The sequence below is a fragment of the Niabella agricola genome (assembly GCF_021538615.1).
Classification (GTDB): domain Bacteria; phylum Bacteroidota; class Bacteroidia; order Chitinophagales; family Chitinophagaceae; genus Niabella; species Niabella agricola.
Genome location: NZ_JAJHIZ010000002.1, coordinates 920,031 through 1,035,373 on the forward strand (window position 1 = coordinate 920,031; position 115,343 = coordinate 1,035,373).

At 47.7% G+C, this 115,343-nt stretch carries 107 protein-coding genes, 1 tRNA gene and 2 pseudogenes (2 of these 110 cut by a window edge); 56 read left to right on the forward strand and 54 right to left on the reverse strand.

The genetic code is table 11. The features are described 5' to 3' along the window. Together sufB and LL912_RS04205 are read right to left on the reverse strand one after the other, a co-directional pair. Positions 1–490, reverse strand: partial view of a Fe-S cluster assembly protein SufB gene (sufB, locus tag LL912_RS04200; protein ID WP_235552305.1) — the start only. The gene continues 992 nt to the left of window position 1, outside the view; only the first 490 of its 1,482 coding nucleotides appear in the window; its start codon is at positions 488–490; its stop codon lies off the left edge, out of view. A 341-nt stretch (positions 491–831) separates the two neighbouring features. Continuing rightward, complete coding sequence (locus LL912_RS04205; protein WP_235552306.1) at positions 832–1,335, reverse strand: hypothetical protein; 504 nt, start codon at positions 1,333–1,335, stop codon at positions 832–834. 399 nt (positions 1,336–1,734) lie between these two features. On the opposite strand from LL912_RS04205, the gene LL912_RS04210 reads away from it, so the two are divergent. The 3 genes from LL912_RS04210 to LL912_RS04220 all read left to right on the forward strand — a co-directional run bounded on the left by LL912_RS04210 (position 1,735) and on the right by LL912_RS04220 (position 5,228). Next, complete coding sequence (locus tag LL912_RS04210; RefSeq protein ID WP_235552307.1) at positions 1,735–2,301, forward strand: NfeD family protein; 567 nt, start codon at positions 1,735–1,737, stop codon at positions 2,299–2,301. A gap of 14 nt (positions 2,302–2,315) precedes the next feature. Further along, a complete protein-coding gene (locus LL912_RS04215) occupies positions 2,316–3,842 on the forward strand; it encodes a flotillin family protein (protein WP_235552308.1) in 1,527 nt (508 codons plus the stop codon). A 90-nt stretch (positions 3,843–3,932) separates the two neighbouring features. Continuing rightward, complete coding sequence (locus LL912_RS04220) at positions 3,933–5,228, forward strand: Gfo/Idh/MocA family protein (protein WP_235552309.1); 1,296 nt, start codon at positions 3,933–3,935, stop codon at positions 5,226–5,228. A gap of 37 nt (positions 5,229–5,265) precedes the next feature. On the opposite strand, the gene LL912_RS04225 is transcribed toward LL912_RS04220, so the two are convergent. Continuing rightward, entirely contained in the window at positions 5,266–5,871 is a 606-nt protein-coding gene (locus LL912_RS04225; RefSeq protein WP_235552310.1) for a DNA-3-methyladenine glycosylase family protein, read from the reverse strand. Positions 5,872–6,022: 151 nt separating this feature from the next. Between LL912_RS04225 and LL912_RS04230 the strand changes: the two genes are divergently transcribed. From LL912_RS04230 to LL912_RS04255, 6 genes are all read left to right on the forward strand, one after another. After that, positions 6,023–6,406 (forward strand): hypothetical protein, encoded by a 384-nt coding sequence (locus LL912_RS04230; RefSeq protein ID WP_235552311.1) that lies wholly within the window; start codon positions 6,023–6,025, stop codon positions 6,404–6,406. A 325-nt stretch (positions 6,407–6,731) separates the two neighbouring features. Beyond that, the gene (locus LL912_RS04235; RefSeq protein ID WP_235552312.1) at positions 6,732–7,517 is read left to right on the forward strand and encodes an MbnP family protein; all 786 of its coding nucleotides are present in this window, start codon (positions 6,732–6,734) and stop codon (positions 7,515–7,517) included. Positions 7,518–7,521: 4 nt separating this feature from the next. After that, on the forward strand, positions 7,522–8,577 hold the full coding sequence (locus LL912_RS04240; protein ID WP_235552313.1) for a cytochrome-c peroxidase: 1,056 nt from the start codon (positions 7,522–7,524) through the stop codon (positions 8,575–8,577). 79 nt (positions 8,578–8,656) lie between these two features. Further along, entirely contained in the window at positions 8,657–9,589 is a 933-nt protein-coding gene (locus tag LL912_RS04245; RefSeq protein ID WP_235552314.1) for a transporter, read from the forward strand. 450 nt (positions 9,590–10,039) lie between these two features. Then, entirely contained in the window at positions 10,040–11,026 is a 987-nt protein-coding gene (locus LL912_RS04250) for a GSCFA domain-containing protein (RefSeq protein ID WP_235552315.1), read from the forward strand. A gap of 167 nt (positions 11,027–11,193) precedes the next feature. Continuing rightward, positions 11,194–12,237, forward strand: coding sequence for an NAD(P)-dependent alcohol dehydrogenase (locus LL912_RS04255; protein WP_235552316.1), 1,044 nt, complete (start codon positions 11,194–11,196; stop codon positions 12,235–12,237). Between the two features lie 131 nt (positions 12,238–12,368). On the opposite strand, the gene LL912_RS04260 is transcribed toward LL912_RS04255, so the two are convergent. Then, positions 12,369–13,409, reverse strand: a complete 1,041-nt coding sequence (locus LL912_RS04260; protein WP_235552317.1) for an aldose epimerase family protein — start codon at positions 13,407–13,409, stop codon at positions 12,369–12,371. A gap of 35 nt (positions 13,410–13,444) precedes the next feature. On the opposite strand from LL912_RS04260, the gene LL912_RS04265 reads away from it, so the two are divergent. Then, entirely contained in the window at positions 13,445–14,605 is a 1,161-nt protein-coding gene (locus tag LL912_RS04265; protein WP_235552318.1) for a galactokinase, read from the forward strand. 358 nt (positions 14,606–14,963) lie between these two features. Here LL912_RS04265 and LL912_RS04270 read toward each other — a convergent pair whose 3' ends face one another. Continuing rightward, the gene (locus tag LL912_RS04270; protein WP_235552319.1) at positions 14,964–16,151 is read right to left on the reverse strand and encodes a glycoside hydrolase family 88 protein; all 1,188 of its coding nucleotides are present in this window, start codon (positions 16,149–16,151) and stop codon (positions 14,964–14,966) included. A 107-nt stretch (positions 16,152–16,258) separates the two neighbouring features. Between LL912_RS04270 and LL912_RS04275 the strand changes: the two genes are divergently transcribed. After that, positions 16,259–18,136, forward strand: a complete 1,878-nt coding sequence (locus LL912_RS04275) for a heparinase II/III domain-containing protein (protein ID WP_235552320.1) — start codon at positions 16,259–16,261, stop codon at positions 18,134–18,136. A gap of 37 nt (positions 18,137–18,173) precedes the next feature. On the opposite strand, the gene LL912_RS04280 is transcribed toward LL912_RS04275, so the two are convergent. Then, positions 18,174–18,728, reverse strand: coding sequence for a cupin domain-containing protein (locus LL912_RS04280; protein WP_235552321.1), 555 nt, complete (start codon positions 18,726–18,728; stop codon positions 18,174–18,176). A gap of 258 nt (positions 18,729–18,986) precedes the next feature. On the opposite strand from LL912_RS04280, the gene LL912_RS04285 reads away from it, so the two are divergent. Together LL912_RS04285 and LL912_RS04290 are read left to right on the forward strand one after the other, a co-directional pair. Continuing rightward, positions 18,987–19,832 carry a rhomboid family intramembrane serine protease gene (locus LL912_RS04285; RefSeq protein ID WP_235552322.1) on the forward strand — a complete coding sequence of 282 codons (846 nt, stop codon included), beginning with the start codon at positions 18,987–18,989 and terminating at the stop codon, positions 19,830–19,832. Positions 19,833–20,006: 174 nt separating this feature from the next. Next, a complete protein-coding gene (locus LL912_RS04290; protein ID WP_235552323.1) occupies positions 20,007–20,921 on the forward strand; it encodes an aminoglycoside 6-adenylyltransferase in 915 nt (304 codons plus the stop codon). Positions 20,922–21,072: 151 nt separating this feature from the next. On the opposite strand, the gene arr is transcribed toward LL912_RS04290, so the two are convergent. Beyond that, positions 21,073–21,486, reverse strand: coding sequence for an NAD(+)--rifampin ADP-ribosyltransferase (arr, locus tag LL912_RS26175; RefSeq protein ID WP_406603600.1), 414 nt, complete (start codon positions 21,484–21,486; stop codon positions 21,073–21,075). Positions 21,487–21,820: 334 nt separating this feature from the next. After that, positions 21,821–22,273, reverse strand: a complete 453-nt coding sequence (locus LL912_RS04300) for a MarR family winged helix-turn-helix transcriptional regulator (protein WP_235552325.1) — start codon at positions 22,271–22,273, stop codon at positions 21,821–21,823. Positions 22,274–22,496: 223 nt separating this feature from the next. Between LL912_RS04300 and LL912_RS04305 the strand changes: the two genes are divergently transcribed. Further along, entirely contained in the window at positions 22,497–23,027 is a 531-nt protein-coding gene (locus LL912_RS04305) for a 2'-5' RNA ligase family protein (RefSeq protein WP_406603593.1), read from the forward strand. Positions 23,028–23,148: 121 nt separating this feature from the next. Further along, positions 23,149–23,304, forward strand: a complete 156-nt coding sequence (locus LL912_RS04310) for a hypothetical protein (RefSeq protein WP_235552327.1) — start codon at positions 23,149–23,151, stop codon at positions 23,302–23,304. Positions 23,305–23,323: 19 nt separating this feature from the next. Here the strand turns inward: LL912_RS04310 and LL912_RS04315 are convergent, their stop codons facing one another. The 7 genes from LL912_RS04315 to LL912_RS04345 form a co-directional block, all read right to left on the reverse strand. Further along, positions 23,324–23,803 carry a DUF1772 domain-containing protein gene (locus LL912_RS04315; protein ID WP_235552328.1) on the reverse strand — a complete coding sequence of 160 codons (480 nt, stop codon included), beginning with the start codon at positions 23,801–23,803 and terminating at the stop codon, positions 23,324–23,326. A gap of 88 nt (positions 23,804–23,891) precedes the next feature. Next, the gene (locus LL912_RS04320; protein ID WP_235552329.1) at positions 23,892–24,251 is read right to left on the reverse strand and encodes a DUF2200 domain-containing protein; all 360 of its coding nucleotides are present in this window, start codon (positions 24,249–24,251) and stop codon (positions 23,892–23,894) included. A 216-nt stretch (positions 24,252–24,467) separates the two neighbouring features. Beyond that, positions 24,468–25,346 carry an alpha/beta fold hydrolase gene (locus LL912_RS04325; RefSeq protein WP_235552330.1) on the reverse strand — a complete coding sequence of 293 codons (879 nt, stop codon included), beginning with the start codon at positions 25,344–25,346 and terminating at the stop codon, positions 24,468–24,470. A 21-nt stretch (positions 25,347–25,367) separates the two neighbouring features. Further along, complete coding sequence (locus LL912_RS04330; RefSeq protein WP_235552331.1) at positions 25,368–25,766, reverse strand: VOC family protein; 399 nt, start codon at positions 25,764–25,766, stop codon at positions 25,368–25,370. A gap of 253 nt (positions 25,767–26,019) precedes the next feature. Then, on the reverse strand, positions 26,020–26,175 hold the full coding sequence (locus LL912_RS04335; protein WP_235552332.1) for a YkvA family protein: 156 nt from the start codon (positions 26,173–26,175) through the stop codon (positions 26,020–26,022). A 251-nt stretch (positions 26,176–26,426) separates the two neighbouring features. Continuing rightward, positions 26,427–27,326 (reverse strand): serine hydrolase, encoded by a 900-nt coding sequence (locus LL912_RS04340; protein ID WP_235552333.1) that lies wholly within the window; start codon positions 27,324–27,326, stop codon positions 26,427–26,429. Between the two features lie 40 nt (positions 27,327–27,366). Then, complete coding sequence (locus LL912_RS04345) at positions 27,367–28,095, reverse strand: HAD family hydrolase (RefSeq protein WP_235552334.1); 729 nt, start codon at positions 28,093–28,095, stop codon at positions 27,367–27,369. A gap of 79 nt (positions 28,096–28,174) precedes the next feature. On the opposite strand from LL912_RS04345, the gene LL912_RS04350 reads away from it, so the two are divergent. From LL912_RS04350 to LL912_RS04370, 5 genes are all read left to right on the forward strand, one after another. After that, positions 28,175–28,756: a Crp/Fnr family transcriptional regulator gene (locus tag LL912_RS04350; protein WP_235552335.1), complete on the forward strand. Its 582-nt coding sequence runs from the start codon at positions 28,175–28,177 to the stop codon at positions 28,754–28,756. Positions 28,757–28,915: 159 nt separating this feature from the next. Continuing rightward, positions 28,916–29,470 (forward strand): HD domain-containing protein, encoded by a 555-nt coding sequence (locus LL912_RS04355; RefSeq protein WP_235552336.1) that lies wholly within the window; start codon positions 28,916–28,918, stop codon positions 29,468–29,470. A 194-nt stretch (positions 29,471–29,664) separates the two neighbouring features. Continuing rightward, on the forward strand, positions 29,665–29,946 hold the full coding sequence (locus tag LL912_RS04360; protein WP_235552337.1) for a TFIIB-type zinc ribbon-containing protein: 282 nt from the start codon (positions 29,665–29,667) through the stop codon (positions 29,944–29,946). 317 nt (positions 29,947–30,263) lie between these two features. Beyond that, positions 30,264–31,301 (forward strand): helix-turn-helix domain-containing protein, encoded by a 1,038-nt coding sequence (locus LL912_RS04365; protein ID WP_235552338.1) that lies wholly within the window; start codon positions 30,264–30,266, stop codon positions 31,299–31,301. A 95-nt stretch (positions 31,302–31,396) separates the two neighbouring features. Continuing rightward, complete coding sequence (locus LL912_RS04370) at positions 31,397–33,778, forward strand: outer membrane beta-barrel protein (protein ID WP_235552339.1); 2,382 nt, start codon at positions 31,397–31,399, stop codon at positions 33,776–33,778. Positions 33,779–33,896: 118 nt separating this feature from the next. On the opposite strand, the gene LL912_RS04375 is transcribed toward LL912_RS04370, so the two are convergent. Beyond that, on the reverse strand, positions 33,897–34,457 hold the full coding sequence (locus LL912_RS04375; RefSeq protein ID WP_235552340.1) for a dihydrofolate reductase family protein: 561 nt from the start codon (positions 34,455–34,457) through the stop codon (positions 33,897–33,899). 109 nt (positions 34,458–34,566) lie between these two features. Between LL912_RS04375 and LL912_RS04380 the strand changes: the two genes are divergently transcribed. Beyond that, entirely contained in the window at positions 34,567–34,968 is a 402-nt protein-coding gene (locus LL912_RS04380) for a DUF1801 domain-containing protein (RefSeq protein WP_235552341.1), read from the forward strand. 1,179 nt (positions 34,969–36,147) lie between these two features. On the opposite strand, the gene LL912_RS04385 is transcribed toward LL912_RS04380, so the two are convergent. Continuing rightward, positions 36,148–37,881: a choice-of-anchor Q domain-containing protein gene (locus LL912_RS04385; protein ID WP_235552342.1), complete on the reverse strand. Its 1,734-nt coding sequence runs from the start codon at positions 37,879–37,881 to the stop codon at positions 36,148–36,150. Positions 37,882–38,293: 412 nt separating this feature from the next. Here LL912_RS04385 and LL912_RS04390 point away from each other — a divergent pair, with 412 nt between their 5' ends. Beyond that, positions 38,294–39,049, forward strand: coding sequence for a sulfite exporter TauE/SafE family protein (locus tag LL912_RS04390; RefSeq protein WP_235552343.1), 756 nt, complete (start codon positions 38,294–38,296; stop codon positions 39,047–39,049). A gap of 1 nt (position 39,050) precedes the next feature. Here LL912_RS04390 and LL912_RS04395 read toward each other — a convergent pair whose 3' ends face one another. After that, positions 39,051–39,536, reverse strand: coding sequence for a lipocalin-like domain-containing protein (locus tag LL912_RS04395; protein ID WP_235552344.1), 486 nt, complete (start codon positions 39,534–39,536; stop codon positions 39,051–39,053). Between the two features lie 204 nt (positions 39,537–39,740). On the opposite strand from LL912_RS04395, the gene LL912_RS04400 reads away from it, so the two are divergent. Beyond that, a complete protein-coding gene (locus LL912_RS04400; RefSeq protein ID WP_235552345.1) occupies positions 39,741–40,718 on the forward strand; it encodes a metallophosphoesterase family protein in 978 nt (325 codons plus the stop codon). A 296-nt stretch (positions 40,719–41,014) separates the two neighbouring features. Here the strand turns inward: LL912_RS04400 and LL912_RS04405 are convergent, their stop codons facing one another. The 13 genes and pseudogenes from LL912_RS04405 to LL912_RS04465 all read right to left on the reverse strand — a co-directional run bounded on the left by LL912_RS04405 (position 41,015) and on the right by LL912_RS04465 (position 52,953). After that, entirely contained in the window at positions 41,015–41,545 is a 531-nt protein-coding gene (locus LL912_RS04405; protein ID WP_235552346.1) for a DUF488 domain-containing protein, read from the reverse strand. A gap of 78 nt (positions 41,546–41,623) precedes the next feature. Beyond that, positions 41,624–41,851: a hypothetical protein gene (locus LL912_RS04410; RefSeq protein WP_235552556.1), complete on the reverse strand. Its 228-nt coding sequence runs from the start codon at positions 41,849–41,851 to the stop codon at positions 41,624–41,626. Beyond that, a complete protein-coding gene (locus tag LL912_RS04415; RefSeq protein WP_235552347.1) occupies positions 41,812–42,102 on the reverse strand; it encodes an alpha/beta hydrolase in 291 nt (96 codons plus the stop codon). Before LL912_RS04415 ends, LL912_RS04410 begins: the two co-directional genes overlap by 40 nt. Before the next feature lie 35 nt (positions 42,103–42,137). Further along, on the reverse strand, positions 42,138–42,431 hold the full coding sequence (locus LL912_RS04420) for a hypothetical protein (RefSeq protein WP_235552348.1): 294 nt from the start codon (positions 42,429–42,431) through the stop codon (positions 42,138–42,140). A gap of 95 nt (positions 42,432–42,526) precedes the next feature. Next, complete coding sequence (locus LL912_RS04425; protein ID WP_235552349.1) at positions 42,527–43,876, reverse strand: Gfo/Idh/MocA family protein; 1,350 nt, start codon at positions 43,874–43,876, stop codon at positions 42,527–42,529. 173 nt (positions 43,877–44,049) lie between these two features. Continuing rightward, on the reverse strand, positions 44,050–44,919 hold the full coding sequence (locus LL912_RS04430) for a Gfo/Idh/MocA family protein (RefSeq protein WP_235552350.1): 870 nt from the start codon (positions 44,917–44,919) through the stop codon (positions 44,050–44,052). Positions 44,920–44,942: 23 nt separating this feature from the next. Then, a complete protein-coding gene (locus LL912_RS04435) occupies positions 44,943–46,145 on the reverse strand; it encodes a Gfo/Idh/MocA family protein (RefSeq protein ID WP_235552351.1) in 1,203 nt (400 codons plus the stop codon). 198 nt (positions 46,146–46,343) lie between these two features. Then, a complete protein-coding gene (locus LL912_RS04440) occupies positions 46,344–47,129 on the reverse strand; it encodes an alpha/beta hydrolase family protein (RefSeq protein ID WP_235552352.1) in 786 nt (261 codons plus the stop codon). A gap of 131 nt (positions 47,130–47,260) precedes the next feature. Then, complete coding sequence (locus LL912_RS04445; protein WP_235552353.1) at positions 47,261–48,457, reverse strand: C1 family peptidase; 1,197 nt, start codon at positions 48,455–48,457, stop codon at positions 47,261–47,263. Between the two features lie 174 nt (positions 48,458–48,631). Further along, positions 48,632–50,257: an ABC-F family ATP-binding cassette domain-containing protein gene (locus tag LL912_RS04450; protein ID WP_235552354.1), complete on the reverse strand. Its 1,626-nt coding sequence runs from the start codon at positions 50,255–50,257 to the stop codon at positions 48,632–48,634. Between the two features lie 120 nt (positions 50,258–50,377). Then, positions 50,378–50,833, reverse strand: coding sequence for a GNAT family N-acetyltransferase (locus tag LL912_RS04455; RefSeq protein ID WP_235552355.1), 456 nt, complete (start codon positions 50,831–50,833; stop codon positions 50,378–50,380). 84 nt (positions 50,834–50,917) lie between these two features. Further along, a pseudogene (groL, locus tag LL912_RS04460) lies at positions 50,918–52,557 on the reverse strand (chaperonin GroEL). Positions 52,558–52,665: 108 nt separating this feature from the next. After that, entirely contained in the window at positions 52,666–52,953 is a 288-nt protein-coding gene (locus LL912_RS04465; RefSeq protein WP_455011047.1) for a co-chaperone GroES, read from the reverse strand. A gap of 390 nt (positions 52,954–53,343) precedes the next feature. Here LL912_RS04465 and nusB point away from each other — a divergent pair, with 390 nt between their 5' ends. From nusB to fbaA, 9 genes are all read left to right on the forward strand, one after another. After that, complete coding sequence (nusB, locus tag LL912_RS04470) at positions 53,344–54,273, forward strand: transcription antitermination factor NusB (RefSeq protein WP_235552356.1); 930 nt, start codon at positions 53,344–53,346, stop codon at positions 54,271–54,273. A gap of 216 nt (positions 54,274–54,489) precedes the next feature. After that, on the forward strand, positions 54,490–54,948 hold the full coding sequence (locus LL912_RS04475; RefSeq protein ID WP_235552357.1) for a DUF1573 domain-containing protein: 459 nt from the start codon (positions 54,490–54,492) through the stop codon (positions 54,946–54,948). A 17-nt stretch (positions 54,949–54,965) separates the two neighbouring features. Further along, complete coding sequence (gene yajC / locus LL912_RS04480; RefSeq protein WP_235552358.1) at positions 54,966–55,304, forward strand: preprotein translocase subunit YajC; 339 nt, start codon at positions 54,966–54,968, stop codon at positions 55,302–55,304. 226 nt (positions 55,305–55,530) lie between these two features. Beyond that, positions 55,531–56,118, forward strand: coding sequence for a dephospho-CoA kinase (coaE, locus tag LL912_RS04485; RefSeq protein ID WP_235552359.1), 588 nt, complete (start codon positions 55,531–55,533; stop codon positions 56,116–56,118). A 398-nt stretch (positions 56,119–56,516) separates the two neighbouring features. Further along, on the forward strand, positions 56,517–56,918 hold the full coding sequence (locus tag LL912_RS04490) for a hypothetical protein (RefSeq protein WP_235552360.1): 402 nt from the start codon (positions 56,517–56,519) through the stop codon (positions 56,916–56,918). Positions 56,919–56,996: 78 nt separating this feature from the next. Beyond that, on the forward strand, positions 56,997–59,525 hold the full coding sequence (locus LL912_RS04495) for a TonB-dependent receptor domain-containing protein (RefSeq protein WP_235552361.1): 2,529 nt from the start codon (positions 56,997–56,999) through the stop codon (positions 59,523–59,525). Between the two features lie 637 nt (positions 59,526–60,162). Continuing rightward, positions 60,163–60,498 carry a YtxH domain-containing protein gene (locus LL912_RS04500; protein WP_235552362.1) on the forward strand — a complete coding sequence of 112 codons (336 nt, stop codon included), beginning with the start codon at positions 60,163–60,165 and terminating at the stop codon, positions 60,496–60,498. Between the two features lie 161 nt (positions 60,499–60,659). Then, the gene (locus tag LL912_RS04505) at positions 60,660–61,787 is read left to right on the forward strand and encodes a hypothetical protein (RefSeq protein ID WP_235552363.1); all 1,128 of its coding nucleotides are present in this window, start codon (positions 60,660–60,662) and stop codon (positions 61,785–61,787) included. Between the two features lie 190 nt (positions 61,788–61,977). Then, complete coding sequence (gene fbaA, locus LL912_RS04510; RefSeq protein ID WP_235552364.1) at positions 61,978–63,048, forward strand: class II fructose-bisphosphate aldolase; 1,071 nt, start codon at positions 61,978–61,980, stop codon at positions 63,046–63,048. A 144-nt stretch (positions 63,049–63,192) separates the two neighbouring features. Here the strand turns inward: fbaA and LL912_RS04515 are convergent, their stop codons facing one another. The 3 genes from LL912_RS04515 to LL912_RS04525 all read right to left on the reverse strand — a co-directional run bounded on the left by LL912_RS04515 (position 63,193) and on the right by LL912_RS04525 (position 68,070). Continuing rightward, entirely contained in the window at positions 63,193–66,531 is a 3,339-nt protein-coding gene (locus LL912_RS04515; RefSeq protein ID WP_235552365.1) for a DEAD/DEAH box helicase, read from the reverse strand. Between the two features lie 140 nt (positions 66,532–66,671). Further along, a complete protein-coding gene (locus tag LL912_RS04520) occupies positions 66,672–67,061 on the reverse strand; it encodes a septal ring lytic transglycosylase RlpA family protein (protein ID WP_235552366.1) in 390 nt (129 codons plus the stop codon). A 409-nt stretch (positions 67,062–67,470) separates the two neighbouring features. Next, the gene (locus LL912_RS04525) at positions 67,471–68,070 is read right to left on the reverse strand and encodes a Crp/Fnr family transcriptional regulator (RefSeq protein WP_235552367.1); all 600 of its coding nucleotides are present in this window, start codon (positions 68,068–68,070) and stop codon (positions 67,471–67,473) included. 122 nt (positions 68,071–68,192) lie between these two features. On the opposite strand from LL912_RS04525, the gene LL912_RS04530 reads away from it, so the two are divergent. Beyond that, positions 68,193–69,425: an isocitrate dehydrogenase (NADP(+)) gene (locus LL912_RS04530; RefSeq protein ID WP_235552368.1), complete on the forward strand. Its 1,233-nt coding sequence runs from the start codon at positions 68,193–68,195 to the stop codon at positions 69,423–69,425. Between the two features lie 376 nt (positions 69,426–69,801). On the opposite strand, the gene LL912_RS04535 is transcribed toward LL912_RS04530, so the two are convergent. Then, positions 69,802–71,031 (reverse strand): winged helix DNA-binding domain-containing protein, encoded by a 1,230-nt coding sequence (locus LL912_RS04535; protein ID WP_235552369.1) that lies wholly within the window; start codon positions 71,029–71,031, stop codon positions 69,802–69,804. Between the two features lie 3 nt (positions 71,032–71,034). Further along, the gene (locus LL912_RS04540; RefSeq protein WP_235552370.1) at positions 71,035–72,459 is read right to left on the reverse strand and encodes an alkaline phosphatase; all 1,425 of its coding nucleotides are present in this window, start codon (positions 72,457–72,459) and stop codon (positions 71,035–71,037) included. A gap of 251 nt (positions 72,460–72,710) precedes the next feature. Between LL912_RS04540 and LL912_RS04545 the strand changes: the two genes are divergently transcribed. Further along, the gene (locus tag LL912_RS04545; protein ID WP_235552371.1) at positions 72,711–74,918 is read left to right on the forward strand and encodes an alpha-amylase family protein; all 2,208 of its coding nucleotides are present in this window, start codon (positions 72,711–72,713) and stop codon (positions 74,916–74,918) included. A 354-nt stretch (positions 74,919–75,272) separates the two neighbouring features. Here LL912_RS04545 and LL912_RS04550 read toward each other — a convergent pair whose 3' ends face one another. Then, positions 75,273–81,053 (reverse strand): alpha-2-macroglobulin family protein, encoded by a 5,781-nt coding sequence (locus tag LL912_RS04550; protein ID WP_235552372.1) that lies wholly within the window; start codon positions 81,051–81,053, stop codon positions 75,273–75,275. Positions 81,054–81,265: 212 nt separating this feature from the next. Here LL912_RS04550 and LL912_RS04555 point away from each other — a divergent pair, with 212 nt between their 5' ends. The 3 genes from LL912_RS04555 (at position 81,266) to selD (ending at position 84,105) form a co-directional block, all read left to right on the forward strand. Continuing rightward, complete coding sequence (locus LL912_RS04555; protein ID WP_235552373.1) at positions 81,266–81,826, forward strand: helix-turn-helix domain-containing protein; 561 nt, start codon at positions 81,266–81,268, stop codon at positions 81,824–81,826. 75 nt (positions 81,827–81,901) lie between these two features. Further along, entirely contained in the window at positions 81,902–82,942 is a 1,041-nt protein-coding gene (gene mnmH / locus LL912_RS04560) for a tRNA 2-selenouridine(34) synthase MnmH (RefSeq protein WP_235552374.1), read from the forward strand. Positions 82,943–83,061: 119 nt separating this feature from the next. Continuing rightward, positions 83,062–84,105 carry a selenide, water dikinase SelD gene (gene selD, locus LL912_RS04565; RefSeq protein WP_235552375.1) on the forward strand — a complete coding sequence of 348 codons (1,044 nt, stop codon included), beginning with the start codon at positions 83,062–83,064 and terminating at the stop codon, positions 84,103–84,105. 40 nt (positions 84,106–84,145) lie between these two features. On the opposite strand, the gene LL912_RS04570 is transcribed toward selD, so the two are convergent. The 4 genes from LL912_RS04570 to LL912_RS04585 form a co-directional block, all read right to left on the reverse strand. Then, complete coding sequence (locus tag LL912_RS04570; RefSeq protein ID WP_235552554.1) at positions 84,146–84,271, reverse strand: VOC family protein; 126 nt, start codon at positions 84,269–84,271, stop codon at positions 84,146–84,148. A gap of 8 nt (positions 84,272–84,279) precedes the next feature. After that, positions 84,280–84,534 carry a VOC family protein gene (locus tag LL912_RS04575; RefSeq protein WP_235552376.1) on the reverse strand — a complete coding sequence of 85 codons (255 nt, stop codon included), beginning with the start codon at positions 84,532–84,534 and terminating at the stop codon, positions 84,280–84,282. Positions 84,535–84,638: 104 nt separating this feature from the next. After that, on the reverse strand, positions 84,639–85,043 hold the full coding sequence (locus tag LL912_RS04580; protein WP_235552377.1) for a VOC family protein: 405 nt from the start codon (positions 85,041–85,043) through the stop codon (positions 84,639–84,641). 184 nt (positions 85,044–85,227) lie between these two features. Next, positions 85,228–88,980 carry a DUF3857 domain-containing protein gene (locus tag LL912_RS04585; protein ID WP_235552378.1) on the reverse strand — a complete coding sequence of 1,251 codons (3,753 nt, stop codon included), beginning with the start codon at positions 88,978–88,980 and terminating at the stop codon, positions 85,228–85,230. 634 nt (positions 88,981–89,614) lie between these two features. Here LL912_RS04585 and LL912_RS04590 point away from each other — a divergent pair. The 7 genes and pseudogenes from LL912_RS04590 to LL912_RS04615 all read left to right on the forward strand — a co-directional run bounded on the left by LL912_RS04590 (position 89,615) and on the right by LL912_RS04615 (position 96,857). Continuing rightward, a complete protein-coding gene (locus LL912_RS04590) occupies positions 89,615–90,139 on the forward strand; it encodes an alpha/beta hydrolase (RefSeq protein ID WP_235552379.1) in 525 nt (174 codons plus the stop codon). Positions 90,140–90,545: 406 nt separating this feature from the next. After that, positions 90,546–91,453: pseudogene (locus LL912_RS26305) on the forward strand (dihydroxy-acid dehydratase domain-containing protein); the annotation flags it as partial. A 90-nt stretch (positions 91,454–91,543) separates the two neighbouring features. Beyond that, positions 91,544–92,140: a hypothetical protein gene (locus LL912_RS26310; protein WP_455011048.1), complete on the forward strand. Its 597-nt coding sequence runs from the start codon at positions 91,544–91,546 to the stop codon at positions 92,138–92,140. A gap of 57 nt (positions 92,141–92,197) precedes the next feature. Further along, positions 92,198–92,959, forward strand: a complete 762-nt coding sequence (locus LL912_RS04600; RefSeq protein ID WP_235552380.1) for an SDR family NAD(P)-dependent oxidoreductase — start codon at positions 92,198–92,200, stop codon at positions 92,957–92,959. Between the two features lie 726 nt (positions 92,960–93,685). Further along, complete coding sequence (locus LL912_RS04605; protein WP_235552381.1) at positions 93,686–94,912, forward strand: DUF763 domain-containing protein; 1,227 nt, start codon at positions 93,686–93,688, stop codon at positions 94,910–94,912. 1,124 nt (positions 94,913–96,036) lie between these two features. Next, positions 96,037–96,435, forward strand: coding sequence for a VOC family protein (locus LL912_RS04610; protein WP_235552382.1), 399 nt, complete (start codon positions 96,037–96,039; stop codon positions 96,433–96,435). A gap of 98 nt (positions 96,436–96,533) precedes the next feature. Next, positions 96,534–96,857 (forward strand): HNH endonuclease, encoded by a 324-nt coding sequence (locus tag LL912_RS04615; RefSeq protein ID WP_235552383.1) that lies wholly within the window; start codon positions 96,534–96,536, stop codon positions 96,855–96,857. Positions 96,858–96,937: 80 nt separating this feature from the next. Here the strand turns inward: LL912_RS04615 and LL912_RS04620 are convergent, their stop codons facing one another. The 4 genes from LL912_RS04620 to LL912_RS04635 all read right to left on the reverse strand — a co-directional run bounded on the left by LL912_RS04620 (position 96,938) and on the right by LL912_RS04635 (position 100,044). Continuing rightward, positions 96,938–98,260 (reverse strand): IS110 family RNA-guided transposase, encoded by a 1,323-nt coding sequence (locus LL912_RS04620; protein ID WP_235551714.1) that lies wholly within the window; start codon positions 98,258–98,260, stop codon positions 96,938–96,940. 847 nt (positions 98,261–99,107) lie between these two features. Next, positions 99,108–99,383, reverse strand: coding sequence for a phytanoyl-CoA dioxygenase family protein (locus LL912_RS26180; protein ID WP_406603601.1), 276 nt, complete (start codon positions 99,381–99,383; stop codon positions 99,108–99,110). A gap of 108 nt (positions 99,384–99,491) precedes the next feature. Next, complete coding sequence (locus LL912_RS04630; protein WP_235552385.1) at positions 99,492–99,770, reverse strand: phytanoyl-CoA dioxygenase family protein; 279 nt, start codon at positions 99,768–99,770, stop codon at positions 99,492–99,494. 19 nt (positions 99,771–99,789) lie between these two features. Continuing rightward, complete coding sequence (locus LL912_RS04635; protein ID WP_235552386.1) at positions 99,790–100,044, reverse strand: hypothetical protein; 255 nt, start codon at positions 100,042–100,044, stop codon at positions 99,790–99,792. A 456-nt stretch (positions 100,045–100,500) separates the two neighbouring features. On the opposite strand from LL912_RS04635, the gene LL912_RS04640 reads away from it, so the two are divergent. Then, positions 100,501–100,659 (forward strand): hypothetical protein, encoded by a 159-nt coding sequence (locus LL912_RS04640; RefSeq protein ID WP_235552387.1) that lies wholly within the window; start codon positions 100,501–100,503, stop codon positions 100,657–100,659. A gap of 20 nt (positions 100,660–100,679) precedes the next feature. Here the strand turns inward: LL912_RS04640 and LL912_RS04645 are convergent, their stop codons facing one another. After that, the gene (locus tag LL912_RS04645; protein ID WP_235552388.1) at positions 100,680–101,849 is read right to left on the reverse strand and encodes an AIR synthase related protein; all 1,170 of its coding nucleotides are present in this window, start codon (positions 101,847–101,849) and stop codon (positions 100,680–100,682) included. 93 nt (positions 101,850–101,942) lie between these two features. Here LL912_RS04645 and LL912_RS04650 point away from each other — a divergent pair, with 93 nt between their 5' ends. From LL912_RS04650 to LL912_RS04660, 4 genes are all read left to right on the forward strand, one after another. Next, positions 101,943–102,872: a bifunctional riboflavin kinase/FAD synthetase gene (locus tag LL912_RS04650; RefSeq protein WP_235552389.1), complete on the forward strand. Its 930-nt coding sequence runs from the start codon at positions 101,943–101,945 to the stop codon at positions 102,870–102,872. Between the two features lie 596 nt (positions 102,873–103,468). After that, positions 103,469–104,218: a hypothetical protein gene (locus LL912_RS04655; RefSeq protein WP_235552390.1), complete on the forward strand. Its 750-nt coding sequence runs from the start codon at positions 103,469–103,471 to the stop codon at positions 104,216–104,218. Beyond that, positions 104,149–104,379: a helix-turn-helix domain-containing protein gene (locus LL912_RS26185; RefSeq protein WP_406603594.1), complete on the forward strand. Its 231-nt coding sequence runs from the start codon at positions 104,149–104,151 to the stop codon at positions 104,377–104,379. The genes LL912_RS04655 and LL912_RS26185 overlap by 70 nt, the downstream gene beginning before the upstream one ends. Positions 104,380–104,623: 244 nt before the next feature. Next, complete coding sequence (locus tag LL912_RS04660; protein WP_235552391.1) at positions 104,624–105,364, forward strand: alpha/beta hydrolase; 741 nt, start codon at positions 104,624–104,626, stop codon at positions 105,362–105,364. Positions 105,365–105,483: 119 nt separating this feature from the next. On the opposite strand, the gene LL912_RS04665 is transcribed toward LL912_RS04660, so the two are convergent. The 5 genes from LL912_RS04665 to LL912_RS25840 all read right to left on the reverse strand — a co-directional run bounded on the left by LL912_RS04665 (position 105,484) and on the right by LL912_RS25840 (position 107,434). Further along, positions 105,484–105,645: a hypothetical protein gene (locus LL912_RS04665; protein ID WP_235552392.1), complete on the reverse strand. Its 162-nt coding sequence runs from the start codon at positions 105,643–105,645 to the stop codon at positions 105,484–105,486. A gap of 262 nt (positions 105,646–105,907) precedes the next feature. After that, a complete protein-coding gene (locus LL912_RS04670; protein WP_235552393.1) occupies positions 105,908–106,453 on the reverse strand; it encodes an ATP-binding cassette domain-containing protein in 546 nt (181 codons plus the stop codon). A 112-nt stretch (positions 106,454–106,565) separates the two neighbouring features. After that, positions 106,566–106,706, reverse strand: coding sequence for a hypothetical protein (locus tag LL912_RS04675; protein WP_235552394.1), 141 nt, complete (start codon positions 106,704–106,706; stop codon positions 106,566–106,568). A gap of 99 nt (positions 106,707–106,805) precedes the next feature. Further along, positions 106,806–107,057, reverse strand: a complete 252-nt coding sequence (locus tag LL912_RS25835; protein WP_255785558.1) for an ATP-binding cassette domain-containing protein — start codon at positions 107,055–107,057, stop codon at positions 106,806–106,808. A 74-nt stretch (positions 107,058–107,131) separates the two neighbouring features. After that, on the reverse strand, positions 107,132–107,434 hold the full coding sequence (locus tag LL912_RS25840; protein ID WP_255785559.1) for an ATP-binding cassette domain-containing protein: 303 nt from the start codon (positions 107,432–107,434) through the stop codon (positions 107,132–107,134). A gap of 114 nt (positions 107,435–107,548) precedes the next feature. Between LL912_RS25840 and LL912_RS04685 the strand changes: the two genes are divergently transcribed. The 4 genes from LL912_RS04685 to LL912_RS04700 all read left to right on the forward strand — a co-directional run bounded on the left by LL912_RS04685 (position 107,549) and on the right by LL912_RS04700 (position 109,826). Then, positions 107,549–108,175, forward strand: coding sequence for a hypothetical protein (locus tag LL912_RS04685; protein WP_235552395.1), 627 nt, complete (start codon positions 107,549–107,551; stop codon positions 108,173–108,175). 47 nt (positions 108,176–108,222) lie between these two features. Then, positions 108,223–108,295: transfer RNA gene (locus LL912_RS04690), tRNA-Lys, on the forward strand. A 650-nt stretch (positions 108,296–108,945) separates the two neighbouring features. Then, positions 108,946–109,236, forward strand: a complete 291-nt coding sequence (locus LL912_RS04695; RefSeq protein WP_235552396.1) for a hypothetical protein — start codon at positions 108,946–108,948, stop codon at positions 109,234–109,236. Positions 109,237–109,304: 68 nt separating this feature from the next. Continuing rightward, a complete protein-coding gene (locus tag LL912_RS04700) occupies positions 109,305–109,826 on the forward strand; it encodes a hypothetical protein (protein WP_235552397.1) in 522 nt (173 codons plus the stop codon). A gap of 286 nt (positions 109,827–110,112) precedes the next feature. Here LL912_RS04700 and LL912_RS04705 read toward each other — a convergent pair whose 3' ends face one another. Both LL912_RS04705 and LL912_RS04710 read right to left on the reverse strand, forming a co-directional pair. Beyond that, positions 110,113–110,850 carry an SDR family oxidoreductase gene (locus LL912_RS04705; protein ID WP_235552398.1) on the reverse strand — a complete coding sequence of 246 codons (738 nt, stop codon included), beginning with the start codon at positions 110,848–110,850 and terminating at the stop codon, positions 110,113–110,115. Positions 110,851–110,913: 63 nt separating this feature from the next. Next, positions 110,914–111,792: a helix-turn-helix domain-containing protein gene (locus tag LL912_RS04710; protein ID WP_235552399.1), complete on the reverse strand. Its 879-nt coding sequence runs from the start codon at positions 111,790–111,792 to the stop codon at positions 110,914–110,916. Positions 111,793–112,036: 244 nt separating this feature from the next. Here LL912_RS04710 and LL912_RS04715 point away from each other — a divergent pair, with 244 nt between their 5' ends. Both LL912_RS04715 and LL912_RS04720 read left to right on the forward strand, forming a co-directional pair. Then, positions 112,037–112,714, forward strand: a complete 678-nt coding sequence (locus LL912_RS04715; protein ID WP_235552400.1) for an aspartyl/asparaginyl beta-hydroxylase domain-containing protein — start codon at positions 112,037–112,039, stop codon at positions 112,712–112,714. 163 nt (positions 112,715–112,877) lie between these two features. Next, positions 112,878–113,288, forward strand: coding sequence for a VOC family protein (locus LL912_RS04720; RefSeq protein WP_235552401.1), 411 nt, complete (start codon positions 112,878–112,880; stop codon positions 113,286–113,288). Between the two features lie 40 nt (positions 113,289–113,328). Here LL912_RS04720 and LL912_RS04725 read toward each other — a convergent pair whose 3' ends face one another. Continuing rightward, positions 113,329–114,192 carry an AraC family transcriptional regulator gene (locus LL912_RS04725; protein ID WP_235552402.1) on the reverse strand — a complete coding sequence of 288 codons (864 nt, stop codon included), beginning with the start codon at positions 114,190–114,192 and terminating at the stop codon, positions 113,329–113,331. A gap of 88 nt (positions 114,193–114,280) precedes the next feature. Between LL912_RS04725 and LL912_RS04730 the strand changes: the two genes are divergently transcribed. Further along, a protein-coding gene (locus tag LL912_RS04730) for an MFS transporter (protein WP_235552403.1) crosses the window boundary here: on the forward strand, positions 114,281–115,343 show its 5' portion. It continues 497 nt past the right edge of the window; 1,063 of the gene's 1,560 nt are visible here — the first part of the coding sequence; it begins with the start codon at positions 114,281–114,283; the stop codon falls past the right edge of the window.

Below are 115,343 nucleotides of genomic sequence, written 5' to 3' on the forward strand. Positions count from 1 at the left end.
AAAAAATAATCCCCAGCTCTGCCAGTTGTTCTTTAAAAGAAGTACCAATGGAAACACTGTCGATCACCGCGTCTACAGCAACCCCGGTCAGCCGTTTTTGCTCATCCAGCGAAATCCCCAGCTTTTCAAAAGTTTTGATCAGCTCCGGATCCACCTCGTCAAGGCTCTTGGGCTTTACCTTCTGCTTGGGCGCAGCATAATATATAATATCCTGAAAATCAATAGACGGGTAGGTCAGATTGGCCCAATGCGGCGGCTTCATTTTTTGCCATTGGGCAAAAGCCTTTAAACGCCACTCCAGCATCCACTCTGGTTCATTCTTTTTGGCCGAAATAAAACGAATGGTATTTTCATCAAGACCCTTGGGGGCCGACTCCATTTCAATATCTGTAACAAACCCGTACTTGTACTCGCTATTTACATGACTTTCAATAACATCTGGTTCTTCGGCTGTGTTGTTATGCACTAATTGATCTGTTTCCATACTCATTGTGCAAAAGTACGTTTTTATTTGTACAAAAAAGTATAAATGGGGAAAAATGCAGGGAAGCAGTTCAAATTGTGCGCGGCTTTGACCAAGCAATAGAGGTGTGGAAGTTTTACAGCATTCAGAGAAAAGCCACAAAGGCGCTGAAGCGCGAAAAGTGATAACTGTTTGCGGAAGGCATTCCATTTGAGTTGTTCTGTGCAAAGGAGAAGAGGGGCGCCGCGCCACCGCTTTTTAGCGGTCGTTACGTGAAACCTTTACATTATTCAGGGAAGCCACAGGGGACACTTAACAAAAACGGGCCCTACAACAAGTACGGCCCGGCAAAAAACAAAGGGTTTGATCTAGAATGTGTACCGTGCAGAAACACCGGCGTTTGGATAAAAACTGTTGTGATAATCTACAGCTTTAACCACATGAATGGTTGGACGTACATCGGCAGAAACGGCCAAAGGGATCTTTGAAAATTTATAGTCAGCACCAGCAGTCGGAAACAGCCCCAGACTAAATCCCTTGTAATAATCATTGGAGGAAAAAGAATTGGCCGCAACAACACCACCACCTACAAACCATTTCAAACCGTCAACCGGCTTAATCGGAAAATGGTGCTGGTAGCTGACGGATGCGGAGGCATTTACCCAGCGGTATCCCGTTACACCATAAGGATGGAAACCGGCATTTACTTCCAAAGCGCCAGCTTCATTTAAAAAGGTTTTGTACGCTGCGGAAACTACATCATAATAGCCACTGCCAAACCGTAAACCGATCGATTGTTTGTAGTCGCTTTGAGCAAATAAAGCAGTTGCGGTAAAGGCGAGTGCAACACATAAGGTCATTTTCAATTTCATAATGCAAAAATTTTTTGCAAATGTAAGCGCGCCGCTCTTTAAAAAAATACCTGTTTTTAGGTAGTTTTTTTTTAAATGACGCAAGCAGTTTCTGGCGTATACATTGCACCTCGTATCTATGTGGTGCCATTAAGAAAACACCTTATCCTTTGCGAACAATTGTAACTCCTGTCAGGATTAGCCGGATAATTTTCAAAGCCCTTGACAAGCTTTTCAAACTTCGGAACCGAATGCCGCGCGTATTCCATATATTCCAGAGCACCATCTTTACAAAAGCGGGATAGCGTCCTTTTTTTAAGGAGGTATTGGAAAACCCGTGAACTTAAATATATTTGTAGAAGCTGTATTACTGCTATTGACGAATGATTAAAGAAACGCTGTATCGAATCTGTCTAAAATATGAATGCATTTTTTGAGGGCATGCCCTCGCTGCTCCAGGGATTCTGGTGGGTAGCCATTATCACCAGTGTGATCTTTTTAATCCAAACCGTGCTCACCTTTGCCGGCGGTCATGGCGCAGATGGTATTAACGCCGATTTTGATGGGGATCTTACCAGTGCAGATGCACCCTTCCAGATGTTCTCGCTGAGAAACCTTATTAATTTCCTGATGGGATTTGGCTGGACCGGCGTGGCTTTTTATCGCTCCATAGAAAACAAAGCACTGCTGACTGCGCTGGCCGTTCTCATCGGGCTCTTTTTTGTATTGCTCTTCTTCTTTGTGATCCGGCAATTGATGAAACTGACGGAAGACAATACCTTTAAACCGGAAAGCCTCATTGGAAAGTCAGGCGCCGTTTACCTTACGATACCGGAGAACCGGAGTGGTGTAGGCAAGATACAGATCAGTTATAATAACACCAGCCATGAACTTGCCGCCGTTACCGACGGCGAACGCCTGCCTTCGGGAACACGCGTAAAAGTGCTGGGCCTTGAAGACCGTATACTCATTGTAACCAAACTTTAATAAAAACAACACTTATGAATTTCGACGGACCATTTATTCTGATCCTGGTAGGGGCATTGATCTTATTCGTTACCATAGTATCGCTGATTTCACGCTATAAACGTTGTCCTTCTGATAAAATCCTTGTGATTTATGGTAAAACCGGCGGCAGTTCTGCCCGCTGTGTGCATGGAGGCGGGGCCTTTATCTGGCCTGTGATCCAGGATTTTGCATACCTGGACCTGAAGCCCATTTCCATTGAGGCCAATTTGACCAATGCATTATCACGTCAGAACATCCGGGTAGATGTACCCTGCCGCTTCACCATCGCTATTTCCACCGAACCGGAGAGTATGGGAAATGCCGCAGAACGCCTATTGGGATTGAGTCCCGATCAGATCCAGGAATTATCTAAAGATATCCTGTTCGGTCAGCTCCGCCTGGTGATTGCCACCATGACCATTGAGGAGATCAATTCCGACCGGGATAAATTCTTAGACAATATTTCAAAGAACGTAGATACGGAACTAAAGAAGATCGGTTTAAAGCTGATTAACGTGAACGTTACCGATATCCGGGATGAATCCGGCTATATTGAGGCCCTGGGTAAGGAAGCCGCTGCAAAAGCCATTAACGAAGCTATTGTGAGTGTGGCAGAGCAAACGAAGATCGGTGAAACGGGAAAGGCCATCGCCGATCGCGAGAAAGATACGCAGATTGCTGAAACCAACCGCGACAGGGATGTAAAGATCGCGATCACACAAAAAGACAAAGAAATAAGTATCGCTGCTGCCGGAAAGGACGAGGCCATTGGTAAAGCTGAGGCAGAACGGGATGCGCGTATTGCTACTTCCCAGGCCAATTCACTGGCGGTAAAGGGAGAGAATGATGCGAAGATCACGATTGCCAATTCTGACGCATTGCGCCGGGAGAAAGAAGCGGAGGCGCTGAAAATTGCCGTTACCGCGGAGAAAGTGCAGTCCGCCAAAGCGCTGGAAGAATCTTATCTTGCCGAGCAGAAAGCCGAACAGGCCCGTGCGGAGCGGGAGCGTTCTACACAGAATGCCAACGTGGTGGTGCCGGCGCAGATTGCCAAGCAAAAAGCCATTATTGATGCAGAAGCAGAAGCAGAGCGGATCCGCTTACGAGCCAAAGGGGAGGCCGACGCCATCTTTGCAAAAATGGAAGCAGAAGCAAAGGGTTTATTGGAGATCCTGACAAAACAGGCCGAGGGTTATGATAAGGTAGTGAAGGCCGCCGGAGGCGATTCCACCAACGCGTTCCAGTTGCTCTTACTGGAAAAACTGCCCGAGCTGGTACGTACGCAGGTTGAGGCGGTGAAAAATATCAAGATCGATAAGGTGACCGTATGGGACGGAGGAAACGGTGAAAATGGTAATGGTTCTACTGCTAACTTTGTACAGGGATTGATGAAGTCGGTGCCGCCGTTGAATGATCTGTTTAATATGGCGGGGCTAAACCTGCCCAATTATTTAAAAGGTGCTGATCCGAAAGAGGCAAAAACGCCTTCGACGGATATGACCGCAGCATCAAAAGAATAACCGGTTGAAAGCGCTTCCTGATGGGGCGCTTTTTTTGTTGATTACTTTCTAACGATTTAATGATTTGTCATCTAAACTATTGCTATTATTATGTACAACCGTAAAAAATTTATCCGCAATGCGTTCATGGGAGCCGTTGCCGTTTCTGCGCTTCCAAAACTTTCCGGGGGAGCCGGAATAAAAAAAGCGCCGCAAAAGAAAGACCTGGTTCGCCTGGCTGTTATTGGAAAGGGAAGGATGGGATCCAGCGACCTGCGCACGGCCCTGTCTACCGGCATGGCCACGCTGGCAGGTGTTTGTGATGTATACGATAAAAACCTGGATGCCCTGCGTCAACAGTCAGGAAAGGACGTGTTGTTTACCCGGGAATATCGGGAAATATTAAACCGTAAAGATATTGACGCGGTCATCATCGGAACACCGGACCACTGGCATCAGAAAATTGCCATTGAAGCGATGCGGGCAGGTAAGGATGTTTATTGTGAAAAGCCGGTGATTCATTCGCTGCAGGAAGGCAATGCGCTGATTGCAGCACAGGAGAAAACCGGCCGTGTTTTTCAAATGGGTAGCCAGGGTATGTCCTCCTGGGGCAACCAGCTTGCAAAACGCATCGTAGAAGCCGGGCTCATTGGAATGGTAACCCAGGTAGACGGTCAGTTTACCTCACCGCCACAGGCCTTGAGGCCCTTTGTAGCACCAGAAGATGCAACAGCTCAGCATATCTGGTGGGAGCGCTTTTTGGGCAATGCACCCAAACGGACTTTTGACGCCCAGCGCTTTTTAAGCTGGCGCAACTGGAGTGATTATGGTACCGGGGTCGCCGGAGATCTCTTTGTGCACGTAATTGCAAGCACGCATTTTATTATGAACACGGCAGGACCGAAACAGGTGTACAGCACCGGCGGCATCCGTTATTATACGAATGGTTCCAGAGATACGCCCGATGTACTGCTGGGATACCTCGATTACCCGGATGACGATAAAAAAGGCGCGTTTACCTTATCCCTTTCCGCAAACCAAACCGATGGTGTTTCAAAAAAGTGGGGAAGTACCGACTTTGCAATCAAAGGCACTGCCGGCATATTGAACGTAGGCTGGGACCAGGTGGTACTCAAAACACCCGGTAAAACCGATATTGCTGCGTTCAGCCCGCTAAAGGAATGGAGCGGCGAACCGGTAAAGGTATCCGACAACGAATACGCATTTAATGGCCCTAAAGGCTCTAAAGGCGCGCATCACGATCATTTTGTGCACTTTTTTAATGCGGTAAGGGGAGAAGGGAAGAATATTGCAGATACCCGATTTGGCGTACAGGCTTCCACAGCCGCATTGTTATGCCATGAAAGTTACCGGAAACGGAAAGCGTTGGACGGAGTATCCGGATAACGAAAACAGTGCCGGTGTTTAGGAAGGGAGCCGGGGTTTAACCTGGTGTGGCATCCAGGTAGCGCCAGAGATGCAGGCTGGCGTAGGTCCGATAGGGTTTCCATCGTTCTGTAATAGAAAGAATGCGGGTTTCGAATTCCTTTTTATTGGTATAGGTAATATCATAAAGCTCGGCTACCGCCTTTTGCAGGCCCAGGTCGCCGATCGAAAATACATCTTCCCGTCCAAGGGAAAACATCAACAGCATTTCCGCTGTCCATTTTCCAACGCCTTTTATTTGTGTGATGAGGTCCACGAATGCCTCATCCGATAAGCGGTGAATTTTGGCATCCGTTAGTTTATGTTCTATAAAAAAATGACATACATTTTTAATGTAAATAGCTTTTGCATTAGACAAACCAATGGAACGCAGGGTTTCGTGCGGAAGTGCCAGGATCTTTTGTGCCGTAGGTTTTTTGCCATCAAACAGATCCAGGAACCGGCTGCGGATCACTGCTGCAACCTTAGTGCTCAGCTGCTGTCCCATAATGGAACCACACAGGCGGAATAAAATGTTTTGCTGTAGCTGTAGGGAATGCAGTCCCTGCTCTTTGATCAGTTTTTTTAGTACGTTGTCTTTTGATAGATGTTTATGATACGCCATGCAATAAAATTAATCAAAATATCGCTTAGCTTGTTCTTGATTTTTTGCAGTCTGCTAACCTCAACGGTCACTGATAACAATCATCTTTTTTAATAATGGTTTTTCTTTTCTCTTTAAACAGGAAGCTATAGATTTGCACAAAATTTCTTCCTTGTTGAAAAGAATCATGGCTTTGTTTTTTCTGATGGCGTTTGCAATGCAAACGTTCAGTAAGACGATCATGATGATTGATTACAGGGTGAATCAGCAGGCCTATGCAAAGAACTGTGTAAACAAGTTCCGGCCTAAAATGCACTGTAACGGTCATTGCCAGCTGATGAAAAAAATTGAAGAAGACGAAAAAAAGAGCCAGCAGAACCCGGAGCGGAAACTGGAGTTCAAAAATGAGATTACCCTCTCTTCCAAATCGTTTTTTCCTGAACTGACCTTTATTGCCATCCAACAGGCAGCCGTTTACTACAATCCCACAATGGGCACTGAAGTTAAAAGACCCCGTTCTGTTTTTCATCCCCCTGCGGCAGCCTTCACTGCCTGATTCAACACTGCGTTAGCTGTTTTTACCATGCTGGCAGGAGCGCACTCTTGTCCTTTTACACAGAAACCAGGATCCTGCGGCTGTTGTTGCTTCAGCCTGCTGCGATCGTTAACAGGCAGTCTTTACATTTCTATTATTTCCAGTTACTTTTCCCGGGAGTTTATCTCCGGTACTGCATATTCAAGATGCGGTAACCGTTCCAATGTACTCCCCGGATGATTGTTTAACCAGTGTTGAACGGAATTCTCTTTGTATGAAATTCCTGCCGGCACACTATGATCTTTTCAAAATGAAATTACTACGCACTTTCCCAAATACAATGCTAATGACGCTGTTCTTTTTCCTGGCTTCCTGTTCCAAGGACCCGGTGGAGCCCAAGTACGATCAAAATAAGCTGGCACCGCTTTCGGTGGAATTTGATAACATTGTTGGCGGACAAAAACTGGTATTAAATACCGGTTCCTATACCAACGCGCTGGGACAGCAATACAATATCCAGTTGCTCCAGTATTTTATCAGCAATATCCAGGTAAAAAAAGCAGACGGAACCATCTATGCGGTAAATCCGGACAGCAGCTATTTCCTGATCCGCCAGGATGATCCGGCAACAAAATTTGCCCGGGTAAAAGTACCTGAGGGCAATTATACTGCGCTCATTTTTACGTTGGGCGTCGACAGCCTGCGCAGCACTATGGACATCAGCAAACGCACGGGCGTACTGGATCCGGGCGCCGGCGGTCACGATGGCATGTACTGGGGCTGGAACAGCGGATACATCTTCTTTAAAATGGAGGGCATCGCACCTGATGCGCCGGCAGATCCGACCGGTCAGCATAAGTTCCGGTATCATATTGGCGGCTTTGGCGGTTACAGTGCACCAACGATCAATAATATTAAAATGATCTCCATCGACCTTACGGCAAGAGGGATTGCGCAGGTGCGTACCGGCCGTTCCACCAATATTCACCTGATGGTAGATGTATCAAAAGCATTGAGCGGCGCTACCAATGTAAGTTTTGCCACCAATCCCCAGGTCATGTTTAGCGACTACAGTGTAAATATCGCTAACAATTATGCGAAGATGTTTGTGCATGATCATACTGAAAATTAAAATCATGAACCAGAAACATATCGTGGTGATCGGGGTGTTGGTAGCTTTTGTATTTGCCTGTTCAAGGGAACTGCCGGCCGATAAAGCCCGGACAGATCCGGGTGTTTTTGCCGGGTTCAAACAGCCCGGCAATTTCCCCGCTTCCGCCTATCATTTTGAAACCAACCCGGTTACCAGGGAGGGCTTTGAGCTTGGGCGGAAACTCTTTTATGAGCCGCGTCTATCCCGCAATAATACCATCAGTTGCGGAAGCTGTCATATCCAGTCTTCGGCTTTTACCCAGCATGGTCATGATGTAAGCCATGGTATCGACGACCGGCTGGGAAGCCGGAATGCTCCCGCCATTATGAACCTGGCATGGAGCCCGCTCCTGATGTGGGACGGCGGCATCTTTGACCTGGATCTCCAACCCATCGCCCCCATTACCAATCACGAAGAAATGGATGAAACCGTAGCCAATGTGGTCAGCAAACTGCAGGCGCTGCCTCAGTACCGTGCACTGTTCAAAAAAGCATTCGGCACCGAACAAATCAGTACCGGCAACCTCATGAAGGCCTTGTCGCAGTTTATGGTGATGTGCATCTCCAGCCGCTCAAAATATGATAGCGTTATGCGCAGGGAAGGTAGAGTAGCCTTTACCCCTGAAGAAGCCGCAGGCCAAACACTGGTGGTGCAGAAATGCGGCGGTTGTCATAAGGAGCCGTTGTTTACCGATGGTACCTTCCGCAACAATGGTATTGGGGTTGGGGCCAATAATGACCAGGGCCGCTATGCCGTCACCCTCCAGCCGGCAGACCAATACCGCTTCAAAGTGCCCAGTCTCCGGAACCTGGCATATACCGCACCTTATATGCACGACGGCCGTTTTTATACACTGGACGCGGTGCTCGATCATTATGCAGCCGGGGTAAAGCCAACCCCCAACCTGGATCCGTTATTGACAGCAAACGGACAGCGGGGCATCGCATTAACGGATGAAGAACGTGGGCAGATTCTTGCTTTTCTGCACACGCTGAACGACCGGGCATTTGTTACGGATAAATTATTGGCAGAACAATAGCACAGCAACTCATCCCGGCCATTTGCGGATCGATGTACGTGAGAGGCCGGTAAAAATTACGCGCTTTAAATAAAACACAATGAAAAAACAAAGGATCATAACCGGCTTCTTTTTTTTGCTGATTTTCACAGCCCCTCAACCGGCCGCGGCCTGCGATATTTGCGGCTGCGGTGTTGGAAACGACTATATCGGGATTCTCCCGGATTTTCATAAGCATATCTTTGGTATCCGTTACCGGCATAATTCTCTTTGGAGTCACCTGGGGGTAGGTGGGCAACAAACCTATCTGACCACATCGGAGCATTACAATACTGCGGAAGCATGGGGTGGCTGGAATATTACGGAAAAGTTTCGTGTTATGGCGGCAGTGCCCTATAGCATCAACCGGCGCAGTAACCAGGAAGCAGATCTTACAAAAAGCGGTGTGGGCGATGTAACCCTGTCGGCATTCTATCAATTGATCAATAAGCGGGATCCCGTAGGTAATAAGCTGCTGGTGCAAAGCCTTTGGCTGGGCGGAGGAGTGAAACTGGCTACAGGAAAATACAACCCTGCGGATAAAAGCACGGGGGGGGAAAGCGCCAATCTTTTTCAGCTGGGTTCCGGCAGTACTGATTTTTCGCTGAACGGAATGTATGATCTCCGGTTGCAGGATGCAGGCGTCAATCTCAGCGCTCATTATAAGATCAACACTGCCAACAGGTATGATTACCGTTATGGAAATAAACTGAATCTCAATGCACAGGCCTATTACAAATTCCGGGTTGCCAGCCTGGTAATGATCGCTCCCAATGCGGGGGTACAATATGAAAAGGCAAGGACGGATATCGATAATGATATATTGGTGACCGTATCCGGAGGACGCGTACTGATGGGAACTGCGGGAATGGAAGCAGCGTATAAAAAAATAGCTGTAGGCGCTAATTTTCAAACCCCGTTTTCACAGAACCTGGCAAATGGTATTGTAAGGGCGAATAACCGGGTTATGGTGCATGTATCGATAGCGCTATGAGGACAGCTGTAATTTGAAAACATTGAGCATTTGAAAACGTCGTTGCCACTGCGTGCTCTTTTTTTTGCCTGTATTTCGCAGGTAATCGGAAAAGAGGAAATAGCAGGTTAAAAGAAACGAAGCGCATCTAGCGCCTAATATCTAAGTGATAAAACGGATCCAACCTGAAACCGTTTTAACTTGCCTAGCCCAGGCGTTTTGCGATCCTTGCTCTTTTGTGTTGCTGCGTAAAATACGAGCCACAAAGACCGGATGGCACCAAGAAACACGAAGGGGTATAGTGCGTTGCGATCGTTGCTCCTTTGCGTCGTTGCGTGAAATAAGGCCACAAAGACCCGAAGGCACGAAGATCTATAGTTCATTGCGTAAAATCCTTTCGTGAGAAGAAGCGTCAAACCATCGCCATGAGGACCGTAATCGTAAATTCCGGATATTTGCGGAATGGATTTTATGGCCCCCATACAAATGGAACCGCTGGTTCCGCCGATCCGGTACGCGGATAAGATTTTGCTGATCGGCTCCTGTTTTACAGAACATATCGGCAATGCGTTGGCGGAGCATAAGTTTACAACGCTTCAGAATCCACATGGAATCCTGTTTGACCCTGCCAGCGTGTACCACAGCCTGATCCGCTATATAGAAAACAAGCCTTATACGGAAGCAGATCTGTTCTATCTGAACGAAGTATGGCAATCCTGGCACCATCATTCCCGCTTTTCCGGTACCGATAAGGAAGCCGTCCTCGACCAGATGAATCGCGCATTGGAAACCGCACATCAGTTCTTAAAACAAACCGGGTGGATCGTTATTACCCTGGGGTCCTCTTTTTCCTACCGGCTGAACGGTAACAATCCGCAAGCGGAGCGCACCGGGTTAAAGGTGGCCAACTGCCACCGGGCACCCGGGCAGTGGTTTGATAAGAAGATGCTTGAGATTGAAGAAACGGTTTCGCTGCTGGATAATCTGTACCACCGGCTCCGCATCTTTAATCCTGAGGCGAAGCTGTTGTTTACGATCAGCCCGGTGCGGCATTTGCGAGATGGCGTGGTGGCCAATAACCGAAGCAAGGCCCGGTTGATTGAAGCCGTACATCACATCGTCAACAAGTTCGACCGCCTGTATTATTTCCCGGCCTACGAACTGGTGATCGATGTACTTCGGGATTACCGGTTCTATGATGTGGACCTGGCACATCCCAATTATCCGGCCACAGAATTTGTACTGGAGAAATTTACGGAAAGCTGTATTGACGAGGCTTCCCGGCAACTCATGAAGGAGCTCCGGCCGTTGATGATCGCCCGGAGGCATAAACCCTTTTATCCGGAAACAAAGGCCCATCAGCAGTTCTTAAAAGCGCAGTACGAAAAAGCAAGGCGCCTGGCAGAGCAATACCCGTTTCTGGACCTGGAGGAGGAACTGGCTTATTTCAATCAATAAAGCGCTGCAAAGATTCATTGACTTAATGCTTCTGTGGCTCAAAACCGGAATTCCTGTTACCTTTATATCCTGAAAATTAGGATGACGAAACCGGAGCCTGATCCTTTCAGCCCCCCGGAATTCAATGAGCAGCAACAAACATTACACTTCTCACTAAAAAATAAAAAATGATAAACGCAAAAGGATATGCCGCCCACAGTAAAACAGAAGCCCTTCAGCCCTGGGATTTTGAGCGCCGGGAAGTAGGGACAAACGATGTATTGATCGATATCTTATATTGTGGCATCTGCCATTCCGATATCCACCAGGTGCGCAGTGAGTGGGGACCTGCTATTTATCCCCTCGTACCGGGACATGAGATTGTTGGTCGCATTACAGCGGTAGGAACCAATGTATCCCAATTCAAGGTAGGCGAACTGGCCGGCATTGGCTGTATGGTTAACTCCTGCCAGCATTGCGATAGCTGCAATCATGGACAGGAGCAGTTTTGCGATAATAAGCAAACCGTATGGACCTATAACTCCAGGGACAAGGACGGTTCTGTAACCTATGGAGGTTATTCCAATAAGATTGTTTGCGACCAGCATTTTGTATTGCATGTTTCCGATAAGCTGGACCTGAAAGGAGTGGCGCCCCTGCTTTGTGCCGGCATTACGACCTACTCGCCCTTACGCAAGTGGAAGGTAGGAAAAGGGCATAAAGTAGGTGTGCTGGGTTTGGGCGGTCTGGGGCATATGGCCGTGAAATTTGCAGTTTCGTTTGGTGCGGAGGTGACCATGCTCAGCACATCACCTTCTAAGGAAGCCGATGCGAAACGGCTGGGCGCGCATAAATTTGTGCTGACAAAAGACCCTGAGCAGGTTAAAAGCCTCGATCGCTATTTTGATTTTATCATCGATACGGTTTCCGCACCACATGATTATAATATGTACCTGCAGATGCTCAAAACAAACGGGGTGCAGATCTGTGTGGGGTTACCTCCCGAGCCGTTGAGTATTGCCGGAGGTAGTTTAATGCGGGGTAACCGGGTGCTGACAGCATCTTCTATCGGCGGCATTCCCGAAACTCAGGAAATGCTGGATTATTGCGCAGAACATAATATTGTAAGTGATATTGAGCTCATCGATATAAAGGATGTAAACACCGCTTACGAACGCGTGTTAAAAAGCGATGTGAAATACCGGTTTGTGATTGACCTGGCTACACTTTAGTTTTGAGAATAGAGGATCCAGATTTGAGCTTTCAGAATCGAGATTTGAGCAAGCACGTAGTAGTTGATTGACACGGGACCTGTGTGCCGGCAAACCCAATTGATTTCTCAAATCTGGATCCTCGATTCTCGCTACTCCTTCTCCGTAAGCCGGTATGTCGTTTTTGTCTGGTATACTTCACCCGGACGTAAAACCGTATTGGGAAAGGAGGGAATATTGATCGCATTGGGATGTACCTGTGTTTCAAAACAAAAGCCAGAGAAAGTAGTATATTGCTGTCCGCTCTTTCCTTTGATATCGGGTGAGCCATAGCTGTTGTACAGGTGAACGAGCGGTTCTGTGGTATATACTTCAAGTTTTATATCTTCTTCATCGCACCAGGCTTCCGCTGCTATGTTTTGTATGCCCGGGTTGTCCAGCGGATAGCTGATATCGATGCCCTGCTCGGGGTTTTCAATATTGCCGGTTTCCCGCCAGTTGCTGAAATCATTTCTTGTGCCGATTACCGGAAGCACATTTCCTGTAGTGCAATAATTGGCATCCTGTTCCAGGTAATTCGAAGCGTGGATGCGCAGGTGCTGTTGATCAATGCGGCCTTTCCCGTTGTTCAGGTTAAAATAGCTGTGATGGGTGATGTTCACTGCGGTTGGCTGATCCGTTGTGGCCCGGTATTCATAACTGAATTCATTGTCCTCATTCAGGGAGAAAATGATCTGCACCGTGAGATTTCCGGGAAATCCTTCCTCACCGTCCGGACTAACATATTGCAATACCACATGACCATCGGTTGCAGAAACCTTGTCCCAGACTTTTTTATCGAAACCTTCAACACCACCATGCAACTGGTAACCAGGATTTGTGCTGTTTAAGGAATATGTTTTGTTATCAATGGTAATGGCTGCATGATTGATCCGGTTGGCATAGCGTCCGATAGCGGCTCCGTAATAAGGGTAATGCTGAAGGTATTCCTCCGACCAGTATTCCTGCGGTGTATCAAATCCTAAAACAATATCATTAAAAGTTCCATCCGATTTCCGTACTTTTATCGACATGATAATAGCGCCGTAATTCGTAACCGTTGCTTCTGTACCGGAGCCGTTTTTAAGGGTGAACACATACACATTTTTTCCATTGGGATGCTGCGTAGCAAGCTGCTCAGTTATTTCAATCATGAACGTTTAATTTTGATAAAAATAATATAATTGTTATGACCATTGGAGATTTGCAAAAAGAATTTGAAAAAAAATACCATAAGCCGGCGGAACATATTTTCTTTTGTCCGGGGCGCGTTAACCTGATCGGGGAGCATATTGATTACAATGGTGGACAGGTAATGCCCTGCGCCATTTCTTTAGGCACCACTTTACTGGTTGCAAAAAACGAAGACCGGCAGTTCCGTTTTCATGCGCTGGACTTTCCGGAAACCACAACCATCGCTTTCAGCCAGGACGGGTATAGCAAACAGGGGCCGGAATGGTTCAACTACCCGTTGGGAGTGATCCATGAATTTCAGAAAAAGGGAACCGGGATCACCGGTCTGGATTTTTTATTTTCCGGTAACCTGCCGATTGGATCCGGACTGTCTTCCAGTGCCTCGATCGAAGTACTGACGGCTTTTGCGCTGAATGAGCTGTTCGCCGGCGGACTTACCCGGGTAGACCTGGCGATACTGGGCAAGAAAGTGGAGAATGATTTTATGGGACTCAACAGCGGTATCATGGACCAGTTTGCCGTGGCTGTAGGCAAGGAAGCTCATGCGGTTTTATTAAATACTGATACCCTGGAATATGAGTACCTGCCTTTTGAGATCGGCGACTATGTACTGGCGATTATCAATAGCAATAAACCCCGCAAACTGGTAGAGTCTAAATACAATGAACGCTTCAGCGAATGTCGCGAAGCATTGAAACGGCTTCAGGACAAATTCCCGGTGCAACATCTCGTTGAGATCAGTGTAGATGATTTTGAGCAGAACAAAGGCTTGCTAAATGATCCGGTATTGGAAAAACGCGCCCTGCATGTGATCGCAGAAAATGATCGCGTTAAAAAAGCAAAGGAAGCATTGACCGGTGGCGATATCGAAACATTTGGAAAATTGATGTATGCTTCGCATGACTCCCTGCAGCAACTGTATGAAGTATCCGGGATAGAGTTGGATGCTATTGTTGATTTTTGCAGAACCTATAAGGACTGCATTGGTGCGCGGATGACCGGTGCCGGTTTTGGTGGTTGTGCCATCGCCCTGATCAAAAAAGACAGTTTTGATGATTTTGCAGAAAAGGTAACAACAGCTTATGAGGAGAAGATCGGTTACAAACCGGGCGTGTTTTCTTCAGTGATCGCCGAAGGGGTACGTACGTTGATATAAAGGAATAGCAACCCAATGAAAAAGATCCCGGCTATTTTGTAGCCGGGATCTTTTTCATAATGTAGTACCGGAAAATTGGAGGAATATGGTGGCGAATGCGACCGCTGTCAATGCCGGTCTCAGGCCTTCCGGTAGCCCAATGCAGATGTTTTCTATATGGTACACCCAATACCGTTTCCTTAAGGTACTATCACTAGGAAAGCGTTTCATAAATCTTCAGTTGCTTGCAGCAGTTGTGTGAAAATCTGAGAAACCTGTGAACAATAAATTTAGACGCCGGTGTACAAAGGAAGCGACATTGATTGTACACCTATAAAACAAGGTTATTTTTTAATATTCTCCGCAAGAAAATTTTCTCCTATTTCAGCACCCATTGCTTATAACGGTCCAGTGCTTCCATATAATAATAATCTGCATAGGACAGGGATACATTTACTTCTGAGTTCCCCGGCAGGTGTCCCACGCTTTGGGTAAGCATAAAACCTTTGCTGCCACCCGGCTGCGATTTATAGGTGGTAGACATCGACCGGATCATGGTGGTGGCGTCAGCAATATACCGGGTCTTTTGCTTTGGATTGCCGTATTGCGCCAGTTCCAGCAGGGCAGAAGCCAGTACTGCGGCAGCAGAAACATCCCGTGGAGCCCTGGGAATATCGGGAGCATTGAAATCCCAGTAAGGCACTTTATCCTTCGGCAGGTTGGGATGGTTCAGGATAAACGCGGCGATCTTATGCGCATGCGCCAGGTATTCCGGCTTTTTGGTAAAGCGGTACATCATGGTATATCCATAAAGCCCCCAGGCCTGTCCGCGTGCCCAGGCCGATTCATTGGCATATCCCTGATGCGTTACCTTTTTTAAAACGGCGCCGGTAACTGTATCATAATCCACTGCATGATAACTGCTGCCATCGGGGCGGAAATGATTCTTTAATGTAGTGTTGGCATGGTTTTCCGCAATTTCAGCCAGGTGCTTGCCACCCCCGTTCCGGGAAGCCCATTCCAGTAATTCCAGGTTCATCATATTGTCGATGATCACCGGGGCATTGAATTTTTTGCTTTTATTCCACGACTGGATGGCCTTCATACCTGGCTTGTAGCGTTTGGTAGCCGTTTCAGCAGCGGTAAGGATCACTTCTTTGTAATGAGGGTCTTTTGTAATGGCATAGGCATTGCCAAAACTGCAAAAGATCATAAAACCAATATCATGATTACCGGTGTAATATTTGATCGGCTCCTCCGGCACCAGCCGTTTTTTTGCTTCTGTCAGAATCTGCGGATCCCTGGTAGCCTTATAGATCAGCCACAGCGTACCGGGATAGAACCCACTGGTCCACCAATCAGTTGCAGATGCCACCAGCTTATCTTTAGCAGGATCATAATTCTGGGGCATTTTATCAGCTGGTATGTTTTTCATCAGTAGTTTGTACTGGCTTGCGGCAAAAGCCTCATCTTTTTTGATCAGTGCCCGCATATCTTTTTGAGCACTTGCATTTAAAAAACAACAGATCAGCCCGGCAGCAATGCCCGTTTTAAGAACGCCTTTCATTAAAAGAAATTTAAAAAGTTAAAAGATCAACGGGCAAAATAATAAAAAATAAAAGGTTCCGGTAATAATCCTGATACTTAAGTATTTTTAGTCCCAAAACTCGAATTATGAAACCGATTGCGCATATGATCTGCTGGTTGCTGCTTCTATTGGGTACGAATGCTTTTTCGCAGCAAAACACAATGGACAGGGTGTTGGGAAAAGCACATCCGCGTCTGCTGCTTACAAAAGACGAAGAAGCGCAGGTTAAGCAGGCAATGGACCAGCACCCCGATCTGAAGCGGGCGCACCATTTGCTGCTGGAAGCATCAGACCGGATCTGTACAGCACCGCCGCTGGAACATAAGAAAATCGGGAAACGGCTGCTTTCAGTTTCAAGGGAGGCGATTCGGCGGATTTTTTTCCTTTCCTATGCCTGGCGTATGACAGGCAACAAAAAATACCGGGATGTGGCCGAACAGCAATTATTAACGATCAGTTCTTTTGCCGACTGGAATCCCACGCACTACCTGGATGTGGCCGAAATGACCATGGCGGCTGCCATCGGGTACGACTGGTTATACAACGAACTTTCCGAAAATTCGAGAAAGGAAATCAAAGATGCGATTCTCGAAAAAGGGATCCGTACCTCTTTTGATTCCAGATACAATTCCTGGCTCAAGGTGGAAAACAACTGGAACCAGGTTTGCAACGCCGGGCTGGCTTATGGTGCCTGGGCCATTTATGAATCGGATCCAGAGCAATGCAGCCAGGTGATCCGCCGTGCCATAGAATCCATCAAGATCCCGATGAAACAATATGCACCGGATGGCGCTTATCCCGAGGGCTATGGTTACTGGAGTTATGGAACTACGTATAATGTATTTTTCCTGGATGCCCTCGAGCAATTAACCGGAAGCGATGAGGGGCTAAGCGCATTGCCCGGCTTTCTGAAAACAGCGGATTATTTCCAACACATGATCGCGCCGAGTGGGTTGCCGTTTAACTATGCCGATTCCGGTCCGGGTGCTGAATCCAACGGCGCCATGTTCTGGTTTGCCAAAAAATTAAACCGGCCTTCACTGGCCTGGAATGAGCTGCAGTTCCTGCACACCGATAAAAACAAACGGGCATTGGAAGGCGACCGCTTTTTGCCTGCGCTCCTGGTTTGGGGCAAACAGCTGACTGACGCTAATATAGCGCCACCGGAAAAAACATTTTGGGAAGGGGCAGGAGCCAGCCCCGTAGTGATGATGCGTACCAGCTGGACCAACCCGGATGCGCTGTTCCTGGGCTTTAAGGCGGGGTCTCCTTACGTGAACCATGCGCATATGGATGAAGGGGCATTTGTATTTGAAGCGGAAGGTGTTCGCTGGGCCATGGATTTCGGTATGCAGAACTATGAATCGCTGGAATCCAAAGGACTGAATATCTGGCAGCGTACGCAACATTCCCAACGCTGGACCGTTTTCCGGTATACCAATTATGCACACAGCACCCTTACGTTTGATGATAGTTTGCAGCGTATGGAAGGGGTGACTGCGATTACGCGCTATGGCGACCGGCCGGAGTTTCGTTTTGCCCAGTCGGATCTGTCGCCTGTTTACAAAGGACAAGTAAAACGGGCGGTACGAGGTGTGGCACTTAAAGGCAGCGCTTATGGACTTATACAGGATGAGATCGAAACCGGCGATGAAGCCGTAAATATGCAGTGGCGTATGCTGACCTCCGCAAATGTTGAAATAAAATCATCCAATGAAGTGATATTAAAGAAGAACGGTAAAACGCTCCGGATGCAGATCCTGGCGGATCAGCCGGTTACCGTGAAGACCTGGAGTACGGCGCCCGCCAATGATTATGACGCACCCAACCCCGGAACGGTATTGATCGGCTTTGAGACAAGGTTACCGGTAAAAAGCAGTAAGCGTTTTGTAGTATGGCTGGTTCCGGAGAATCATGCATCGAAGGTGGACGCAAAGATCGTTCCGCTCAGCGATTGGAAATGACGGCTACCTGGAACAGGCAGTTAAAAATAATGGAGCATTAATCTGCCTTGAGCGGAGGACCTACCACTTTCATTCCATGATCCGCAAAAACGTTGGCAATTACTTCTTTCGTGGGAGTACTCGTCCACTGGCTGGTGGCCGCAAAGAAATCTTCCATACGACCGGCCGGACAGTAGGAAACAATGACACGGCCCCTTTCGGTAAGCTGTATAAATGCATGGGGCACACGCCGGGGTAGAAATATCGTATCGCCGGGAGTCATATCGTATAGATCGTCTCCCACACGGAACCGGTATTTTCCTTCCAGCACATAAAACCATTCATCCTGGTTCAGGTGTAAATGCAAGGGTGGACCGCCTTTATAGGTCAGGCTTGTTTGCTCAAAAACAGCCAGCCTGCTATCTGTATCCTTCCCCGATATTTTGATATCCAACTGGTTCAGGGTTACTCCTTTCATGTTATAAGGAATGCCAAACCGGGCCTCACCGGCAGGAACTTTAAAACCCTTTACAGTCTGCTGTACATTGATCGCTTTTGTCTTCATCCATGCGAAGAGCGAAAGCACTACAGCAATAAATTGATTACGTTTCATGGCTATATATTGAATGACAGGAATGTATTACAGTAAATCCAGAACTTCGCCTGTGCCAGGATGAGGATTACTATATGAATTTGCACATTTTTTTAATATATATAGCTCCCGGTATGCAACAATGCGGAATATTGTATTAACCAATGAATGAGGTAGTTGGTACAATTTCCAGGTAAATTACTGTTGTTCTGTTTTGCGTAATAAATGCAGCCGTTCGCGTATTTTTGGTTAGAAAAATCGTTTAAAACCACCCTGCTCATGACAGATACCGGAATCATTGCACTCCTGCTGATCCTGTTGAATATTCTTTTTTCCTACAAAGGATTTACCAACCGCACATTTTTTACTACCTACCGGTTTGAGGTAGATCCGATATTGATCCATAAAGATTTTAAACGTCTGGTTACATCGGGCTTCCTGCATATCAGCTGGCTGCATCTTATTTTTAACATGATCAGTCTTTCTGCTTTCATCGGGTTGATCGGCGCTAATCTCGGTGGCCTTCGGTTCCTGGTCATCTATTTTTCAGGACTGGTCGGTGGAGGCTTGTTTTCCCTGCTGATTCACCGGCATCATGGCAACTACAGTGCTGTGGGCGCTTCCGGAGCCGTTTGCGGGATCATTTTTGCGGCTATTGCCTTATTTCCAGGTATGGGTGTTGGTTTCTTTGGACTTCCGTTCTCCATTCCGGGCTGGCTGTATGGGATCCTTTACGTACTGTTTTCCATCTATGGTATCCGTTCGGGTAAAAATAATGTAGGACATGATGCGCATTTGGGTGGAGCGCTTGTTGGTATGTTTGTGGCTTTATTGATGGAGCCGGAGGCCTTTGCACAAAATTATTGCACCATCCTGATCATTGCCGTACCTTCTATAGCTTTTATCTGGTTGGTGATTAAAAGACCCGATATGCTGGTAGTGGATAATCGCTGGTTTAAAACCCATCGTAAAAATTACTCCATCGACGACCGGTACAACGAAGAAAAAAATAACGCACAGAGGGACATTGACCGCATCCTTGATAAGATCAATAAACGAGGAATGGATAGCCTTACCAGGGCAGAGCTGGAAAAATTAAAAAAACATTCGAAAAACATGCCTTAGAAATGCCCGGTAAGAATAATCCGGCAGTACGTTCAATGGTATGCTTAAGATAACAATGATTGCCGGAACTGATAACCGTATATGCGCTGTAGATCGGTTAGCAGAGGAATTTGTATTTAGATACCTTTATTTGCATCTGATAATTGTCCCTAAATTTGAATAAACCATAATACTATGACCAGCAGGAGCGAAACCGAAATGATGACATTAATACTGGAGGTAGCAAAAGATCCCCGGATACTGGCCGTGTTGCAGGATGGATCACGCTCCAATCCGAACGTAATGTCTGATATTTTCCAGGATTTTGATATCATTTATGTGGTAAATGAACTTTTTTCATTTTTGCAGGATCATAGCTGGGTAGATGTATTTGGCGAACGGATGATGATGCAACTGCCGGAAGCGATGGAGCTGTATCCACCTGCACCGGAACTGGAGGGCGCCTTTTCCTACCTGCTACAGTTTAAAGACGGCAACCGCATTGACCTGATCCTGGTGCCGCTCGAACGCCTGGAGCAATTTACCCGCGACAGCCTCTGTAAAGTGTTATGGGATAAGACCGGGATCTTCAAGAACAATCCGTTGCCACCCGCCAGTGATGCCGGTTATCTTGTACAAAAACCTTCAGAACGATCATTCACTGACTGCTGCAGTGAGTTCTGGTATACGAATGCCGGTCTGGCAAAAGGCCTGTGGAGAGGGGAGGTGACCCTGGCCCAGGAGCTCGTCAGCCAGGTGATCCGCGGTGCATTGCTGCAAATGATGGACTGGTACCTGGGTTGCCGGCACAACTTCAATGTAAACACCGGCAAATTTGGAAAGTATTACCAGCGCTACCTCGAACCAGAGGTCTATAAAAAGCTGCTGGCCACTTACCCGGTTGCGGAGCTGCCGCAGATCTGGCAGGCGGTATATACGATGCAGGATCTTTTCAGAAATGCCGCCGGCTTTATTGCAACCGAGCTGGGTTATACCTATCCTACAGACTGGGATAAAAATGTGACCGCTTACATGCAACATGTGCAGCAGCTGCCAAAGGATGCGCTAAGGATCTATGACGGAGGACCGGTTCCCGCAGATAGGTGCTGATTTTTTTGCTGTTTTTCCGGCCGCATTGATCTGCATGGATCAACGGGCCGCATTTATCGCAGATATCTACTGATGTTTTACGCGGGTGCACGCAGCCATTTGTTGTCATCCCGGCGAAGCGTGGTCAGGCAGTACAATGATAGAAACAGTTTTAATTAATGATTTCTCCTTTGTTATTTGCCAACTTTTCCCGCCATTGGCGCAGCTGCTCTGGTGTCAGCCGGTCCCAATCGGTTACCTCGCCCACGATTTTCAGCGGCGCCGTACTGCGATACGAGCGCGTAGGGTTGCCTGGAAATTTTTTGTCCGTTACATTGGGATCATTTTCGAAGCTGCCCGTAGGCTCCACGATATACACCCGCTCGCGCCCCTCACCATTGGCCAGCGCAGCCGCCAGCCCCGCACCATGCACCAGGGCGGTAAAGTAAATGTGATTCATGACCACATCGCTCTGGTAATTGGATACGCCACCCGCTACAAGCAGATCGCCCGGCTGCAGGTCGGCCCGGGTACCATGATAAAAAGGTCCGTTGTCCGGTAACTGCTCAACAGCCGATGCGGCCAGTTCGCGATACCTGCTTTCGTTATCTGCATCGCCCAGGCTGGCATAGCATTGCGCCATATTGGTATACAGGGAGGGTAGGGCACTCTTCACCGCATTGCTGTTAACGCTTAGGCCATGCTGCAAAGCGGTTTGTAGCCAGGCTAATTTGTTACGGGCATCCTGCTGATGCCGCGCCATAAAATGCGCGGCGATAAATTTTTCAAAATCATTACCGGCCTCATCCCAGGCCTGCTGGAATACCGGGGCCGCTGCTTCGGGCCTGCCTTTTTCTACAAGCTCCATGCCCTGCATGCAGCGTTGGATAACGGGGTTGTTGGGGTTAAATTCCATTGGATTATTGTTGATTGAGTTGCTCTGTTTTATGCTGCATCATGTCGATCGCTTTTGCAAAATACGTTTCCAGGGTCTTTATCCCGGCGGCGGAAAAGGAGGCAAAAAGCCGGTCCGTATCGTCCTGGAAATCCTGATACAAGGGCTGCAGCAAGGCTCGTATTTTATCGGCGTTGGGTACGATGATGATCCTGCGCCGGTCGGCCTTATCAGGTTGCCGCTTCAGCAGCTTTTTCTTTTCAAACCGGTCTACCAGGCCCGTCACAGCGCCGGTGGTGAGGCCGGTAATATCGGCCAACTCACCCGCTGTCATAGGCCCCTTCTGCAGCAGGAAGCCCAGATACTTATGATCGGTGCCCGACAGCCCTGCCTTACGTCCTACAGCTTCATGCATACGGATGGAGGTATAAGCGTAAGCCTGGCTGAGTTTTCTCAGCTGTATAACCTTGTCTTCCATTTTTGTCTTCTTAACTGATTATCTTAGTTTCAAAGATAAATATTTTCCCGGAAAACCGATCAAAAAAGAAGCAGGCAAACGCACCACGAACAGGAACGCACTGTTACTAAACGGGTATGCTGATTTTCTGATGTCTGCCGTTTGGAATTTTTGAGAAACCGCCGGCTATGCTGCGTGCCCCGCTGTGCCCATAAAGTACTAACTTGTCATTTTCAATACAGCCATGCACGGGTACTCTATTGCTATATCGCCGTCTGATAACGTTATCGAACAGGTAAGACAATTGAAGCAACAGCTGCGATCGGCCATCGGGTGGTATGGCAGTGTGAACGCCCAGGCACATATCACCTTTAATGTATTCCAGGCAGGAGCAGCGGAGTTGAAACTTTGGGAGCGCTATACAACAGGCTTTGCCGCGCAGCAGCAACCGCTACCGCTTCTCTTTGATCACACCGGGGCTTTTGCAAACGGCGCCTTCTTCCTCGCACCGGATGTAGTGTCTGAACCATTGCTGATCCGCATGATGCAGGCCTTTCATCACCAGGCACCAATGCCCGCAAGCATTTCGGTAAAACCGCATATGTCTATCGGCAGGCGGCTGTCGCCGTTACAGCTGATTGCAGCACAGCAACTGATTCCCGAAGTAGGCATCCGCTTTGTCTGCACTGGTTTGGTACTACGTCGCTTTAACAACACCCGCAAGCAATACGATATTATCCGACACTTTCCTTTTACTGATGCTGCTGCTCTTTAAGTGGCGCCGGAAGCGGAAAAATGATTTGCTATCAGATCCCGGCCTTCAAGATCGGCAAACAGTTCCTGATTTACGATTCGGCCTATGCCAAACATATTTTACCAGCCCCTGGAGCCCGGCATTGCTGAAGGAATTTGAAACCGAGCTGGAAGGGCTGAAGGTATCCCGGTCTGCCATCCAGCTACCATTGGACAAGGCACTGCCCGTGGCGTTTATAAAGCGGCTCATAAAGTTCCGCAAGGAAGAATGCGACCTGGTACCTGAAAAGAAACCATGAACTGTATCTCTTCACCCTGTTATCGGTACAGGGATCTGCTTCTATGCCGGAATAAAACCGGTGTAGTCAGTAATATAAAGCTGAGCACACTGCTCACGGTTCTGTAAAAATGAAACTGTTTCCAGGTTGCCCGCAGTGCCGTCCAGCCATCGGGGATCGTAGCAGCGGTCCAGGTCTTGACCTGGTTATCGATGGGCACTTCCACCAATAAAGTGATCAGCAGGGCAACGATCATAAAAATAAAAGAAGCTGCAAAAAAATAAACAGCCGGCTTCTGTTTCCAAAAGCCAACACAAAGCAGCAGCTGTGCCAGTAGGGTAGCGGGCATTAGGATCCGCATGGGAAGTGCAACATTATCAATAATGGTTTGACCAATCCGTATAAAATGATCGGGTGGAAAGGTTTCCAGGCTGCGTGTGAGTGTGAACCAGGTTCCCCAGAATACGCCGGTAACCAACATAACCAGGATCAGGCTGCAGCACCACCAGAATTTTTTCATGGCTTTAATTTTTGAATGCTTTAGGCAAGACGTTGTTTCAAACACTAAAGTTATTGCATTTTGCCAGAAAATCCATAGCAGCTGACTCTTACTTCCGAAGGATCTTCTCCATGGTTTTCCCCTTTGCCAGTTCGTCGATCAACTTATCCAGGTAACGGACTTTTTGCATCAGCGGATCTTCTATGTCTTCTACGCGGTAACCGCAGATCATGCCGGTAATCTTGGAAGCGTTCGGATTGAGTTGCGGCGCTTCTGCAAAAAAGGTTTCAAAATCGGTTTTGTTATCGATCTGGCGTTGCAATGTTTTCGGGTCATATCCGGTCAGCCAGCAAATAATGGTATCTACTTCTTCTTTTGTGCGGCCCTTCTTTTCTGCCTTTTGAATGTAATGCGGATAAACGCTTGCAAAGGCCATTTTATAAACCCGGGCATTGTTTGTATTATTCATTTTATAGCGGTTTACGGTTATAATCCCACCTCCATGCTGACGTGCTTACCTTATTTGTGCCAAGCAAAATTAAATAAAAGACATTAATCTTCTTACGGGGTTCGGCCCGGGAGGGATACCTATGCTCATTTGCCGTTGGTTTGGTAAACGTTCCTGCTAGGAGCAGGCTGCCCGGGATTTCGGTTTTTTCACGGCAGTCTGTTTTCAAAGTTCAACCTACCTGCCTGTTCCAACGTTTCGAACCAGGTCCAGGACTTCCGCAAAATGGGTTTCCAATAGCATATGTCCTCCTTCGAGAATATGTACCGCTGCATCGGGCAGATCTCTTTTATAGCAGGAGGCTTCTTTAACATCAAAAAACACATCGTATCTGCCCCATATTACCAGGGCTTTGGGCTGGTATTCCCGAAAATATTTCTGAAATGCCGGGAATTGTTCAATATGGTGTTGGTAGTCGCAGTTTAATTCAAACTGCATCTCTATATTCCCCGGCCGGCTCATCCGTTCCCAATCGAGCGTCCATGTTTCGGGTCCGACAAGGGCCCTCAATTCATCCGGGAGTCCCGCAATATATTGTGCTTTTGTTCCTTCCAGGCTTAGGAATGCTGCTACTTTCCGTTTTTTTTCTTCGGTAGGGTATTTCCAGTAATCCCGGGTTTCGTCCCATTGCGGTCCAATGCCTTCCATATAGGAGTTCCCGTTCTGTACGATCATGCCTTCGATTTTTTCAGGGTGATTTATGCATAACTGTAGCCCTACCGGACAACCATAGTCGTGCAGGTATATTGTGAACCGATGCAGATCAATCCGTTCGGTAAACCGGTTGATGCAGACGGCTATGTTTTTGAACGTGTATTCAAAACTGCTCCGGTCGGGAAAGGCACTGAACCCAAAGCCGGGAAAATCGGGAGCTACCAGGTGAAATTGGTCAGCGAGCGCAGTCATAAGATTTTTAAACATGACCGATGAAGAGGGAAATCCATGTAACAGCAGGAGCGACGGATTGTCCCGGTCCCCGGCTTCGCGGTAAAAAATATCTACGCCATCCACCGCTACGGTTCTGTTAAAAATGTTTACACATTGTGCTTCCATCATGTTTCTGTTGAAAAATGCAGGTCAAAGTCCTTCCATATAAAACACATTGAACTTATGCCCATCCGGATCCGCAAAAACAAAGCCATAATATGCTTTTCCGAACGTTTCAGGAGGCGAAACAATGGTACCGCCGGCTTGCTCCACTTCGGTTGCCCAGTCATCTACCTCGCCTTTACTTCCCGCTGAAAGCGTAAAAACGATTTCGTTGGCAGTGTGAGCATCGACGATCTCGCCCTTCATGCCGGGTTTAAGCGCATCTCTCAGGAAAAAGTGGATGATCAATTTATTTTCTGCGGCAAAAAAACTGGTCAACTCCGCATTGGGAGTGCCATTGGGCTTAAATCCCAGTTCCGCGTAAAATTTTGTGGTTCGCTCCAGGTCGTTTACGGCCAGGTTGGCCCATATCATTTTTGGATTCATAAATTTTTATTTTTTTCTGGTGCCGGTAATTGTAATGGCCGGCAACCGTTTGGAGTATTGGCACATTGCTCGTTCAAAGTTAATCAATAGGAGCGGCTCCTGCACCGTGCAAAAACGGCATTTATGAGGGGTATTTAAGACAACAAAGTTTTCCCTTTCAGTAACGAAGAATGAAACGCACGAATAAGAAGAAAAAGTACGTATATAAAATAACAACGGGCAATACGTAATACCATTTGCCTGGTAATTTTTGTTAGGCATTGATCCTTGACCGGATTTCACTGATCAGATACTGGGGAATCTGTTTGAGGGTGGCCCTGATGCGCAGTGGTACAATGATCAGGTCATCCAGCAGACCCAGTACCGGAATAAAATCAGAAATCAGATCCACCGGACTTAAAACATACATAGATCACGGTCAGGGCTGCTAATAGCTTTGCCAGAAGCGGGGTACGCTTATCGTGTAAAGCATAGTAGACCGGAACGATCTCCCGTTTCAGCTTTTTACATCTTCTTTTAGTCTGTTGAATATGCTCTTTTTTTTGCCACAGAGGCGCAGAAACGCTAAGATCTTTAATGTTTCTATGGGTTGTAGCAGTGCTACAATAGCACTAATTTTTTAAGCAATGTTCAAACCCAAAAATCAGCGATTCTGTTCCGTTAATCGATCTTCTCAAAAGCTGTAAACCGGCGTTTCGGTTCGTAATAATTCCAGATAATATTGGCCAGCTTCCGGGTTAACACTTCGGCTTCATTATTATCCGTCCAGCTTTTGTCTTTATTGTTTTTGGTCAGGATACAAAACACAAAATCGCCACCTGGAGCATTGACGAGCACCACTTCCCCGCGGGCATCGTCTACCGAACCGGTCTTACAAATTGTACTTACGGTTGCCGGCAGCTGCGATAAAGAGCGGCCATTGTAGAATTGGTTTTTTAGGTAACGGTACATTTTATCGGAATGCCGCGCATCAACCACCTTGCCCTGCCGGATCAATGTAAACAGTTGTGCCATTTCCCTGGGTGTGGTTTGCCCCCAGCCATATTTCTTCCAGATGTCCTGGCGGCCTGCCGTACGGGAGTTCACCTTTGTGTTGGGCAGTCCCAACTGATCCATGATGGTATTGATCGCGGCGCCACCGCCTGCCAGTTCCTGCAACCAGATGGAAGCTACATTATCGCTGTAGGTAAGCATCAGAGAGATCATGGTCGACAGATCCGTACGGGCGCTGTCTTTATAGAACTGCATTAACCCCGAACCACCATAGACTCTTTTTGCATCATACACGAATTCCTGCGAAAGCTTTAACTCTTTCTGGGCAATCCTGGTAAACACGCCGGCAAGAATCGGCACTTTTACAATGCTGGCCGTAGGAAATACGGTATCCGCATTCACCGCTACTGCCCTGTTTTTTCCCAGATGGTGCACGTACACGCCAATATCTCCGTGAAAACCGCTGATCGCTTCCTGAATGTGTATTTTTAATTTTTTATCCTCTTTTTGGGTATGGCCCGATGTGTAAATAAAAAGCAAACTTGCAAGCAGGATATATTTTGACATTGATAAAACAGGTTTTGACAAATATAAGGAAAGTCCCCGGCTAATCCTTTTCAGTCTCCGTCCTAAAGACTAAAGCACTTTTTAGGTGTTCCAGCACCTTGCTAATGTTTTTGAGTTCTACAAACCGGGCATGCTTCAGAGTTTGATCGTGCCGCTCATGCGTCCAGGTAACTTGATAGGGGATATGCGCTGCAAAGCCACCCAGCTCCAATACCGGCAACACGTCCGATTTGATGGAGTTGCCCAGCATCAGGAAGTTTTCAGGGCGACAATCCAGGTGCTTTAACAGTTTTTCATAATCCCCCTTTTTTTTATCACTCATGATTTCAATATGGTGAAAGAAAGGCTCCAGGCCCGATTTTTTAAGTTTCCGCTCCTGGTCCAGCAAATCGCCCTTTGTCGCCATTACCAAGCGGTACCGGCCTTTGAGGCATTTCAGTGTTTCTGTAACACCGGGCAGCAGTTCAATGGGATATTGCAGCAGCGCCTGACCCAGTGCAATGGCTTTGTTCACCAGCTGGAGGGGAGCCGTTCCCGCGGAGACCCTATCGATCGTTTCGATCATGCACAGTATAAATCCTTTTACACCATAACCGTAGAGGTGCAGGTTCTGCATCTCGGTTTTATACAGTTCCTGCGATACCGCGTGTTGTGACAAATAATCTTCCAGCAACCCGCAAAATCGCTGCTCTGCCTCCTGGAAATAGGGTTCGTTTACCCATAGGGTATCATCTGCATCAAAAGCGATGGTGGTAATTCCGGTATTCATTTTATTTTTGTATTATTCTAAAAACGCAAATTTCACTGCCGGCCGCCGGCCGGGCAAGGACATTTGTCCCCGAAGCGATATGTTACGAACCAACCAGTCTTTCCTGGTCTATATCCAGCAACTATACGAAGCTCAGCCGCGTAAAGAAGACATCATTCAAAAAACCTTTGCCCGGGGTAAAAAACTTCTGACGCAACATGAAAAGGCGTCCAGGGTCATGCTCATCAAAGAAGGAATTGCCAAATGTTTTATTACAGAAGAGAACGATAAAGATTACATCGTAGAGTTTTTAGGAAAAGGAGAAATCATCGGGGAAATAGAAGGCATTCGCGGCACACCCTGCCTGTGCTCCATTGAAGCGATCACCCCTGTGGACGTGTATGCGCTTTCTCTTTCTTATTTTTCAGCACTTATCAAAAAAGACCTACGGCTTAATAACCTGTTGCTGGAAGTTTTTGCGCAGCGTATTGTATATACTTCCAGCCGCGCATCCTATCAGCAACTTTATACCATTGAGCATTCGCTTTCCCGGCTCCTGACCCTGCAAAAGCAACAGTCCATCGAAATTTCAAAAGAGGATATGGCGGCTTACCTGGGTGTTACCATCCGGAGTTTAAACAGGGCACTGAAGACGGTGCACAAAAATAAAAATGCGTTTTGAAGCTTCCAGGTATAACTGAAAGAGCATGTTTCCGACGGATGCGGCATATGGTTTTTTAGCAGACAGGGGTTTGCCGGGTAGATTGGTACAGTTTTTTGAGCGGTTATCAACGCGTGCCCCGGACTGTTCTGTCGGAGAAAAGGAGCGCGCCTGTTAAGCATGGCAGAAGATATTTTAAACCGGATCATTGCTTTTGCAGACCGGGCTCATGGAGCACAAACACGCAAGTACACACCAGACCGGTATATCGTACATCCCGTGCGGGTTATGGAGATCTGCCGCATGTATACGCAAAGCCTGCCGGTGCTGGCAGCAGCCCTGTTACATGATGTGCTGGAGGATACGGCCACGACCGAAGAAGCGATAAGGACATTTTTAGCTTCGCTTATGCCGCTGGCCGCGGTTCAAAAAACAATGCAACTGGTAGTGGAGCTTACCGATATATACACCAAGTCCCGGTATCCGCAGTGGAACCGGTATAAGAGAAAAAAAATGGAAGTGGCGCGTCTCCGGCGGGTAAGCGCCGAGGCCCAAACCATAAAGTATGCGGATATTATGGACAACAGCGGGGAAATTGTTCAACAGGATCCGGATTTCGCAAAGCGTTTTTTACTGGAATGCCGGGATGTTCTGATCGTGGCCACCAGGGGAAATCAGGAGCTCTATAAACGGACGCTTGAAGTGGTAACAACAGCACTGGCAACGATACGATGATACCAACCAGGATCGCAGAAACAGGAAGGTTCAAAATAGGTCAGGAATAACGAATGCCTGTAGCAAATGGCAACAAATTGTTAAAACTGTTTCCCACGAACAACAATGATGGTATCCGTAATGTTGCTGTTGCAATGCCGGTCTTATAAGTTATAATTCCGCAAGCATTGTTTACCAACTGAAAATAATAAGAAATGAAATGTCCAAATTGTAATGAAACCTTGTTGATGACCGAACGGCAGATGGTTGAAATTGACTATTGCCCTAACTGCAGAGGCGTTTGGCTTGACCGGGGCGAGCTGGATAAACTATTAGAGGTGGCCTCCGAGCAAAAAAATACGATCTCACCCCAAAAGGAGAAAGGGTACGAAGAGCGGGGTGACCGTTATTCCAACCAGAACGATGGTAAAAAATATGAGCAGCAGTATCCGCGTAAGAAAAAGTCTTTCCTGTCCGATTTTTTTGACTTTGATTAGCAACGGCGTGCCGGCGGTATTGCAGGAGTGCCCTATATCAGTCTGCTGGCCGGTCGTACCGGCGAAGAAACACAGAATTGATGCTTATTAAAACAGTCACCTTAGTGATCCGGGCAACTCCAACCATTAATGCCTAAAACAATAAACTCCGGAGCGGTAAACATAACGATGATAGATCCGGTTCATATCGATCTATCCGATATTGCTTATTGGCAGATAAATAATGGCAGCCGATGACCGGATCCGAAGTTGAGTGGTAATTCAATAATATTTGAATATCTTTAGTTCCTGTTCCGGGCTTTAATTAGAACTATGCTATGAATGCGTCACAGGGATTGTTTTATTTTATAAGTGGATTAAGTACATTAAACGGTTTTTTATTCGGTAGTTATTTGCTGTTCCTGAATAAATCCCGGGTAACACATCACCTGTTGCTGGGCTTCCTGCTGTTGCTTTTGTCCGTAAAGCTGGGAGATGCCGTTTTCAGCTATTTCCATCCGGATCTGTCTCTGGTTTATATCCAGATGGGCTTGAGCGCCTGTTTGCTTATCGGTCCTACACTTTACTTTTATGCCCGGTCCTGTATTTTTCCCCAACAGGTCTTTTTCAGGAACTGGAAGGTTTCCTTCCTGCCGTTTATGGCACTGATCGTTATCGGCCTTATGTACCCGATGCAGTTGTATCCCGAGATATGGAAGCAATATCTTGTAAAACTGGTATATGCCATTTGGTTTTCCGGCCTTGCAGTTACCTGTGTTTTTTATTGGAAGTATAAAGACAGGTTCAGGGAAGGATCCTATTTCCGGTATATACTTCTTGGTAATATTATTTATTATACCGGGTTCTCCGGGATGATGAAAGGTCCTGTTTGCATTGTAGGCGCCATCGCTTTTACCCTTTTAACGTATCTGAAAATTTATGAGGTTTTCCGGAACAACCCCGAAGAGCGGTCTTCCATAAAAAAGCCTGAAAAGTACCAGCATAAAAAGATCCCCGGGAAACAGGCAGACCTGCTGATCCAAAAATTGGAAAAAATAGTCCTGGAAGAAAAACTGTACCTGCTGCCCGATATAAAACTAGGCGATGTGGCGTCCCGAAGCAATATGACAAATCATCAGCTCTCACAATTATTGAATGATAATCTGAAGCAGCGCTTTTCCGCCTTTATCAACGGATATCGTATAAAAGAAGCTTGTAAACTGATCGTTGAAAAGCCACATATACGGATCGAGGAAATCGGCTATGAGGTGGGATTTAACTCCAAGTCTACCTTTTTTACGGTGTTCAAAAAACTAACCGGCATCACACCTATGCAGTACCGGGAGGGCGTTCCGCAGACAACACCGTCATACTGAGGTTTTATTTTATAAAACCGTACTTCGGTATTCCAATTCCGGAACCTGTTTCAACCACCCGGCTAATACATTTGGGTAACTAAATTTTTACCCGGATGCCGCGCAGTTTCAAACTTTTTAAATTACTGATTTTCATTTTATATGCACCATTTAGCTTTAGCCAGGTCAAGGGTAGGGTAGTAGACAGTGTTGCAATTTTGCCCATAAAGGGCGCCTCAATTACGCTGGTGCTGGCGGATGACAGCAGCCATTTAGTAACAGGCAGCGCCGATAGTCTGGGATATTTTGAGCTTGCTGTTATACGGCCTGCCCGGTATATCCTCCGGGTCAGTTCAGTTGGTTATAATGCCAAGCAGTTTTCTGTTGCTTTAGCAGACAAGCACGATCTTGGCGCTATCCGGTTATCACCCCGGCCCCAGGTTTTAGAAAACATTACGGTTACCGCAGGTCAGAGGCCTGTCAGTTTGTCGCAGGGGAACACCATTATTCAAGTAGCCGGAAATACACAATTGAAAACAGCCCTCAATCTTTTGGATGTATTAAAAAATACACCGGGTATCCAGGTGGCCGCGGATGGTAGTTTGCAAATGGGGAACCGGGTGCGTCCTGTTTTCTTTTTAAACGGGAAGCCGCTGCTCTTGGACGGCGAAGCACTCAATAATTATTTAAAAACGCTTACACCCGATAAAGTGGCATCCATGGAGGTGATTACCAACCCGGGGGCACAATATGATGCTGAGTATAAAGGGGTCATCGATATCCGACTAAAAAAAAACCATACTGAGGGCTGGAGTGGCAACTATTCCAGCCTGCTGCAGCAGAACCGGTATACCAACAGCAATCACACCCTTAATCTCTTTTATACCCGGGACAAATTTTCGGCTACAGCAGTTGCTAGCTATATGGCAGGCAGCGATATTTACCGGTACCGCACATATCAGCATTTAGCCAGTACCGACATCCTGCAAACGAAACTGGATCAAAAGAACTTGCAGCGAAACCCGGGCATCCAACTAGGCATCAGTTATCAGCCCAATACCATGCACCAGATGGGTTTACAGTTACGGGACTATATCATAAACAGCCAACGGGAACGGTCCGGTTCCCTGTATGCCGTAAAAAAAGCAGGAGACGAAATCGCGTTCTTTACCAAAAGCAATAACCCCACACATTATGTGCAAAAAAACAGAAGCGCCCGACTGGACTATACCTTTCAAAAAGAAAAGACCCGTATCAGTTTTCTGGGATCAGTACTGGAGGTAACGAATACCCAGCAGGATGCATTTATTAATACAGACCAGCTAACCCAAAAAGAATCAGAACACTGGAACACCGATCTGTTGAACAAAATACGGGTGTATACTGCACAGGCCGACCTTAGCAGGAAACTAAAGAACTGGTACCTGGATGCCGGGGTTAAATTCAGCCGGTCGGTTACAAATAATGACATTCGATACGATACCCTGCAGATTGACCCTCCGGTTTTTGTTCCGGATGCTTCCAGAAGTAATCTGTTTATTTATAACGAAGATATTAACGCGGCATATATATCTGCAAATGGAAAAATCGGAAGCATCCAGGTAACGGCAGGGCTGAGAGGAGAGCAGACACTATCACGGGCACATTCGGTTACCACAGCCTCCAGTATTCATAAATCGTATATCCAATGGCTGCCATCTGCCACCGTTCATTACCAGATTGACCAACGGCAGGAGCTTTCATTTTCCTACGCCAGGCGCATTACCCGGCCTCCGTTCAGTCAGCTCAATCCCTTCCGGTTCTACCTGAGCGCACTAAATTACTGGATCGGCAATCCCTATCTTGACCCTTCCACAACCAGCCAGTTTAAAATAAATTACCGGTTCCGGTCGTATCTGCTTGAACTTAACGCTGGAAAAGAGTCCGATGTCATCAGCCGGTACCCGATGTACGATACAGTCACCAATGAGATGGCTTTTTTAGGCACCAACCTTCCATATCGGAAATTTGCCAATATATCCGTTGTATTACCTTTTACCGTTAACAAATTATGGCAGATAAACTTGCAGCTCATGGGCTATTATAACAAAGAACAGCAACCTTACCTGGATAAAATTTACAACCCGGTCGTTTATAACTATGTCTTAAAACTCAACCAGGTTTTTACGTTTAATAATCATTTTTCTGCAACTGTTTTTACCAATTACGAGTCCCGTTCCGGCAACAGTCTGTATATTTTTAAACCGATGTATCATATTGATATCGCCCTGCAAAAAGGTTGGTTTTCAAACAAGCTCCATACCAGGGTTGCTTTTTCCGATATTCTTAATACGTACTACCAGCAGCTCCAGTTCAGGTATAAGGAAATCATAAACAATCAATTTTCGCACTGGTGGGGAATGCAGAAACTGCAGGCAACCATCAGCTACTCCTTCGGAAAAGCCAGTCAACACAAGAAGACAGCAGTATCTGAAGAAGAGAACCGGGCAACCAGATAGGCGGATCTGTCCAAATAAGAAAACGGATCTATAGCGTTTTTTAAGGGATCTTTTCTGGAGGCCAGAGGGAGCGCGCAAGCCGGCAAACAAGCGAAAGGATGATAATTCCTGTTGATGGTCATTTTTTTAGCGGCTCATAATAAAGCGTGATAGCTCCTGAACCAAAGGTCTTTGTATTTATGAGTTTAAACGCGGCTCTATGATCGATGTTGTTAAATAGAGGCAAACCGCTGCCCGCTACAACCGGATGAATGGTTAATTGAAATTCGTCGATTAAATTAAGGTTTAGCAAAGCGATGATCAGGCTCCGGCTACCCACCAAAATATCTCCCATACGGCCATCTGCAGATTGCTTGAGCGCAGCAACTTCTTCTTCAAGGGTACCTTTTGCGAGCCGCGTACTAGCCCAATGCACCTTTTTCAAAGTATGGGAAAAAACAACCTTTGGAATCTTGTCCATCACCCTTGCAAAATCATCTGTTTCTGGATTCCCCGTTGGATTTTTGACCACTGTTGGCCAGTATTCCATTAATTGATAGGTGATTCTTCCATATAATATAACATCTGCGCTGCGTAAGAGGTCTGCATAATGCTGATGTAGTTCATCATCCGGTATGATTGCGGTGTGATCGCAAAACCCGTCAAGCGTCATATTGATTCCTGCGATTAGCTTTCTCATTTTATGCTGTTTATACCCATTGCAAATACTGCATGAGGCGCATAAAAGATAAAATTTTTGTTAGTAACGGAGCAAAAAATATTTTTATAGAAAGAATATACAACCGGTGATGGAAAAAAGAAAGATAAAGTTTCGTTCATTATTGGAGCTGTTTGAATTTCTTCCTGCAGACCAGGCCTTGCTGCTTGATGTGCTGCGTCAGATTGCCATTGATACATTGAACGGTTATGGTAAAGAAAAAATGTCCTATAACGTGCCGTTTTTCTATGGAAACCGGTCTTTATTGCTGATTTATCCCGCGGCCGTTCCGCGCGGAGGTTTTAAAAGCGGCGTGATGTTCGCCTTTTGGTATGGTAACCGGTTAAAAGATGAAGCGCATTATTTAGAGCACGGAACAAACAAACAAATTTATTACCGGGTTTATCAATCGGCCGGAGAAATCAATATAGCGGCCTTACGAAAACTGATACTTGAAGCTATTGAGCTAGACAAAACGTTCAAAAAAATTTAATATTGATGCTCTTTCTTTGTATGTATCAAACCCATAGCATTGGCGAAGCTTATTACAGCATCCGGATTTATATTGTTTAAATGAAGCGCTGTATCTGGTCGTAAAAGGAGGGGTGCCGTCCTGCGTTATGCGCGGGGTAAGGTGCGAAGTATTTAAAGACGAGTGTTGCGCTATTTCTCGGAATCGTTTTTTTACCAATTTGCGGGAACCGCATTTTTAAAAACGGGGAATCGCCCCGCAATAGGCGCCGATCGTAGAGAAAATGATGGGGGAGTCGAAATTTTATATAAGAGTTCATTTTATTTAAAAATCAACTATATATGAAAGTTATAATACTAAATAGTTTATTTATAGAGAGGTTGACATTATGTTAAATAGATAGGGCGAAGATTTTCAAAAACAGGAATAGCCGTTAAAATTGTTATGGTTTGCCTGGCATCTTTCAGACTGACCTAACAGCTTTGCTGAAAACCAGCGCAAAAGACTGGCCCCCATAAAATCAACGCAGTGATTCGGTTATCTTTTAAGAATATACTAAACTAATAAATACTGCTACTCAGTAAATTTTGTTATAAATCAAAGTGTTACAATTTGCGTGTAAAATAATTAAGGAGCTAAAATCATACTGCAGAAATATTGTTTACTTTATAAAGACAGTGCCGGAGCACCGAAAAACCCGTACATCACAAAAGCTCATACAGAAACAATTTCCTGGGGATTCATTTTATTTAAGGGATTACAAAAGATCAACAAAGAAGGATACTTGAAAAATCAGCGCCATATAGAAATACAGCGCTGTCGTTTTTAAATGTAAACCCTAACTAATGCAGGCATGAAAATCCGGCCAGCAAACGGGCCAGATGATTCACACATGCATCTACAAAGGTACAGTAATTATTTATTTCTTATAATTTATATTATGTTAAATAATGAAATCGCCCAACGCCCAGAACACTGATCTTTTCCCGGTACCAATCATAGAACCGTTTCATTGTCTTTACAACAAAATATATTCCTGCTGCGCCCTTCACCCCTGGCTCATCCGGTCTTCGATCCTGTCGGACTCAGGTTCAATTAAAAACCCGGCATGCGTATGATACAACATGCCGGGTAAGTCTTATGCGAATTGGGAGCGATGCAATTCCTGCCCCGCAAATGAATATGCAGTAAATGCCGTGTTTATTCTCTTACGATCTGGATGATCTTTGACATATGTTCTGAACTATCTTTATCTACCTGCACCAGGCGTGCGTACAGTGTGCCGGTTTCAACACGCTCAATCTTGTCATTTTTCCTGCAGGCAAATATTAGGATGCAAACCAGGAATGCGGCCACTGCCAGTGCCCGCCTGCGACGGTTGGATGCAACAACGCCCAGCAGCAGGAACCCGGCGCTTAGGCCGAGTGTGGCCAATGGAATCGCAACCGCATATTCCAACGCTGCATGGCTGTTGCCGGCCATCGCTTTGCTTTGGACGGTTTGAACTGTTTTCCAATTTGCACCATCAACAGATACCTGTATTAAAAAATGATCATTGTTGATTTCTGTTTCTGTATTCCAGTTAAATAATAAGTGCCCGCTTTTTATAGTAGCCCGGAAGCTGCCAAACATTACCGGAAGCGCGGTCTGTAATTCAAAGGCGCCCCTGTCGATGGCATTGCCCGCCACACGCGGGTTACCGGCAAGGTCAACCATTGTTCCGGTGATATTAGCAGCATTCCATAACGGCGTGTTGCCGGTATTAATAGCAGGGCTTGCTGCCATTAATGTATAGTTGCCGCTGCCGGCATTGGTAAAAGTAGGGTTTGCATTGGAGTTGCCCGTGCCGGCCGGTGGCGCAGCGCCCTGTACAATACTATGGGCGACCTCCATAGGAATGCCTCCGGCGTTTTGGATTATACTAACGGCACCGGGCTGCTGGTTCCAGAGAATGCTATTGATCAATACCGGGTTTCTGACGGGGTTCCCCATACCAAAGTCTGACACATCACTAAAGATACTGCTGCCTGCGAGTGTGGCTACATTATCCACGATGGTTGTATTTACCAGCATCAATGAATCTGCCCGGTTGTAAATAGCGGCCCCATTTTTTGCCGTATTGCCCGTAAAAAGTGCATTGATGACTATCGGGTCAACACGGGGATCTGTAAAATAAAGCCCGCCCCCCCATTCTGTAGCGGTGTTATCGCGAACCGTGATATTGAAGAACACAGGTGCTCCAAAGATGTAGGCCCCGGCTGCGTAAGCGGACCTGTTGCCGCTGATTTCCACATTGCTGAGCCGTAAAGAATGATTGCCCGATAAAAGCGAGCCGGCCCCCGCGTTTCTGATGTAGGTGATATTGTTTCCTGGTACACGTACCTCAGGTGTCTGATGGGTGGCATTGGCATTGCCGCCGGTTATTTTTAACCCATCCAGGTGCACGTTACCACCGCCCATACTGATGAGCACATGGTAAACATTATCTGCGGCATCGTTTGGAGCGCCAATATCTCCGCTCAAAGTGGTAACATAGGTCTTCCAATTACGCTGCCCCATGCCGGGATTTCCTGTAGATGGAAACCCGCCATACAGATGTACACGGTCCATTACTACAAACGCATTGTCGCGTCCGCCATTGTTCTGATACCGGTTATTATCTGCATCATACAGAGGCTTATAGGTTCCCTGGGCAATAAAGATGCGTAGGGAGTCGCCCGCAAGCCAGTTGTTATCAGCATCGTACTGCTCTCTTGCCCACTTGAGGGCATCGGCCAGTTCCGGAATGGCATTGGCCCAGGAAGATCCATTGCCGTTTCCGCCGGATACGGCTTTATTCACATAGAGTATACGATCATTTGTTGGGGTTATCTGCGCCGGGAGCGCACCTGCCCAGCACAGGCTAAAAAGGAGCAGCGGGTAGACTTTTTTCATTTTTAAGGTTGATTGGGGTTACTATAGATCTATTAATACTATTGGATTATATGAACGTATGGTGGTTGTAAGGCATACCAGAACGGGCAGGTATTCCGGATCCGAAATTAAAAGCTGCAAGACAGGCTTAAATTATAGGAACATAGCAGGGCAATTATTTCATTCTGTTTTTTATAGTTAGACCAGTCTCATCAATAGAAGCGGATAACGTTCATTAATGAATTTAGGTTGTTGTTGTTTTAAATAGTTTCAGAGAAGAAAGATGCAATATAAGCAAAAAAAAATCAAAATTGCTGCGTAAACAGAAATGAAGTTCTGTCAAATGGATAACCCTCCTACACGCTCTGTGAACCGGTAATGATACGATGGGATTCCCCTTCTGTATATTTGGATATTTCGTATTTTCACCCCTATGCCCTTGATCGTTATTCTAATTCTTGTTATCAGTTTTATTGCTGCCTTGGTACGGTCAACCCTGGGTTTTGGGGAATCATTGATTGCCGTACCACTATTCCTTTTTTTCCTTCCGGCTACGACGGCTGTGCCATTATCGGTAATGCTGTCCATTGTGATCGCGTTGATCATTGTGATCCAGGACCACCGGAAGATTCATTTTTATAGTGCAAAATGGCTTATTATTTATGCCGTTCCTGGCATTCCTTTGGGCCTGCTGATCCTGGTATATGGCAATGAGATCCTTGTAAAAACAGTGCTTGGACTGCTCATTATCGGCTATGCCTTGTATACTCTGGCTGCTAAAAGCACAAGGAATCTGACAAAAGATAACCAGTGGTGGCTTTTTATCTGTGGCTTTCTGTCGGGTGTGTTTGGTGGCGCATATGGATTGAACGGACCGCCCCTGGTGGTATACGGCAATCTCAGGAACTGGTCGGCCGTCCAATTCCGGGCAACGCTGCAAGCCTATTTTTTACCGGTAAGCCTGCTTGGCTTTGTGGGATATGCTGCTAAGGGATTAGTAACTGCTGAGGTAAATTACTATTTCCTGATAGCGCTGACCACCTCTATTCCGGCCATATTTTTAGGCAGATGGCTGAACCGAAAATTAAATAGCCGGTCCTTTCTCCGGTATGTTCTTTACGGACTGGTGGTAGTTGGCATTGTTTTAATGCTGATGGCCTGGTACCCGGAACTGACCACAATCGCATAACTCATTTATTGGAAGTTCCGGCGAATGGCGTTTTCACCCGGATGTATTTTTCAATATTGTACCGGTTTACATTGCTACCGGCAACTTTTTCTATCCCTTTCTGCACGAGTGTATCCTGGTGAATGGAAACAGTAAAACTGAAATCATTACCTTCCCAATCCCGGGCATTGCAATATTCCAGGTGCTCGGTGTATATACTGTCTTTGAGGCTATAGGTACCGCCTCCTGCAGCAAATACCGTGGAGTCTTTTCCGTTTTTAAACCCGTGCTGCAAAAAGGCGAAATGACTATCGTTGATGATCTTTATAAAAGAACGGTCTTTTGTATAATCGGTAACCGTGGTATCTCCATTTTCAATAAGCGTGCCGCTTAAAAGCTTCCAGGTACCGTTGATCGGCAGTCCGGCCGGGCCACTCTTTTCTTCAGTCTTTTGAGTGCAGGATATGGCAATCGCACATATGAAAATGATCGCAATTTTTGATCTCATAAAATATCTGTTTGCTATTTATTCAATGAAGATAGGAAAAACGATTCCGGATCGGTTAAAAATTCCGGGTATCCTGTTTATTTGCAGATACTTTGCGCCCCTCCTGGCGGTTTTATTTGGATCACTACGGAAAGCCAAAGCTCCTATCAAGCTTACATCCCCTCTTTAACAATTAATACATTTGATTTAAATTGCGGACTTAATATGAAACGGCAGACTACTACCCTTAGCCGGCGGCAATTTGTAAGGACTACGGCATCTGCAGGACTTGCATGGAGCATTCCTGCTACTGTTTTAAAGGCATTGAAAAAAGAAACGGTTAAGATTGGCATTATCACCGATCTGCACCAGGATCTGGTCCCTGATGGCTATGAGCGCCTCTTCGCTTTTATGACGGATATGAAAAAAGCAAAACCCGATGCGCTGTTGCAGATGGGCGATTTTGCCTATCCGGGCGATAAGAATAAAAAAGTGATTGACCTGTTTAAGGACGCGCATCCAAAGACCCTACATGTGATCGGAAATCATGATACTGATTCCGGCTATACAAAACAGCAATGCATTGATTACTGGGGAATGCCCGGACGGTATTATACATACCTGCTGAACGGGATCCGTTTACTGGTACTGGACGGCAATGATAAAGGGTCGCCTGTTGATAAAAAAGGTTATCCGGCCTATATTGGCCCGGAACAATTAGCCTGGCTGAAGGAACAATTGGAAATGAGAAAAGAGCCGCTCATCATTGTATCGCATCAGCCCCTGGCCGGTTCCGGTGCGGTGGATAACGCCGCTGAAATCCAGGCCTTGCTGGAAAAACACAGAAACAAGATCCTGCTGGCTATAAACGGGCATACACATATTGATGCTCATTACCATTTGAACGGCGTTCATTACGTGCATATCAATTCGGCCTCTTATTACTGGATGGGTGAAAAATATAAACACGCAATCTATGATCCGTCCATCCATAAGCAATACCCCTACCTCTCCTATACCTGTCCATATAAGGACGCGTTGTTTACCGTGCTTACCATTAATCCGGTTAAGGGGCGGGTTCATATAAGAGGAAAGAGCAGCCAGTGGGAAGGCAAATCCCCGGAAGCGCTGAATTATCAAAATTCAGCAATGCTTCATCTTGGCAAAGAGATCGTGCCCGGAATAAGCGAAATACAGTGGTAGCCAGCTCCGCGCAGTACATTTCTGGAAAACGCACCCTTCTTTTCTACTCCAGGGACAATTGGTCGAAAACACCGATTTTTAAGCAAAGCGGATGTGAAAACTCGCTAAAATCCATTCGTTGATCCTATACATATGGTCATGATGCCTGCGGATTTAACAACATACTCCTTCTGTGATTTATGGAACATTATTTTTCCTAAAAGAAAAATTTTCAGTCTAACTGCTTTTCGGCCAGATGCGGTCGGTAACGTTTGGGAAAAAATATCGTCCTCGAAAACATAGCAGGCGGCGCTTCGCTAATCAAACAGACCTGCATCAAAATAAAAAACACGGTTGCCAGCTACACGTGCCGGGGCCGTATACGGATGTTCCTCTATTTTTCCCACAGCCATAATGTGGAGTACCTTCCATCCCTTTGCTTTCAGGTAATCGGCCACGAGCGAGCGATGGCAGCGCCACCATACAGCCTCCGAGCACATGCAGGCTGTAGGCTGCTTTGTCGCAATCGCCTCCAGTTCCGTGATGCCTTTTTCAAAACCGGCGGTCTCCATATAGTCGGCGTATCCTCTGAAAGATGCGTTGCGCCAACGGTTGTTCCTGGAAGCCTCCTGTACTTTTCTTCTTCCTCCCAGGGCTTCCAGGTGTATATACCCGATGCCGTTATTGTTTAGCGCCGTGGCCAGCGCCTCGCTGTTAAACTGTGGAAATTTTTTTGAACCAGGAAAACGCCGGATATCGGCCAGCATGCGGATATTGAATGATTGCAGCATGCCGATGAACGCTTCTACGCTTTGGGTAGAATGGCCTATAGTATAGAGTGTATGCAATGCAGCTTATATCATGCAAGATACAAATTCCGGCTGTTAAAAGGAAATAAGGTCCCGTTAAGGAATCGCTTCCGATGTCTATTGCCCTGAAAGTTTTTTAAGCTCCCGCAATAACAATGGAAATGCCGGTTGCGCCATACCTCCATGATCATACCCCTGCAATTCATACAATTGCACACGGGTGTTGCCAGCTAGCTTTAACATTCGTAAAAGATAGGCATTTTCCTCATAGCGCCCGTAAAGTTCCAGTTCCCGGTCACCGGTAATCAGCAGGATGGATGGGAGGGCTTTTCGAACATGAAACAAGGGGCCAGAGAATCGATCCGGGGTTGTAAAGGCGTTATTCCCTGCTCCTCACGAACGGTAAAATGTGTAATACATTGGGCGCTGAATGGTACTGTGCCCAATATGCTGTCGGCATCAATGGCATAACGCTGTAAATATTTTTTATCCAGAGTCAGCATCAGGTTGAGGTACCCGCCAGCAGAATGCCCGGAGAGCACAATCCGCGATCGACTGCCGCCAAATTGTTCAATATGCTGAAACGCCCAGGCCACAGCTGCAGCAGCATCTTCTATATATTGAGGTGCGCTTACCCTGGGTGAAAAACGGTACCCACGCCTATAATAATATATCCCTTATTCATGAGGGCTTCGGGAATTTCCTTTTTCCCCGCTTTAAGTCCTCCTCCGTGGAACCAGATAACAGTAGCTGTATTTTTTTTGTTTTTCGGATAATAAATATCCAGCCGGCACTGGCTCTGCTGGTAGGCATCCTGCTTTACGGATGCCGGGTAATAAGGAATATCTTTTTGCCAGCCGTAATCGTTTTGTGCTTTTACCGGAAGCACCCAGCACCATATCACAAAAACAAGGAATCGTTTCATATCAGATCAGTTAAATCCTGATCAGCAAGATACGGTTTTCTGCCGGTTGTTATTACTGGTAGCCGGCTGCCCCTGATTGTTATCGATCGCTGGCATTATATTTTGGGCTCCCATCCTTTTTCATAGCTGCGGCTCCATAATTTTTCCGCAGCCGGATTATTGAGGATATGCCCGTTTTGCGGATTGGTGTTTAGCACACCGGTGGTTCGCTGGGCAATATTACCCAGTTGTACCAGGAGGGTGCTGATATGACCACTCTCAATATCGGAATTGAGCGCCGTACCTTTTTTTATACCATCAAACAGGTTTTGTACGTGAAAGCCGTCCAGGATACCAGCGGGGTTGGAAGTGTTGGTGGCATTTACCGCTACCTTGCTTTTTACGTCTTTCAGCAGTTTATTATCGAGATTATACACCTGGTAGCTGTCATCTCCGTTTATTTGCAGAGAGCCCTTCTCCCCGTAAAAAATCACGCCCACCGAAGCCCCATCTGAGAACCGGCCGTTAGCGCTCCTCCCCTCCCAGGTAATGGTACCTTTGTTGCCAAATTCCAGACCAATGGTTTGTGTATCGGGCGTTTGCCAGTCATCGGTGAAGAAATAACGTCCGCCGCTGGAAGTGACCTTTGTAGGGTAATCGACCTGTAAACCCCAACGGGCAAGATCCACCATATGGGTGCCATTGTTCAGCGCCTCACCGGTACCCCAGTGCCAGAACCAGTGCCAGTTATAATGAATCCGGTTATCCATATAGGGTTTACGGGGAGCCGGACCCTGCCAGAGATCATAGTTCAGCCAGTCGGGTACCGGGGCCTGTTTGCCGGTACCAATGGGTTTACGGCTGTTGGCATACCAGGTGCGTGCAAAATACGCTTTGCCGATGATTCCATTATGCAGTTCCCGTATGCCGTCCATAACATTGGGCCAGGACCGGCGCTGGTTGCCCATCTGGATCAGCCGTTTGTGTTTTTTTACCGATGCAATCAGCATTTCACCCTCGTGTGGGTTATGGCTGCAGGGCTTTTCCAGGTATACATGTTTACCCGCCTGCAGGGCCAGCAGGGCGGCTGGCGCATGCCAGTGATCCGGTGTGGCAATGACCATTACATCCACATCTTTTTGTTCCAATACCTTCCGGAAATCGGGCTGTGCCTTAGGTGCAACAGCCTGCAGCTTGGACAGTTTGTCGATACAGCGGTTCATGGCACGGCTGTCGGTATCCGACACATAGTTAATCTGACATTCTTTTTGCGCGGCGAAAGTTCCTGCCAGCGCTGATCCCCTGCTGTTGACACCCACCATGCCGGTAAGGATGCGTTCATTGGCTCCGGGTATATTGCGATAGCTGCGGGCACTGAACCCCGGCAGTACGCCACCTACCGTAAGAGCGGCAGCACTGAATGTGGTAGTCTTTAAAAAGTTTCTGCGGTTGGTCTTATTGGCCATGGTTGTTTAATTATGAGGTTTATAATTTGCTTTTTTATAAACAGATTCCAGAGTCACGGGAGCTCCGTTCCTTTTTTTGCTTTCATCCGCCGCCTCCATAAAGGCCAGGATGTCCAGGGTTTCCTTTGCAGGCACCGGCGGTTTACCGGTTTCAAAAAAACGGATGATTTCTTTTAATAACGGATCGTATCCTTTGAAACTGCCCAGGGTAACAGTTTTGTTCTCTGTAAAAATGGTACCGCCGTATTCCGATTTTCCACTGCGCGTGCCCCGGAAGCTACCGATACGTCCGTCGTTCCAGATGCCGGCCACAACATCGGTTTCAGGCGTGTGCAGCCGTATGACCGACTGACAACCTGCGCCCATGGCAGTAAAAAGTATTTCAACGCCGTGGATGCCATACCAGAACAGGTCCGGGTGCGTTTTCTCCAGGGAGCCGGGCTATACGTTTGCGCTCCGATAACTTTGCCATAGGTTCCTTTGAGAATTTCGTCCATACCGGTAATGTACCGGAGCGAGGAACTGGAAAAGACTGGTACTTTATATTGATCCGCGGCTTTAAAAATGGCAACGGCATCCTTCAGTGAAGCGGTCATGGGTTTATCAATAAAAAGCGGTTTACCCGCTTTTAATACCGGTAAGGCCTGTTCCATGTGCAGCCGGCCATCATTGGTTTCCAGGCAAACCACATCCACCTTCGACAGCAAATCAGCAATTGAGCTTGCGATGGCAACACCATATTGCTGTACTTCAGCTGTATAACCGGGGATGCGTTCAACACTGGTTGGAATATCATTACTGCCCCTGGGATAAGCGGCTACAACCCGGTAGCCTGAAAAAGCAGGATCCGGATCTTGTTTGTTCAGCGATTTTACAAAAGCAGCAGCATGCGAAGTGTCCAGTCCTATAATACCGATCCGTTTTCCCTGGGTAAAGGGCTTGTGCTGCGTAGCAGATGCGCCGCTCCGGATACCGAGCCCGATACCGGTAAGCGCGGAAAGACGCAAAAATCGCTTCCGGTCCATCGTTCGTTGTTTAAGCATTTTATGGTTGGTTTTGAATCCTGTTATATTGCCGAATACTCCTTCTGCCAACGCTGGGCCTGGCCGGTTTCGGCCGCAGTATTCCCCATGTGAACTGCGATGGCAACTTCTTTTCCCGTAGATACATTGCTGGCTACTGGTGTACCGTTTATGATCGAATCGGCAAACCCGCTAAGCGCAAAAAAGGTCGGCTCTATCTTTTTCTCATCTTTATATACATAAATCCCTTTGCCCTGCTGAAGTGCTTCCTTGGTGGCTCCGGTAACGCCGTCAACGGTAGCATACGTCCGTACCCGGTTCTCGGTATAAAACATGGCCGTATCGCGCCCCAGTTCAAAAGTCCCTTTTGAACCAAAGATCAGCATCCGGTAGCCGATAAATTCATTACTGAGCCGGGAGCCAACCAGCGAACGCACACCATTCGGGTATTCATATACGGCCTGTATGTTATCGTAGGTAGTGCGGCCATCTTTCCAGAAATTGATGCCTCCCATGGCCACCACACTCTCGGGGGCCGCTCCCGCGAGCCAGTTTACCAGGTCGATCTGGTGTGCTGCCAGCTCTGCAAGCAGCCCGCCGGAATATTCTTTATACATCCGCCAGTTTACAGCTTTTTCATGGCGCCCTCCTTCCACCGGCCGGCGCCAGTCGTTATTGCGGTTGTACTGCGATTCGAACTGGGTAACGGTTCCGATCATCCCTTCTGCCAGCAACTTTTTGATTTTCGCATACATTTCATAATAGCGGTACTGATGACCTACCTGTAGTACCAGTTTGGGATGCTGCTTCACCATGCGGGCCAGCGACAATGCCTGCTCAATATTATAGGTCATGGTCTTTTCTACGTACACATGTTTACCGGCGCTGATGGCGTCCATGGCCATCGGATGATGCAAAAACAAAGGAGTAGCAATGATCACCGCTTCTATATTTTTATCCGCCAGCAGCGCTTTATAGTCCTTGTAAGACCGGGCTCCGGGTGCCGCCAGTTTCATGCCCGATTGCAGATGAGCATCATCGATATCGCAGCAGGCAACCAGTTGCAGGGTCTTTATTTTCTGAAGCGTGGTCGCAAGCCCCAGGCCCCGCTGGCCTACCCCAATCAAACCCACCCGAACATGCTCCTTGCTCATAAGCGGCGTAAATGCAGCGGCCCCGATGGAATAACCCGCAACGGCTACCGAGCTTTGTTTCAGGAAATCGCGGCGTGAAAATCGTTTATTCATTTCTTTTGTTTAAACTGCCTGTAAGTTTCAGAAATTATGTTACACAACAACCGCTGCCAAACAGCGGTGCCGCTGTCAAACAATCGTTGACACACTTATCTGCTTTAAAGATATTTAAATTATGTGTATGTGTCAGCGAAAATCTCCGGTTACGTTACCGAAAATATTAAAAAAACAAAAGAACCAGTACCTCTGCTATCAAAGAGTGCCTAAAAACTCCAGCACGTAAGCAATGATTTCTTTGCGTTGGTGTGAATTACCGCTGTCATCCATGTCATTATGTATGGTATTTCGAAGTTTGATGATGCGGATCCCATATTGTTGTTGTTCAGCTGTACCGGGGAGTACGCCTTCGTCGGCCGGCTGATCACTGGAACGAAGGGTGAATACACGCGGGTTGCGGGTACGGGGCAATGCCATCCGCCGGTTATCCAGGGTAATCATCGCCGCAATGAGGCCCGGATATTTTTGTGGAAACAGGGCTGTCATGTCTCCGCCGTTGGAATGGCCGATCAGTGTCAGCTTTGTAAAATCGAGAAGCGGTTCCTTCTTGTTCAGCTGACCGATTGCATACCGGATATTTTCTACACCGCGTTCCCAAAATGGTTTGCGTACCACCTGGGGAATACCGGTTGCCGGCATCAATGAATCTGAAGGCAGTTCGTGTTGTATACTCAGTACATAGTAGCCGTGCATCGCCAGTGCCTCAGCCAAATAGCTATACTGCAGGTAATCGCCCCCTTTGTTGGAACCATAACCGTGATTGATGATCACCGGTTTTAAGCTGGCAGCTCGTTGTACAGCCGGTTTGTAGATCGCTACCGGGATCATCCTGTTACGGGAAGCATCGTACCAGCTTGCTGTATCCCTTGTAAATCCGGGGTCTGAGGGCCTGTTGCTCCTACCGGTTACCTTGCTGTTACAAGCATAGGAAAACCAGAAAAGCAGCAGGAAAAGCATGGAAAATGGTATGGTTTGTTTCATCTGGATCCGCCAATTGGTTTTTGGAATGGGAGCAAATGTACACTTCAGAAAATACAGAACTACACCGGAACCAACAAAAAGCTCCCGTAATTTTTACGGGGGCTTTTCTTTCTTTCTTCATAAGTGTCTTACTACATGGTGATCTTTGAAGCTACCGATTGCGGCACGGCTTTTTTATTTACCAGGATGCTGGTGGTTTTAAACTGTACGTATGCCTTGGTCACATGCAGGTAGCCTTTATAATCGTTGCTGGTACCCCAGGAGTTTTTAACAATATAGTATTCCTTTCCATTCTGGTCCTTTGATAAGCCAACGATATGCATACCATGGTCATCCGAAGTTTGCCCGTTTTCAATACCCAGCTGGCGCAGTTCTGCGGTAATCTCCGGCTCGGGTTTCGGACCGCTGAACCATTCTTTTTTCTGCACCGGAGCGATATTTTTTATGTAAGACATCGGGTCTTGCGGCACAAATGCCACACCGTTGGGCCAGCTGAAATAAGGCTCCGATACATCCGTACCCCAGGCAACCGTATATCCGTTTTTTAATGCGTAGTCGATAACTTCGGTGAGCATTGAAGGGGGAATATTGTAATCCCACTGAAAGGCCCAGTTATCCGGCACCATCATCATGGCTTTTTGCCAGTACGGCGTATTGTTCTGGGAAATAAACTCGATGTAGTTATTGGGATCGAGCCCTACTACTTCTTTTGCAAAGCTCTGCGGTGTGTAGCTTTTGTTTTGATAGGTGAACATTGGGGGCACGGCACCCAGGTATGCATCCAGCGTGGCAGAAAAGGCGCTCTTCCAACGGGGCGAAAGCACGCCGGCGGGATTTTTAATCACCGCATCCAGCATTGCTTTCAGGATGGCCTGCATTTCGCTGAAATTGTTGGTGGTAGCCCCGTTCAGCAAACCGGTGTATACTTCTTCAGGTACGGCACCATATTTGGCATACATATTAATGACGTCATGCGGTTCGCCGCCATCGCCCCAGCTTACAGCGCCATTCATTTTTACATAGTTCGCAGCTTTCTCTTCATACGATCTGCGGGCAGTGTAGATCTTGGCGAGCGGCACCGGTTTCCGCCCGGCTTTGATCATCTCAGATTCCAGAAACGAATTGGTGGAATAACTCCAGCAGGTGCCGGAAGATCCCTGGTTTTCTACGGGTGTTACCGCCAGGTTAATCACATTGGTAAACCGGAAGCCGGTGCTATCACTGCTGTTGCCGCTGATCTTTTTGATCAGGTCATCCTGGGCATGCAGCCAGCTGCTGCCGGCAACAGTTATGGACAGCACAACGGTTAAGAAAAACTTTCTACGCATTTTTTATCAGATTTTATCAATTGTTTGTAAAGCGGCGTTCCGCTAAAGCAATACTTAATGCCCGCAAAGAAAAGACTGTTGGTTCAAAATAATATGGAATTTTTTATGAACGGCGATGCTCCTAAAACAGGAACGGAGCCGTAGCTCCGTTCCTGAATATCTGCTGTAAATTTCTTATGCGTACATCTCGTCCCGCAGCACTTTTACGCGCTCATCTTCCAGGTATTCATCAAAAGTGCTCAAACGGTCGATGATTCCTTTGGGAGTGAGCTCGATGATCCGGTTGGCCACGGTTTGCATAAAGGTATGGTCATGGCTGGTCAGCAGCACCACCCCATTATAAACCGTACATTGTTCGTTAAAGCTCTGGATGCTTTCCAGGTCGAGGTGGTTGGTGGGTTGGTCCAGGATGATCACATTCGGGTTTTGCAACATCATTTTGCTCACCATGCAACGTACTTTTTCACCACCGCTCAATACATTGGTCTTTTTAAGCACCTCCTCCCCGCTGAACAGCATTTTGCCTAAAAATCCGCGGAGGAACGGCTCGTCCACGTCCGTAACATGAGGAGGTACAAACTGGCGCAGCCAGTCCATTAAATTCAGATCAGATTGAAAGAATTTGCTGTTTTCAATGGGCAGGTACGCCGGTGTAACGGTGGTGCCCCATTCAAAACTACCCGAATCGGCTTTTGCTTCGCCGTTAACAATCTCAAAAAACTGGGTTACGGCCAGCGGATCCCTTGAAATAAAGGCAATTTTATCTCCTTTATTTACACTAAACGTTACATTATTAAAAAGTACCCGGTCTTCGGTTGCCGATTTTAGCTTTTCAACATTCAGGATCTGGTTTCCTACCTCCCGCAGCGGCTGAAAGATAATACCCGGGTATTTCCGGTAGCTGGGTTCAATTTCCTGGAAGTCCAGTTTTTCCAGGGCTTTTTTACGGCTGGTAGCCTGTTTACTTTTGGAGGCATTCGCGCTAAAGCGGGCAATAAAGTCCAGCAGCTCCTTTTTCTTCTCTTCCAGCTTTTTATTCTTATCGCTGATCTGGCGGGCCATCAACTGCGAACTTTCGTACCAGAAGGAATAGTTCCCGGTAAATACTTTGATCTTCTGACGGTCTACATCCGCTACATGGGTACATACCGCATCCAGGAAGTGACGGTCGTGGCTTACGACCAATACAATATTTTCATAATCAGCCAGGAAATTTTCCAACCAGCCGATGGTTTCAATATCCAAACCGTTGGTCGGCTCATCCAGTAATAAAATATCCGGGTTTCCAAATAGTGCCTGGGCCAGCAATACCCGTACTTTCATATTGGAGGGAATATCCTTCATCAGCATCTGGTGCAGTTCATCTTTTACACCCAGTCCATTTAAAAAGGCCGCTGCATCACTCTCCGATTCGTAGCCCCCCATTTCGCCATATTCGGCTTCCAGTTCGGATGCTTTCATATAATCGTCTTCTGTGGCATCCGGGTTGGCATAGATCGCATCCCTGCGCAACATAGTGTCCCACATTTTTTTATGCCCCATCAAAACGGTATTGAGCACCGTCTGATCATCAAACTCAAACTGGTTCTGCTTCAACACCGCCATACGCTCACCCGGGGTGATGGATATGGTGCCCTTGTTTGCTTCGATCTCCCCGCTTAAGATTTTCAGAAAAGTTGATTTGCCCGCGCCATTGGCCCCGATAACGCCATAGCAATTCCCTTTTGTGAAGTTCACATTCACATCTTCAAACAAAACCCGCTTACCGTAAGCCAGTTTCAGATCTTTAACACTTATCATGAGTCCGTCTTTATTTATCTGTTTTCAAAAAGTGGTGCAAAGGTAACGCAAAGTTGACAGGTGGCGAAGTTTGACCGTTTAAAAGTTAACAGGCAACTGCTCTCTAAACCTGTTTTCCTGTTATTCAGGGCGATAGATCATTAAACGCCGGTGATGATCCTTAAAACCGCTGGCTGTATATAGCCCCCTGGCCCGTTCGTTGTGCTGTTCTACTTCCAGGAAAACGGCTTTCAGGTTATTACCGGCCGCATATGCCTTTACAAAGTTCACCGCGTATTTGCCATATCCCTTTCCGCGGGCCTTGTCTCCCAGGCACAGTTCATCCAGAAACGCAACGCGACCGCCAAATTCAAAGCTGAACAGAAAGGCCAGGACCAGGAAGCCGATGGGCGTTCCGGTTTCATCACAGATCATAAAGACCGCTCCCAGCTCCGGGTGTTCACTGATGTACCGGGCATTACTTCTTGTAAGGGCTTCATCAAACGGATACCCGTCAATGGCGAAGAAATCCCGTTTCAGATCTATAAACGCGTCGAGGAAGGCCGGTGTCAATGGGCGGATGATTTCATGATCCATATCTGTAAATTTAAAGCGCCTGCTCTGCAAAAATAAAACCGCCCCGGCAATCCGGGGCGGTTCCTGTATGTTTTAAGAATGTGATTAGTAGCCCATGCCACCCATATCCGGACCACCTGGCATTGCAGGAGCCGCAGCTTTAGGTTCGGGTTTGTCTGCGATCACACACTCGGTAGTCAGTAACATGCCTGCAATAGAAGCAGCGTTTTCCAGTGCCACACGGCTTACTTTTGTAGGATCGATCACACCCGCCTTGAACAGGTTTTCATAGTTCTCTGTCCGGGCGTTGAAACCAAAGTCGCCTTTACCTTCTTTGATCTTCTGTACAACGATCGAACCATCAATACCTGCGTTGTCAGTCAGGGTGCGTACCGGAGCTTCCAGGGCGCGTTTTACAATGGCCATACCGGTTGCTTCGTCTTCGATCTGGCCTTTTACTTTTACATCCAGGCTGTCGATCGCACGGATATAAGCTACACCACCACCAGGAACGATACCTTCTTCAACGGCAGCTCTTGTTGCATGCAGCGCATCATCCACACGGTCTTTCTTTTCTTTCATTTCAACCTCGGTAGCCGCACCTACATATAATACAGCCACACCACCGCTTAATTTAGCCAGGCGCTCCTGTAATTTTTCACGATCGTAGTCGGAAGTTGTATTTTCAATTTGTGCTTTGATCTGGTTTACACGGCCGGTAATATCAGCCTTTTTACCTTTACCACCTACCACAATGGTATTGTCCTTATCGATGGTAATAGAAGAAGCCTGTCCCAGTGCAGCCAGGTCCGCGCCTTCCAGTTTATGACCCAGATCTTCAGAGATCACGGTACCACCGGTTAAGATTGCGATATCGGTCAGCATTTCTTTTCTTCTGTCGCCAAAGCCCGAGCTTTAACAGCGGCTACTTTCAGCGTACCACGCAGTTTGTTTACTACCAGGGTAGCCAGCGCCTCGCCTTCCAGGTCTTCTGCAATGATCACCAGCGGACGACCGCTTTGTGCCACTTTCTCGAGAATACCCAGGATATCCTTCATGGTGCTGATCTTTTTGTCGTAGATCAATACATAAGGATTCTGCAGTTCCGCTTCCATTTTTTCGCTGTTGGTAACGAAGTAGGGAGAAATATAGCCACGGTCAAACTGCATACCTTCAACCACATCAACGGTAGTATCGGTACCCTTTGCTTCTTCAACAGTAATTACACCCTCTTTACCCACTTTGGCAAATGCCTGGGCAATCAGTTCACCGATCTGCTCGTCGTTATTTGCAGAAATCGTAGCAACCTGTTTGATTTTTTTGCTGTCGTTGCCCACGGTCTGGCTTTGTGCCGCCAGGCTGGCAACTACTAAAGAAACCGCCTTGTCAATACCACGCTTCAAATCCATCGGGTTGGCACCGGCAGCTACCATGCGCAGTCCTTCGCCAATAATCGCCTGCGCCAACACAGTAGCGGTAGTAGTACCGTCACCGGCAATATCAGCGGTTTTTGACGCTACTTCTTTTACCATCTGAGCGCCCATGTTCTCTACTACATCTTCCAGTTCAATTTCTTTCGCTACGGTAACACCATCTTTTGTGATAGCAGGTGCACCAAATTTTTTCTCAATTACTACATTACGGCCTTTGGGTCCTAATGTAACTTTTACAGCGTTGGCCAGAGAATCAACGCCTTTTTTCATTTTATTTCTTGCTTCAATATTGAAGAAAAGTTGTTTTGCCATTTTTATTCTGATTTGAAAATTTGAGGATTTGAAAATTTGAGAATCAATTTGAATTTCATTTGAAAGGGCCAATCATTTTTCATATTAGCACATTTTCAAATTTTCAAATTAAACAATCGCCAGGATATCGCTTTCTCTCATAATTAAAAGATCTTCGCCGCCGATCTGGATTTCTGTACCGGCATATTTTCCGTATAATACGGTATCGCCGGGTTTTACCGTTACTGGTTCGTCTTTTTTGCCAGGCCCTGCTGCTACTACAGTTCCGCGCTGGGGTTTTTCTTTAGCCGTGTCAGGAATAATAATACCACCTGCTGTTTTTTCTTCTGCTGCTGCTGGTTTACAATTACCCGGTCGTGCAAAGGGGTAACAGTTGATTTTTAGCCATAATCGTATTGTTTTTTAAAAATTAATTTAAAGTGCCAAAATGTAATTTTTGGCTGCTACAAAGTAGCATAAATAGTATGCCATCCCGTTGTAATGTGAAATTTTTTCAGTTTGACCCCCAATTCCTGAAAGAAATAGGTACCGTATCATTTACATTCCTGTCAAAATTGCACTTTTGTCGGACAAATACATAATGATTATAACACAATATATATGGGGTTCCGGTACTGTCCGCCAAAAGGCATACCCTTTAGTGCAGTGATGCTTTAATGAAGATTCCGGGTACCCCGGCTGCCGTTTCTGCGATACCGGCCGGATCCTCCCGCATTTTCTCTGGTTTTTTCTTTATTCAGGTATAAATCAACTATCTTCGCAGCCGCAAAAGAGTTCATTCAATCAATGATTAGCAGAAGAAATATCAGGGTTAAAGTGATGCAAACCCTTTACGCATGCAGCACGGAAGCCGAACAAAACAGTAAAGTACCCAGTCCCTCCAAAGTTTTAGACCAGCATTTTAATCAAACCCGCAGCCTGTTTGTTTACCTGATCTATTTTTTGACGCAAATCGCCCGTTATGCCGAAAAAGATGCGCATAAACGTGCCAGCAAATTTATCCCTTCTGCAAACGATCTGAATGTAAATACCAAGCTTGCGGGCAGCAGCCTGCTTTGGCAGATCCTGGAAGATAAACAACTGGAAGAGCAGTTAAAAAAGGACAAGCCTGAAAATCTGATCGACGAAGAACTGGTAAAGAAGATCTATAATCAACTAACAAAAACTCCTGAATACCAGCAATATATATCTGTAAGTCAGCAAAATAAACAGGAAGACCGGAAGATCTTTGAATTTATTTTGAATGATTATATGCTGGGCAACGAGGAGTTCATCAATCACATTGAAGAACTGTTCTCCAACTGGAGCGATGACGGAGAAATGGTGGTGCAATTGCTACAGGCCTATCTGCACAAACCGGGATCAGCTAAATTCCAGGAAATGATCAGCCCGGATAAAGCCCGTTTTGCACAACAGCTGTTAACAACGGTGCTGGAAAAGAACGATTACCTGCTGGAATTTATTACTCCCAAACTAAAGAACTGGGATCCCGAACGGATTGCGCTGCTGGATATGGTGATCATGAAAATGGGCGTAGCCGAATTCCTGTATTTTGAAACCATCCCTCCCAAAGTGACCATCAACGAATATATTGATCTTGCCAAGGAGTATAGTACTGCTCAAAGCGGGCATTTTGTAAACGGGATCCTGGATAACATTCATAAGGAGCTGGTTCAGGAAGGAAGGTTAAAGAAAACCGATTATAAGAAAGCCTGATCGCCTTAAACGCAAGCAGCACACTGTATGTTTTTATGAAGACGGGGAAAAAGAAAAAATCTGATGGCCCCCTGCTGATTTTGAACTAAGTTTGCATACTTAAAAACAGTATCACGGGAACATGCTGAAGATTGTTCGATTTTTTACACAGGATTCGGATCATTTTCAGATTACCACCGGATATTTGGAGAGACCATAAACAAAAAAAATAAACTGATGAAAAAGGGGTTACTCATTATTGTTGCAGCGGCAACACTTATTGCATGTAAGAATTCATCCGGAAAAGGAGCTGCGGCTTCCGGCGACAGCATTACTGCGGCACAAAAGCAAACTGCACTCACCGATTCTGCAAACTTTACAACTGCCGTTTGGGTAGATTCTACGTTTAAAGATATCGGCAAAGTAAAAAAAGGACAAATCGTTGAGATCCCCTTCACGATCAAAAATACCGGAGACAAACCACTGGTGATCGCCTCGGTAAGCCCGGGCTGCGGATGCACCGTTGGAGAGAAACCTGAAAAGCCGATCCTGCCGGGTGAAGAAGGAAAAGTTGTCGCCAAATTTAACAGTGAAGGACAGGCAGAAGGTTCTCATAACAAAAATATGGTGGTGCGTGCCAATACCCGTCCCTTTACAGAAACCGTTTTAAATTTCAAAGTAGAAGTAGTTAAATAATCAAAGCGTAAATAGAAATGACAAGTGTATTATTACAGGCGCAAGCTTCGCCGGGCCCTTTCGGATCAATGACCACGATGATTTTCATGTTTGGGATGATCATTGTTTTCTGGTTATTCTTTATCCGTCCGCAGGCAAAAAGAGCAAAGAATCAGAAAAAATTCATAGATGACCTTCAGAAAGGTGATAAAATCGTAACCATTGCCGGTATCCATGGTAAAATTAACCAGGTGAATGAAGATGGAACGCTGAGCATTGAAGTAAGTCCCGGCAACTACATCAAGATTGAAAAGTCGGCCATCAGCATGGATTGGACCAACCAACTGAATAAGGGTACTACTACCCCTGCGAAGTAGTTATCAGCATCAGCATCAGCTTTTAGCTATCAGCAGAACCACATTATTAGAGGCAGAAACACGACAAAGAAGTAATTTTGTCGTGTTTTTTATTACACCGTTTTATCGCCACAGAGGCCTGATAAACGGAATTTTTTAGGAATGTTTAGGCGGTAACCGGAGTGATCATAATAGAAAAGGATCGGTGTTGCTGTGCCTCAGTGGCCAATCAGAAAAAACAAACTTCATGCTTAAAGTAGGTATTACCGGGGGAATCGGAAGCGGCAAAACACTGGTGGCGGCTATATTTCATACCCTGGGCATCCCGGTGTATGATGCAGACGCTGCTGCAAAAAGATTGATGAATGCCAGTGTGGAGATCCGGAGCCAGCTCATCCGATTGTTTGGGGAAGACACCTATAAAAATCAGCAGCTGGATCGGGGCCTGCTGGCTTCCAAAGTTTTCGGAGATCCGGAAAAACTGAAGCAACTGAATGCTATTGTTCACCCGGTTACCATCCGCGATAGCCAGGAATGGTTTGCAAAGCAATCTGCACCTTATGCCATCAAGGAAGCCGCTATATTTTTTGAAACCGGCAGCGATCGCTATGTAGATTATATGATCGGTGTTACGGCACCGGAAGCACTGCGAATCCACCGGGCGATGGAGCGCAGCCGTATAACGGAAGAGCAGGTTCGTGAACGTATGAAACAACAACTGGATGAGGCGGAAAAAATGCGCCGCTGTCATTTTGTAATTGATAATGGCGGAACGGTATCGCTGATTGAACAGGTAGTGAACCTCCATAAAAAATTGTTGACACTGGCCGGATAGCGGATTATCCGCAGCGTTCCTTTCAGGAGACGCCGCGGGAAATAAAAGTAAATCACCTCAAATGTTCAAGGAAAAAATCCGCGCCATCTGCCGGAAAGACAGCCCATCCCCCATCCGCAGCGTCCCTTTCAGGAGACACTGCGGGGAAGTAAATCACCTCAAATATTTAACGTAAAAAAATCCGCGCCATCTGCCGGAAAGACAGCCCATTTAATGGCACGGGTTTCAGAACATATTACCGGAAATCTGCGGGGAAATATCCGGAAGATCATCCCCCATCCGCAGCGTCCCTTTCAGGAGACACTGCGGGGACCGAAGGTGCGTTGGTGACTCAGCAACTTATCCTAAAATAATTTTATCTTTGAACCTTTCACTACCCTTTTTGTTTAAAGGTAGCATTGTCAACAATTGTGTTCCGGAAACTGACCATATTACTTGTTTTTGTTTTTTACAGCCTGGCATCCTTTGGCGTCAGTCTGAACTTTTTCTATTGCTGTGGCAAATTAAAATCGGTTTCCTTAAAGGCTCATGCTTCAGAAACCAAAGACTGCCCGGTACAAAAAGGAAAAAATTGTTGTGAAAACAAAATAGTAGACGCAAAAGTGTCGATCGACCAAAAAGCCAATGGGGCTCCTGTTTTGGCGATGGTACCGCCCGGAACATTTTTTGTTACACCTCCTGCCCTGTTTGGCAATACGCCGGAATTGCCCTTTGCTACCTTTTTACCGCGCCCCCCGGCCGATCCTCCGGAACCCGGCCGGGAAGACCGTTCCATTCTCTTCAGTGTTTTTAGAATTTAGTGCAAACAACCTTTTGTTTGCAGGCCATAGTGTTTAAGGCCTGCCTGTTGTTGCATTATTTTTCTAAAAACAAATATCATGAATCATCGATACCTCGTTATTTTATTTTTATTGATTACCCAAATCGGATTTGCTCAAAAAGAAATAAAGACTTCCACCTTTAAAGTGCTGGGGGCCTGCGAAATGTGCAAGGAACGGATCGAATCCTCAGTGCTTGATCACAAGGCCAGAACCGCAAAATGGGACGCCATTTCCCAAATGCTTACTGTAAGCTATGACCCGTCTAAAACCACCGGCGAAAAGATCCTGAAAGCAGTGTCTGAAGCCGGGCACGACAATGAACGTTTTAAGGCTCCCGACGCCGTTTACCAGGCCCTGCCCGCCTGCTGCCATTACCACCGGGATGCCGATTCCGCTGCGCCAAAGCAAAAACAACTGATCACCGGAGTGGTGCTGGAAGAAACCGCCAAAGGAAAGATCAACCCCATTCCAAACGCCACGGTAAAAAGCCTGCACTCCAACCAGTATTTTGTTACGGACAGTACCGGGGTGTTCCGGCTGGAGACCGATCTGCCCACTCATATTGCCATCAGCTATGTAGGCTTTCAATCGGATACCATCAGTGTAAAAAAGCCGGAAATGCTTACCATCATCCTGAAAAATTCCTCCACCGGCGATCTGAAAGAAGTGATCGTAAGCTCAAAAAACCCGTCCACCTTTGTGTCTGCCATGAGCATCCTGAATACGCTCAATATGGGTGCAAAAGAGCTCACCAAGGCAGCCTGTTGCAATCTTTCCGAAAGCTTTGAAACCAGCCCTTCTGTGGATGTCAGTTATAGTGACGCCGTTACGGGGGTAAAACAGATCCAGTTGCTGGGATTGTCCGGGAGCTATACCCAGCTACTTACAGAAAACACCCCGGAAATAAAGGGGCTTACCGCGCATTATGGGCTTACCTATATTCCCGGCCCCTGGATCGAAGGCATCCAGCTGACCAAGGGCACCGGCTCGGTGGTCAACGGTTACGAAAGCATCGCGGGGCAAATAAATGTGGAGGAAAAAAAGCCCGACAATTCGGAGCAGCTGTTTGTAAATACCTATGTGAACAGTATGGGACGCCTGGAAGCCAATATCCATACGGCTCAGAAACTGAATGATAAATGGAGTACGGCACTGCTCACCCACGGCAATTACAGCAATAAAACGGTCGATCACAATATGGACGGGTTCAAGGACCTTCCTACCGGGTCACAATGGAATGTGATCAACCGCTGGAAGTATCTGGATAATAACGGCTGGATTGTTCAGCTGGCTCTAAAAGCAATGAATGATAAACGGTATGCGGGCCAGGTGCATTTCGACAAAGACCGCGACCGGTATACTGCCAGCCATTACGGCGTGGGGATTGATGCCGAACAATATGGGTTTACCGGTAAACTGGGCTATGTATTTCCACAACATAAGTACAAAAGCCTGGGACTGATCCTGTCTGCCAACCAATACACCAATAATGCGTATTATGGCTTAACGGAATACAGCGGCAAACAAAAGCAGCTCTACGGTAATCTTATTTATCAGTCCATCATCGGCACTACTGATCATAAGTTCCGTACCGGCCTCAGTTTCTCCAACGAAAATTATAACGAGCGGTTAAACCAGCGCATATACAAACGCAACGAGATGGTTCCCGGTGCGTTTTTTGAATATACCTATACGGCTTCGGATAAGCTTACCGCCATCGCGGGGTTGCGACTGGATCATCACAATCAATACGGGTTTATCACCACGCCCCGCTTACATATAAAGTACGATTTCACGCCCAAAACCAACCTGCGTTTATCTGGTGGTTCCGGCTTCCGGGTCAGCAATATTTTTGCGGAAAATGTGGGTGTTTTTGTAAGCGCAAGGCAATATGAGATCCTGAACCCTACTTCTGCTTATGGTTATGGACTGGATCCGGAAAAAGCCTGGAACTACGGTCTTAACCTTATACACCATTTTTACCTGGGTAACCGGAAAGGATCGATTGCCCTGGATGCCTATCAAACCCGTTTCCGTAACCAAACAGTGGCTGATCTCGACGCCAGTTCCCAGGCCATCCGGTTTTATAATTTAAACGGGAAATCGGTTTCCAGCAGTGTGCAGGTGGAGCTGAATTACGAGCTGCTACGCAAACTGGAACTACGCATGGCCTACCGCTGGCTGGAGGTTCAAACGCAGTACCAACAGGGCTTGCTGGATAAGCCGTTTACGGCAAAGCACCGGGCCTTTGTTAACCTGGCTTATGAAACCCGCAACAAATGGAAATTTGATTATACCACCCAGTGGTTAAGCCGGAAACGCATTCCCAATACCGCTGCCAATCCGGCCGGCAAACAAATGGATGCCTGGTCGCCTTCCTTCTTCCAGATGGCCGCACAGGTGAGCAAGCAGTTCGGCAAGCAATGGGAAGTATATGCAGGCGGGGAAAACCTCACCAACTATGTACAGGAGTACCGGATCATTGATGCGCAGGCGCCCTTCAGTCCGTATTTTGATGGATCATTGATCTGGGGACCGGTTACCGGCAGGATGGTATACGCCGGTATGCGGTTCCGGATTCCGTAAGAGCCGTTTCAGGTTTAAGGTTCAAAGTTCCAGGCGTGCCCGCCGCGGCGGGTTGGGTTCCGTTTGTTATTTTGATGTATTTTCTGGTTGCATGTTCAATGCTTAAGGTCAGGTTCATTCCCGCCTGGTGTAAGCTGCTTCACGCGCAGTTGCCTATAAACATAGACGGGAAAAAAAATTTATGAAGCAGTAACGGCATCTTTATTTTCACATTCTCAAATGCTCACATCTTCAAATTTTCAAATGCCCGGCAGTTCTTCTGCTAAACTGATTACCGGTCCGGTACTCCCGGGACGTCCCCTACGGGAGACATCCCGGAAATGACCACTAAAGGCCGATTTCAGAATACCGTTCAAGATTCCTGGTTGGGTTCCGTTTGGTACTTCGACAACGGGTGCAATCCTGCTTCTCAAGACAGAGTATTTACGTTCCTTCCGGGGGAAAGATTCCAAAGCAGTTACGGCATCTTCATTTTCACATTCTCAAATGCTCACATCTTCAAATTTTCAAATCCCACATTCACTTTTACATTTAATATTTTTCATTCCATATTTAACATTCCCCGAAGGGATTGGCACGGGATTGGCATTTAAAGAGCGGCGGTCACTTTATTTAATCATTTTTAAAAACAACGATTATGGAAGAAAACAAAGCGTCGTTTTTCGACAAAGCCAAAGAAACCCTGTCTGACCTCAAGGAGAAGGCCGGTGAGGCCTGGGATAAAACCAAAGATACGCTGGAAGACGCCTGGGATGCTACGAAGGACAAAGCGGAGGAACTAAAGGATTCGATCAGTGAAAAAATAGATGAGGTCCGGGGCAAAGAGGATCCGTCTGCGGCGGCAACAGCACAGGAAAAGGTGGCCAACGCAGAAGCATTTGTTAAAGAAAAACTGGAGGAAACAAAACAAGGTGCCGAACATCTGGCAGACAAAGCGGAACAAAAACTAGAAGGACTAAAAGATAACGAATAACTATAGACCCATTTGCTTCTACGCCGCCCCAACGGGCGGCTTTTTTGCATATTTGGCTGAATGTTGCACCGGTCACTACCGGAAGCCGGTACCTGAGAGTTGAGCCGAAGCATCTGGATTTTAAAATTTGATATTTCTCATTGGTTATTTTAAATTGCCCCATGGATACTTCGCTGATTGACGAACTGAACGACAAACCGTCCCGGAAAAAATTACTGTACCCCGTTAACCCGGAGCTTTCGGCCTATTTAAAACACCAGGGACGGGAAGTGAAGCTACCCGTTTCGCACCGTGACCTCCTAAATTTTACCTGGTCGATCCCTATAAAGGACAAGGATGGCAATTATACTCATTGGGAAAAGGCGATTTACGACAAGCGCGATTGGGATTTTTTAAAAGAAGGACTGGTAAAGATCTACGCGATCCTAAAAACCGAAGGCGATATGAGCTTTGCGAACCAGCTGGATGTAGCGCGCATTGATTATTGCAATTTCGGAAATTCCCTGCCCTTCCGTATCCGGATCATTAATAAGTTCAATGCGAATTTTGATCATTACTATATGAAGATCACGGATGCTTCCCGCATCTACGGACTGGAAATGGAGCATATCCTATCCCCCAACCGGATCACGTTTTATACCGATGGCGGCACATTAGTAGAAGAGCATATCCCGGGTATACCAGGAGATGTGTTCCTGAACCAGTACCTGGATCTTCCGGAGACGAACAAAACCCGCTTTGCCAAAGAATTTGTAAAGTTCAACGAGCGGTGCTTTGTACGCCTGCTGGGCGATATGCGGAGTTATAATTTTGTGATCGTCAGCACACCGGATATTGAGGGATACCAGTACCGCATCCGGGCGATCGATTTCGACCAGCAAAGCTATGAGGGACGCAAAAGTTTATATATGCCGCAGTTCTTCAAGGAAAACAACCGGTTTGTGCAAACCGTGCTGAGCCATCTGAATAAAGAGTCCATTGAACAATACAAGGCAGAGGAACGATCTGCCATGGCCTTCCGGGTGGCTGCCGGCCGTTTCCGGCTGATGGAATTGCTGAATATCATGTCGCGGGATACCATTTCCCCTGTTGCCAAACAAAAACAGCTGGCCGAACAGCTCAACCAGCATTTTCATACGGCGGCTTTTAACCGCTGCAATTCCATGGGGCAGATCCTGAAACTGCATTTGAAATATATGCTACGCGAAAACCTGAAGCTGATCCAGGAAAAAACACGGTCGCTCAAAAAACCGGTTTTCAAGCCCTTTTCGCGGAACGCCGGAAAATAAACCAGGGTTTTGTGTAAAAAATACACATTCACGGTCCCAAAACCGCAGCACGATTATTAAAAATTCACATTTCGGCAAAGAAGTTTAAACAACTTCAATATATTCATTGAAATGACAGATAATTTCTCAGGAATGGTTAACTTAGCGCCTCGTAAAACGAAAAATACAGTTGTTTTTAAAATTTTAATGAATGAGTAAATACAGAGCCGGGGTTTTATTTGGCAAAGAGCTGGAAGACCTCTACAACGACGCAAAAGACAATCAGTTTGCATTACCTGCAGTAAACGTAGTGGGAACCGACAGTGTGAATGCTGTTTTAGAAACCGCAGCAAAAGTAAACTCCCCTGTAATGATCCAGTTCAGTAACGGCGGAGCACAGTTCTTTGCCGGTAAAGGCATGCCGAACGACAAATTGCAGGCAAATATTTCCGGTGCCATCAGCGGTGCCCTGCACGTGCACAATGTAGCAAAGTACTACGGGGTTCCCGTGGTATTGCACACAGACCACGCTGCAAAAAAATGGTTGCCCTGGATCAGCGCGCTGATCGATGCCGGCGAACAATATCATAAAGAAAAAGGCCAGCCGCTTTACAGCTCGCACATGCTCGATCTGAGCGAAGAGCCGCTCAACGAAAATATCGAGATCTCTGTTGAATATTTCAAACGCATGGCGCCCCTGGGCATGAGCATCGAAATCGAGCTGGGTGTTACCGGTGGTGAGGAAGATGGCGTAGACAATACCGATGTGGATAACTCCAAATTATATACACAGCCTGAAGACGTGGCACAGGCTTACGAAGCATTAAGCAAGGTTGGAAACCTGTTTACCGTTGCTGCTGCATTTGGTAACGTGCATGGAGTGTACAAGCCCGGTAATGTAGTGTTGACGCCTACCATCCTGGATAATAGCCAGAAATTCATTCAGCAAAAATTCGGCACGGCTTCCGACAAACCGGTTTACTTCGTGTTCCATGGCGGTAGCGGTTCTGAAAAGGCAAAGATCACCGAAGCCATAGGTTATGGCGCTATCAAAATGAACCTCGATACGGATATGCAATGGGCATTTGCTGAAGGCGTATTCGATTATTACAAAAAGAACGAAGCCTATCTGCAAGGTCAGCTGGGTAACCCGGAAGGTGAAGACAAGCCCAACAAAAAATACTACGATCCCCGCGTATGGCTGCGCAAAGGTGAAGAGTTTTTTGTAAAACGTCTGGAAGAAGCATTTACCGATCTGAACTGTATCGGCAGAAACGCGTAAGACATATCTTAGTTTCAATAGCATCCCTGCTCCTGCTGGAGCGGGGATTTTTTTTGTAGCCTTGCGGCGGATATACCACGAAGGCTTGATGGCTCAAAGAAACATGAAGAAAATATTTTCAGTGGTTCAGTGCATCCACGGCTTCTACAAAATTTCCAGCAGTTCCTTTTTTGACAGGGTTTTTAAAAAAGCAGCTTCCGTTTTGATTAGGCCCTGCGCCAGCTTTTTTTTCTTTTGCTGAAGACGCACGATCTTTTCTTCAATAGTGTTGGTGCAGATCAGCCGAACCGCAACAATATGTTTTGTTTGCCCAATCCGGTGACTTCGGTCAATAGCCTGGTTTTCTGCCGCGGGATTCCACCAGGGGTCTACCAGGTATACATAATCGGCCGCCGTAAGATTCAGGCCTACACCTCCGGCTTTCAAACTGATCAGAAATACACGCACCTGTTCATTTGTCTGGAACTGATGCACCCTTGCACCCCGGTCGGTGGTTTTTCCTGTCAGGTATTCGAACGGGATATTGCGATGTTCCAGTTCCGCTTTAATCAGCTCCAGCATACCCACAAACTGGGAAAAGACCAGTATCTTGTGCTCTTTCGACTTGCTTTCGATCTGCTCGGTTAGTACATCAATTTTAACGGCATGTGCTTTCGGATAGCCTTCTTTTAGTAAGACCGGCGCATTGCAGATCTGGCGCAGTTTGGTTAATCCGGTCAGTACATGCATACTGTTTTTGCGGATGTTTTCCTCATCTGTAACCGATATCAATTCCCGCAGTTCACGCTCGTAGCGGTCATATATTTTACGTTGCTCCGTATTCATTTCACAATAGATGACCATCTCAGTTTTTGCGGGCAACTGTTTTGCCACCTGTTTCTTGGTCCTTCGTAAAATAAACGGACGGATCTTTTGCTGTAGTTCCAAAGCGCGTTTGCTGTATTCAAACTGATCAATCGGTATCGCATAGATATCTCTAAAATGCTGCCTGCTTCCCAACAACCCCGGGCAGGCAAAAGACAACTGTCCATACAGGTCAAACGTATTGTTTTCTACAGGAGTCCCCGTCAGTACTATTTTATTCCTCGACTGTAATAACCGGGCCGCTTTATGGCGTTCCGAATCGGGGTTCTTTATTGCCTGCGACTCATCAAGGAAAATATAGTTGAACCGGAACGTCTTTAAAAACCGGATATCCGAAACCATCATCCCATAGCTGGTCAGCACCACTTCATGGGCATCCAGGACCTCAGTATGCTTCTGCCGCGCTGCGCCGTGATGCACCAATACGCGCACCGAAGGCGCAAACCGGGTGAACTCTTCCTGCCAGTTGAACAGTAATGAAGTGGGCACCACTACCAGGTTGGTTTGATGGCCGTACTTTTCCCTTTGCGATAAAATGAAGGCGATGATCTGCACAGTTTTTCCCAGCCCCATATCATCGGCTAAACAGCCGCCAAAGTTAAATTGATCTAAAAGACATAACCAATTGAGGCCTTCACGCTGATACGTTCTCAGCTCGGCTTTTAAAGCGGCCGGAACCGTTACCTCCGGCAATGGCAGCATGCCGGAGAAATGCCGGGCATACCCATCGATTTCTGCTTCTATTGCCGGGTCCGGTGGTTCTGACTCAAATAAAGCCGGCATTTCGCTAAAGTTGATCTTTGGAATCTTCAGGAACGGGCCGTCCATGTCCGCCGCGTTGAAATACCGTGTCAACCGGCTTATCCATTCATCCGGCAGGATCCCCAGGGTGCCGTCATCCAGCTGCACAAATTTTCTTTTATTACGGATGGCGCTGTGTAATTGTTTTAAGGAGGCCTGCTGTGTTCCAAAAGATGCCGTCAAGCGGGCATTAAACCAGTCGGTACCGCTAACTATCTTAATGCTTATTTTCGCCGGATGGGCATTTCGTTTGTTATGCTTCAACTCGTTAAAACCCAGTATGGAAATGCCTTCATTCCGCCAAACCTCAAAGGCTTTCAGAAACCACCCCTCATCCAGAAACTGATCTTTATGCAGGTAGAAATATTCATGTTCCTCTAATTGCATGGCAAAATCAGCATGTTGTTCCATCACCAGGGCGGTGAAGCGGATCTCCTGTTCCTGGTCCCGGTTTATTTTAAACAGGTTCCCGTTCTGGTCGGTATCGAACAGCTGCTTCCGGGAGTATACCGGAACCTCCATCGATCCGTATTTCATGACCGGTGTGATGGAAACAAAATTGCCTTCCTGTTGCAGGTAAAGGATCCGCTCTGTATGAGACGGTTTCTCCGCCTGCTGTTCCGGTGTTGCCTGGTAAATATAACTGTAATGGATCTGCACCCGGTGTTCCAATGGAGCGAGAACGGTATGAAGAACGTTTTCGTATTTGGAAGCATGGATGAGTAACCGCTCGTTATTGCTCTTAAAAAAACGGAGGATACGGTGCAGATCCGGATCGGCAATCAGGCGCCATTTACCCTGGTAGCATAAAAAATAATCGTTTTGGATGGCGGCATCTTTAAATGAAAGGGAGCCGTCCTCAAACAACAGCGCTCCTGTAATCTCATAAAAAGGTTCCTTCCTGAATACGGTAAGCTGAATTTCCGCGTTCAATATTTCCGGCTTAACCGGCCGCAGGGATCGAACGGTAATCGTTTCTGAGATCCCGGGGTCATGATGGTACACATCCAGTTTCATCGGGTTTTGAACGATCTGATTCAATGCCTCCAGTTCCATGGCGCTGCTAAGTGCTGCGTATTTATGCTGGAACGTAGCAATTGCTGTATAAAACTTGATCTCCGAAGACAGGTCTGTTTTCCAGATGCATTGCAGCGGATCGATATCGGTTAACGGATTTTTAATGGTTCCGGCCTGTGTCCGGCCGGCTTCCATCAATAGAATATTCAGCTTGCCGGAATAGCGGTGTTTGCTGATCACCAGTACCGGTTTTTCCCGTGCCTCCTGTGCCGCCCGTTCTTTTACAGCAGCTACTCGTTGTAGTGTCAGTGCCTTTTTGAGCGCTGGTGCGTCTGTTTGAAGCAGTTCTTTGATCCTGGATTCGATATGCAGTTTTCCATCCCTGAATTCCAGCCGGAAATAAACATCCAGATCCGGTTCGGTTTCCAGGCCATAAGGTTTCGCCGCGGATAACAGCATTTGATGGCGCAGTGCCATATCAAAGAATACCCGGTAATTCTTTTGCTCCAGGATGCTGTGAATGACCAATACCTGATGTGCACATAAACGGCCGGTTGGGTTATCACAGGAGCAGGAGGTTACCAACGAAGTGTTGGTTTGAGTAACGGCCACCCTGGGGAAACCGATGGTTGAAGTTCTTTTTGTAAATACGCCGGCATTCAGTTCGAGCGTAAGCGGGTAAATGTCGCGGGCATCCGCTGTTTCCATAATGCCCGTGGCCGCTGTATGTTTCAACACTTCATATATCGAAAGCGTGCTGATTGTTGCATTGGGCAACATATAGGTGCCAGGTATTCCCATAATTGTTCTGACGTAAATTTCCGGATTGGTAAAAGTAGAAAAAATCGGTTGATCAGCGGGATAATTATCGATCTCCTATTGACATAAATGAAAAAACCGCCCCGGGAAGGAGCGGTTTACCATTATAAAAATTTCAACCCTTATAGTGTTTTATCATCGTTATCCGGTTCCTTACCGTCTAGTACATAAACTTTTACAGGAACTACACCCGAGTGAACGGAAGCTATTTTCTGGAAGGCAGACCGGCTAAGATCTACCCTGCCTTTCATGTGAGGGGCCATTCGGTCGTTTACCACTACTTCTACTTTTTTACCGGTGCTCTTGTTTACTACAAGTAAACGGGTACCCAGTTTATAAATATTGGATGCGGCTGTAAGAAGGTGATCCCAGTATGTTTCTCCGGTTGCGGTTTTACGCCCATTAAAACTTTTACTGTAAAATGATGCTTTTGCAGAGGTTCCATCTCCGTTTTGGGAGAATCCGGCCAGGGAAATGGCCATTACGGTTACAAAAATTATAACGCTCTTCATGTAACAGGTTTAAGTTAAACAATAGCTTCCAAGGAATTTGTTTCAGTGGAAGTTTGAACGCAGCTCTTTTCAGAAACTGTGAACTTTTTTAGAACGGTCCCTTGTGGACTGTTTTACTGAATTACACGAACTGGTTGCCAAACCAGAAACGCAGGAAAGATGCAAAGGTAATGCATCTGGGCCGAAATTCCAAGGAAAAACGCTAACAGCTGTTCACAACCAATTCACATTTGAAGCTATTTTTAACAAACAGGGCATTCGCCTGATCTTTTGTTTTATTTGATGCCAATCGAATAAATCAGTTAAAATCAATGATTTGTAAAACTGATATTCAATAATTTTGAAAATGAATATTATAGCACCGCCGGTATAACGTTAACGATTTTTTTTTGCAAAATCTACTGATTTTTTAATGCTTTTGCCGGGTAAGATGCTTAAACCGGCTAAAGGTTTCCGGCTTAATATTGAGGTATGAGGCAAGGTATTTCTGGGGAACCCGTTGCAGTATCTCCGGGTATTTATCTACAAAGCTTAAAAAGCGCTCCCTGGGTGTTTGACGAATGAGGCTGAACTGCCATTTATCTTTTAAAACCATGGTATGCTCTGTGACCAGCCGGCCCAGGCGCTCCAGGTTATGACTGGATGCGAATACTTTTTCCAAAGCATCATATTGCATGCTCAAAACAGTGGTAGGTTCCACCGCGTCTATAAAATATTCGGAGGGCGTTCGCGTATAAAAAGACTCCTGGCTGGAGATCAGGTGCCCATCAATGGATATTTGTACAATGATCTCATCCTTGTCCTGCACATAGTATTTGCGCAGTGTACCTTTTTTGATGAAGTTCATAAACGCTTCCACCTCTCCTGCACGCGTAACGATGTCGCGCTTATTAAACTCCCGCACTTGTATGGCCGGAAGTAAGATCGTTTTCACTTCTTCCAGCGAAATGGTTACGAACTGGCGTAGGAATGTTACAAAGTCATCAATATCGGTTAGGGTTGCGTTCATACGCAAATGTAAGAGAAAAAAAAGACGCCCTGCCAAATGTATTGCGAATTCTGGCAAGAAATATTCTATGAAATCGCTAGATTTGCGACTATCACTTTTTATTATTAAATCAAAATAAGATCATGGCTCAGAAAATTAAAGTTGCCAACCCGGTTGTAGAACTGGACGGAGATGAGATGACAAGGATCATTTGGAAATTCATCAAGGATAAACTAATCCTTCCCTATATTGATGTAGATATTAAATACTATGACCTGGGTGTGGAGCACCGGGATGCTACGGATGACCAGGTTACGATCGACGCCGCCAATGCTATCAAAGAATACGGAGTGGGTATCAAATGTGCTACCATTACACCGGATGAAGCACGGGTAAAAGAGTTTAACCTGAAACAGATGTGGAAGAGCCCGAACGGCACGATCCGTAATATCCTGGATGGTACCGTGTTCCGCGAGCCCATTGTGATCAGCAATATCCCGCGCCTGGTTACAAACTGGACCGCTCCCATTATTGTAGGCCGACACGCTTTTGGTGATCAGTACCGTGCCACCGATACGGTGATTAAAGGCAAGGGTAAACTGACCATGACCTTTACTCCTGAAGATGGCGGTGAACCCCAGGTTTTTGAGGTATATAATTTCAAAGGTGATGGCGTGGCCATGACCATGTACAATACCGACGAGAGCATTAAGGGCTTTGCCAGAAGCTGTTTCAATATGGCCCTGAGTAAAAAATGGCCCTTGTATCTTTCTACCAAGAATACCATCCTGAAAAAATATGATGGCCGCTTTAAAGATATTTTCCAGGAGATTTATGAAAACGAATTCAAAACAGCATTTGATAATGCAGGCATTACTTACGAGCACCGCCTGATCGATGACATGGTGGCCAGTGCGTTGAAATGGAATGGCAACTTTGTTTGGGCCTGTAAAAACTATGACGGGGATGTACAGAGCGATACCGTTGCACAGGGTTTTGGGTCATTGGGCCTGATGACTTCTGTACTGGTGACTCCCGACGGTAAAACGCTGGAAGCGGAAGCAGCGCACGGTACGGTAACCCGTCACTACCGCGATCACCAGCAGGGTAAACCTACCAGCACCAACCCTATTGCCAGCATTTTTGCCTGGACCAGAGGACTGGCCTTCCGTGGTAAGCTGGACGGCAACCAGGAACTGATCGATTTTGCCAATGCACTGGAAGCGGTTTGTATTGAAACCGTAGAACAGGGCAAAATGACCAAAGACCTGGCTGTTTGTATCCATGGTTCCAAGGTAACACACGGTGAACACTACCTGTATACCGAAGAGTTCCTGGAAGCCATTGACGAAAATCTGAAGAAAAAACTGAACTAAGCCGGTTCATCAATGATCTGTTTGAAAGCACGCCGCAACAGGCGTGCTTTTTTTGTGGCTTGTTTTCCTGCGGATCTGCAGCTGGTTTTCCTGCTGATGATCGCTGATGGGTTTGCAGAGTGACGATGTTATCTGCGTGTTGATTTTAAATTTTCTCACGGATGGCACAGAAGAACATCGTTTTTTCCCGGGTATTATCTGTGTCGAAGTCTTCTGTGTAAAACTGTGTAATCTTTGAGCAACACGGACCTCAATAGTTGTTCCGCTGTGTTCTTTTTCTTACTGATTTCACAGAAGTGCACAGATTTTCCTGTTGAGCTTATGGAAGGTCTTTTTGGCGGATCACCTGCGCAATCTGCAGCCCCTGCTCTTCCTGCTAAACCAGGGTTACCGGTTTACCGGTGTGCTGTTCAAAGAGCCGCACTGAGTCCAGCAAATGGCGGGACGGCCTCCCCGGGTGACCGGGCAGGAAGTTAAAGCCCAATTCGATCCCGTTCTTTTTTTCTATACGTTTCCAGATACCGGTTAGCTTTTGTTTTTCCATCATTACGGGCCGGAAGATCCCGTTGCCCACCGATGCCCCGTCTCCGTCGAAGAGCAAGCTCCGGCTTTCTGAATAGCTAACCGTAAGCTCGTCATAAGGCGGCAGTAAAAAAGAATGCGGCATCGTGGTAAACGCCGGCGGCATGCCGGCATCCAGCACCCAGTACGTAATTCCGCCTGCCGTTATGGCCGTCAGCTCTTTTTCAATGGCCCTCCACCCCTTTGTGGCATCAGTAGCAGTAAGTCCGCTCCACCAGGCAAAATCTTTTACGGTGGCGGGCCCCCGGGTTTTAAAATAAAGCGTGGCCAGCCTTGCCAGTGCCTCTTCCCTGCTGATGGCAGCAGCCGGTGCTACCCGTTTATCAAAAAGTGTATAGGTAAAGCGGCGGTCTTTCCGTTTGCCGCTGCAGATCAGCAGCTCTGTCTCTGCGCGGATCAGCAGCTGGGTGGCCAGCAGATTGTCTACCTTTATCCGGTGCTGCGCCAGGCGGTCCATAATCTCCTCCTTGGTCAGGTCCTCCTCCTCCAGCACTTTTTCCAATACGTTGCGGGCTTTTGTATAGAGGGCGGCGGTAAGCCCGGTTTGCTGATCAATATAGCGGGCAGCCTTTTGTATGGATGGTGCCGACAACTGCATCATCCAGCGCACGTTTTCTGTAGTTACAAAATGCCAGGTAGGGCGCACAATGTGTAACCGGATGATGCTGCCGTTATTAATCGCCGCTTCAATGGGCTCTTCGGCGGGGTTCTGCATCCGCAGGCCAATGGCCCATTTGGCCATGGCATAATCCTGTGCCTGTACCGCTCCCATAAAGGCTACCAGGTCTTCCGGTTTGTATGATGCCGGACGGTGCAATTGCTGATTATAGATGCGGTACTGTAGTAATTCTTTTAAGGTCATGATACAGGCATTGAGGCGCCTGTTCAAAAATAGAACAGATCCGGTGATTTTCCCGCAGATCTTGCAGAACAGCGCAAATTTCCGGATGCACCAGGTGAACGCAACATCGGTGGTGCTGCTGATAACCCGAAGTGAAACCAGCAGCAGGTTTCCGCGCTTCATCCATCAACCGGCTGTTACCCCCGTAGCCTGTAACATCAGCTGGTGCAGATCGGTATTTTTTACAAAAGGTCTTAACAGCTCTTTTCCCGGGCCAAACATTGCCAGCTCTACATAATCACCGGAATGTTCCATCGATCCCCAGCCAATGGAAATATGGGGTTCCTGAAGCACAGCCAGTGTTTTAAAAGGTAAATGCCCGGAATTGTATACACCTTCTTCGTCGAGCTGCGCATAGCTTTTTAAGAGCAGCGCCGCATCCTCTCTTTTCAGCGCAAAGCCCTGTGCCGCTTCCAGGCGTTCGCGTACCTGTGCATCTGTAAAATTTTTGTTGATCCCGTTGAGGAGCCAGTCGTTGGTATGTTTGAATTGCTGCAGGCGGTCAAAATTCCGGTTGGCATCATTGCTGTAGAACAAACCGGGGTTGGCATTCCCATGGTCGGTGGTAAGGATAACGAGTGTGTTTCCATCTTTTTCTGCAAAGTCTATTACGGTTTTAATGGTTTCATCAAAAGCGATCTGGTCATAAAGCATCGCCGCTGCATCGTTTGCATGCGCGCCCCAATCTACCTTTCCGCCTTCCACCTGCATCACAAATCCGTTTGGATTTTTACTTAATTTTTCAATTGCTTTCCCGGTCATTTCTGCCAGGGTTGGCGTTTGCTGCTGCAAGGCGGTATCATGCTCCCGGTCCAGTGCATAAGGCAATGCCCCCTCATAAAACACCCCCAGCAAGGGCGCGCCGGTCACAGGTTGGCGTAGTAAGGCATCCCGGTCGGTCACCACTGTATAACCCTTTTCCCGGTATTGCTGCAAGAGGTCCTTTTTATCTTTCCGGGTTGTGGCCTTAAAGTTATCCGCACCGCCACCCAGCATTACGTCAAATCTGAGATCGAGGTATTGCCGGGAAATTTCGTCCATATCGCCGCGACGGTCATTGTTTACACAAAAACCAGCCGGGGTGGCATGTCCGATTGGTACGGTTGTAACACAGCCAACGGCTTTACCCGCCGCTTTAAACTTTTGAAGAATGGGTTGGTAATGCTCACCATTCGTACCCACATTCAATTTGCCATTGGGTACCCGCACACCGCCGCCCCAGGATGAGCTGCCGGCGGCTGAATCGGTTACCAGGGAGCTGGCAGAAGCGGTATCCATCAGGGCCCGCACCGCCCGCTGTTCGTCGTACAGGCGCAGCCAACTGCTTCTCCGGCCGTACTTGCGCTGCATCAGGAGGTCTGCCATATTCAGCGTACCGGTGCTCATACCATCACTTACCATAAAAATGATGTTCCTCGTACGCCCTGCCGCGCGCCTGGTTAAGGCGGTTGTTCTTTGGCCAAACAGGTTGCCCGATAATACCGTTCCGGCCAATGCCAGTGAACTGTTCCTGAAAAAATGCTTGCGATTCATCAATTGAAAAGGTTTCATAGTTGATTTCTTGCGCGTCCGGATGCGCCGCAAAATACCGGTTCTGCTGCAGGCGCATTGCTTCATGCAGGAAAACTTATCCTCGTTTCCTGTTATCAAATTGTATCCATTATTTCAAAGCAGCCCAATCATAACCAGCCGGAAACGATCGCTTTACTGTTTTATTCAATTATGTACAGCAAGTATCCCATTCTATGGCAGGGCAGGATCAAAACCGTAACTTGTGGCCCTCATATCTATTAACGATGCGAATGATCAAAGCTATTATTGCAAAAGGAGTGATTTATTCAGCGCTCTTCTTAATGCCGGTAGCCCAACCGGTCCGGGGCCAATCCCTGCCCGTTTGGGCAGAAGGTGAAAATACTTTTTCTGGCAAAGACTGGCTGGTAACACCTGCCGCTGCAAAGGCCGGGGTTTATAAAACAGCGGACGAAAAAGAACTGATACTTGATAACGGGCTGGTACAACGCCGGTTCCGGCTTCAGCCCAACCTGGTCTGTGTAGATTATAAAAACAAGATCAACAATCAACAGCTGCTGCGCTCGGTAAAACCGGAAGCACGGCTCATCCTTAACGGCCGGTCTTATCATGTAGGCGGGCTTTATGGACAAAAAGAAAATGCCTACCTGCTTCCCGGATGGATCGATCAGCTGAAAAAAGGATCGGCTGATTTTGAATTTGTATCTTATGATGTAACCGATCTCCCTCCCTACCTGAACGCAGGGTCGGCCTTCTGGGCAACCAATCAACGTGCCGCTACGGGAAAGCGGGTACGCTTCCTGTTCCGGTCTCCTCTTGCTGAACTCAACAACATCCAGGTGGAAATCAACTATGAACTTTATGATGGGTTGCCCCTGATCGTGAAATGGCTGCGTATTATAAACCGGTCGCAACAGGCGCTGCACCTGAACCGGGTAGTTCATGAGATCCTGGGCATGGTGGAAGAAGAGAGCGCCGTGGTAGGCAGCCCCTCCCAGATGAAGAAGCCGGCGGGACTATATATTGAATCCAATTATGCGTTTAACAATGCCATGCGTTATGATCTGAGCGATCAGACCACGCATTGGAAAACGGACAGCATCTATACGTCACAGGTGAATTATAATTACGAAACGCCCTGTTTGCTGGAAGTATACCCGGAATACGGACCGGGGATCGACCTGGCGCCCCTGGATAGCTTCACTTCCATCCGCACCTACGAACTGGCCATGGATAGTTATGACCGGCAGCGCCGTGGTATGGCCATTCAAAAGATGTACCGTACGGTAGCACCCTGGACCACCGCAAACCCCATCTTCATGCACCTGGTCAGCAAAAACGATGAAGAAGTAAAGAATGCGGTTGATCAGTGTGCGCGGACTGGTTACGAGGCCCTGATCCTGAGCTTTGGTAGCCACATTAATATGGAAGATAACAGGGAGGCCAACCTGGCCCGTTGCAAGGCCCTGGCGGCTTACGCGCATCAAAAGGGAATCAAGATCGGCGTTTACTCCCTCTTCAGTTCGCGGAAGATCAGCGAAACGGATGATGTGATCAATCCGCTCACGGGTAAAACGGGTGGGGCCTTTTTTGGCAATGCGCCTTGCTTCGGCAGCAGGTGGGGGCTGAATTATCGCGATAAGATCCAGCAGTTTTTTACCGTTACGGGGTTTGATATCTGGGAGAATGACGGCCCCTATCCGGGCGACCGCTGTGCATCGACCACGCATCCCGGGCACAAAGGACTGGAGGATAGCCAATGGCGGCAGATGGAGCTCCAGAAAGGGTTATATCACTGGCTCAATAGCCGGGGTATTTATATCAATGCCCCCGATTGGTATTTCCTGGACGGCACCAATAAGATCGCCCTTGGGTACCGGGAGGTAAACTTTTCGTTACCCCGTGAACAACAGAAGATCTTAAACCGCCAGAATATTTTTGACGGCACCTGGGAGAAGACGCCCTCAATGGGCTGGGGTTTTGTGCCCCTGACCCGTTACCAGGGAGGCGGGCCGGAGGCTGTGCTGGAGCCGCTTTCCCAGCATCTGAAAGACTATGAGCAGCTGATGATGCAGTATTATGGCGCCGGCGTTCAGGCCTGTTACCGGGGGCCCAGGTTGTATGATACAGATGCCACCCGGGAAACCGTTACAAACGTGGTGCGCTGGTACAAAAAGTACCGGGAGATCCTGAATGCCGACCTGATCCATTTGCGTCGTGCCGATGGCCGCGACTGGGATGGATGGCTGCATGTAAATGCAGCGTTAAAACAAAGAGGGTTGCTGATGGTATTTAATCCGACCGACCAGCCCATAAAACGGCAGATCACCGTTCCGCTTTATTATACCGGTTTAACCCAAACAGCCCGGATCCGGGAAAAAGAAGGTGCCGCCAAAAACTATCTGCTGAACCGTCATTACGAAGTAGTGCTGACGGTTGCCCTTCCACCAGACTCTTATTCCTGGTGGGTGATTGAATAGCCCCTTCGGCGAATGTAAAATAACCAATGACAAATATTAAATGTAGAAATGCATATGGGAATTTGGAAATTTGAGAATGTGGAAGTGTGAAAATGAAGATGCCGTTATTGCTCAATAGTCTATAGTGCAGCCCTGTAAGGGCTTCTATTGGTAAACACAGAACAGACGCGGAATAAAGCCCCGTAGTGGGCGACCTGTTTACCCGCGACCCGCAAATAATAGAGAATGCTATGCTTATAGGAAACCGCGTGTGAGGCAGCTTACTCCGGGTTTGATGATTGGAACCTGTTTTTTGTATTTTTGGCATCTCTATATGCATCATTTATTATTTTTCATTTTACATTTTCTCGGGGATTATTCAATGGCCACTTTTTTAATGGTTTCTCTTCCGTAAAAGACCGGGAAGTACATCAGCTCCGCTTTGGCCGGGTTCAGCACATAGTTTCCCGTGTAGCGGGGCATCAGCATAATATCAAACGTATAGCTTCCCTGCGGCATTTTTGTACAGAAGATAGCGGTTTTATTTTTAAGGTACGCGCGATGGGTTTCTACGCCCCAAAATTGCTGCAGCTTATTTTCATAACTGCAACCCGCGGGTATGGGCACTTCAATCATTACATAGTCCGCATCGGCCCTTGCCGTTACTTCCACCCGCAGCAAGGCCGTTTTGCCGGCTTTTAACGCTGTTACGGCTCTCCCATCCTGTATCAGATGCGAGGCTACTGTAAAATCTTTTGACACAGCCAGGGGTTCCCGGTTCTGAAACTGCTGGTAGGCGGTAAAATAAACCGGCATATCTCCCTCCTTGCGGATCTGCAGCTGCGTTCCCGGGTTGTATTGCTTTTCAAACGGAAATACATCAAACCGGGTATGGTTAATCTCCACCGCCGCGGGCCGGGGTTTTTTATTGCTATCGAATAATTCCGGTAAAATGGCTTCAAGAATCAATGACGATTCGTAGGTGTTGCGCCACTGGCCGTTCTTCCGTTGCTCGAGGAAGTACTGCCGGATCTGACTGAGCTCCCGGTTACGGCCACCCGCACGCCGGAGTATCCGGTACATCATCAGGGTATTCTGGATGCTGTTGTTCCAGAACCGCCAGCCTTCTTCACCCCAATAGATGCCGCCAAACATGGTTTGTTGATGCAGTTTTACGAGGGAGTCTATAGGTATGGTTAAACCCACCTGTTGTTTTAACTCCAGTATCTCCAGCTGCTCGTACAAGGACTTTTTTTGTTTCCGGTAAAGCGTATCCGCTTCCTTTAACTGTATCCAGTCGCGGACAACCTGGTTCCCATTGAGCCGCGCCAGCAGGCGCACCAGTTTAGGATGAGCCCCTGCACCCTGATCGGCCACCTTTGCCTGCAGGTACCGGTAAAGCAGGTCTGGATTCAGTTTTGTGGTGTATCCCTGGCGCTGCGCTTCCAGCAGGGCTTCCGCTACATGTAAACTAATCCAGGGTTCAACTGCTGTTCCCTGCCACCAGCCCCAAAGACCGTCTACTGATTTGTTTTCATCCAGCTTCTTCAGCACTGCAAGGATATGCTTTTCATAGGGAAACGGTTCTTGCAGGTATCCCCGTAATTTCTTTTCGAGGAGCAGGGATTTTAGCTTGGAGGCCAGCTGCTCATTACACAGGTACTCGTAATCCCTCAGGCGCTTCATCTCATCCAGCAATACGGGAAAGACCGAGGTCTCTGCCCGCACCGTGCCGATACCCTTGTCTTTATCGAACCGGTATTGGGTAGCCGTATCGCCGGACAATACAGCAAACCAACCCAGGGTTTCCTTTACTCCGGCTGGATACAGGGGAATGCTTCTCCGCTCTCCGTCAAAATAACCATTGGTCTGTTTTAATGCATATTCAAAGTGCAGGCTATCGGCTCCTCGTGCAACGATCATTACTGTATCCAGGTGCGCATGCCTGACGGTCAGCTCGCTGTTTCGTAACGTGGTATCCATAAATTTAAAACTCCGGACGAGCAGCTCCGGTATGGGTGTATAATTCATCAGTTTGCCGATCACATTTATACGGTCGCCTTCCACGGCAAATTGCGGCGAAACAAAATTGGCACTGAGGGTTTTAAAAGAACGGATGGTACGCTCCATATAGCCGGTTTGTCGCTGTCCGGTAACGGCGATCAGGCGGGTTTTCCAACTGGTGATATCATCCGGGAAGGTTACGGTAAATGTGGTTTCCCCGTTTTCATCCGTTACCAGGTTGGGCTGCCAGAAGCCTTCATCGGAAAAACGCGAACGAAGCGTTTGTGCGCCTTCCGGCGGGCCCGGCTCATTGATCACGGTATTTCCCTTCTTGGTTTTAATAATGATCACTCCACCAGCGCCTCCGGAGCCGTAAATGGCCGTAGCGTCTGCATCCTTCAGCACGGTCATTTGCTCGATCTCACCTGGGTTTAGTATGCTGATATCCCCGTTAAAGGGTAGACCATCCACCAGGATCAACGGTTTTTTACCCGCTGGGATGCCGGCACCTCTTATCTGGATTTTTTCCCCCGCACCCACTGAAAGTCCGGCCACCTGTCCGCTTAAGGAAGCGGACAGACGGTTGTCTGAAATCGTTGTCATCGCACCTACAACGGATTTTGTCAGCCGGGTTCCATATCCCACTACCACCACCTCTTCCAGCTGTCCTTTGGCTTCCTCTAATACAATCGTATCCGAACGGGTGCCGGGCGCATCCAGCCGTTTGGTGATAAAACCTGCCGCCGAAACGATGCATATACTTCTTGCGGGTATTTTTATCCGGAAGCAGCCCTGCCCATCCGTAATCACGCGCAGCTGCCGGTCCATGCCCTGTATTTCCACGGTGGCGCCTCCAATGGGCTTGCCCTCCGGTGACACGACCACTCCCTTTGTTTCGAGCTCGAGCGCCGCGGGATTAAAATACCACTTATTAAACAGCCGGATAATGGCATCCGGTACCGGTCGATAATACCCGTATTGCACGTTTTTTGATTCCTTAATATACCGATCCAGCTGCAGTGTGAAACCGTCTGCAACATGTATCTTAAACCACGACCAGGCACGGTAGTTGAGTCCGCCGGATGTAACCGGTATCTGATCCGCTTTAAAATACCGGTTGTCCTTTAACAGGAACAGAAGGTTATAATGCCCCGGTGACAAGGGCGCGAACTGAGTGGTGGTTCCGCTGTATACCAGCAGGAAATGTGGCCGCGAGGGATCGGTAAGAATAATGTTCTTTATGTAAGGCAGCTGGTTGGTAAAAGCTGTATCGATATAAAAGCGGAATTTTCCGGTGGCCGTATCGTCGGCAGAACGCGTGGAAAACAGCTGGGTGGTACGGCTGCGCAGATCGAAGAAATCATCCCACATCGTATCGATATCCACATCGCGCAACACCTGTTGCCGGTAATTTTTACTTAAGGTATTGTTACCCTGCAACACCGTGTCAAAGATATACATACCGGGATACGATTTTTGTTTGATCAATCCCGGGGAAAAGGTATATACAAAGCCGGGCTCTTTGGTAAACAGCTGGTCGATCAACTCCGATTGAAAGAACAACCGGTCGGTTCGTATGGGCCCCACCAGCAGGTCTTGCTGCCAGCGAAGGGGTGTCGCAGGTGGATTGAGCAGTAAACGGATGGAATCATGCCGGATGAATGTTTGTTCCCCGCTGAAATTATTTTGTACACGCAGGAAATACGGGTGCAGCCGCTGTCGTTCTACCAGCGTTAAACGGTTCTTCAAACAGGTTACCTGGGCCTGCGTGTTCAGGGTATCGGCCTGTACACTGAGTACAGTGCGCATTCCCTTCTTAAAATAAAAGTTACGGATCCACACTTCATGCTCCGGCGTTCGCAGGCGGATGCTGTGTATACCGGGTGTAACATGAAACGCATAGTGCTGCAGCTGTTGTGCCTGTTCAAAGTATATAGGCACTTCATCTACATAAACGATGCTGACCGGTTCTATGGCGCCGTTTTTCATTACAAACGGAGCAAACTGTGTAAGGCTGTCAAGAGCCAGCTCTGAATACAGGTAGAGGTCGCGGGGATTCGTAAATCGATAATACTCTATAGTGTCCAGGCCCAGCTGGCGTCCCCATTTCTGCCAGTTCATCAGCATGTTTCCGTGGGCGCGCGCCGCTTCGCTTTCCAGTTCAAACCGCCGGGTATTCCGTTTATAAAAACTACGGCCAAAATTGGGTACAAAGGGTGCCTCGGTATTAAATTTTGAAGTATGGGCATAAGCCGTCAGATCTGCATCGGGCACGCGTTCGTTCCGGGCATCCGTTACGGCTACTTTCATCTGTACTTTTTGTCCCGGATAAATCACTTCCGGGGCCAGCCATTTAATAGTCAGCGCCTGTGCATTGTAAAAGCTGCTTACTTCTTTTTGTTGTTCCTCACCGTTCCAGAAATAGCTGATATGAAAATGTGCTGCCCGCTTGTTCGTATGTTTAATTACGGTGTCCAGCGCTGTAGCGTAGCCCTTCAGCAACACATCGTTTCCGGAAAAGACCGTATACCAGAAGGGAATCTTATGTTCGTTGGCTACTGCCAGGTGCAATTGCTTTTCTGAATGCACTGCGGCCATTTCAATGTCGTCATCAAATTGATAGGGCGACTTTCTGGCTTTCACGCCATTGTCCAGCACCAGCTCATACCAGGCGGCCTGGTAGTTCATTTGGAGCGCCAGCGGCAATAGCACCCGCTGCGAATCCACAACCTGCTCACTGGTGCGGGTATACAACCAGCCGGATTGGGGCTGCCGCATACTGTCTTTTTGGTACTCCAGGTAGAGACTGTCTTTCACAAAACGCGCTGCAATGGTTCCGCTGTCTTTTTGCTGTTGTGCATCATAGTTCAGGGACAGGGTTGCGGTTCGGGTTTCGTTATTGCTGTTCAGCATTCTGAAGTAAAGGTTGTATGAAAGCCGCGCTGCCGGGAAAACGCTATCAGGTATGAGTAACCGGGTCTCGCCTACCGGATCGAGGTTCACGGTGGATTGCCAAAGCGTATCTGGTACAAAGACCGACGCTTTGTAGAAATTGGTAACCGCCTGCGTACGCGCCACGATCTCCACGCGCGCATCGGGAACTGCCAGTTCATTTTCATCGGTAGCCTTCATAAAAACCGCTACCGGGGCACCAGGATATTGCAGGTCCTTATCTGAGCGTACGTTAAACCGCAAGGCATTCAGCCCATACTCTTCATAATAAAAATCTCCGGATGCCCAGGTAACCGGCCAGCCTGCTACTGAGTCCATCAGCAGGATCCTGTATTGCCGGTCCAGCAATAACTTCAGTGAATCGGCAAGTACAAACTGGTATTCATAGCCCCCATCCCGGTAGGGTTTGAGCAGGGCCAGTTGCTTTTGTCCGTACGGGCCGTTGAGCAGCACCTGTAACGGACGGCCCTTACCGGGTTTATCGTTATCGAAGAAGATATAAGCTTTGAATTTTACCGTATCATAAGGTTTATACTTGGGCTTGCTGAATACAAAAAAGCTGCTGCGGTTCGTTGAAACCGGCTTCCGGTGCAGCTTTTTTATAAAAAACGACCGTACTTGTTTTACCGGGAACATTGTACGCATCCGTTTCCAGAAAGGTGGTCGCGGAGGTGCTGCTTCCTGGTCTGATTCGTAGGTGAAATAACTGGTTACGCCTTTGTATACCACTTTCAGATAACCTTCTTCTCCGGGGTATCGGCTGGTATATAAATGCGCAGCAGGGTCATAATACAACCGCTTGCCCCGGGAACTAAATACCTGTGCATCTGCTACCGGCTTTCCTGCCAGGTCGGTAACCATGAACTGGAATTCTTTTTTATTGTTAATAAATGAAAGCCGGGTATTACCGTTCATGATCAGGGTATAGTGCAACTGGTTCTCCCGTGCCTGCACGCTGAGATAATTTCCATAGCGTAAGGGCCGGGATCTTCCGTTTTTTGTGGGATACCGGTCTGCCAATGTGTGTAAGAACGCATCCGTTATGGTTCCGGGATGAGGGATCAGCTGCTCCGTTTCTTTATCTGAAATTTGGTATACTTCCGTAAGCGGGCCGCCGGTATTACTGACCGACAAACGGTTTTGAGCCTTTGAAGCGCAAAGGGAAACCAGCAGTGCAAGTAGTAGTATCGTTTTTCTCATAATATAGATGTGCTATCCACAGGATGCAGCCCGGAGCCGGATTACACAAGGATGCAAATATTTTTTTACGGGCCGCTGATGGTAGATTGAGGTTTCCTTGTTTATTACAGTCAAATCACCCTTGCATCCGCTGTGCGTTGCAAATCCTCTGTTATTTGCTTAATTTTACCGGTCCCGGAAAAGCTTTTTACCGGTCATTAAAAAGGAACACAATGAAACTCTACATAAAAAACATGGTATGCAATCGCTGTAAGATGGCGGTAAAAACGGAACTGGAAAAACTGCACCTGAATCCGATTTCCGTGGAGTTGGGTGAAGTGGAGCTGGACCGGGACATCACCCCCGGTGAAAAGCAAAAACTGGAGGCCGGATTGAATGACCTTGGTTTTGAGCTGATCGATGATAAAAAAAGCCGGCTGATCGAAACCATCAAAAAACACATCATACAGCTGGTGCACCAACAGGATGGCGAATTAAAAGTCAACCTCTCCGATTACCTCAGCAGCCAGCTGCACCACGATTATAATTATATGTCGAACCTCTTTTCCGAAGTAGAGGGAACCACTATTGAAAAATACTTTATTCATCAAAAAATCGAACGGGTAAAGGAACTGCTGGTATACGACGAGCTATCCCTCAGCGAGATCGCCTTCCAGCTCAACTATTCCAGTGTGGCGCACTTAAGCAACCAGTTTAAAAAAGTAACGGGGTTTACGCCCAGTCATTTTAAAAACATCCGGGCCGAAAAACGGAAGCCGCTGGATATGGTGTAGCCGCATTTATTTTGACTGCTTTGCTCAATGCCTGTTTTCGCCCTTTGGGAACCGCACTCTAAAAATCCATTACCTTTGCGCGCGGTAAGCATGACGCAAAGTATCACGATAACGCATTGGATCGAACAGGCAGCAGCGCTACCCCTGGTGGATGTGCGCACGCCTGCGGAATTTGAGCAGGGACATATTCCCGGTGCTGTCAATGTGCCATTATTTAGCAACGAAGAACGCGTGCAGGTGGGTACCACCTATAAGCAGGTGAGCCGTGAAGACGCCATCCTCCTGGGTTTTGAGCTTACCGGACCCAAATGGGCCGGCTTTATCCGGCAGTGTTTGCACATAGCACCCGGTAAACGGATCGCCGTGCATTGCTGGCGGGGCGGCATGCGCAGTGGCGCCATGGCCTGGGCCCTGGGTATGTACGGTTTTGAAGTATACACAATCACCGGTGGATATAAATCTTACCGGCGCTGGACGCACCGGCAGTTTGAACGAAGCTATAATATCCGGGTATTGGGGGGTATGACCGGCTCTGGTAAAACACGGTTACTGCAATACATGCAGCAACAGGGACAACAGGTCATCGACCTGGAAGCACTGGCACAGCACCAGGGCTCTTCTTATGGCACCATGAATAAAATGGTACAGCCCACACAGGAACAGTTTGAAAACGACCTGGCCTGGCAGCTAAAGGATATGCAACCGGAGCCCCTGCTGTGGCTGGAGGATGAATGCCAGAAGATCGGCAAACGGGGCATTCCCCTGCCCCTGTGGCAACAAATGCGGACGGCCTTACTGGTAGACCTGCAGGTGCCGCTGAAACAACGGGTGGCCACGCTGCTACTGGATTATGGCCACCTCGATCCGGAGTTTTTGATCGAAAGCACCGAGCGCATTCATAAACGGCTGGGGCCCTTGCAGACCAAGCAGGCGGTTGCGGCCATCCGTGAAGGACGTATGGCGGATTTTATCCGCATTGCGTTGGTGTATTACGACAAGGCCTACCGCAAAGGATTGGCCATGCGTCCGGCCGATAAAGTGTTTGGCCTGCAAGCATCCGGGAACAACCCGGCAGCCGATAGCGAACTGCTGACTGCTTTTGCAGCAACATTTTGAGAATTTAATAATGTGGAAATATGAAAATATGAGAACGCGGGAATGTGGAAATTGCAGACTTCTGATATCTGAAATCTGATAGCTGGAATCTGATTAACCCCAAACGAGAAACGGAAACAATGGAAGCAACAACATTCAAACTCACCCAATATTCGCATGGCGCCGGCTGTGGCTGTAAGATCAGTCCGGCCCTGCTGGATAAAATATTACATACAACCCTTCCAACGGCGATAGCCGATCCGCGGCTGCTGGTGGGCAATGATAAACGCGATGATGCGGCGGTACTGGACCTGGGCAATGGCACGGCTCTCATCTCCACCACTGATTTTTTTATGCCCATTGTGGATGATGCCTTCGATTTTGGCCGCATTGCCGCCACCAATGCCATCAGTGATGTTTATGCCATGGGAGGCAAACCGGTACTGGCCATTGCCATCCTCGGCTGGCCTATTGAAAAGCTTCCTCCGGAGATTGCCGGGCGGGTACTGGATGGTGCCCGGGCGGTTTGTGCGGATGCCGGCATTACCCTGGCAGGAGGCCATAGCATCGATTGCCCCGAACCCGTATTCGGACTTGCTGTTAATGGCCTGGTGGAGCTGCCACACTTAAAGCAGAATGCCACTGCGATACCCGGATGCCGGTTGTACCTCACCAAGGCATTGGGTGTAGGTGTATTATCCACCGCTCAGAAACGCGGCTTGTTAAAACCCGAAGATGCAGCGATCGCCTTAAAAAGTATGACCACACTCAATAAGCCCGGGCAGGTGCTGGGTACACTGGATGCGGTGAAAGCCATGACCGATGTAACCGGGTTTGGATTGTTGGGTCATTTAGCGGAAATGTGCGCCGGCAGCGGATTGTCGGCCGTGGTGGAGTTTGAAAAAGTACCCGTGATCCCGGGTATAGATGTATACCTTGATCAGGGTTGCATCCCCGGAGGCACCCGGCGCAACTGGGCCAGCTATGGAAACAAGATCGGTCCGCTAACCGAACGCCAGCAACAGATCCTGGCCGATCCGCAAACCAGCGGCGGGTTACTGGTGGCCGTGTCGGCAGCGGGTACGCAACGTTTTGAAGCACTGATGCGACAACAGGGTTATGACCTGGAATCCTTTGGCTGGCTGCAGCCGCAGGATGACAGCCCGCTGATCAGCGTGGCTTAAGATGCGGTCAAACCCGCTTCTTTCCATAAATACCATCTGCTTATATTTTTCGCTGTAGCTGCCAGTAATGCCCAAAAGGATCTTTGATTGTAGCCTGCCGGTAGCCATAATCATAATCCTGCGCCGGGCTTATTTCCTCCGCCCCGGCACGGATGGCGTGCTTCATCACCGCATCTACATCCGGCACAAAAAGCCCGATACAAACGGTGGTGCCCTTGTGTGTATCCGGGAAAAAGAATGCGCAGCCGCCATAACCTCATGCAGGTGAAACAATGCGCCACCGATACTTAATTCGGATACATGAATACTTCCGTCGGCATTGGAAAAGCGCCGTAGCTCCACGGCTCCGAATGCTTTTTTATAAAAGGAAAGATCGTGCACCCCGTTGGGGATAAAGAGTTCGGGGGCAAAGAAAACACGACTGTTCATGCGTATAAATTTAGCGAAAAAGTACAATTACAGCAATAAAGGGATCCGCGCCTTTCAGGAACGGACCCCTTTATCAATATGGTATAAACTGGCTTTGCCCTCGCTTATTCTGCAGGAAACTTACTCATATCCATAAAAAGCAGTTCCCAGGTGTGGCCATCGTAATCCTCAATATTTCTTGTTTGCATAAAGCCGTAATCCCGTGCCGGTACGGGTTCTGTTCCTCCCGCCTTCAATCCCTTTTCTGCCATTTCATTGACCTGGTCCGCACTGTCGAGGCTTAGTGCAAATAACCCGGCAACATTCGTTTGGGTGTCTGCAATCGGCTTGTTGACAAACGTGCTGAACTTTTCATGGCTGAGGATCATCAGGAAAATATGCTCACTCCACACCATACATTTTCCGGATTCATCAGAAAACTGTGGATTATTTGTAAATCCAAGCTTTGTGTAGAATTCCATCGATCGGTTCACATCCTTTACGGGCAAATTGATAAATACCTGTTTCATTTGTTTATTTTTTGTTTTATGCTAAATTAATAAATACGCTGCGCGAAACAGGTTGCGAATCCGACAATATACCGGGTTAATTGCGGTCCGATAAGGAGCCGGTTGCGTGATCCTTTCCAGTTACACGATGCTTCGTCAGCGCCATTTACGAAGTATTCTTCTATCATTTTTTATCCTCCTCCTATCACTGGTACGCGATAAACTTTTGCTCGGCTTTTACAATCTTTTCAAAAAAAGCCCGCAGTCCTTCATAGTCTTCCGCCGCGTAATATTGCTGCCGGTTATTGGAGAATTTACGGGTAACCTGCAATTTGGTAGGCGAAACCGGTTGAAACTGCAGACTGTACGCCAGGTCTTTGAACCGGAACGAAACCGAAGCCGGGGGTGCTGAAAATTTCATACCCGCCGGTGCAAAAACCGTCACCCTTGTTTCGTAAGCATCCGTATTCTCGTAGTTCCAGTATTCAACGGGTTGTGTTCTTTGCTCCGCCGGGAACTTGTCCATGGTTGCCACCACATCATGATAATTGATCTTAAAGGCACTCATGGCCCCTACCTCCGAAACCTGATCATTTACCACATAGGAGAACTGGTAGCTTACGGAATCCGTCAGGTTGTCCAGTCCGGAGAACTTCAGTTCTTTCAGCTTCAGCCCGGTGGAATAGTTCCCGGCCAATGATTCTTCCATATCCTTCAAGCTTTTCTCCGGATCGCTGTGCCGGAAATCGCCGCGTACGGCTGATGCCAGGTGTCCTGTTTTAATTACTTTATTGGAATAGGCCAGGTCGGACCCATTGGGGCGAATCTCTATATATCGAAGAACGTTGTCCCTGGACCGGTTTGGGGTATGCAGGTAACCAACGCCGGCGGTGGCCGAGGCCGGGTTCCGGGGAATATCCAGCATCAGGGCACCGATAAGACTATTGGGCAATGCGGCAAAGGGGAGGTTATTATCAGTCAGTTCAATAAAGTACTCCTTATTACCCAGTGTGGCTTTAGCAATACAATGATTGAAATCCATGGCGGGCAGCAGCATGTCCTTTGCGCCGTTGTTCCGTGTATCAATGAGCACCATATTGGCCGTGATTCCAGCTTTATGGCAGAGCGCCACAAAGAGCCGCGACAAATCCTTACAATCGCCCAGCTGTGTATTGAGGGTAACGGAAGGTTTTTGCGGCACATATCCGCTTTGCCGGAAGGCCACGGAACTGTAGTGAATGTTATTCTCAATATAATTATAAATACGCCGCGCTTTTTCAAACTGGCTTTCCGGTTTTGTGCTGGCAGGAAACAGTATCTGATAGGTATCAGTCACCTCCTGCTCTATTTCATTATAATTAACCACGTCGGCGTACCAGGACACGATCTTGTTCCAATCTGAAATGGTGGAAACATGCAATACATTGGCCACGTCTACCAGCCCAGGCATCAGGGGTTCGTCTTTTTCGGGAGTTGAATGCAATACCTCCCAGGAATACCTGGTAAAGTTTTCTACCGGGCTGATCTGCGGGCGGATGCTATCCCTGCTAAACCGGAATCCGATAGAGGCATGCTGCGGAGCCAGCAAGGTATACCGCGAGGCGTAGCAATAAACCCCTGCGGTGAAAAAATACTGGTCGGTAAAATCCTTTGCAAAATGTCCGCTTGCAAATTGGCGTAGCCGGTAGCGGATAAATACCACATCCCCCGCCTCCAGGTTGGTAAACACAATATCGCCTTCCTTTTTATCGCCCTGTACCCGTTTGTCTTTTTTGATCACCTCTGCTTTTTCAATAAGCAGGGACTGGTTATTGTCATAACTCAGTGATACCTCTTTATACCGTTCAATGCCTTTTTCATTTACAATTCTGATCATGGAGGTAATATATTGTTCGTTGCCTCCATCCGGGTACAGGATCACGTCCCGCTGATCCAGTAAAAAATAGTACCCGTCTTTTTGCTTGTCTGCGCCCTTATAATCATCGCTGCTGATGATCTTCATCTCGTCAACGGCAGATAACAGTTTATATGCCTCGCTCTTACCTTCCAGTTTCCGAACGGTGCTGATCAGTTCATATTGGTTGGCATTGTAGGCTAACGACGTATGATAAGCCTCCAGTGCACCAGCTGTTTCATTTTTTTGTTTCCGGATATCGCCCAGCAATTTCCAGTAAACGTCAAAATAAGGGCAGATAGCCAGGGCCCCCAATGTATATTTTTCAGCTTTGTCATATTGTTTTTCCTTCAGGAAAAATTCAGACAGGGTAATATAATACTGAGGCACATGCGGAAAAATTTTTATTTGTGTTTCCAGCAGTGTTTGATATTCCTTTTTTTTGCCGTTATCCAGCAGCGCAGCCAGGTATTCATAAAATACATTATAGTTGTAATTCTTCTTTAGAAAACGTTCGTATATAATCATCGCGCTATCGGAACTCTTTCCAATCGATTTTCTAAATTTATACATGCTCACCTGAATTTCCGGGTCATCCGGATAACGCTGATACATTTTCTCGGCAAGATCAATGAGTTCCTCCATCTTTTCCTCCCTCGATCTTAGCTGCGCATAATATGCATCCGTAATTTCATTCTCGCCGTATCGTTCGACATATTGCTTCCGTTTATATTCCAGTTCGGTATATTGCTGATTCTTGCTCAACTGCTGCATGGACAGGTGCATGGCGTATTCGCTGTTACTGTCCAGCCGCATCACGCGCTCATTCTCGGTTTCAATCCATGCATTATTGCCTTCATCGGAAAGCACACTGATGTAGACCGACCTTAAAAGTGAATTGTCGGGCGCTTTTGCCAGCGCCTGCTCTACCACCTGTTTGGCACCTTCCGTTTTTTTACTACGTAAATAGCATTTTGCAAGCAGTAGGTAGTTGAGCAGGTCCGTGGAATCCTTGGCCAGCCGGTTTTCAAAATACTGTTCGGCAAAATGCGGTAACAACGCCGGCGGTGGTGCGGTAGCATCCTCTTTGGGATACGCTTTATATACCGGGGAGCCCTTCAGGTCTACCGGCTTTTCATCCGCATCCAGGAACCGGAGCGCAAAATTGGGATAATAGTTATTGGTATATCCCAGTTGTACCAGTATCCGGTTGGTTCCTTTTTTAAGTACTGCTTTTGCCCGGTAAGCATCAAAATCTGTAAACCGTTCCCGGGGTTCCGAGATCACCAGTTGATCATTCAGCCAGAGTTTCAGATTGCCCGAAAAGCCTAAGGCCAATGTAACGGCTTTTTCTTCGGGCGCCTCCACAAAGGTTTGAGTATATACGATGGCGGTAGGAACCGGTATTACAAAAGTGGTAGGGATCCAGCCATCCTTATTTTCAAATGCGGGCGTAAACCATTTGATGGCGTTACCAGAGGCGTCCTTAAAAACAGCTTCAGGCCCGGGATGCTTTAGCGGATCATATTCGTTATAAAAACCACTGCCGGACAGGTTTTCAAAAGGTCCGGCGTATTGCCAGTTACCAATGGTGCCAAAAGGCAGGGTTTGTGCTTTGTTTGCAGGAAACCTGCCACTTAGTGTTTCATTGGACGACCGAAGATAACTGGCAGCAGTCTGCAATAAAACGGGAGCCCTGGTATCCCCGGCAAGTTTTTGCAGCAATGCCAACTGATGCGGTTTTCTTTTTACACTATGCGGACCGGCAACCGCGTTGTTAAACCACAGGGCATAGATATAGGGATAGGGATCTTCCATTTGGGTATAAACTGAATCTGCAAAGCGGGTCATCCCCTCCTCGTTGCGGTTAAAGGTTTGCAGGAGCAGGCTGGTAATAAAGGCCTGTCCGCGGCTACCGGCTTCCTTTTGCGCCTCTTTTAAAAAACCGGCAGCTGCGACCCGGTCGTTGCGGTTCAGTGCCGTCCAGGCTTTTTGATAATTGTTCTGGGAAAAAGTAGTGATACCAGTAATCACGCACACAATAAGCAGTAGCTGTTTTCTCATTATTTTAGTCATTTTCAACAAAAGGCAGGATTGTGTTTTACAGGTCATCCTTAAAAACCGCAACAATATAGGAAATTATTTAATCGCTTTCCGCAAAAGATGCAGCGTTGTACTTCCTCGGATTGCTGTAAAAGCAACAGGAAAATCCTAAAAATGCGTCAGGGAAAAATATTGCATAAATAACCAATTCTTGTTCAATTCGTTATATAAAGAAATCAGGAGCCTGACCCAGCTGCCGCCTGTTTTGCACTTCGCCGGGGACAGGATCGAGGCTCAGGCACCGGCGATGGGCTACCTCATGCACGATCTGCCGCCGTTCCACTTGCCCCGAACCTTCGCATGTACGTTAAGCTAAGCCCAGCATCGAAGCCGGAAGCGGCAGCGCAAGTTGTGTTTATGAGCAATGAACACATGAATGAAAGGAAGTGCAGGCACCGTAATATAAGCCGTTCCCGCGCGCGGCCAGGCAACGTGGAAAGAAAAAACGTATATGATTCTATTCCCTGGCAGACAACTGCCTCAGGAATCCATGGCAACCAGGGTGACTATTTCGAGTATCTTTACGTACCCTGCCGGTCGGTAAAAAAAAAACGGGCCTACGGGCATCCGGTTGTTTAACTACATTATAATCTATATGAATCAACAGGTTGTTTTTATACAGGGTGGCGGCAATGGCGGCTACAAGACCGATGCACCGCTGGTGGCTTCGTTGCAGGCAGCGCTGGGCGGTGGTTACCAGGTGCATTATCCTCAAATGAAGGCCGATGAAACAGCACCTGATTTCGCTCCGCAATGGCTTCGCCAGATCGGCGAACAGATTGCTTCGGCCAAGGACGGGCTGATACTGGCGGGGCATTCCCTCGGTGCATCCCTGCTGGTAAAATACCTTTCGGAACATACCGTTCAAACAAGCATCGCCGGCACATTCCTGGTAGCCCCGCCTTATTGGAACGGCGATCAGGACTGGGTACAGCCCTTAAAGCTAAAAGAGGATTTTGCAGCGCGGTTGCCCAAAAACATCCCCTTTTTCTTTTACCAATGCAGGGATGATGAAGTAGTGCCTTTTGATCATTTCACACGCTACCGGCAGCAATTGTCCCGGGCCGTGTTCCGGGAGCTGAAAAAAGGCGGGCATCAACTGATAATGACCTGTCGGTAGTAGCAACGGATATAAAAAACCTGGGGTAAACAGGTGATCCGGCCCTTGCTAGGGCCATACATTTTCTGATAGTACCATCCCAATCCATTGCAGCTTTTTTGAAAAGGGTTGCAACTGTAATTTCATGACGAACCCGTATCCGTTTTATTGTTTTCCAGGTCGGTGCAAACAATGACCGCGACAGCAGCAATGATTTTGTTGGAGTACAAACCAACAGGAACTGCAGATATTGAGTATAATTGTTAGCAGTTCACTATCAATGGTGTTTTGATGGGTAGCATCCCTTACTTCGAAAATTAATAGTAGATTGCGGCATAACGATATTGTCACTATGAAAGAGGAACAGCTCAGAAGCAGCAACTGGTTTGGCCGTACCGGCAAGGATGGTTTTATTTACCGTTCGTGGATGAAAAACAGCGGCATTCCGGACCATGAATTTAAGAAACCCGTCATCGGGATCTGCAATACCTGGAGTGAACTTACGCCCTGTAATGCCCATTTCCGGGAGCTGGCGGCTTCTGTAAAACGCGGGGTGCTGGAAGCCGGCGGCCTCCCATTGGAGTTCCCGGTGATGAGCCTGGGCGAAACCCTGATGAAGCCCACCACCATGCTGTTTCGCAACTTAGCCAGCATGGATGTAGAAGAAAGCATCAGAGCCAACCCGCTGGATGGCGTTGTGCTGCTTTGCGGTTGCGATAAAACCACCCCTTCCCTGCTGATGGGAGCCTGCAGTGTGAACCTGCCCACCCTCATTGTTTCGGGCGGCCCCATGCTTACCGGGAAGTACCAGGGGCAAAGCATCGGTACCAGCGATGTATGGCGACTGGCTGCCGGACTGGAAACCGGAGCAGTGCAGGAGGCAGAGCTCAACGATATGGAAGCCGCCCTCTGCCGCAGCCAGGGGCATTGCGCCGTAATGGGCACGGCCTCCACCATGGCCTGTATGGTGGAAGCCCTGGGCCTCTCCCTGCCTGGTAATGCTGCCATCCCTGCAGTGGATGCCCGCCGTAAAGTGATGGCCCAACATTCCGGCAGCCGCATTGTGGAAATGGTGCGGGAGCAATTGCGGTTATCCGATATCCTTACCCGGCAGGCTTTTGAAAATGCCATCATCACCAATGCTGCCATGGCGGTTCCACCAATTTTGTCATCCACCTGCTGGCCATCGCCGGCCGCATCGGCGTACCGCTTCACCTGCAGGACTTTGACACGCTCTCCAAAAACATTCCGCTGCTGGTAAACCTGCAGCCCTCCGGTGCCTTTTTTATGGAAGACCTTTATTATGCCGGCGGGTTGCCGGCGGTGCTCAAAGAGCTGGAAGGCCTGCTGCATGCGGATGCACTTACGGTAAACGGCCAAACCATCGGGGAAAACAACCACAATGCCAGCTGCCACAACCGGGAGGTGATCGCCACGGCGGCTGCGCCCGTCAATGCCGCTACCGGTCTGGCTGTATTAAAAGGAAATATTTGCCCGGACGGTGCGGTCATCAAGCCTTCAGCCGCCAGTGCGCACCTGATGCGGCATACGGGTCCGGCCCTGGTGTTTGAATCGATCGACGATTACAAAGCCCGGATCAATGACGACGACCTGGAGGTGGATGCCAATACCGTTCTTGTATTAAAGAACGTAGGACCAAAAGGCTATCCCGGTATGCCGGAGGTGGGCAATATGACCCTGCCCAAAAAATTATTGCAGCAGGGCATTAGCGATATGGTGCGCATCTCCGACGGCCGTATGAGCGGCACCGGCTTTGGCACCGTTATCCTGCATGTATCGCCGGAAGCCGCCCTGGGCGGCAATTTCAGCGTACTGCAAACCGGGGATATGATCAGCCTGGATGTGGAGCGACGCACCCTTGATGTGCAGCTTACCGATGAGGAACTGGCCCGGCGCAGGAAGGCCTGGCAGCCACCGTCCCCACAGGTTTCCAGGGGCTATGTACAGCTGTATACCCAGCGGGTACTGCAGGCGCACCTGGGTGCCGATCTTGATTTTTAACGGGCAGCAGCGGTGCGGAGGTAAGCAAAGATTCTCATTAAACCTTATATACTACGAATGGAGTTCGCTAACAAAACAGCCATAGTAACCGGTGCCGCGCAGGGCATTGGCTTTGAATTGTGCCGGCAACTGGCCGCCGGCGGTGCGGGGGTCATCCTGAACGACCTGGACCCGGCCCTGGCACAAAATGCAGCAGCCACGATCAATATGCAGTTTCCCGGAAAGGTTTATGCCGTTGGAGGCGATTGCAGCAACCCGGAAGTGATCCGGCAACTGGTGCAGGCCGCCGTTGACCAGTACGGCAGCCTGGATATGGCCATCGCCAATGCGGGGGTCACCTTGTTTGGCGATTTCCTGGATTATAGTCCGGAAGCTTTTTACAAGGTATTGCAGGTAAACCTGGGCGGCTCTTTCTTTCTGGCGCAGGCTGCTGCACAACGAATGAAAACCCAGGGCAGCGGGGGCTCCATCCTGTTTATGTCTTCCGTAACCGGGCACCTGGCACATAAAGGACTGGTGGCCTATGGCATGACCAAGGCAGCGCTGGAAATGCTGGCCCGCAACCTGGTGATTGAGCTTTCCGCCTACGGCATCAACATCAACGCCATTGCACCCGGCGCCACACTTACGGAGCGCACCCAGGCAGACCCGGAATATGCGGCCAAATGGGAAAAGATCACACCCGGAGGCCGGCCCGCAACGGCAGACGACATTGCCCGCACGGCCTTATTCCTGGTGCACGAAAAATCCCGCCATATAAACGGGCAGCATATCGTTATTGACGGCGGGTGGAGTTGCGTGGGTGTGCAGCCGGATTGATGGAATAAATAATGTTGTCAATGCGAAATGCCGCTCTGTTCGCCAGATCTTTTAATCCCCCTTTACGACAATGCCCCCTAGAGATTCCTCCGCTGCGGCCGGAACGACGGGAGTAAAATTATCGTCACGTTGACCAGACAGCACTTCGTCACGTCGACCAGAGCGGAGACGTCCCTGCGAAATCCTCCTCTGTTAGCCAAATCTTTTAATCCCCCTTTACGACAATGCCCCCTAGAGATTCCTCCGCTGCGGCCGGAACGACGGAAAAAAAACTCCGTCACGTCGACCGGAGTGGAGACGTCTCTACGCAATACCGCTCGGCTAGCTAGATCTTTTAATCCCCGTTTTACGACGATGCCTCTTTAAAGATTCCTCCGCTGCGGTCGGAATGACGGGAGTAAAATTGTCGTCACGTTGACTAGACAGCACATCGTCACGTCGACCACAGCGGAGACGTCTCTACGAAACCCTCCTCTGTTAGCCAAATCTTTAATCCCCTTTACGACAATGCCTCCCTAGAGATTCCTCCGCTGCGGTCGGAATGACGGGAGTAAAACTTCGTCACGTCGACCAGAGCGGAGACGTCTTTAACGAAACCCACTCTAATAATCAAATCTTCCTAACCTTCGGCACCTCAACTGGAGTTGGCACGGGACAGCCCGGGGTTCTATGAAGATTATATAAATTTCATAAACAACTTTTTTTTGCTAATTTTGTTAGCAATTCATGAAACGATCCGGCAGTGCAGATTTACCCTTACATTACGGCCAGGTACCGCCCTGGCTGGCAACGCGCATGGCTACATTAGGCAAAGCCATTGTAGAAGAAATTATCGCCGGTCAGGGTAAAAATGCCTTGCTATCCAAATTAAGTGATCCCTTCTGGTTCCAGAGCCTGGGCGCCGTAATGGGTATGGACTGGCATTCTTCCGGCATCACCACTTCGGTAATGGGTGCATTAAGAAGAAGCATCAACCCGCTGGCCAAAGAGTTTGGCATCTTCATCTGTGGTGGCAAGGGCAACCAATCCAGGAATACCCCCAATGAGATCCTGAGGTTTGCCGAAACCACCGGGCTGCCGGCGGAGGACCTGGTGCGGAGCAGTAAGCTGAGCGCAAAGGTGGATAATACAGCCGTTCAGGATGGGTTTCAATTGTACCAGCACCATTTTATTGTAAGTGATGCAGGTGAGTGGGCCGTTATCCAGCAAGGGATGCGCGACAGCAGCGCCACCGCCCGCCGTTACCACTGGCACTCTCCCACTGTAAAATCGTTTACCGAAACGCCGCATACCAGTATCTACGGGGTAAACCAGGGGTCGATCCTCAACCTGACCGATAAAAGTGCGCAGCCTTTAAAAACAGCCATGCTGGAGGTAGCCGCAGAAAATCCCGATCAGATGTTACCCGAGATCTCAAGGATCAGCAGGCACCTGGTAATGCCCGGGCATCATGACGTAAAAGCAAAAGATGTGGACCTGAAGCGCCTGGGCGCGGTGTTATGGCTGGCACAGGAAAAGAACGTAAGTAATTTTGAAGAGCTGTTGTTACTGGAAGGCCTGGGCCCCAGAACGTTGCAGTCCCTGGCCCTGGTGAGTGAGGTCATTTACGGGCAGCCGGCACAGTTTAAAGACCCGGCCCGTTTTTCTTTTGCCCATGGCGGCAAGGATGGCCATCCCTTCCCCGTGCCCACCAACGTTTATGATGAAACGATTGACACCTTACAACAGGCCATACAAAGATCAAAGCTGGGCCGGCAGGATAAAATACAGGCCATCCAATCGCTTTCAAAAGTAGCGGACCGGCTGGCGGAAGATTTTGTACCGGATGGAAGTATTGACGAGTACATTGCTCATGAACGGGCCAACTCCTGGAAATACGGCGGCAGGACTGTTTTTGGTAAAGCCCGGCCTCCTCAAAACCGACAGTTGGATCTGTTTGGTGATCTGTCGTAATACCGCTGCAGTAACCGGTATTATTCCTGCGCATTAACACATTGAAATACGAAACCATACGCTATATGTCTTCAGTATGCCCATTGTCACTGGCGTTACTAAATTGATTCCTTCCACGCGCACCTGTATACATCGCCAGTGAGGCAGGCAACACCCCTTTCCCAATCCCCTTGCCTTGTTGTCCACTTTTTCCAGGACGATTCAGTTTGTGAACAAAAAATCTGTGAACAAAAATAATGTTCACAAAATGCGTGTTCACAAATTGTGAACAGCCAAACCGTAAATACAAAAATCATTCACATCAATGCTGTTTACAAGTAACGGCTATACGCCCTTACACAGAGAAGATTTTCAAGCTCATCACCGCCGTGACAACACATCGCCGCACCGACCAAACAGTACATTGTCATGGCGACCGTAGTGGAGACTTCTCCACGCAATGCCGCTTTGGTAGTCAGCTCTTTTGATCTCTCTTTTACAACAATGCTTCCTTAAAGGTTCCTCCGCTGCGGTCGGAACGAAAGGAAAAAAAACTCCGTCACGCCGACCGAACAGTACATCGTCACGTCGACCGCAGCGGAGACGTCTCTACGCAATGCCGCTTTATTAGTCAGCTCTTTTAATCTCTCTTTTACGACAATGCCTCCTTAAAGGTTCCTCCGCTGTGGTCGGAACGACGGAAAAAAAAACTCCGTCACGTCGACCAGACAATTCATCGTCACGTCGACCGCAGCGGAGACGTCTCTACGCAATGCCGCTTTATTAGTCAGCTCTTTTGATCCCTCTTTTACAACAATGCTTCCTTAAAGGTTCCTCCGCTGCGGTCGGAACGACGGAGATATATGACCGGAACGGCAAATAAGGCAGCCCGCCATTCCCGGAATTCAGCGTCAACCTTATTTCTACAGGATTGTTCGCTTTTCCCGCTGCCATGTTGCAATAAGGGAGTCCTGTCAGTAGCGCAGCAATTGAATAACCCCTAGCTGGAAAAAGAGCCCCGGCCTTTCTATAAAAAACTTAAATTTGAATCGATGCGCAATATGGGTGCCGGGCTGAAGCAAAAAGAAACCATCACGGTGCCTGCATCGTTGGAATAAAAATAACCGCTTAAAAAAATATCCATTATGGCAGTCATCAATCCGCACATTAACTTCAACGGAAATGCTGAAGAAGCGTTTAACTTTTACAAATCCGTATTTGGTGGTGCATTTGCAAAAGTGATCCGTTTTAAAGACCTATCAAGCGCCGAATTTCCTGTGGCGGAACATGAGGCGGATAAGATCATGCATATTGCTTTGCCCATTGGCCCAAATATGTTGATGGCGAATGATGTGCCCGAAATTTTAGGACGAACCAACGAAAATGAAAACAGGAGTAAAATTTCAATCAGTGCAGCAAGCAAGGAAGAAGCCGACCGGTTATTTAACGGACTTTCAGCCGGCGGACAAGTTGAAATGCCTATTGCCGATAGCCCCTGGGGGTCCTACTTTGGCATGTTCAGGAGCTGGCGGGGCAACTGGTAAACGACCCACACCCTGCACAGCAAACCACCCCGCCCAACGAAACGGAGCGCCGGGGGCTGGTAACCTCCCGTATTGGCCAGGGTGCCTACCGCAAAAGCGTGCTGCACCGCTGGCGGTTTGCCTGTGCCGTTACCGGTTATACAAAACACGAAATATTGATAGCCTCCCATATTGTACCCTGGCGCCATGCCAGCAACCTGGAGCGGCTGGATGTGCATAACGGCATACTGCTATCCCCGGTGTATGATGCCCTGTTTGACCAACACCTGATTAGTTTTGAAAATAATGGAAAAATTATCCTTTCCGCCGCGCTGCGCGCCAGCGCCTATGATAAAATAGGCGTTACCGGCCGGGAAACGATTAAAAACCTGTCCGTGGAAAATCATGCGTATTTGGAGCGGCATCGGCAGGGGGTGGTATAGGCAAGGTACCCTACGGTACGGCAATTGAGGGATCCTTCGGCTCCTCCCGACTTTCGCCGGGATGCGCTGCCAATGACGTATTATTTAAGCGATTGTATTTCAACGAACTTCATTCCATATTTTAAAGCCATTTTTTGTAAATATTTCTGTTCTCTTTCTTTGAGTTGTTGTTCATACTTATGAATGCCTTGCTCTATATATTGAGCTCCTTTTGTTAATAAATTATAGAATGCAGTAGCTATTTTTCTTGCCCCGGCTTTTATTGCTATGCGCGCCTCTTTTCTACTCTTTAGTTTCCTGATAAAGGCTCCAATAGCTATATACTTACTATTAAGCAAGGCCTGAGCTACTTCGCGGAAGGTTTGGCCTGCATTGGAGTGATTCTTCATTTTCGACTTCCTGCTTTTAGAACCGCTCTGGTTATGACCGGGACAAAGACCGCACCAGCTCACAAAATGCTTTACCGTTGGAAACCGGCTCATATCTGCCCCCACTTCTCCCAGTAGCTTTAGTAGTGTATAATCAGTGATGCCAGGAATGCAATTGGCATCTACGCCATAAATATTTAGTAATTTCTGGTGCAAATCGGTTATCATGGGTTTATGATGCCGTACCGGTTTGGCTTTATACTCACTTGCTACAAACTGTCTACCCTGCTCCAAATCACCTAGCAATGCTTCAATACGCTTATCAATACGCAGGAGTTGTTTTTGGTGCACCTTCCAAAGAATTAAATTTTGTTCCAGCAGGAATAACCAACTTTCATTGTAATGCCCTTCAAGTGCGTTTAAAACCGCATCTGCCTTCTTTTCCCGGATGCTTACATGGCAAAGTGCCAGTAATTTTTCTTTATTACGCTCTCCATTGATGATCGCCTCTATCATCCGTATACCGCTGGCACCATTAATTTGACAGATTACTTCTGTGAGTTTAATATTCATTAACTCCAATGCCTTTTGCATCTTATTCACATAGGTACTTCCCATACCAATAATATCTTCCCGCTCCCGAATCATCATTCGTAACTCTTTTAACTTGCCGGCAGGAATATAACTCTGGCGCACCAGACCGGCACTAAACATTTTTTGTATCCAACAGGCATCTTTTACATCTGTCTTTCTACCCTTTACCTGCTTTACTTCTTTGGGATTAACCAGGCATACTTCCATGCCCGCTTCTTCCAGCATCTGGTGCAGGGCTATCCAGTAGATGCCTGTGGCCTCCATACACACCCGCTGTACACCGTTAGCCCTAAGCTCATCGATACATTGCTTATAGCTGCCCGTAAAAGTCTCATAACTTTTTACGGTAATCCCATCCCAGCAAACAAAGATCTTTTTTGAGCCAATATCTATGGCGGCTGCATTTGCATTTTGTTGCTCAAACTCAATTACCTTTGACATAACTATTATCTTTAAAAGTTAGAAAATAGCAGGCTACAGCTCAAAGAGGTTCTGAAAAAAGGCAAGCTGCCAAACGGGAATACTGCCTCAACAGTATCACCAAACAATAATGGACCGTTCTTTGAAGCAAAACTCAGGGACAGGTACTTAGACACTAACCGATGTTACTGCTACACTGCTGTAGCCTGCTTTAATCAAAGATAATCCACGTCATAGACCCCAATAATTTTGATCCGCTAATGGTTAACTCAGGATGACGGAAGCGGGATGGGTTATGGCTGCATGGCAGCGACAGATCACTCTCACCGTCATGTTGAGCGAAGTGCAACGGAGTCGAAACATCTCTGTAATACCAAACAGTCCGACAATGGAGGGATCCTTCAGCTTCTCCCGACTTTCGCCGGGATGCGCTCAGGATAACGGAACTATAATTATCCTTTAGCGTCATGTTGAGCGGAGCAACGCGGAGTCGAAACATCCCTGTAATACCAAGCGGTTCGATAATTGAGGGATCCCTCAGCTCCACTACGTCGCGCTAGATGATGGGGTATATTATTACGTTGTGCACATTCGTAAAGATTTCTCCGCTCCCCCGCTTATGGCGGGGTCGGTCGAAATGACGGTGCGGAGGTATAGAAAGGGCGGCCACCACAGCGGCCGGTGCGCAGCAAGCGGGGGCACGCCCCAAAAAACAAACCACTACCCTGTTGGTCAACGATCTTTGGCTCCCGTAACAGGTATTAATGGAAAATAATTGCCCTTCTGTTACTAAAACCGCATCTTATGAAAAATAAACGCCATACAGCGGAAGAGAGTGGCCGGGCTACGCTTATGCTCCGTTCTGCAATTAATCCAGCTTTGTAAAGCTCAGGTACTGTACAAACCGTGGCCTGTTGGAACGATTTACGCTAGCGGCATGAGGTAAGGTTTGCAGCCACACTACGATATCGCCCTGCCGGCCGGGCACGGGTATGGCGCCGGCTTCGTGCTCAATGGCCTGCTGCGCGACTACCGGGTCGTTGAACTGTTGATGGTAGGCCTGGTATCGGTGATGAAAACCGGGAATGAGGCGTAGCGGCCCGCGATCCTCGGGCGTATCATCGAGGTAAATAAGGCCCTGTATATAATATTCCGGTGGCGGCGGTGATCAATATCCCAATGCAGGCGGTGGTGCCGGAACTGCCAATGCTCCGTTTCGGGCGGGTTGTAACTACCTTGTCGGTATTGGCCGCTATCTGTTGGGTTGATACAGCTCAGCAAACAACTGCTTTACGGCGGGTTCCCTTCTGATGGCTTCCATATCGGGCTGCTGGTATACCTGCAACATAAGACCATGCCAGTGCTCATGGGTGGGATACCAGGTGGCGGGGTCATTTAAGTCAATGCCCTGGTATGCGCAAATGAATTGTTTAACGCGCGCACAATACACAAGAGGCACCAGGCCGCCAATCTTCAGGTAGCCCTGCTCCTGCCAGTGCTGCCATTGCTCCGGGGTAAGGATGGGTAACAACCCGGGGCTGTTTCGTCAGTTACCGCTCCGTCAAACAGTTTACCAGCAGCGGCTGCTGTTTCAGCGCCCCGGGTATCGTGCAGCCATTGTATAAAATCTGCTTCTGATCGGCATTCGCTGTACAGGTAGCTAAAGGTTCGTGCTTTCCCAATCCGTGCAGGGCCAGCCAGCGGTTTTCCATCTTATCATACCCGGGTATTTGCGGACGTGGCTTTCCTGTTTTCAACGCAAGATGGGTACTCACAAAATGATGGATGAATTCGTTGCTGGTCATGGTAACACGAATATAATTATTTACCGGCTATTGTGCTGCAGGTGGTGTTCGACAAAAATTCCCATTTATAAAAGGAACATCGGATTCAGGCGCGGTGGTTATGGCTCTGTGTGGCGCTCAAATTTCTCCGGGTCTGTTTGATAATGCCCCCGTAGAGATTCCTCCGCTGCGGTCGGAATGACGGGAGAAAAATTATCGTCACCTCGACCAGACAGCACATCGTCACGTCGACCGTAGTGGAGACGTCCCTGCGAAATCCTCCTCTGTTCGTCAAATCTTTTTAATCCCGCTTTACGACAATACCCCTATAGAGATTCCTCCGCTGCGGTCGGAATGACGGGAGTAAAATTATCGTCACGTTGACCAGACAGCACTTCGTCACGTCGACCAGAGCGGAGACGTCCCTACGAAATCCTCCTCTGTTTGTCAAATCTTTTTAATCCCGCTTTCACGACAATGCCCCGTAGAGATTCCTCCGCTGCGGCCGGAATGACGGGAATTATGACCTGGGTGCCTACCGGTCCTGCACCAGTGGGGTCGGAACGAAGGGAGTACGGAACGGCGGTATTAAAAAAAAAGCACCTGCAACATGTACAGGTGACCTTTCTATTGTAAAATGTTTTCTATAGCTTTTATTAAAACCGGATGGTTTCGCTGCCGGTATGAATTTCAAGGGTCTGTTTTTCGCTGGCTTCTACCCTGCCGATTACCTGTGCCTCCACACCCAATGCAGTTGCCACACCTATAATGGCATCCGCATCTTTTTCGTTGGTGTAAATCTCCAGCCGCGTACCCATATTAAATACCTGGTACATTTCACGGGCATCGGCACCACTGGCTTTTTGAATGATGTCAAATATTACCGGCGGGGTAAACAGGTTGTCTTTTACGATGGTTACCTGCTCCGGTACATATTTCATACACTTGGTTTGTCCGCCCCCGCTGCAATGGATGAGCCCGTTGATAGCCTCAAAATGCTCTTCCAGCAATACCTTCATTACCGGGGCAAAAGTGCGGGTGGGGCTCAGCAATAATTTCCCGATGGTGGTCGGGCTACCGTCTACCTCGATCGTATCCGTCATGCCATGGGGGCCGATGTATACCACCTCATCCGGCAGACCGGGCTCAAAGGTTTCGGGGTATTTTTTAGCGTATTCTTTTTTCAGTACATCGTGGCGGGCGCTGGTGAGGCCGTTGCTGGCTAGTCCGCTATTATATGCACTTTCGTAATTCGTTTTTCCAAAAGATGCCAGTCCTACAATTACATTCCCCGGCCGGATCTTTTCATTGGTGATGAGCTTTTTCCGGGGCCAGCGGGCCGTCATGGTACCATTCACCGCAATGGTACGCACCACATCGCCTACATCCGCCGTTTCTCCGCCCATATACGTAATGTCGATGCCAAACTTCCGCATGGTATCAAAAAACTCCTGGCTGCCGTTGATCACTTCCGAAAGTACTTCCGCCGGAATCACCGTTTTATTGCGGTCGATGGTGGAGGAAAAGGCCAGCTGATCATAGATACCCACGCATAAGAGATCGTCCAGGTTCATCACGATGGCATCCTGCGCGATGCCCCGCCATACGCTGGCATCGCCCGTTTCTTTCCAGTACAGGTAGGCCAGGATACTCTTGGTACCGGCCCCGTCTGCGTGCATCACATTTGCCCAATCGGCATCGCCTACCAGCACATCCGGGTAAATTTTGCAAAAAGCCTTTTCATAAAGCCCTTTGTCCAGTTTTTCTGTTGCAGCATGTACTTCTTCCTTTTGTGCAGAAACCCCTCTTTTGGAATACAACGACATCGATTGATCTTATTTTGTTAAGGCCGCTAAGATAAGACAGGTTTTGCTATTTGAGGTTTGAAGTTTGAAGTTTCGCCGCTAATTTTGCGCCTGATGCACATTCACAGGAATATTGAGGCGCTGCCTGCATTTAAAAATGCCGTTATCACCATCGGCACCTTCGACGGGGTGCACGAAGGCCATCGCAAAGTGATCCGTCAGCTTACCACCCAGGCCCGGGCTGTAAACGGCGAATCGGTCATCATTACCTTTCATCCCCACCCCCGCAAAGTGGTGAACTCCTCCATCCTGGGGCTGCGCCTGATCAATACGCTGGCAGAACGGATCGAATTGCTGGAATCCCTGGAAATCGATCACCTGGTGATCATCCCCTTTACGGAGGTGTTTGCTAACCAGCTCCCGGAGGACTATCTCTGCAATTTCCTGATCGAAAAGTTCCGGCCACATACCATTATCATCGGGTATGACCACCGTTTTGGGCGCGATCGTATGGGCGACTATAAGCTGCTGGAGCAACTTCAGGAAAAATACCATTACGCACTGCAGGAGATTCCCAAACATATCCTGGATAATATTTCTATCAGCTCTACCAAAATCCGCGAGGCCATCCTGAAGGGCGATACCACGACCACCAATCATTTACTGGGCTATGATTTCTTTTTTGAGGGGGAGGTGGTTCACGGTGACAAGCTGGGGCGCGAGCTGGGCTATCCTACCGCCAACCTGAAGATCACGGACGAAGAAAAGATCATCCCGGGCAATGGCATTTATGCGGTTTATGTTACCCTGGCCGGAAATCCCCGCCGCCTTAAAGGCATGATGAGCATTGGCCTGCGGCCTACGGTAAATGGAACCAAACGCACTGTGGAGGTGAATATTTTTGACTTTGATGCCTCCATTTACGGACAAACCCTGCGGGTATATGTAAAACAGTTCCTGCGGGAAGAAGTGCGTTTCGATTCGCTGGAAGCCCTGGTGAAGCAGATCGACCAGGATAAGGTGGATAGTCTGGCGGTGTTGTAAACCGGGGTCCGATCCTCGCTGAAGAGTTATAATTTCCTTATCGCAGCCGGTATGTAAACAATCAACAAGTGAACCAGGATTTCCTTTTGAGGTTGCGCCTCTTCTACCGGTCAATTCTATTAAGAACGATCATTTTCGCATAAATACTCCATCACCCGGCAATTGCTCTTATATGGGATCGATAAAAAAGAGTCGAGGCGCGGGACGGCGATATTCCTTAGATTGAAGCATCAAACGAAATTTGCAGTTGCAGCACAGTGATCATTCCATATCCTACAGCTGCATAAATCCCATGCCGATACCGGTGTACAGCACCGCATTCCTCCTCCGTTCATTTACCGATCAGATCAACGCTGCCCTCTAGCTCCGAGGACAAAAAACGGACAGGCGCGCGGTTGAGCAGGAATAAAAAATGGTGCCAATCCTGAAAGTTTTAGCACAGGGCCAAACATTTGCCCGCCTTAGAGGGAAAGATGATCAGTCGGCGCCCTACATCCACCTGCAAAAAATAGACAGACGACTGATAGGGTATCCACCGGCAGCGATACCCTATTTAACATTTTTGGCGTAATATTGATCACCGAAGAAATCCTGATATGTATTTTACCCGTTTGCCTGACCATGCTGCGCCCGGTTTTGATGAAGCCCTGCATTTCAGCCAGTTCAAAAAACACAATATCATTTTTAACGCCGTCAGCGGTAATAGTTTTTGTGATGATCATGTGGGCTGCCTCTCTCTTAAAACCGTACTCAGCGGCGAAGAATGCTATGGCATTGAGGGCCGGCAATTAACGGTTAAACCGGGGCAGGTCCTGATCTTAAACAACGACCAGCCCTATTCCTGCCGGATCAGCAGCCTTGAAAAGGTACACTGTGTTTCTGTTTTTTTTAAAAAAGAATTTGCCGCAGCCGTTATGTTCGACGCGCTGAATCCGGAAGAACGGTTACTGGAACACCCTTTTCCGGGCAAGGATGTCATTCCCGAATTTTTTCAGGCCTTAAACGCGATGACACCGGAACTGCAGGACCGGCTTTCTGCGCTCCTGGGAACGCTTGAGCGTGTGGGCTATGATGCAGCGATGACCGACGAGCATCTTATTTATTTACTACACTACCTGCTACGGTTACACCAACGGGAAACCCGCGAGCTGCAGCTGGTCAGCGCCCTCAAAAGCAGTACCAAAAAAGAAATTTACAGGCGCTTATGCATTGCCCGTGATCTCCTGCATGCTTCCTTTACCGAAGCGCTGGACCTGGACAGCATCGGCCGCCAGGCGTGCCTTTCTGTTCCTCAACTCGTGCGACAATTCCGGTCCGCTTTTCACTGCACCCTTATCAATACCTGATTCGGCTCCGCCTTGAGCATGCAGCGCAGCTGTTGCAGCAAACAACAGTGCCGGTACAGGAAATTACCTGGATCTGCGGCTTTGAAAATACCAGCGCGTTCAGCCGCGCATTCAGGAGCGTCTATGGCATCCAGCCATCAGTTTATCGCAGGCCGAAATAAATTGAGCATTTCTGCACAGTTGCGGCGCTTACGGCCGCTTACTTTCGCATCCGGCAAAGATTTTTATCGGCTTCGCATAGTTACTAAAAAACATGAAACGAATCTTATTCTTTCTGCTCTTCCTTTCATCATTGCACCCGGCGGCTCAGGAAACCGCCATTCCCCTGTATGAAAACAAGGTGCCCAATTCAAGAACGGCACCGGCGGATTATATAGAACAAACTGATAGTTCCGGACGCGTTACTTGTGTAACCCAACCGCCCTCATCCCCTTTTTTCCAAAAAAAGGAACCGCCAATGGTACTGCAGTGCTCATTTTCCCCGGGGGCGGATACTTTCTTTTGTCATTACCTGCCTGCGAAGAAATAGCCCGGGGGCTTAATAGGGCGGGCATCACTGCCTTTATCGTAAAATACCGCCTGCCTCATGACGCTATTATGGTGGATAAATCGACCGGCCCCTTACAGGATGCTCAGGCGGCCCTTCAGCTGGTGCGCAAACGAGCAGTAGAATGGGAACTGAACCCGGGAAAGATCGGTTTAATGGGGCTTTCAGCTGGCGGGCACCTGGCGTCTATGGCGGCTACGCAACTAAACCGGGTCCTGATCAGCAACAACGCTCAAATCAATCTCCGGCCCGATTTTTTGGCCCTGCTCTACCCGGTTATCGTGTATGACCCGGCGATTCCCCGAACCCGCGAAAACCTCATCGGCAAACATCCATCCCCGGAACTGCTAAAGCTGTACAGTACCGACCAGCATGTTTCTGCGAAAACGCCTCCCACGTTTTTGGTGCATGCGGCGGATGATGACGTAATTCCAGTAAAGAATACGCTGGCATTTTTCAATGCCTTATTGCGGCAGGGCGTAAAGACCGAAATGCATATCCTGCAATCCGGCGGTCATGGCTTTGCATTAACCGATCTTAACAGCGGGGATCAATGGTTTCGCCAGTTCAAAAGCTGGCTAACCGAAAACGGTTTTTAATGCCGGGGCTTTGCTTGGCGCGCGTGTTGCATAGTACTACGGTCGCAAAAGGCTTTGCAAAAATATGTCCTGAATATATTACCCATGTAGCATTGATGCCGGGCGGATCTGAAGGTCTTTTATCCTTCCAGCTCCATCAATTTCGTAAAAATGGCTTCATAATCTTTTTCCAGCCGCTGGTTCTCCTTGGTGGCAGCGGCATAATCCTGCTCGGCCTTTAAGAAGCGGTTGCGATCAGAATAGATCTGCGGATCGCCCAGGTCTTTTTCCAGCTGCGCCATCAGCGCTTTATTTTTACTCAGCGCCTCCTCCGTTTGCTGAAATAATTTTTGCTGGCGCTGGATCTCCTTTTTCAGTCCTTATTGATGGGGGCATTGCTTACCGGCGCGGTGTTGGAGGCGGTGCTGGTGTGGTTGCTGCTACAGCAGCGGGTTTCGATTTCTGTGCATTGGCTTCCCGCTTTTTCAGCGTCAGCTGTTTCCGCATCCGCTCGTTCCAGGCTACCATTCATCATAAGGGCCCTTAAATTCTTTGATCTTCCGTCTACGATTTCCCAGATCTTGTGGCGCTTTTGAAATAAAGTGCCGGTCGTGGCTTACCAGGAATCATCGTGCCTTCGTATCGGTTAAGAGCATTGATGAGCAGGTCCACACTGTGCATATCCAGGTGGTTTGTAGGCTCATCCAGCATCAGGAAATTGGCCTTGCTTACGATAGTCTTCGCCAGGGCCACGCGGGCTTTTCGCCCCCGCTGAGGATCCGGATCTTTTATCGGCATCATCGCCGCTGAATAAAAACAACCCAGCAGCGCCCGCAATTCCAGGTCCGTCATCTGGCTGCCGCAGCCCCGCATTTCATCCAGGATGGTATTTTCCAGGGTGAGGGCTTCCAGCTGGTGCTGGGCATAAAAGCTTTCTTCCACGTTTATGTCCCCATTTGCGGTTGCCGTTATAGGATTCCGCATCGGCATAATCCGCAGTAGGGTCGATTTTCCTTTACCGTTGGCCCCGATCAGTGCGATCTTATCGCCCCGCTCGATCTCCGCCTTGGCATCTTTCAGGATCACGTTGTCGCCAAATGCCTTCGACAATGGTCGAGTTCCACCGTACCCCCGCCCGGTACTTTATCACCCTAAAGTTAATGCGAAGATCGGGTCGCTCAATCGCCACATCCTCAATGCGTTCCAGCTTGTCGAGTTTTTTTCATAATGCTCTGTGCATGGCGGCCTTGCTGGCCTTGGCGCGGAAACGCTCCACCAGGCGCTCGTTCTGGCGGATATAGTCCTGCTGGTTCTCATAAGCTTTTTGCTGCATCTCGATGCGCACGGCTTTTTTCCTTTTCATAAAATTCGTAATTGCCGTTATAGAAATGCAGTTCGCGCTGGTAGAGCTCCACGATCTTGGTCACCATCCCGGTTGAGAAAAATTTATCGTGACTCACAATCACCACGGCACCCTGGTATGCTGCAGGTATTTTTCCAGCCATTCAATGGAAGGCAAATCGAGGTGGTTGGTGGGCTCATCCAGCAGCAGCAGGTCGGGCTTGGCCAGGATCATCTTGGCCAGCAGTACCCGCATCCGCCATCCCCCGCTGAATTCTTTATACGGACGGTTCAGGTCGGCATTGGAAAACCCCAGCCCCTGCAGCACTTCCTCGGTTTTATGCTGAATGTTATAGCCGCCCAGCAACTCCATTTCGTGGAGCTTGTCGGTGTATTCGAGCAGGGTCTTTTCGTCGCCGGTCTTTTCCAGCTCGGCACCCAGGGCTTCTATTTCTTTTCCAGCTGCAGCACTTTTTCAAAAGCGCTCATCGCCACCTGTAAAATGGAATCATTGGTATCAAAACTCAGGAGGTCCTGGTGCAGGTAGCCAATGGTGGTTTCCTTGCTGCGCTCCACGGTTCCTGCTGAAGGAGTGTATTGGTTCACAAATAATTTCAGCAGGGTGGATTTACCCGTGCCGTTATAACCGATCAGCCCGATGCGTTCATTGGGCTGTATATGCCAGGTAGCATCTTCTACAATGATCCTTGCACCAAATTCAAACGTAACATTCTGTAAGCCGATTAACATATCTCCCCTGATTTTTACCCTCTGTTAAAATAATTGATTGTTTATCAGTATTTTTGTTTTTCTGAAACCTGCAAATTTAATCAATACACACGAGTAAATCATACTATAAGTGATATGAAAAAGCTTTTAATGGTCCTTGCAGTGCTCATCGCTGCTTTCCTGGTTTATAAGATCTTTATAAAAAAAGACAAGCCTCCGAGGGAAAAACCGGTTCCCATTGCCGTAAGCAAACACAGTGATGTATTCAACCATTCCATGGAAGCCCTGCTGGCGGCTTATTACGTAATGACCGACGGGTTTGTAAACTGGGACAGTGCAGCCGTTGGAAAAGGGGCACAATCCCTCCAAACCGCCCTGGCGGATTTTAAAGTAGAGGAATTAAAAAAAGACAGTGCCATTTACCAGACGGCCCAATTCCCCCTGGAAACGGCAAAAACAAGCACGGCAGCCATTCTTGGTTCCCCGGACTGGACGGCTAAAAGGCATGCCCTGAATGACCTGTCTGATGCGCTGCGGATGTTGCTGCTGACGGTTAAATACGACCAGGCCCCGGCCTACTGGCAGGAATGTCCCATGGCTTTTGGCGAGGGGCAGCCGGGTAACTGGCTCAGCGGTAAGAATGAAGTGGTGAACCCATACCTGGGCAACAAGGATCCCAGGCATGGAAACACCATGCTCCATTGCGGTGAAAATAAAATGGTCATCGATTTTACCAAGTCCGATTCTACGCAAACAAAATAAATCGCTTATATTTGCACCCCCGAATAAAAACGGGCGCTCAAATAAATGACTCCTTAGCTCAGTTGGTAGAGCTACTGACTCTTAATCAGTAGGCCCAGGGTTCGAGTCCCTGAGGGGTCACGTTTCTTTTCAAGGGATTATGTATCACATAGTCCCTTTTTTATGCCCTTTTAGTGTGCCAATACTTCAAATCTCAAAATTTGCACAATAATATTTGCAGTTGACTGAATAATATTCAGTTGCATGGCTCTAAATTTTTCACAAACACAATTTCGGTAAATATCGAGCATACACTTAAAGGAAAATTTAAAGATGTAGTTAATCTGGTGCTACTGGAAGTTTTAATAATACGATGATTAGCACAACATTAGTGTTTGCTTTTGAGTTAATAAATTTTACAGAAACAAAACTATGAACCCCTCTTTCGATCACTGATGGTTGTCAGGCCAGCTTCTCCAAAAAGCTAATAGTTATCTAAACTCGATAGTTCGTACCGGGGTCAATCCTAAACTTAGCCCCAAAGCGGAAAAAATTTCGCTCCTCTTTCGGCAATTCACCCTCAAAGAAAAATACTTTTTATTTATAATTTCAAACAAATGTTCGTAATATTACAGCGAGAAATGTATTCGCGGCAGTAACCTGAACTACCACAAAGACAAGAGCGCGTATAAACCAAATGTGAGTGAAAACATAACACAACTGCCTAATGACGGAATATCCGACACAGCGTCTAAACCGGAGGCAGGAACCTAACAACAAAAATCAACACTATGAGATTATTTACATCGACATTTGCTATCCTTAAAAAATTGTCAAAAGGAATGCTGGTTATTATGGTTTTAAATTTTGCGGTTGTCACATATCTTTTAATGCTGAATTCCTGCAAAAAAAATCAGTATGAAAAAAGTTCTTCAGGAATTGCCGCCAACAAATTCCGATCGGCACTAAAGGAAAACAAACAAAAAATTTCAGCCCTATCATTTGGAAAAACCAGTTCAAATGGAACTACACCCGCCAGGCAGCACCTCCGCCTGAAACACCCACAGAGCCGATATACATAGAATATGGAAGTACATCTCCTAGTGGGTATGAGATTTATACTGTTACTTCAATTCAAGACCTTTCAGACTTGGTTTATAACACGGATGCCATAATTCAATATGAGCCTACGAGTACCAACTATGAGAATCAGATAAACATTCCTGTTACGACTCTGTTGGCAGCCCTTGCCCCCCTTATTCTTGAGGCCAGGCAATATCTTTATGCAAAAGGCTTTACTGAACAAGACATTCAGGACATGTTAATTGAGGCTAATGGAAGGGAAGAAGATTTAGTTCCTTTTGTAATGACATTGACGGACATTGAACAAAAACAACAAGAATCCAGTAATGTTGTAAAGAGCTATTTGAACTTTTTTACAAATACAGCGTCAGCTAAAGAACTTCAAGGATCTGATTACGTAAAATGCGCAATGACAGCAATTGGTGCAGATTTTCTTTGGGCTTTAGGCCAATCAACAGCTTTTGCATGGACGGTAGCGACGATGAAAACAGCCTTTAAGAAAGTTGCATCCAAGTTTTTAGGGCCGATAGGTGTTGCAATAGCTGTTGTAAGCTTTGGAGTATGTATAGCAAATGAAATTTATAATTAAAACCGGACCGATGAATTTGATGTACCTAATATTGTATCCTTTATCTGCTTTTTCAATTTATAAGAAAGTAAATGACATCAGACAAGCTTTAAAGGAAAAAAATAATTCCAAAGCAACGGCAAATTTTTTTCTATTAATAATCATGCTTTGTGTCCTTGGCGGAATAATCTGGCTTATCGAATCCAAATAGACGTTAGCAACTATTAGAAATTAAAAGATCGCTCTTAGGGGCGATCTTTTTGATGTTATGCATATCAAATGATTCAAAAAAAACTTTGCGGATCTCTTACCAGGGTATTGCTCCTGTTTCAGGATTATTTTCCTCGCTAAAAAATTTTCCTGTTGGACCATCATCACCAATAAGCGCATATTTTACGATCCGTTTCCCCGCATCTTCAACCGTTCCCGGTCCCCGATGCCCATTGAAATCGGTTTTTGTATACCCCGGGCAAACGGCATTTATTTTAAAGGGCGTGTTCTTAAACTCGTACGCTAACACCACGGTATACATATTTAAGGCCGCTTTGGAAGAAAGATATACCGCAGCTTTATAGTCGTAGTATTTATAGGTTGGATCGCTGTGGAGGGTAATGGAGCCCTGACTGGAACTGACGTTTACAATACGGGGCGCCGGCGCATTTTTCAATAAATCAATAAACGCCTGCGTAACGCGTACGGCGCCGTATACATTTGCATCATACACCGCCTTAAACTGGTCAACCGTCGAATTAAGAGCCGTTTGCGAATAACCACCATAAATCCCCGCATTATTAATAAGGATGTCTAACCCGTTTGTTTTATTACCTATTTTCTCACGGGCTTTACGTACCGATGCATCATCGGTAATGTCAAGTTGAATCGCTTCTACATTGCTGAATCCCTTCGCTTTTAATGTATCAGCGGCTTCAACACCATTTTCTAAATTCCGGCTGCCGAGGTAAACAAAGATTCCTTCCCGGGCCAGTTGCTGTGCCACTTCAAAACCAATGCTTTTGTTGGCTCCTGTTACTAATGCAAATTTCATGTTGTGTGAATTTTATAACGCAAAACTAGCAGGGCCTCCGGCAGCGGGAATGGACAAATCTGCTTATTCTCCCGACAAATCCTGCCTGGACAAAAATTCACTGGCGCTTTTCCCGGTGCTTTTTTTAAAAAGCCTTGAAAAATAATCGGGGTCATTAAACCCCAGCTCATAGGCCAGTTCTTTGACCGAAGTATTTGTATAGCGCAGTTTACGCTGAGCTTCCGCCATCAGGCGGTTGATAAAATAGTCTTTGGGGGATGTGCCGGCGTATTCTTTTACAATCCGGTACAAACTATTGGTGGATAAAGCTAGTTTTTCCGCAATGGCGTTGATGGAAGGCTGTTCTGTAAGAGCGGTTTCTACCTCCAATTTAAACTCGATAAACTTTGAAAGGTTCGGGTTTAAGATATGGACGGGTTCTTTGTTTTTAAAATAGGCACTGTTTAATTCCGACAGCAATGTGCCCAGGTACGCCAACAGGATCTCCGTGTCGGTGGCATGTTTGTTTATGTAAAGCAGCTGATTTAAAATTCCAAAAACCGTTGTTACCCGTTCTTTTGCGGCGCCGTCCAAAACGATGGTTGGTGTATGAAAAGGGTTTACGAGGAACGGGAATTGCTGTGGCAGCAAGGCCAATGTATTTTCATCAAACAGCAGCTTGAAATATTTAAGATCCGCTGTTTTAACCGGTGGCGTAAACAGCTGGTTGGGCATCGCAAAAAGCAGGTGCCCTTCCGTAAGCGTAAAGTCCCGGGCGTCTAGATGATAGGTAATGGAACCGCTTTCAATCAATACAATAAAATAGGAAGACAATCGGCGCGGTTCCAGCAGCTTCTTTTGCATATCAGCAGCAAGATATGGGTTGTCGTTTGAGCGGATCTTTATTCCCAGCCCCTCGTGCTGTAAACCCTCATTTTTCTCTTTTTGCTCTTGCATGTTCATTATTCAAAAATTTGACAGGTTGCGCCTTTGATAACCGCTAACCGGTGATCGAAGTACAAAACTCGCATTCTTTTGATACTTTATTATAACTTTTTTACTTTGAAGCCCGAGAGTTTATTGGTTGCTGAAGCATTCATTTCACAACTCCATCTCCTCCGGTAAGGAAGGCCTGCTACCCTGCGCTTTTTATGAAATACGCCCGCCCAACCGTTCTTTTTCCTGGAAAACCAGTAAATTTGGTTCAATGATCTGCTTTGCCAAAATACCGCTTATACCTCCTGCCTCCATTGCTGCAGAGCTGGCCGGCTACCCGTATCACTGGCAGTCACATTTTAATACCCTGCATTACCAGGGAGCATGGACCGTATTGCCCCTGCGTACACCGGGAGGAAAGGACAGCATTGTACCCGACCTGATGGGTGAACAAACCTATGCCGATACTACGCATATGCAGCATTTCCCTTCTGTTGAGTTGCTGCTGCGCTCCCTGAATTGTCCCGTACAGTCGGTACGTTTCCTGAATTTAAAAGCGGGCGCCGAGATCAAACCACACCGCGACCATGAACTGGCTTTTGAAATGGGGGAAGCGCGGCTCCATTTCCCCATTGTAACCAATCCGGACGTTGCATTCTTCGTAGAGGAAACCCGCCTGAATATGCAGCCGGGCGACTGTTGGTATATCAACGCCAATCTCACACACCAGGTCAGTAACAAAGGTAACACGGACCGGGTGCACCTGGTGATCGATTGCCTGGTCAACGATTGGCTGCGTGGGCTCTTCAGCCAGTCGGATCAGCACAGGAAAGAAGATCCGGTTGATACAGTAAAGCAACAGCAGGTTATTACGGCACTGCGCTTGCAAAACACCCCAACCGCAACACAACTTGCCAATCAAATGGAGCAGGAATTACGGATGCGTTGAGGTACATCATTGATTTCCGGGTTGAACCGTCCGCCATGCGGCTTTTTGAAATAATTGCAACAGACGGTCTTAAAATAGCCGGCACGCTCCTTTTCTTTTATGAAAAGACTGCTGACATACTATTGTCAGTCTCCTACCTTCCCTTTGCATTAAAACATACATTATGAATCTAGCATCTATCCGGATCATTACCACGGAAGTCAGGCCATTGGTTGAATTTTATGAAGCTGTTACCGGCGGGCAGTTTACCTTTTATACAGAAGATTTTGCGGAACTGAGCACCGCTTCCGGCACCCTGGCAATTGGAAGTACCCGCACGCTGGAGCTATTTGGCGGGCAGGCAGTGGCGGCAGCTGCCAGCAACCAGTCGGTTATTATTGAGTTTTATGTGGATGATGTAGATGAGCGATACCAGCTGTTGAGCGATCGGTCGTATAGCGGAATTGTGCAGGCGCCCACCACCATGCCCTGGGGTAACCGGTCCTTATTGTTCAGGGATCCGGATGGCAACCTGGTTAATTTTTTTACACCGGTGTCGGATGCGGCCAGGAAGCGGTTTGGTAAAGAAGTCTGAAGATGTGCTTAAACGGATATCCGCTCTGGACGCTCTAAATTCAGCCGGCTTCCGTATGCGGGACTACCGTTTTTGCTGCATATTCTTTCCGGAACCGGGTCAATGCCACCCCCTTCTGCTTTTTAAAATACTTGTTGAGATGACTTTCATCGGTAAAACCAAATTCCGTTGCAATTTCATTCACCCGCATATCACTAAATTTCAGCCGGTGCTCAATCAGGCGCAGCTTATATTGCGTAATAAAATGCTGCAGCGTTTCTCCCGAGCGCCGCTGAAAGTACTGGCCGATATACCCGGCGGAAACACCAAAGGCCTTCCCGATAGCTGCAGCCTTTAACTGCACCGGGTCAAAGATGTGGCCTTCAATATAATGAATGATATCCAGCAGTTTTTTATCTACATTTTCCGATGCGGCCGGCGGTCCCGCTTTCTCAATATTGCGCGCCGCGATCACGATCAGAGCGTTGACAAAATGTTTCACCACATCTTCCTGGTAAAGATCCGGATGCTCCAGGGTATGCAGCAGCGATGTGGCAATGGAGGTAACCAGCACATTATCGGCGGGCGTTCGCATAATGCAGCCTGTAAGATAACGGGCATAATAAAGGATGCACTCCATCTGGTTCATCTTTTTCCACTCAAAAGACCGGATGTAACTGCTGCTGAAACGTACCATAAGGAATTCTGTGGGCTGCTCCAGTTCAAAATGATGGACATCATCCGGCGTTAACAGGATCACGCTTCCCGGTCGGAATGCCGTGCGGTGTGCCCCCATCCCCAGACAGCCCTGCCCGCTCACTACGATACAGATCTGGAAAAAATGATTCTGAAAATCCACCGTAGATACGGCTTCCATGCGCTGGCGAACCACTTCAAGCGGTGTATGCATCATGAATCTTACCATCTGCTAAAAGTACTACTTTTTATAAAAAGTATACCGGTTTTTTATAAAATACCGGTATACTTTAGCAACCTCATTAAAAAAACCATTCATGAATCACCAAAAAGAAAAAAAGACTGACCGCCGGGCACTGGTAGCCATCTGCCTGGCGGCCCTGATGTTCGGACTGGAAATTACCAGCGTGCCCGTCATCCTTCCCACCCTTGAAAAAGCCCTGGGTAGCCATTTCAGCCAGTTGCAGTGGATCATGAACGCCTATACCATTGCCTGTACCATGGTGCTGATGGCTACGGGTACACTGGCCGACCGTTTCGGGCGTAAAAAAGTATTTATGATCAACGTGGCCGGGTTTGGCATCACCTCCCTGGCCTGTGGCAGCGCCGGAACCACGGAACTGCTGATCACTGCCCGTTTTTTCCAAGGTATGACCGGTGGTGCGATGTTTATTTGTACCATCGCCCTGCTTTCGCACCGGTTTCCGGACGGGTCGCAGCGCAGTAAAGCATTTGCCGCCTGGGGCATCATTGCGGGTATCGGGCTGGGATTTGGCCCCATCATCGGCAGCATGATCAGCACCGCCCTTAACTGGAGATGGGTATTCCTGATCCATGGCGGACTGGCACTGGGCACCCTGTGGCTGGTTCAACCATCCATCGCCGAGTCAAAAGATCCCCATGCCGGCCGGCTGGACCTGGCAGGAATACTGGTACTATCAGCGGCCGTATTTGCGCTCACCTATTATATTACGCAAGGGCCGGAAGCCGGCTTCACCAGTGCGGCTTCCCTGCTGGTGTTGCTTGCCGCCGTGCTGCTGATTATTGTATTTATAATGGTAGAGCACCGGCAGTCCTATCCCATGATCGACTTCCGCGTATTCAGGTCGTCCCGGTTTACGGGCGCCATTATGGGATGCATCGGTATGAATTTTTCCTTCTGGCCCCTGATGGTTTTTCTTCCCCTGTACTTCCAGGCGGTGTTGCATTATGATCCCTTGACCACGGGTATGTACCTGCTCGCCTATACATTGCCCACCCTTGTGTTTCCGCCCCTGGGCGAACGCCTGTCGCTGCGGTATGGCGCGGGGCGCATCATTCCCTTCGGACTGTTATTGATCGGAGCCGGTTTTTTATTATTGTATGCAAGCGGCCGTACAG

Excerpts from the sequence above, each read along its gene's own strand:
- LL912_RS04205 (WP_235552306.1), bottom strand. The coding sequence starts at position 1,335 with ATGAAATTGAAAATGACCTTATGTGTTGCACTCGCCTTTACCGCAACT.
- LL912_RS04210 (WP_235552307.1), top strand. The coding sequence starts at position 1,735 with ATGAATGCATTTTTTGAGGGCATGCCCTCGCTGCTCCAGGGATTCTGG.
- LL912_RS04215 (WP_235552308.1), top strand. The coding sequence starts at position 2,316 with ATGAATTTCGACGGACCATTTATTCTGATCCTGGTAGGGGCATTGATC.
- LL912_RS04220 (WP_235552309.1), top strand. The coding sequence starts at position 3,933 with ATGTACAACCGTAAAAAATTTATCCGCAATGCGTTCATGGGAGCCGTT.
- LL912_RS04225 (WP_235552310.1), bottom strand. The coding sequence starts at position 5,871 with ATGGCGTATCATAAACATCTATCAAAAGACAACGTACTAAAAAAACTG.
- LL912_RS04235 (WP_235552312.1), top strand. The coding sequence starts at position 6,732 with ATGACGCTGTTCTTTTTCCTGGCTTCCTGTTCCAAGGACCCGGTGGAG.
- LL912_RS04240 (WP_235552313.1), top strand. The coding sequence starts at position 7,522 with ATGAACCAGAAACATATCGTGGTGATCGGGGTGTTGGTAGCTTTTGTA.
- LL912_RS04245 (WP_235552314.1), top strand. The coding sequence starts at position 8,657 with ATGAAAAAACAAAGGATCATAACCGGCTTCTTTTTTTTGCTGATTTTC.
- LL912_RS04250 (WP_235552315.1), top strand. The coding sequence starts at position 10,040 with ATGGCCCCCATACAAATGGAACCGCTGGTTCCGCCGATCCGGTACGCG.
- LL912_RS04255 (WP_235552316.1), top strand. The coding sequence starts at position 11,194 with ATGATAAACGCAAAAGGATATGCCGCCCACAGTAAAACAGAAGCCCTT.
- LL912_RS04260 (WP_235552317.1), bottom strand. The coding sequence starts at position 13,409 with ATGATTGAAATAACTGAGCAGCTTGCTACGCAGCATCCCAATGGAAAA.
- LL912_RS04265 (WP_235552318.1), top strand. The coding sequence starts at position 13,445 with ATGACCATTGGAGATTTGCAAAAAGAATTTGAAAAAAAATACCATAAG.
- LL912_RS04270 (WP_235552319.1), bottom strand. The coding sequence starts at position 16,151 with ATGAAAGGCGTTCTTAAAACGGGCATTGCTGCCGGGCTGATCTGTTGT.
- LL912_RS04275 (WP_235552320.1), top strand. The coding sequence starts at position 16,259 with ATGAAACCGATTGCGCATATGATCTGCTGGTTGCTGCTTCTATTGGGT.
- LL912_RS04280 (WP_235552321.1), bottom strand. The coding sequence starts at position 18,728 with ATGAAACGTAATCAATTTATTGCTGTAGTGCTTTCGCTCTTCGCATGG.
- LL912_RS04285 (WP_235552322.1), top strand. The coding sequence starts at position 18,987 with ATGACAGATACCGGAATCATTGCACTCCTGCTGATCCTGTTGAATATT.
- LL912_RS04290 (WP_235552323.1), top strand. The coding sequence starts at position 20,007 with ATGACCAGCAGGAGCGAAACCGAAATGATGACATTAATACTGGAGGTA.
- LL912_RS04300 (WP_235552325.1), bottom strand. The coding sequence starts at position 22,273 with ATGGAAGACAAGGTTATACAGCTGAGAAAACTCAGCCAGGCTTACGCT.
- LL912_RS04305 (WP_406603593.1), top strand. The coding sequence starts at position 22,497 with ATGCACGGGTACTCTATTGCTATATCGCCGTCTGATAACGTTATCGAA.
- LL912_RS04315 (WP_235552328.1), bottom strand. The coding sequence starts at position 23,803 with ATGAAAAAATTCTGGTGGTGCTGCAGCCTGATCCTGGTTATGTTGGTT.
- LL912_RS04320 (WP_235552329.1), bottom strand. The coding sequence starts at position 24,251 with ATGAATAATACAAACAATGCCCGGGTTTATAAAATGGCCTTTGCAAGC.
- LL912_RS04325 (WP_235552330.1), bottom strand. The coding sequence starts at position 25,346 with ATGATGGAAGCACAATGTGTAAACATTTTTAACAGAACCGTAGCGGTG.
- LL912_RS04330 (WP_235552331.1), bottom strand. The coding sequence starts at position 25,766 with ATGAATCCAAAAATGATATGGGCCAACCTGGCCGTAAACGACCTGGAG.
- LL912_RS04335 (WP_235552332.1), bottom strand. The coding sequence starts at position 26,175 with ATGTATGTTTTAAGTCCGGTGGATCTGATTTCTGATTTTATTCCGGTA.
- LL912_RS04340 (WP_235552333.1), bottom strand. The coding sequence starts at position 27,326 with ATGTCAAAATATATCCTGCTTGCAAGTTTGCTTTTTATTTACACATCG.
- LL912_RS04345 (WP_235552334.1), bottom strand. The coding sequence starts at position 28,095 with ATGAATACCGGAATTACCACCATCGCTTTTGATGCAGATGATACCCTA.
- LL912_RS04350 (WP_235552335.1), top strand. The coding sequence starts at position 28,175 with ATGTTACGAACCAACCAGTCTTTCCTGGTCTATATCCAGCAACTATAC.
- LL912_RS04355 (WP_235552336.1), top strand. The coding sequence starts at position 28,916 with ATGGCAGAAGATATTTTAAACCGGATCATTGCTTTTGCAGACCGGGCT.
- LL912_RS04360 (WP_235552337.1), top strand. The coding sequence starts at position 29,665 with ATGAAATGTCCAAATTGTAATGAAACCTTGTTGATGACCGAACGGCAG.
- LL912_RS04365 (WP_235552338.1), top strand. The coding sequence starts at position 30,264 with ATGAATGCGTCACAGGGATTGTTTTATTTTATAAGTGGATTAAGTACA.
- LL912_RS04370 (WP_235552339.1), top strand. The coding sequence starts at position 31,397 with ATGCCGCGCAGTTTCAAACTTTTTAAATTACTGATTTTCATTTTATAT.
- LL912_RS04375 (WP_235552340.1), bottom strand. The coding sequence starts at position 34,457 with ATGAGAAAGCTAATCGCAGGAATCAATATGACGCTTGACGGGTTTTGC.
- LL912_RS04380 (WP_235552341.1), top strand. The coding sequence starts at position 34,567 with ATGGAAAAAAGAAAGATAAAGTTTCGTTCATTATTGGAGCTGTTTGAA.
- LL912_RS04385 (WP_235552342.1), bottom strand. The coding sequence starts at position 37,881 with ATGAAAAAAGTCTACCCGCTGCTCCTTTTTAGCCTGTGCTGGGCAGGT.
- LL912_RS04390 (WP_235552343.1), top strand. The coding sequence starts at position 38,294 with ATGCCCTTGATCGTTATTCTAATTCTTGTTATCAGTTTTATTGCTGCC.
- LL912_RS04395 (WP_235552344.1), bottom strand. The coding sequence starts at position 39,536 with ATGAGATCAAAAATTGCGATCATTTTCATATGTGCGATTGCCATATCC.
- LL912_RS04400 (WP_235552345.1), top strand. The coding sequence starts at position 39,741 with ATGAAACGGCAGACTACTACCCTTAGCCGGCGGCAATTTGTAAGGACT.
- LL912_RS04420 (WP_235552348.1), bottom strand. The coding sequence starts at position 42,431 with ATGAAACGATTCCTTGTTTTTGTGATATGGTGCTGGGTGCTTCCGGTA.
- LL912_RS04425 (WP_235552349.1), bottom strand. The coding sequence starts at position 43,876 with ATGGCCAATAAGACCAACCGCAGAAACTTTTTAAAGACTACCACATTC.
- LL912_RS04430 (WP_235552350.1), bottom strand. The coding sequence starts at position 44,919 with ATGCTTAAACAACGAACGATGGACCGGAAGCGATTTTTGCGTCTTTCC.
- LL912_RS04435 (WP_235552351.1), bottom strand. The coding sequence starts at position 46,145 with ATGAATAAACGATTTTCACGCCGCGATTTCCTGAAACAAAGCTCGGTA.
- LL912_RS04440 (WP_235552352.1), bottom strand. The coding sequence starts at position 47,129 with ATGAAACAAACCATACCATTTTCCATGCTTTTCCTGCTGCTTTTCTGG.
- LL912_RS04445 (WP_235552353.1), bottom strand. The coding sequence starts at position 48,457 with ATGCGTAGAAAGTTTTTCTTAACCGTTGTGCTGTCCATAACTGTTGCC.
- LL912_RS04450 (WP_235552354.1), bottom strand. The coding sequence starts at position 50,257 with ATGATAAGTGTTAAAGATCTGAAACTGGCTTACGGTAAGCGGGTTTTG.
- LL912_RS04455 (WP_235552355.1), bottom strand. The coding sequence starts at position 50,833 with ATGGATCATGAAATCATCCGCCCATTGACACCGGCCTTCCTCGACGCG.
- nusB (WP_235552356.1), top strand. The coding sequence starts at position 53,344 with ATGATTAGCAGAAGAAATATCAGGGTTAAAGTGATGCAAACCCTTTAC.
- LL912_RS04475 (WP_235552357.1), top strand. The coding sequence starts at position 54,490 with ATGAAAAAGGGGTTACTCATTATTGTTGCAGCGGCAACACTTATTGCA.
- yajC (WP_235552358.1), top strand. The coding sequence starts at position 54,966 with ATGACAAGTGTATTATTACAGGCGCAAGCTTCGCCGGGCCCTTTCGGA.
- coaE (WP_235552359.1), top strand. The coding sequence starts at position 55,531 with ATGCTTAAAGTAGGTATTACCGGGGGAATCGGAAGCGGCAAAACACTG.
- LL912_RS04495 (WP_235552361.1), top strand. The coding sequence starts at position 56,997 with ATGAATCATCGATACCTCGTTATTTTATTTTTATTGATTACCCAAATC.
- LL912_RS04500 (WP_235552362.1), top strand. The coding sequence starts at position 60,163 with ATGGAAGAAAACAAAGCGTCGTTTTTCGACAAAGCCAAAGAAACCCTG.
- LL912_RS04505 (WP_235552363.1), top strand. The coding sequence starts at position 60,660 with ATGGATACTTCGCTGATTGACGAACTGAACGACAAACCGTCCCGGAAA.
- fbaA (WP_235552364.1), top strand. The coding sequence starts at position 61,978 with ATGAGTAAATACAGAGCCGGGGTTTTATTTGGCAAAGAGCTGGAAGAC.
- LL912_RS04515 (WP_235552365.1), bottom strand. The coding sequence starts at position 66,531 with ATGGGAATACCTGGCACCTATATGTTGCCCAATGCAACAATCAGCACG.
- LL912_RS04520 (WP_235552366.1), bottom strand. The coding sequence starts at position 67,061 with ATGAAGAGCGTTATAATTTTTGTAACCGTAATGGCCATTTCCCTGGCC.
- LL912_RS04525 (WP_235552367.1), bottom strand. The coding sequence starts at position 68,070 with ATGAACGCAACCCTAACCGATATTGATGACTTTGTAACATTCCTACGC.
- LL912_RS04530 (WP_235552368.1), top strand. The coding sequence starts at position 68,193 with ATGGCTCAGAAAATTAAAGTTGCCAACCCGGTTGTAGAACTGGACGGA.
- LL912_RS04535 (WP_235552369.1), bottom strand. The coding sequence starts at position 71,031 with ATGAAGCGCGGAAACCTGCTGCTGGTTTCACTTCGGGTTATCAGCAGC.
- LL912_RS04540 (WP_235552370.1), bottom strand. The coding sequence starts at position 72,459 with ATGAAACCTTTTCAATTGATGAATCGCAAGCATTTTTTCAGGAACAGT.
- LL912_RS04545 (WP_235552371.1), top strand. The coding sequence starts at position 72,711 with ATGATCAAAGCTATTATTGCAAAAGGAGTGATTTATTCAGCGCTCTTC.
- LL912_RS04550 (WP_235552372.1), bottom strand. The coding sequence starts at position 81,053 with ATGAGAAAAACGATACTACTACTTGCACTGCTGGTTTCCCTTTGCGCT.
- LL912_RS04555 (WP_235552373.1), top strand. The coding sequence starts at position 81,266 with ATGAAACTCTACATAAAAAACATGGTATGCAATCGCTGTAAGATGGCG.
- selD (WP_235552375.1), top strand. The coding sequence starts at position 83,062 with ATGGAAGCAACAACATTCAAACTCACCCAATATTCGCATGGCGCCGGC.
- LL912_RS04570 (WP_235552554.1), bottom strand. The coding sequence starts at position 84,271 with ATGAAGCACGCCATCCGTGCCGGGGCGGAGGAAATAAGCCCGGCGCAG.
- LL912_RS04575 (WP_235552376.1), bottom strand. The coding sequence starts at position 84,534 with ATGAACAGTCGTGTTTTCTTTGCCCCCGAACTCTTTATCCCCAACGGG.
- LL912_RS04580 (WP_235552377.1), bottom strand. The coding sequence starts at position 85,043 with ATGAAACAGGTATTTATCAATTTGCCCGTAAAGGATGTGAACCGATCG.
- LL912_RS04585 (WP_235552378.1), bottom strand. The coding sequence starts at position 88,980 with ATGAGAAAACAGCTACTGCTTATTGTGTGCGTGATTACTGGTATCACT.
- LL912_RS04590 (WP_235552379.1), top strand. The coding sequence starts at position 89,615 with ATGAATCAACAGGTTGTTTTTATACAGGGTGGCGGCAATGGCGGCTAC.
- LL912_RS04600 (WP_235552380.1), top strand. The coding sequence starts at position 92,198 with ATGGAGTTCGCTAACAAAACAGCCATAGTAACCGGTGCCGCGCAGGGC.
- LL912_RS04605 (WP_235552381.1), top strand. The coding sequence starts at position 93,686 with ATGAAACGATCCGGCAGTGCAGATTTACCCTTACATTACGGCCAGGTA.
- LL912_RS04610 (WP_235552382.1), top strand. The coding sequence starts at position 96,037 with ATGGCAGTCATCAATCCGCACATTAACTTCAACGGAAATGCTGAAGAA.
- LL912_RS04620 (WP_235551714.1), bottom strand. The coding sequence starts at position 98,260 with ATGTCAAAGGTAATTGAGTTTGAGCAACAAAATGCAAATGCAGCCGCC.
- LL912_RS04635 (WP_235552386.1), bottom strand. The coding sequence starts at position 100,044 with ATGACCAGCAACGAATTCATCCATCATTTTGTGAGTACCCATCTTGCG.
- LL912_RS04640 (WP_235552387.1), top strand. The coding sequence starts at position 100,501 with ATGCCCCGTAGAGATTCCTCCGCTGCGGCCGGAATGACGGGAATTATG.
- LL912_RS04645 (WP_235552388.1), bottom strand. The coding sequence starts at position 101,849 with ATGTCGTTGTATTCCAAAAGAGGGGTTTCTGCACAAAAGGAAGAAGTA.
- LL912_RS04650 (WP_235552389.1), top strand. The coding sequence starts at position 101,943 with ATGCACATTCACAGGAATATTGAGGCGCTGCCTGCATTTAAAAATGCC.
- LL912_RS04655 (WP_235552390.1), top strand. The coding sequence starts at position 103,469 with ATGTATTTTACCCGTTTGCCTGACCATGCTGCGCCCGGTTTTGATGAA.
- LL912_RS04665 (WP_235552392.1), bottom strand. The coding sequence starts at position 105,645 with ATGGCGCAGCTGGAAAAAGACCTGGGCGATCCGCAGATCTATTCTGAT.
- LL912_RS04675 (WP_235552394.1), bottom strand. The coding sequence starts at position 106,706 with ATGAAAAGGAAAAAAGCCGTGCGCATCGAGATGCAGCAAAAAGCTTAT.
- LL912_RS25835 (WP_255785558.1), bottom strand. The coding sequence starts at position 107,057 with ATGGAGTTGCTGGGCGGCTATAACATTCAGCATAAAACCGAGGAAGTG.
- LL912_RS25840 (WP_255785559.1), bottom strand. The coding sequence starts at position 107,434 with ATGTTAATCGGCTTACAGAATGTTACGTTTGAATTTGGTGCAAGGATC.
- LL912_RS04685 (WP_235552395.1), top strand. The coding sequence starts at position 107,549 with ATGAAAAAGCTTTTAATGGTCCTTGCAGTGCTCATCGCTGCTTTCCTG.
- LL912_RS04695 (WP_235552396.1), top strand. The coding sequence starts at position 108,946 with ATGAGATTATTTACATCGACATTTGCTATCCTTAAAAAATTGTCAAAA.
- LL912_RS04705 (WP_235552398.1), bottom strand. The coding sequence starts at position 110,850 with ATGAAATTTGCATTAGTAACAGGAGCCAACAAAAGCATTGGTTTTGAA.
- LL912_RS04710 (WP_235552399.1), bottom strand. The coding sequence starts at position 111,792 with ATGAACATGCAAGAGCAAAAAGAGAAAAATGAGGGTTTACAGCACGAG.
- LL912_RS04715 (WP_235552400.1), top strand. The coding sequence starts at position 112,037 with ATGATCTGCTTTGCCAAAATACCGCTTATACCTCCTGCCTCCATTGCT.
- LL912_RS04720 (WP_235552401.1), top strand. The coding sequence starts at position 112,878 with ATGAATCTAGCATCTATCCGGATCATTACCACGGAAGTCAGGCCATTG.
- LL912_RS04725 (WP_235552402.1), bottom strand. The coding sequence starts at position 114,192 with ATGGTAAGATTCATGATGCATACACCGCTTGAAGTGGTTCGCCAGCGC.